The sequence below is a fragment of the Ekhidna sp. ABH4_415 genome (assembly GCF_056161305.1).
The window spans coordinates 115344-230686 of record NZ_JBSWYW010000005.1 but is presented as its reverse complement, the minus strand read 5'-3'; the positions used below and the strand labels follow the sequence as shown (position 1 = coordinate 230686).

The window sequence follows — 115343 nt, the reverse complement described above, 5'->3', positions numbered from 1 at the left end:
TATCAAAGCTTTCGTTTAATACATCGCGCAGTATAGAATTGGCGCGATTCATTTCACCTATTACCTTGTCTTTGGGCTTTGCCGTCCGGAGGGCTTTCATACCCTCATCCCATCGATCAACAAGGTTTCGAAGATCTGTGTCAAGCTCCTTCACATCCTTTCCCATTGCAACGGTACGAATGATCACACCAAATCCTTCTGGTTTGATGGAGCTAATCAGACGCTGCAAGCGCTTACGCTCGTTGGCATCTGTAATTTTTTTTGAAACATTTACCGTGTTTGAAAACGGCACCATTACCAGGTATCTACCTGCCAATGACAACTCGCATGAAAGTCGTGGGCCCTTCGTAGAAATAGGCTCCTTTACTACCTGCACTAAAATCTTCTGTCCCTTTGTAAGGACTTGGTTCATTTTCCCAAGCTTATTGATATCCGGCTCTCCTTTAAAACCTGCCAGCCTTGTGCTATTCAGTTTTTTTGCCAGTGTCAGCTTGGTGAACTTATTAAGTGATTGAACCTGTGGTCCCAGGTCCAGATAGTGTAAAAAGGCATCTTTTTCATATCCCAGATCAATGAAAGCAGCATTCAAACCCTGAACTACTTTCTTAACAGATCCAAGATAAATATCACCTACGTTGAAGGTTTGTCCTCCTCCGTCCTGATGAAATTCTACTAGCCTTTTATCCTTAAGTAAAGCAATACGACATCCCTCGCGAGTTGAGTTAATGACTAGTTCATTACTCATAGCGATTGATTATAGGTGCCGATTACTTTTTCTTATGTCTGTTTTTTCTAAGTCTCTTCTTTCTCTTGTGAGTAGAGATCTTATGTCTCTTTCTTTTTTTACCGCAAGGCATAGTTTCTAATTTTTAAAAGTTTTTAAAATGTTTTAAAGGCTATTCAGGTAATCATTCGCCATCATTTTGATGGCCGGAATGGAGTCCTGTGTCGCCATGATTTCCTCCAAAAGCAGGCGGGCCTGCAATTGTTGATTTATTTCCATCAATGAAACTGCGAGATAAAGCTTTGCTTCATGGTCTGCAGAATCCATCGATACAAGATTCTCAAAACGCTCCCTGGCTCGATCAAACTGACCACTTTGGATTGCAAGCAATCCCAGGTTCAAAATTGCTTGTCGGTTGGTCTCGTCTTCAACTAAAATTTCTCTTAGCATGTTTATCCCAGCCATGGGATTTTCAGAGACAACCAATGTCATGGCCAATCGGTTCTTCACTACCAGGTTCCCCGGATCTTTATCCATAAGGGCTTGTAAAATTTCTCTGGCTTTAAGTGCGTATTTCTTTGCTTGCTCTGGTCCAGCTGAACGTTCGTAAGCTGTGAAATAAATGTCTGCAACCTGTTCAGAAGGGCCTTCCGTCCACTCCTGAATCCTATCTGCATAACTCACCGCACTATCTACTACCCCGTAATCGAGATAGCGTCTCGCCAAAGAGTGCGCAAAGTTAGCTTTTTTATCAATATTATCTTCCTCCTCAACCAATCTTCTTAACTCATCGATCTGAGTTTCAACTTCTTGAGGCATTTCCATTGAGTGACTTTGCGAGTTTGTCACCTCCTGAAGCTGCTCATTTTCCACAACACTCCTTGGAAGTTGGAATAGAATAACCACCAAAGCGATGGCTCCAAGCACAAGAATTAACTGGGCTCTTGTCACTTGATTTTCGGGGAGTTTTTAATCTTCTCAACAAAAATTTTGGAAGGCTTGAATGACGGAATGTAGTGCTCGTCAATTACAATGGCGGTATTCTTGGAGATATTTCGTGCGATCTTCTTGGCTCGCTTCTTATTCACAAAGCTCCCGAATCCCCTCACGTAAACATTCTCTCCATTGGCCATGTTATTTTTTACAACTGTGAAGAACGCTTCTACTGAAGCCTGCACATCTGCTTTGTCAATTCCTGTCTTATCCGATATTTCGTTTATCACATCAGCTTTTGTCACAACTGTCTGGTTTATAGGTGGGTGTTAAAATTGGGAGGCCAAAATTAAATTTGCACCTTCACATAAAAAAAGGATTTCTAAATTATTAAGTCATCGAAGGGAAAACATTTGCCGAAAGGCTAATTAATTGGTATACAGAGAGAAAGCGAGATCTTCCCTGGCGAAATACAAAAGACCCGTACCCGGTCTGGTTGTCTGAAATCATCCTACAACAAACCCGGGTAGAGCAAGGAATGCCCTACTGGCAGAGATTTGTTGAAACCTACCCTTCCATTCAGGACCTGGCCGATGCTGCTGAAGAAAAAGTGTTGCGCCTCTGGCAGGGGCTAGGATACTATTCCAGAGCGAGAAATATGCATGCTACCGCCAAATATGTAGCCCATGAGCTTGGTGGAGAATTCCCTTCTACTTATTCAGAGATTTTAAAACTGAAAGGAATAGGGCCATATACTGCTGCTGCAATCTCTTCTATTTGTTTTGATGAACCACGACCGGTGGTGGATGGAAATGTGTTTCGTTTTGCTTCCAGGTATTTTGGGATCGAGGCAGATATTTCTAAAGCCTCAACCAGGAAAGTGTTTGAAAAAATCCTCTCCGAAGAAATTTCGAAAGGGCTCCCTGGAACATTCAACCAGGCAATGATGGAGTATGGAGCCACGGTCTGCGCCCCAAATCCTCGGTGCGAGGATTGTACTTTTCGATTAGACTGCTTTGCGTATCAGCATAAGAATCAAAAAGCTCTTCCTGTCAAAACAGGAAAAACCAAAGTCCGGGATCGTTACTTTCATTATGTCGTTTTTAAAAATCAGGACAGCTTTTTACTAAAAGAGCGGGTTGAGAAAGATGTGTGGGGCGGCTTATTTGATTTTTATCTGATTGAAGGGGCCACCAGTGAAGGTGAGGTGATGGAAGAAATTCAAAAAGCTTTCGGGATATCGAACCTGAATCTGGAAGAAATATCCGAACCATTTAAGCACATCCTCAGCCATCAAAAAATCCTCGCCACATTCTATACAGTTTCCATTTCTGAAGATGCTACAAAAACAGTCACCAAAAAGAGCTCACTCAAACAGTATTCCGCAGAGGAAGTGCTAAATTTGCCAAAACCCAAACTAATCGTAAATTACCTACAACGAATAGGTATCACTTAAATCATTAAGAATTATGTCCGGAGTAAATAAAGTAATCCTAGTTGGGCGTCTCGGTAAAGACCCTGAAGTTCGTCACCTTGAAAATGGAGCAACAGTAGCCAATTTTTCCATGGCAACTTCAGAATCATACAAAGACCGACAAACGGGTGAAAAAAGGGAACAAACCGAGTGGCATAACGTAGTGCTATGGAGAGGCCTGGCAGAGGTAGCAGAAAAATACGTGAAGAAGGGCGATATGATTTATGTGGAAGGAAAACTCCGTACCCGCTCCTGGGAAAAAGATGGTGTGACAAGATACACCACCGAAGTAGTGGGAGACAACATGACCATGCTTGGTGGTAGTGGCGGAGGTTCATCTCAGCAAGGAGGTGATTATCAGCAGAGCCAAAGCCAGCCGATGCAGGAGTCCGCACCATCGCAGGATATATCCAGTGATGCCACTGACGATCTGCCATTTTAAACAAACCTTATACTAGTTGGAACCATCTTTAGACGATCCATTCCCCTCGGTTTTATTGAGTATGATGGCAGACATGCCATTTTCATTCTACCTCATTAATGGGTTAGTGGTATTGGTGTTGCTTGGACTGTCCGGCCTGATCTCAGGTTCGGAGGTTGCATTCTTTTCTTTTACTCACAACCAGATCAAAGAGTTCAATGCATCTGTTGATGTAAGAGAGCAACGTATTAGTCAGTTGCTACACCATCCAAAAAGACTGTTGGCTACTATTCTGATCCTAAATAACCTGGTCAATATTTTCATTGTGACCATATCTACGTTTGCCACTTGGCAAATTGTAGGAGACGAAGGAAAGCAGGGACTTACCATTGTCATTCTTACTTCCTCAATCACTATCCTGATTATTTTCTTCGGAGAAATTATTCCTAAGGTCTATGCCAACCATAACGGGACCGCTTTTGCTAAGCTGACCTCAGGAATGCTCTTGCTTTCATACAAGATTTTCAAACCTATCTCATGGTTTCTGATGAGTATTACCGGATTAATAGAGCGACGGATGGAAAAGAAAGGGTACAACCTTTCAGTAGAAGAAATCAACCAAGCGCTAGAGATTTCGGTGGAAAAAGAAGAAGTGAGCGAAGAGGAGAAAGGGATCCTAAAGGGGATTGTAAATTTTGGTACGCTTTCAGTGAAACAGGTGATGAAAGCTCGGATGGATATCACAGCCATCGATATTGAAACGGACTTTCATGAACTCATGAACCAGATCAATAAGACCGGCTATTCCCGAATTCCGATCTTCACGGAAACGGTTGATAAAATTGAAGGCATTCTCTACATCAAAGACCTGCTTCCTCACATTGAACAAGAAGACGATTTCAAATGGCAGGAATTACTTCGCCCCGCATTCTTTGTTCCTGAGAGCAAAAAAATTGATGACCTCTTCAAAGACTTTCAGGAAAAGCAAGTGCATATCGCCGTGGTGATTGACGAGTATGGAGGAACTGCCGGACTCATCACCATGGAAGACGTGATTGAAGAAATTGTGGGGGAAATCAACGATGAGTTTGATGACGAAAGTGATGTGGCCTATAACAAGCTTGATAATCAAACATTCATTTTTGAAGGAAAGACCTCATTAAATGATTTTTGCAAGATTACCGATTCAGACATTGCCCTCTTTGATTCTGTTAAAGGAGAAAGCGAATCACTGGGTGGTTTAGTTTTAGAATTAAATACCAAGATGCCTAGTGCCGGAGAGAAAATTCGCTTTGGTCATTTTGTGTTTACTGTAGTGGCCGTAGACCAAAAAAGAATCAAACGTCTGCGTGTCTATATCAACTCTGATAAAAGTAACGTTGCAGGGTTTGAAGATTAGTCTCAGCTTTGCCGACATGAAATATCTCCTTCTTTTGTTTGCTTTTTTGTTTATCGCTTGCGGGAGCGACTACCTGCCTAAACCAAAAGGATACAACCGAATTGATCTGCCGGAAGCATCTTACCAACCTACTCCAGACACCTTACCCTACTTCTTCGAGTATTCAAAACATGCAAAGCTACTTCGCGACTCCAGTTGGATCACCGAGCGGTATTGGATCAATCTACTCTACCCGGAAATGGGAGCAGCGATTCAGATCACCTATAAGCCTGTTACCGATTCGATCATCCGTGAGTATCTGAGCGACTCATATAAGCTTACTTCTCAGCATAATGTTAAGGCTTATGCGATTGAGGAGAGCATCATTGAACTACCCAGTGGTCTTATTGCTTCCTTTACCGAGCTGGAAGGAGAGGTGCCCACCCAGGCTCAATTCCATATTACCGATAAGGACAGCACAGATCATTTTTTACGAGGCGCCTTGTATTTCAGAACAGCCACTAAAAATGACTCGCTTGCTCCCGTCATAGACTATTTGAAGCAAGATATGATCCATCTCCTGATGAGTTTAAAATGGCAGGGTAAGTAAAATTTAGTTGCGAAAAACGGAGGTATAAGCCAATGAAAATTTGGCACCATTAATTCTTTAGGATTATTTGTTTGGTTTGGCAGCTTAGTATATATTGCGACGTTGCGTAAAGTACCCTTTTACAAAAAATACTAATTATGAGGAGAATTAATAACATTTTATCGCTTGCCCTAATTGCAAGCATCACGCTATTTTCATGTTCTGATGAACAAGATCCTATCACCGAAGACTTAAGTGTTTCTGCTGAGGTAATTGCTCAAATTGCAGCACTAGGTTTCGATGTAGAAAACTTCGTTCCCACCAAATTTGAAAATGGTTATCTGGTAGAAAGAGATATTTATCTCACCGACCAAACCATTGCAGAAATGGGTAAAGGAACAGCCCTTCCAATCGCTGAGCAATACAGCACCAACGAGTTGGTATGTGCTGGCGGAGGGAGAGTAATTACAATGTACGCTGAAGAAGGTGGTAGAAAAGGATATAGCCCAGGGATGATTGCTGGACTTGATCTGGCTATCGCTCGATACAATGCAGAAAACCTTTTGATCTCTTTTCAGAGAACGTCTAACAAGAACCAAGCAGATATCGTAATGACTCGCCTTAGAAAAGGTGATGAGCGAAGAGGAGTTCTAGGGTCTGCAGGCTTCCCGTCTAACTGTGATCCATATGGAGAAATTAAAATGAGTGGCATACTTGAGTCTTCTTATGGGCTGAGTACTGAAGGTATTGCTACGATCATCGCTCATGAAATGGGGCACTGCATCGGATTCCGTCACACAGACTTCTTCGATAGAAGTATTTCTTGTGGAGGAAGCACTTCAAATGAGGGCACTGCTGGTGTTGGTGCAAACCATATCCCTGGTACTCCTACTGGAGCTACTCTTTCAGCAAAATCTTTCATGCTTGCTTGCACCGATGGTGGCGATCGTCCGTTCAACAACGATGACGTAACTGCACTAAACTATCTGTACTAAATAAAAAATAAGAGCTAGGGTATTACGCGGAAGGGAGCCATAATGGCTCCCTTTTTTTGTTCTTCCTATCAGTATTTTATACCACTTTTAATTAAAAACACAATCAATTGTATCCCTTTATTAATTTTTTTACATTACAAAATGATTAAAACACCCAATTAATCAAAACCCTAATATTATGAAGAGAATTAATAACATTTTAGCATTGGCATTGATTGTGTCGCTATTTTCCTGTTCTGAACAGGATCCTGTTGCCGAAGACTTTTCGGTTTCTGATGAAGTAATAGCACAAATCGCCGACCTTGGTTTCGATGTGCACAGTTTCGCGCCAACTCAGTTTGAAGACGGATATCTGGTAGAAGGAGATATCTATCTCACGGATTATGACCTGACCAATATGAGCCCTGCTAAATCGCTGGCTACTGTAGAACAGTACAGCACCAATGAGCTGGTATGCGCAGGTGGCGGTCGTGTGATCACCATCTATATGGACGAAGGATCCTCCGATGGTGGTGGTGGTGGAGGTGGCGGAGGTGGTCCGCCCCCGGGAAAAGGCCCAAACAAAACATCGTCATCAGCATCTTTCCCATCAACGTATGGAGCTGCTCTTGATGAAGCCATTTCCAGATACAACGCTGAAAATCTTTTATTGACTTTCCAAAGAACAAACACTTCTTCTGGTGCTGACATAGTTTTCTCAAGGTTAAGCAAAAGAGATGAAAGAAGGGGTGTGCTTGGGTCAGCCGGGTTCCCTAACAACTGTGACCCTTACGGTCAAATTAAAATGAGTGGCGTGCTTGAAAGCAACTACGGACTTTCTGTAAATGGCATTGCTACCATCATGGCTCATGAAATCGGTCACTGCATTGGTTTCCGTCACACAGACTATTTCGACAGAAGTATTTCGTGTGGCAGTGGTGGTGATGAAGGGGCTGGATCCATTGGAGCAAACCACATACCTGGCACTCCAACTGGAGCTTCCCTCGCCAAAAAATCATGGATGCTTGCTTGTACTGATGGGGGCAACCGCCCTTTCAACAGTGATGACAAGACTGCACTGGATTACTTATACTAAAATTATTACCTAAGGGTGTTGAAGAAGGGAGTCTACATCGGCTCCCTTTTTTTATTCTCGAAGTATATTAGCCTCATGCACCCATTCTTTGATCGATCCATCGAGTACCTGAAGGGGGTTGGTCCCCAGCGGGCCGAGACGCTCAACAAAGAATTACAAATATTCACCTTCGGAGATCTCCTTCAGCATTACCCTTTTCGTCACGAAGACCGAAGCAAATTCTACCAAATCAAAGAACTGCAACCAGACCTACCATATGTTCAGATCATTGGTGAGTTCAAGTCTTTCAAAACGATTGGTATGGGTCGGAAAGCACGCTTGGTTGGAACATTCGCTGACGAAACGGGCACCATCGAGATGGTTTGGTTCAAGGGCATCCAGTGGATTCAAAAAAGTCTGACCATCGGTGTGAAATATGTGGCTTTTGGAAAGGCTACAATCTTTAATGGTAAATTCAACATCGCCCACCCGGAAGTAGAAGTGCTGACAGAAAAGAATGCCACGGGCGGATATCTTATCCCCTTTTACCACACCACCGAAAAAATGAAAAAGAAGGGGCTGGATAGTAAGTTCCTGACCAAAGTGATGAAAGTGCTTTTGGTGGAGGCCGTGAACCACATTTCGGAAACCTTGCCGGACCACCTGCTAAGGCAGTTCAAATTGATGGACAAGAAAACGGCGGTAGTTGCCATGCATTTTCCCCGCAATGCGCAACAACTCTCCATCGCTCAAAATCGAATGAAATTCGAGGAGCTGTTTTTTGTGCAGCTTCGACTGATCAAACTGAAAATTGCCCGAACAGAAAAATACAAAGGAGTCATTCTCAATAAAAGCGACCTTCTCAATGAGTTTTATGAAAAGCATATGCCCTTCGAATTAACAGGTGCACAAAAGCGCGTGGTGAAAGAAATTTATGCGGACTTCCGTTCCGGTCAGCAAATGAACCGCCTGGTGCAAGGAGATGTGGGAAGTGGAAAGACCATGGTCGCTTTTCTGTCTATGCTCATTGCTATTGGTTCCGGTTTTCAATGCGCCTTCATGGCACCTACAGAAATACTGGCCGAACAACATTTTAAAGGATTGCAGGAATGGACCAAGCCGCTGGGCATTCATATGGCTCGGTTGACTGGCTCTACACCAAAGTCCGAACGCAAGCTTATTCATGAAGGACTTATGTCAGGCGTCATTACCGTTTTGGTAGGAACCCATGCACTTCTTGAAGACAAAGTAAAGTTTACAAATTTAGGACTTGCAGTCATTGATGAGCAGCATCGATTTGGAGTCGCTCAGCGAGCCAAACTTTGGACTAAAACAAAAGACACCTATCCTCATGTGCTTGTGATGACAGCAACACCCATTCCACGAACATTGGCGATGACACTCTACGGTGATCTGGATATTTCAGTCATAGACGAGCTGCCGGCAGGAAGGAAGCCCATCAAAACGATGCACTACCGAGACAATAAGCGACTCGAGATGTTTGGGTTTGTGGAAAAGGAAATTGAGAAGGGAAGGCAGGCCTATATTGTATTTCCGCTTATTGAGGAATCAGCTACCCTTGATTACAAGGATTTGATGGATGGATATGAAAGCGTGACACGCCGATTCCCAAATTATCAGATTTCCATCGTGCATGGACGCATGAAGGCGGAGGACAAAGAATGGGAAATGCAGCGCTTTGTGAAAGGAGAAACCAAAATCATGGTTGCAACTACTGTGATCGAAGTGGGCGTAAATGTTCCCAATGCCACCATCATGGTGATTGAAAATGCAGAGCGATTCGGACTGTCTCAACTGCATCAGCTTCGGGGACGGGTTGGTCGGGGTGGCGATCAAAGCTATTGCATCCTGATGACGGGATTGAAGCTGAGTACTGAAGGGCGCACCCGGCTGAAAACCATGGTTGACGCGACCGATGGATTCAAAATTGCAGAGGTAGATCTTGCACTGCGTGGACCCGGAGATTTGATGGGCACGCGTCAGAGTGGGGTTTTGGATTTATTAGTTTCTGACCTGGTGAAAGACGGAGAAATCCTGAAGGTGGCTCGAATAGCAGCACAGGATATGCTAAAGGCAGATCCAAACCTTCAAAAACCAGAGCATCGAATGATTAAATCGCACATTGACTCATTTAGTAAAAATGCCGTTAATTGGGGTAGAATTAGCTAGATATGAAAATTAAAATCAACTCAAATACTACCATTGGATTGCTTGCTACTTTGGTGAGCTTGGGAACTCTTTTTGTTCTGATTTACCAGTCAAAACTGATGCGAGAACACGAGGAAAGAAGTGCCGTACCCAAGCTTGAATTGTGGAATGACTTAAGTAATAATAATTATGCATTATCCATAATTAACAGAGGTCTTGGGCCAGCCATTATTGAAAAAGTTACGGTTCATCATCAAGATATTACGTACGATATGGACGCCATGCAATTTGTTTATCAATATACCGATTCACTTTCAACCAACCAATCCTCAGTTAGTGGCTCTAGTTTATATGAAGGAGTCATTGTTTCCGAAGGACAGAAAGTAGTTTTAATACGGTCAATGGACACATCAAGTGCAACGCTCCTGAAGAGACTTTTTTATGTTGGAGACACCAAAGAAGCCAAGTTGGTTGTTCACTATTCATCCATTTATGGAAAGGTTTGGGAGCTGAATGGTACCGGAGACTTGCCAAATGTGATTGAAGATTACGAGCCAAAGGTTTTTAATGAACTATTTAAAGACTGATTGTCGTAACTTGTGTATATCCTTCAAACAAGTGATAGCACATGAAATCCCAATACATCAAACTCCTCAAAAAGCAGATCAGCAAACTGGAAGAAGATACTTTTGATCTGGAAGCCTGGAAAACCAGTGCAATCACAGTCCTTGAACGTATTTTTGGAGAAGATGACCCGCGAGCGAAACAAATTGAGAACTTAAAAATTGACTACAGCAGTTGGGCCTTGCGTGACTCAAGTTCTAAGTATAAGCCTGTCGAAACCGCCAAACTCAAGGGTAAAGAAGTCCTAAATACAGCCATCGATGAAATCGAAATTTTTGGTGTTCCGGAGAATCATGCGGTAGAAGTTTTAGGAAGTGATTTTGTAAAAAAAATGCAAAATATGTCTGATTCAGAGCGAAAGAAATATTTTGGTGGAATGAAGAAAGAAGAATTGGTGGATTTACTTATGAAGTTGACTTCTTAGCCATTCCCTTTAAGGTTTGTCCCCTTGAGGGGACTACAGGGGTGTAACCCCCCTCACCCCCTTCAAAGGGGGAATTGCACTTTGACCAGATAGTGCTAGTGCTTAAAATGTCTTGTTCCCGTCATCACCATCGCTAAGCCATTCGCATCACAGTAGTCAATGGAGTCCTGGTCTTTGATTGAACCACCCGGCTGGATTACAGCAGTAATTCCTGCTTTGTGTGCTATCTCCACACAATCCGGGAATGGGAAAAATGCATCTGATGCCATCACTGCTCCGTTCAGGTCAAACCCAAACTTACCCGCCTTTTCTATTGCCTGATTTAATGCATCTACCCTTGATGTTTGTCCAACACCGCTGGCGAGCAGCTGCCCGTCTTTAGCCAATACGATTGTATTTGATTTTGATTGCTTACACACTTTCGATGCAAAGATCAAATCATCCACTTCATCAGCCGTTGGAGCCTTTTTGGTTTTTACTTCCAGATCATCCTTGGTTTCAGATTTCAGATCGTAATCCTGAACGATCGTGCCATTCAACAAGCTTTTGTATTGAACTTCCTGTCTCCACGGTTTTTTTTGGATCAACAGGATTCGGTTTTTCTTTTTCTCAAGGATCTCCAATGCATCCACTGCAAATGTAGGCGCAATCAGGATTTCAAAGAATAGACTACTCATCTCTTCGGCAGCCGCTTTGTCCACTTCCTTGTTGGTAATCAAAATGCCCCCAAAAGCCGACACAGTATCTGCAGCAAAGGCTCTTTGATACGCCTCCTTAACTGATTTTCCCGTTGCAATGCCGCAGGCGTTATTATGCTTCAAGATTCCAAATGCAATATCATCCGGAAACTCAGCCATCAACTGGACCGCAGCTTCAATATCCACCAGGTTGTTATATGAAATTTCTTTTCCGTGGATTTGCTCAAAGTATGCCTCAAAATCTCCGTAGAAATATCCTTTCTGATGCGGATTCTCTCCATATCGCAATGTTCTGCCCGGTGCAGAAGAAACCCTGAAAGCAGGCACTTGCTTTTCGGCATTCATCCAATTAAAAATTGCAGAATCATAATGGCTGGAGGTGGCGAATGCTTTAGCAGCAAATAGTTTACGCTCACCTTCTGTTGTTTCCCCATTTTGATTATCCAGAATATCCTGTAAATCTTGATAATACTCACGCGAGCTCACCATCACCACATCTTTATAGTTTTTGGCACCTGCACGGATCAGGGCAATTCCTCCGATATCAATTTTTTCGATGATGTCGTCTTCCCCTGCGCCACTTGCTACTGTTTCTTCGAATGGGTATAGGTCAACAATTACCAAATCAATCGGAGGTATTTCGAATTTTTTTGCTTCTGCAAGATCCGAACCATTGTCTCTTCGATGAAGTATTCCTCCAAATACCTTCGGGTGAAGGGTTTTTACCCGACCGCCAAAGATCGACGGATAGTCCGTTAAACTCTCAACAGGAATAACATCAATCCCCAGTTCTTTGATAAACTTCTCTGTACCTCCGGTGCTGTAAATTTTAACTCCTTGCTCGTCGAGCCTTCGAACAATTGGCTCCAGGCCGTCCTTATGAAATACAGAAATGAGAGCGGATTTAATCTTCTTCTTGGACATGAATGTGGTTGGTTTATTTCAAGGTGTGCAAAGGTACCATCGTAGATGGTTTTATTTGGAATGAGACATAATATACTCTTCAATCACCCGCGGAAAATGTTCGTACTCGAGCTTATGAATTTTTTCAGCTAAGGATTCAGGTGTTTCCTCTCTTACCACTTCACATTCCGTTTGATAAAGAATTTGACCTTTGTCATATTCTTCATTAACCAGATGGATTGTAATTCCGGACTTTTTCTCACCAGCTTCTAGCACTGCCTGGTGAACACGATCACCATACATGCCTTTCCCCCCAAACTTTGGAAGCAGTGCAGGATGTATGTTAATGATCTTATTAGGAAATGCTTTGATTAAAAACTTTGGAATCAACCATAAGAAGCCTGCCAGTATGATATAGTCAAAATCAGACAGCATCTTAATAAATGCAGGATTTTGGAATTGCTCCTTTGAAAACGTCCATGAGGGGATATCTAGATTATTCGCTCTTTGATGTACAAATGCGTCCTTTTTATTGGACAAGATCTCTTTGACATGAATATGCTCATGTGCCTCAAAGTACTTTCCAATATTTTCTGCATTAGTTCCACTACCGGTGGCGAAGATTGCCAGGTTGATTTGTCTACTCATTGGATGTAAAAATAATCAGAAGGCATCTTGAATCACTTCAATGTTGCCAACAGGATCGACACATGCGATATCAAACCGAATGTCCTTCTTCCAGTTGATTCCAAAAATATAGTCTTCAGCTGCTTCCTTAATTCGGTTTTGTTGCGCTTCTGATACAAAAGTCTCGGGCTCACCAAAATCCTTTCTGCTTCGATTTTTTACTTCAATGAAAATCAAAAGGCTTGCATTCTGTAAGACGATTAGGTCAATTTCGGATCGCTTGTAACGATAATTTGACTCTAAAATCTCGCATCCCTGTTTTTCATAATAGCTTTTTGCTATTGCTTCACCCTGAATACCTTTAGTTTTGCGATCCATGTGCGGAGGCCGCACGGCCAATTTTTTGATTCAATGTCACAATTATATCCATTAAAATTCAATCCCATCTTCAAAGAAAAGCTTTGGGGTGGGCAAAAAATTAAAACCATTCTTGGTAAGGACTTTGGGGACCTGGACAACTGTGGTGAAACCTGGGAGTTGTCAGGTGTTCCTGGAAATATTTCTGAAGTGGCTAATGGGGCCCTTAAAGGAAAGCGGTTAACAGACTTAATCGTAGAAAGCAAGGTCGAGTTGGTTGGTAGTTCTGTTTATCAGCATTTTGGAAGTGAGTTTCCGCTACTAATCAAATTTATCGATGCGGATCAGGATTTGTCTGTTCAGGTTCACCCTGATGATGAGTTGGCTCATAAAAGGCATAGCTGCCCGGGAAAAACGGAGATGTGGTACATTCTGCAGGCAGATGAAGGAGCAAGCTTAATCAATGGGTTTGTGAAGGACACCAATCGAGAGGAGTACCAGGAGTATTTCAACAACGGAAAAATCATGGAGCTCCTACACTCTCAAAAGGTAGAAACCGGGGAGGTGTATTATTTACCTGCAGGCAGAGTTCATACAATTGGCAAAGGGCTTATGATCGCCGAAATCCAACAGACCTCTGATATCACTTATCGGATTTATGATTTTGATCGGGTGGATAGGGATGGAAAGCAACGTGAGTTGCATGTGGAAGAAGCGCTTGACGCTATCGATTTCTCAAAGCCTGAACAATTGAAAAGTGAATATAAAACAGTTCCAAATCAAGCAAATACGATAGTTTCTTCTCCTTATTTCTCTACCAACAAGCTGATTATTAATAAGCCTAAAACCATGAATCGCTCTGAGCTGGACTGCTTTAAAATTTATATCGCTGTTGGTGGCTCTGGAAAAATCGAAGGGGAGCCCATTAAGTTTGGAGAGGTTGTGCTAGTCCCGGCTTGCATGAAAGAATATACCATTGAACCAGATGGTGAACTTGAATTGTTGGAAACCTACATAGAACTGTAGCTGGTGAATAAAAAAACACAATTCATTCATTTAGGCCTCAAAGACTACCAGGAAGCGTGGGACTACCAGGAAAAACTTTTCAAAGAAACGGTAGATCAAAAAATCGCGAACCGGAAGCTCCCTGAATCAGAGCATGTCGAAACCAAAAACTATTTGATTTTCTGCGAACATCCACACGTTTATACACTTGGTAAAAGTGGGGATGAAAACCACCTCCTCGCTAATGAGGCCTTTCTGAAAGAAAAGGAAGCGACTTTTTACAAAATCAACCGAGGCGGTGACATCACTTATCATGGTCCAGGGCAAATTGTCGGCTATCCAATCTTAGATCTGGATCATTTTTTTACAGATATCCACAAGTACCTGCGGTTTCTGGAAGAAGCTGTTATACTCACCTTAAGGGAATATGACATTGATTCAGGCAGAGTGGAAGGGCTTACCGGTGTTTGGCTGGATGGTGACGATGAAAAGAAAGCTCGCAAAATTTGTGCTCTTGGCGTTAAAAGCAGCCGATGGGTAACCATGCATGGTTTTGCTTTCAACGTGAATACCAGCCTCGAGTACTTCAATTACATTGTTCCGTGTGGTATTCAAGATAAGGCCGTAACTTCATTGCAAAAAGAACTAGGTCGAGAGGTTGACATTAAAGAAGTAGAAGAAAAGCTTAAAAATCACCTTGCTACTGTCTTTGAGATGGAGCTGATAGAATAACTACTTTTTTACAAACCAGCAAGAAATACCATAACCCAGAGTGGTTGCCATCAAATGCATCAGTGAAATATGAAGGTCTATTCCTAATAGTGATAGGTTGATCGCTTCAAAAATCACCGGGATGATCAACATAATCCATGGTTTTCGACTTTTTGTGGCCAGTGCTCCATACACCTGAAACATACCGATGGAGCCCCCCATCCAGTTTCGCTCGAATGCAAACTGCATAAACCGACTATCTGGAAACAGATCAAGCCCTACTGTATAGAAGATACCAAAAAAAGGAGCTACCGTAATATAAGCTGAAAGAAACAACAGCGCAGTAGTCTTAGAGTCAAAAGCTGCCTCATGTGACTGAACGATCAGTAATATTCCAAGGATGGAAACAAACAAGATATGATCAAACCCATTATGGAGAAAAAGCGTCGTGAATAGGTTTCGAATAAAAATGAGCGGATCCTCCCTCAGGTTTTTTACCCAAAATGCAAAATCACATTGAAGAGCAAGCTGCCAGGTATCTTCACAGTTTCTTGTGGAGGCAAAGCCCAGTAGTCCAATAATTGACCAAATAATAATCAGGTACGAAATTGAAAACCTCTTTTGTTTTACTAATTGACCGAAAGAAAGCGGTTGATTACTGGCACCCTTCCAGGGCCAGACAAAAGGGAACAGACGTTTATTTTTAGAAGTCAGATTCATTTCAAATAATTCGGCAAACTAAACCAACCAAAAAGAATAAGGAAAGTGGTTAGCACATTTTATGCCGAAATGATCCCAAATTTGCAACATGAGGAAAGACATCAATTTTTCTCCCGTCAAAGACGTACATGTAGTTGTTGCCAAGACCGATGATGGTTGGAAGGTTTTTTTGATTAACAGAAATGATCAAAAACTAGAGAATGTAATGGTCACATCCAGGGGCTATGGAGAAACAAAAACAGAAAAACAAAAAACTTCCATCCTTCGACACATGATCCCGTTCGTTGATTCGGGAGAGTATGCATTAATTGAACCAATAGATGAATCGGTGTTCCATCTAAACAATGAATACTGGGTCAGCTATTTCATAAACGGGCAGGTGTATGACAAAAAATTCATTTTTGTTCCCGACTCTATCGTAGAAGAAAACCTTATTTACATTGAAGAATTAGAAATGAAAGGTATCTTGCATGATTAATTGCTCAATTAACCTTGGATGAGGGGTTCAGTTCCTCAGTATAATCTAATTCGAGTCAATAATTAGTATACAAAAACAAACCGAAGTTTGAGTAACCACTTTCAAGACTTCCTAATCTTAGACATTGAAACGGTCTCTGGAAACGAGAACATAGAGCAGCTTTCACCAGCTTTAAAGAAACATTGGGAACGAAAAGCCGGATTTATTCGTAACCCTGATGATAAAACTCCTGAAGAACTCTATGAAGGTCGGGCTGCCATCTACGCTGAGTTTGGAAAAATCATCGTGATAGGGATGGGCTTCTATCACGAACATAAAGGAAAGGCTGCCTTGCGTGTGAAAACACTCGCATCAAATAATGAAAAAGAATTATTAACGGACTTTAAAAATTTTATAGAATCAAAGTTTGATCAGGACAACCTAAAGCTCTGCGCGCACAATGGAAAAGAATTTGACTTCCCTTACTTGTGCAGGCGCATGCTGATCAACGATATTAAAATCCCCTGGTCGTTAAATATGACCGGGAAAAAGCCCTGGGAGGTAAACCACATAGACACGATGGAGCTGTGGAAGTTTGGCGATTGGAAAAGCTTTACTTCACTGGATTTACTAACCAACATCTTTGGGATACCCTCCAGCAAAACAGAGCTGGACGGCTCAATGGTGACAAAAACATATTATGAAGAAAAAGATGGGTTAAAGAAAATTGAGGAATATTGCCAGAAAGATGTAATTGCTACGGCACAGCTCTACCTCCGCCTCAATAATTTACCTCTGATCGATCCAGATCAGATAAACATCGTAAAATGACCGCACGGTCGAAAAAACACATGAGTAGAAAGAAAAGAAAAAAGAAAATAGGATCACGATCCAAGCAACAACAACCCAACCACGTAAAAGAAATAAAGAGTAAGCTTCACGAGATTTTCTCACTAAACGATGGAAAGTCCTATGGCTATCGGGAACTCATCCGACAACTGAAACTACGAGACAAAAAATCAAAAGACTATCTGAAAAGCCAGCTTTTCAGTCTCGAGAGCAAGGAAAAAATCAGGCGCCTGAGTGATGGCCGCTTTGTCAGTAACGCTGAAAGTGAGTACATCCAGGGAACAGTCGATCATGTCAATCCAAATTTTGGATATGTGGTGACTCCTGAACCAGAAGAAGACATCTGGGTAAAAACCGATGACTTAAATTTTGCCATTCATGGTGATCTCGTAAGTGTTCTCGTGACCAAACCTTCCGGAAAAGGCTATCGGCCTGAGGGCAAGGTAGTCAACATCTTAAAGCGCAACCGTGAAGAGTTTGTGGGGCGAATTGAAGTCTCACAAAAATTCTCTTTTGTTGTTCCAGATAGCCGGAATATTCACTTTGACATCATGGTTTATCCTGAGAAAATCGGGAAGGCCAAGCCCAATGATAAGGTGATGGTGAAAATCGACAAGTGGCACGACAAGAAAAACAGAAGTCCGCTTGGGACTGTAACCGAAGTATTAGGTCAGGCCGGAGAGAATGAAGCCGAAATCCACTCGATAATGGCCGAGTTTGGCTTGCCTTTTCGATTTCCTAAGAAAATTGAAAAAGCCGCCGATGAAATTCCTGACCTGATTTCAGATGAGGAAATTAAAAAGCGTCGCGATTTTAGGGATACCACCACCTTCACCATTGATCCACATGACGCAAAAGACTTTGATGATGCACTATCCATCAAAGAGCTGGAAAAAGGGAAATATGAAATCGGCATTCACATTGCGGACGTTTCTCATTATGTGGATGAAGGAACCGAACTGGACAAAGAAGCCATCGATCGTGCCACTTCAGTATACCTTGTAGACCGCACCATCCCTATGCTTCCGGAGCGATTGTCAAATGGGCTTTGCTCGTTGAGACCCAATGAAGAAAAGCTGACCTTTTCGGCTGTTTTTGAAATGGACACCAAAGGTGCCATCACCAAAAAATGGTTTGGTCGTACGATTATAAAATCGGATCGCCGATTCACCTACGAAGAAGCCCAGGAACGCATCGAAGGTTTAGATAGTGATTTCACCAAAGAGATCGTCACGCTAAATATCATTGCGCATCAATTAAGAAAAAAGCGATTTCAGCATGGTGCCGTGAATTTCGAAACGGTAGAGGTTAAATTCCGTCTGGACGAAGACGGTAAGCCACTTGAGGTGATCCCAAAAGAGCGAAAAGATGCCCATAAAATGATCGAAGAATTTATGCTTCTCGCCAATAAAGAAGTTGCAACGCACATTTTCAAGTGGAAAGAGAAGGGCAAAGAAGAAGGCAGCAAAACCTTCGTTTATCGGGTACATGATGATCCGGATCCTGAAAAGCTAAGTACCTTTTCTTCTTTTGCGGCCAAGTTTGGTCACAAGATCGACTTGGGAAAAAACCTTTCTGGCGGATTAAATAAGCTCATGGACGACATTCAGGGCAAGCCTGAACAGAACGTATTAGAATCCCTTGCCATCCGATCTATGGCTAAGGCTAAATATACTACAGACCCAAGAGGACATTTTGGATTAGCTTTTGATCACTACACACACTTTACTTCCCCTATTAGGCGGTATCCCGATGTAATGGTACACCGTCTTTTGGAGCATTACTTGCAAGGAGGTAAAAATGTAGGTGATGAAGAATATGAGCCATTATGTATGCATTCATCCGAACGCGAGAAGCGAGCTGCCGATGCAGAGCGTGCTTCTATCAAATACAAGCAGGTGGAGTTTATGGAAACCATGCTTGGACAGGAGTTTGAAGGAATTGTTTCTGGCGTGACAGAGTGGGGAATATTTGTAGAAATTATACAAACAAAGTGTGAGGGAATGATCCGTATGAGCGACCTGGATGATGACTTCTATGAGTTTGATGAGAAGCAGATGCGAGTAATTGGAAGAAACAATAAACGCATCATTACTTTGGGTGATAAACTGAAAGTGATAGTTGCCAAAACAGACATTGATCGAAGAACCATTGATTTAGAATTGGTGAATGAGTAATTTAGTTAGCTTGACAGTTACTTATAATACACATGCTAAGCAACAAAGCAATTGACATGCTTGAGTACAACGGGTACTCATATAAATCAAAAGATGATCAGATACTTTTCAAAAAAGCCGGAACAGATCGGGTAGGGTTAATCATTGTTATGATCATAAGCGCAATCTTTATTGCCATATTTTTTGCTCTCCAGTGGTGGGCAGGGCTTGGTGCCTTCATTGTAGCATTTCTGATTTTTAGACCATTGGTAAGACGAATTCCCGGAAGCTTAAAACTGGCTATTGACCCGGAAAAACAAACACTTGAATTAGATGATCGAAGTAAGTCATTCTCCTTTGGACAAATCAAAGGAGTTTACATTCATTCAAAATTTGTGGATGAATACTCCAGTGCGTTTAAAAGCACTAGCGAAGAACATCAAGTAACCATCGGACTAGAAGATGAAAATGAAAATCAGATTCCATTGTTCAAACTGATTTCTGATCATGCCAAACCTTCGAAAGAAATGAATGAGGTTTATGATTACTTAAAATCCATCATTTCATCTGAAAAAGCATCCTCAGCAGCCTAATCAACCATCTGGTTGAAATTATTATTCATCGAATCACGAGGGATTCCTAATGTTTTTTTTATACCTTAATCTGATTAGGGCTATGCCTGACGTTTAGGCATTAACCATTAGATGTATGAAATCACCCAATCTCAGCCGAGGAGCTATTGATCTACTCGGGGAAAACGGCTATTCTTTCAAATCGAAAGATGGCAAAGTCACAATCAAGCGTCGCAATAGTTATATGGGCGCAATAGTGCTCCTTTTTGTCACACTGTTTTTATCCATCCCTGTTTTTTCAGCAGGAGCTATCTATGGGGTTATTCTCATTGGCGGTGTTGTTGGAGCAATTGTTATCCGCAAAATCTTTTTTTCGAAAAGATCCAGCCTGTCGATAGATCTGATAAACAACACATTCACCGCGATTGTGGGAACCTACTACCAGGAGGATCAGCCCTTGACAATGATTTCTGCGATTACCCTTCAATCTCAATTTATTGATGAATACACAACTGCTGCCAGGAATTCTGTGGAAGAGTATCTGGTGTCAATCCGAATCCAGCTTATCACAAAAGAGGAGGTAACACTGTTCCAGCTGAAGTCTGAGCAGTCAGAACCTACCGAAGAAGTAAATGAAGTTTATTCCATGTTGGAAAATGCCGTTAAAGGAGCCAAGGCTGCTTAGCGATAAAACTGTTTCCATAACATATTTATAGATGTCTTGATGAGGAAATTGAGTTTTTACAATTTTCTTTTCAAATTACTCCAGGGAAGCTGATAGGACTGTGAAATAAACTTTATGATTTTTCAATCCTCTAAGAAGCGCGTTTGATTCTTTGGCGGGTAAAAGGGACTAAATTTGTACATTCATTCAATGTGAGGTGAGGCGAACTATTTTATTTGTAGACGATGAACTGATCAACCTTTATGTGCTGGAAAAAAGGTTTGAAGGTGAATATAATGTCCTTACTGCAGAGTCTGCTGAAGATGCTATTTCCAAGATTGAAGCTAACAAAGACGTTCTTGATGCAATCATTAGCGATCTTAAAATGCCAGGCATGGATGGTCTTCAGCTTATAGACAAAGTGAAACCGTCGGTTTTAGATGTCCCGTGTTTTCTTTTAACGGGATATGACAATATTGAGAACAAAGAAAAAGTGGTGCAAAAAATTAACCACATGTTCAAAAAACCATTCGACTACAATGAAATCGACTCAAAGCTAAAGGAAGTCCTTTAATGATGTGTTGGCTTTAATAAATCAGTTACGGTTTTCACAGGGTTAAAAGTGATCAGTGGCACCTCCATAAAAATAGTATTCCAATTAGCCATTGCTCCGTTCCATAATCCGGGAAGCTCCATAGCCAGTAGTTTTTCTCCCTGATAAGATTTTTCTGAAATAAAACCTGCTTCTTCGTCTCTGTAGCTTCGCAGGCTGAACTTTTCTCCTTTATAATTCTTTACTCCGCAAACCAAGTCTACTGGGTTAAAGTGGGTTCCATTCTTAAAGGCCTTTCGCTGCTCAGGGTTGGATTTATCTATTTGAGCTGATTCTACGATTTGAAGCGATTCTGCTGCTGGCCCGTTTTTTACCCAAAAGGGCCCTCCTCCCGGCTCTCCTTCATTTTTGACCATTCCACACACGCGAATGGGCCGGTTCAGTAACGCTGGAATCTCCGAATCAGCGAAGGCCCGAACACCCATCTCTTCCAAGAGGTTTTTGCCTTCATTGAAAATGTTCTCCCCGGCATCATGTCTTTGCAGTAAATCGAACGTTTTTTTCTGATAGCTCAAAAGCACCCCAGCCAAGGCCTTTTTATATTTGATCGTTTCTGCTTTTATTCGATCCGGAACTACGTTATCAATGTTTTTTATAAAAATCAAATCTGCCGAAACTTCGTCCAGGTTTTCGAGCAAAGCCCCATGCCCGGCAGGCCTGAATAGCAACTTCCCCCCCTCCTCTCTAAAAGGCTCGAAAGATGGTGTAGCAGCTATGGTATCTGTTTCTGGCTTCTGTGTGCTGTATGAAACTAAAAATTTCAAATCAGAGTCCAGATTAGCAATTGCGCTTTGGATGTGGCTTTCAAAAGCAGTATGGTGTTCAGGAGATACGGTAAAATGAATTCGGACTTGATTCGACTTATTAGCGTAAGCCATACCTTCGAATAAATGCTCTTGCGCCGGAGTTCTGGTTTCGCTCTCGTATTTATGAAAGCTCAGCAGTCCCTTTGGCAGCTTTCCATAATTCATTCCTTCCTCCATGAGAAGTATACTCACAATATCGTCATGAGTATATGTCTTTTTCGCATCAGTGATCGATTTTCCTTTTTTGGCTTGCATCAACCGATCTAGCTCATCATAAAAAGCAAATTCATCTATGTGCTGAAAAAATTTGCCGACTTTCTTTTCCTCACGGGAGATTGATTCGAAAGAGCTCTCGGTACCATCAAATTCTTCAAGAAAAGCAAAAAGTGTTTTGAACATACGTGTCGCTGCGCCAGAGGCCGGAACGAATTTCAAAACGTCAACTTCTGTCTCTTCGTAGGTTTTTTGAAACTCCTTTATCTCTTCCTTAGACAATCTCAGAATTCCGTCACCAACAGTAGCCGCTTTTGAAATATTGGCTGGAGCGAATCCTTTTTTAAAACGATTTAGCTGAGATTCTACTTTTTCAATTCCTATCCCTATACCGTCTATTTGCTTCTTATCTTCCTCTGAGAACATCGGCATACAATTTCTCGGTTAAAACTAATTTCTGTTTACTAAGTTGTTCCTTTTCCAAGGAAAACAAATTAATTTGGTTTAATTAAAACTTAATCCCCTGATCAAATATGAGCACAGATATCTTCCAAATCTCCCCTACTTTTTACGGAATCACAATGGTACCGAAAGATTGCTGGCGGGAATATGGCTATGCCCTACTTACCATTGCCGGTTCTGATGGGGACGTTTCTGATCCGGAACTGGAGTGGCTCACCATCGAGTGTGCTCAGGCAGTTGGTGTCGATGAAGATATGATTGCAGATTGGGAGGAGTTTGATTTTGAAGAAGGAAATCTCGAAGAAATTTTCTATAACTTCAATTCATCTTCTTTCGCCAATTTCAACAAGCTGCTGATATACGATGCTATCCGAATGTCAAGCGCTGATGGAGACTATGCACAAGATGAAAGGGAGCAGGTACATCATGCCGCTCAAATATTGAAAGTGCCTATGGACTCTGTGATGGCCATTGAAGCGTTAGTCGATATAGAGCATGCCGCGAACAAACTCCGCATGACTATTTTTTAACCATAGATAGCGTTCAAAACATTGGCTAGTCGGATACCGGCCTGTAGCAACCGTTGGTTTAAAAGCTCACGATTTTCAAAATCATAGCGATAGCTCAGTTTTTTATTTTCAGGAATGGTCTCATAGCATTGATCTCTGTGGGTCATAGATTCATACGCCCAATCCAATACATCTAAAGAAGACCATTCCTCCAGTTGCTCATCAGTGGGATGATCAATCCACTCGGCGTATTCGGTATAGCTATATTTTAGACCATCAATCATGCCGCTATCCCAAACTCGGTGAAGGTTTGAGCTTTTCCAGAAATAATCAAGTTTTACATCATTGCCTCCTTTATCCTCACCATTTCCGACATGCAAAGGCTGGTGAATATCTCCAATCAAATGAACAAGACATTTTAACGCAAACGCTTCATCGTAATCCGTAAACTCTTTCGAGTTCAGCTCTCCCATTAGTCGCTGTATGGTCACAATCACGTCACCTTCTTCCGGAGTGCCTGCTTCATCGTATGTTTTACCATCAGGAATAGTGGCATAATGCCATGGTGACATGTGCCGATAGGTCGCATCAGACTTAATAAAATCCATGTAATTGCTGACTTCAGCTAAAGTCTCATAACCTAAAACTTTTTCTATGTTCTTTTTAGCTTTTTTCGTCAGGTGTCGCTCAGCGATCAGGCCTACTATGCGATGGCCGGTGGTTCCCCATCCAAAAGACTGGAAAACAAAAAGAACTCCGATAAATGGTAGCACAAATTTTTTCATACGATAAAGGTAGGGTGGAAAGAATTTCCGAACTACAGGTGAGGGTTAAGAATGTGCTAAAAAAGAGAAGGCGTGACCGGAATACGGTACACGCCTAATCACCAACCTAACCTAAAAGAAAGTTTTTAATAAACGTATGATGTTTATTTTATTATAAAATTCTTTGTCTTTAATACCCGAGAATCACTCGAAATGTTGCAATGTTATCTTGAAATAATTCATTTATTAGACCAACACCCGGTTAACGTCTATAAACACAGACACAGCACCAAACAATTGTGAAAACCATTTTACCCATCCTCGTGTAGTATAAAGGTTACTTTTGCCATCTAATTTTTCGGAGCAGGTTTGAACACAAAAGATTTATTACAGAAATATCAGGAGAGCACTAACGTCAAAGCGATAGTTGAGACCATTCAGAAAAAGAGGCAACTCAGACTGAAAGGAATCGCTGGCAGCTATGATGCGTTGTTAGTGGCCGCCACTTTTAAAGCTATTGGTGGTGTTCATTTAATCGTGCTCCACGATTTTGAAGAAGCATCTTATTTTGAAAACGATCTTTCAAACTTTCTATCCGATGAGCACATTCCGTTTCCTTCCTCATACAAAAAGCCGTATCAGTATGAAGAAATTGAAAACGCCAATATTCTGCAGCGAGCAGAGGTGCTCAATGATCTGAACGATCATGAAAACCTGATCATTATTACCTATCCGGAGGCGCTATCAGAAAAAGTAATCAATAAACGATCTCTGGTATCAAACACCTTTACTGCAAAGCCCGGGGAGCAACTCGATGTTGAATTCCTTACTGATCTGCTAGTTACATACGATTTCGAAAAGTCAGACTTTGTTTATGAGCCCGGTCAGTTTTCGGTTCGTGGTGGAATCATAGACATCTACTCATATGCCCACGATCAGCCCTATCGTCTGGAGTTGTTTGGTGATGAAATCGAAACTATTCGTGAGTTTGATCCCGAAAGTCAGCTTTCCACAAAAGACCTGGATCACATCTCGTTGATTCCAAATGTGCAAACCAAACTAGTCAGTGAAGAGCGCCAATCCTTCTTGGAGTATATTCCAGCAGAAACCACCATCTGGCTGAAAGACTATCAGCAATCACTCGATATCATTGATAAATCTTTCCACAAAGTAGAGGAGCAATTTCAAACCATTCGTGATATGAGTGGCGACTCAAAACTGATCACCTCTCCCGATCAATTATTTGAAACACAGGAGTCTTTTACTAAGTCACTTGAAAAGTTTCCTAAGGTTGAGTTTGGCAAACGCTTTTACTTACAACCAGACGAAGAGTTGACTTTAGCCGCACGGCCTCAGCCTTCCTTTCATAAAAACTTTTCGCTCCTTGCCGACAACCTGAGGGAACTTCAGCAAACCAGCTATCAAAAGTTTATTGCTGCTGAATCATTCAAACAGATTGAGCGGCTTGAGACCATTTTTGAGGAAATTGATCCTGAAATCAAGTTCGAAGGATTAACTGCTTCATTCAGAGAAGGATTTATTGATGATCATGAAGAGTTATGTATTTATACAGATCACCAAATCTTTGATCGGTTTCATCGGTATAAGGGCAAAGAAAAATTTACAAAAAACAAGGCGCTAACGCTCAAAGAGCTTAAGACACTACAACCTGGAGATTTTGTAACACACATCGATTATGGGGTTGGGCGGTTTGCCGGTTTGGACACTGTTGATGTAGGAAGCAATAAGCAGGAGGCAATCCGCCTGGTCTATCGTGATGATGATTTATTGTATGTCAGTTTACACTCGCTGCACAAAATTTCAAAATACTCCGGCAAAGAAGGTGAGCCTCCTTCAATCAACAAACTTGGATCCCCAGATTGGGAAAACAAGAAAAAGAAGATTAAGCGCAAGGTTAAGGATATAGCCAAAGACTTGATTGAATTGTATGCTAAACGGAAAGCCGCCAGAGGATTCTCATTTCCTCCAGATGACTATTTACAAGCAGAGTTGGAATCTTCCTTTATGTATCAGGATACACCGGACCAGTCGATGGCAACTGCTGACGTAAAAGCGGATATGGAGCAAGAGCATCCAATGGATCGTTTGGTGTGTGGTGATGTCGGATTTGGAAAAACAGAAATTGCAATACGTGCTGCCTTCAAAGCGGTTAATTCAGGAAAACAGGTGGCTGTACTCGTTCCTACCACCATTTTGGCAATGCAACATCACAGAACATTTTCCTCAAGATTAGAAAATATGCCGGTGACAATTGATTATATCAATCGGTTCAAGAGCAGCAAACAAATCACTGAAATCAAGAAAAAGGTCAAGGAAGGAAAAATTGATATTCTTATCGGAACACACCGCATTGTGAATAAAGACATTGAGTTCAAGGATCTTGGCTTGATGATCATCGATGAGGAACAAAAGTTTGGAGTGAAGGTGAAGGAAAGGTTGAAAGACATGCGAGTAAATGTAGATGCGTTGACACTTACTGCTACTCCCATTCCAAGAACCCTTCATTTTTCGCTTATGGGGGCTCGTGACCTTTCCATTATTTCAACACCTCCACCAAACCGAAGACCGGTAACTACAGAACTTCATGAATTCAATGAGGAAGTGATACGAGATGCTGTCAGCCATGAGCTTCGAAGAGGTGGACAGGTTTTCATGGTTCATAATCGGGTAAGTGACATTGAACAAGTAGGCAACCTAATTTTCAAGCTTGTTCCCGATTCACGAATCGGAATAGCGCACGGTCAGATGGAGGGGCCTCAGTTAGAAAAGGTCATGCTTAAATTCATTGAAGGAGAATACGATGTTCTTGTATCTACCAATATCATTGAAAGTGGATTAGACATTCCGAATGCAAATACTATTATCATCAATAATGCGCACATGTTCGGGCTATCAGATCTTCACCAAATGCGTGGACGTGTGGGTAGATCCAATACCAAAGCATATTGCTTCATGTTGACGCCTCCAGCTTCCGCTTTAACCAGCGATGCTCGGAAAAGGCTGAATACGTTAGAAGAATTTTCTGATTTGGGTGATGGGTTCAAAGTAGCCATGCGTGATTTGGATATAAGAGGGGCTGGGAATCTCCTGGGTGCTGAACAAAGTGGATTTATCAATGATATTGGATTTGATATGTATCATAAAATCCTTGACGAGGCTGTTCAGGAACTGAAAGAAGGAGAGTACAAACAGCTCTTTGAAAATGACATTCTTAAAAATAAAGAGGCGTTAGACAAAATGGTAGAGGACTGCAACATTGAAACGGATTTCGAATCGTTAATACCTGAAGAATACGTCAGCAATATTTCTGAAAGACTCAGCCTTTATACCAAACTTGACGATCTCAAATCTGAAGAAGAGCTTTCAGAGTTTATCACAATGATGAAAGACCGTTTTGGACCTATGCCAAATGGGGTGAAGAATTTAACAGAAACAGTACGGTTAAGATGGAAAGCGATTCAAATAGGATTTGAAAAGGTGACGATCAAGAACAACAAGATGCGGTGCTACGTTTCTGACAAAAAGCCTCAGGAATACTTTCAGTCATCACGTTTTGGAAATGTTCTTGCATTTATCAAGTCAAACCCTCATGACAGTAAAATGAAGGAGGTGAAAAACAAGCTGCTAATCAGTGTCGAGAATGTTGGGTCCATTGAGAATGCAAGAACAGTCATCGATCAGATGCATTCACCCATGACTCCAGCATGATATTTTCATTATATCATGCAATAAAAGAGGAAAGATTAGCATTAGATCAATAGGTTTAATCTAAAATCCATTGACTTACGATGGCTTTTTTGAAATATTTGTGTTTATTAGTACGTTGAAACGTTTCAAGACAAATTCAAACGGTGTTATGAAAAATTATGTGAGAGCAGTCAAAAGCACTGGTTACTTTGCTTTAGCTGTAGTTTTTTTAGGTGCCTGTAACTTCATAGGAGGTAACAGTGGTGCACCATCCGCAGAAAATCCAGGTTTTGCCAGCTCTGCCACTGGCCTGGAGTTTAATGAAGAAGGTGGCTTTCAAGTAAACGACTTTCAGGGACAACCAGACGGACCGAATCTTATCTTCATTGAAGGAGGTAGAACGGTGATGGGTTCTTTCGAGGAAGACGTAATGTACGCGTATGATAACCTGGAAAGGGCAGTGACTGTTGCTTCATTCTACATGGATGAGACAGAAGTTGCTAATATTCACTGGTTGGAATATGAGTTCTACATCAAACAAGACTCAGACGAATACTACTGGAGGAATAACCTTCCAGATACTACCGTTTGGGCAAAAGATCTTGCTTACAACGATCCCTATGTAAATAGCTACTACAGATACCCTGGATTCAGATACTTCCCTGTTGTAGGAGTAAACTGGAGGCAAGCTGTAAACTATTGCAAGTGGAGAACCACAGTAGTAAATCTTAAACTGGCAGAAGATGCCGGTTATCTCGATCCGATTGCGTCCGGTGAAGATGCTTTCGCTGGAGCTGAAGGTGGAGACCTTGCTTCTTCAGCCGGAAATGTTCCAGGGCTTAGCTCCGGAGTTGTACTTCCAGGCTACAGGCTTCCTACCGAAGCAGAGTGGGAATACGCTGCTCAGGCACTTATTGGAACACAATGGCTGGATGAAAACCAAACACACAAAAGACTTTATCCCTGGGATGGTCACGCACTAAGAAATCCTTATGGAAAGAGCATGGGTTATTTCCTTGCAAACTTCAAAAGAGGAAAAGGTGACTATGCCGGTATCGCTGGTAAACTCAACGATGGAGCAATGATCACCACTTATATTTATGATTATCCACCTAACGATTTCGGTCTTTATAATATGGCTGGAAATGTTAATGAGTGGGTGCAAGACGTTTACCGTCCGCTTTCATTCCAGGATATGGATGATCTGAACCCAGCAAGAAGAGATGCCATACTGGATTCTGAAGATGATTATGATGCGGATTATTCCTTCATTGGAAGAGAGTCTGATTATACAGAAGAAGAATGGGTTAAGACTTCCGGACTTCAAAAATCCTTTAACGCAGACAATCCTCCTAAAAAGAGACTTAGAGTATACAAAGGTGGTTCATGGGCAGATGTAGCATACTGGCTATCGCCCGGTACAAGAAGGTTCCTTTTCGAAGACTCAGCAACATCAACAATTGGATTCCGATGCGCGATGATTCGTGCAGGATCTAATTTCTAATAAAGATAATCTCACAGATTTTTCTGGGGCTGCTCAATTATGGGCAGCCTTTTTTATTTGCCTCGTGCTATACATGCGATGTGAATTTGTCCAACACCTGCTTCGACCAGACGCTGACACAGCATACCCGTTGTTGCTCCTGTTGTAATTACATCATCAATGACCAGAGCAGAAGTGTTAGAAATATCTTCTCTAATTTCAGAATATACATTTTCCATGTTTTCCCATCGCTCCACCTTTGATTTTCGAGTTTGTGTTTTAGTTGCAATGATTCGCTTGACTAGCTGGTGCTTGACTTCAACATTTAACTCTTCCGAAATTCCATTGGCTATTTGTTCACTCTGGTTAAAAGTCCTTTTTTTCAACTTTGAACGATGAAGCGGGACCGGAACAATAAAGTCTATTTCTAAACTTTTGAGCTGTGGCGCAAACCAACTTCCTAACACGACTCCAATTTCTTTCTTTCGATTATACTTTAATTGATGTAGGAGTTTTTGAGTAACACCCCGCTGATGAAAATAGAGAAATGCGTTGGCTGTTTTTACTTTTGATTCAAATGAGAATTTAGCAAGCAAATCGTTTGCTTCATTTTGATAATCATTGGTAAGCGGAAGATCTATCTTGCAGCCAGTGCACAAATATTTTTCCTCAGAGATGAGGGACTGCTGACAGTTTATGCAGTTTTGTGGAAAGATCAGTGAAATAAAATCTCTAACCATTCATGAAAATTATGATAAATAATGGTTTATAAAAAGGATTTGGATCTACAAAAAGAATGGGTACAGCTTCTTTACAAAATCAAGGAAGTAACCGGTAAGCGTCCAGCTGATCTAAATGCGGTACTTTTCCTCGTAGGTGTGCAGGAGTTGGGCAAAGGCGCCAAGTCATTTTCAAAAGAAGAAAAGCAAGACGTCATGCATATCGCAATTTGCAAAGTACTGTCTCTGGCTGGATATTATGAATTAGAAGGGCATGACGAAGATGGTTGGCCTCATTGGAAACTAGTAAAAAAGCTTCCCCGTTTTGATCTGCTAGAACAGGAAAAGCTGTTAAAAATTCAAATTTTAGAGTATTTCAAAAAAGAAATTGGTTGGTAAGGTGCACCTTTGATTTGAATTGTCCGTTTACAATCGAACAATGAGTGAGTTAAAACAAATAAAGAAAAAGCTCGAATCTTTCAAGAAAAGATACTACACCCGACAGTTAGTAGTAGGATTTCTTGGATTTTTAATAATTAACGGTTCTTTCTTTCTGGGAATTAGCAGCTTGGAACATCAGTTTTGGCTTGGGGTAACAGGCCGGGCTATTTTATTCTTTGGTTTAGTGATTTGTCTTGTTTCATCCTGTTATTATCTCGTCGTTCAGCCAATTTTGAACATTCTACATGTCAATAAAGGACTATCTGATGAGCAAGCAGCAAGTGAGATTCAAAAACACTTTCCTGAAATTGAAGACAAACTGATAAATACCCTTCAGCTAGGACATAATGCCCATAACGCGCTTGTAGCTGCCGCCATTGACAAAAAATCTGCTGATTTCAACAGACTTTCATTTATTCAGGCAGTTGACTTCTCGCCTGTTAAGAAATATGCCTTGATTCTTCTTTTGTTAGTAGCTGGAATCACCTTTATCTCTTTCATAAACCCGACAATTATTACGGATAGCCCAAAGCGGATTGTAAACTTTAAAAAAGAATTTCAACCTAATGCTCCATTTAGTTTTCTTCTGGAAGAAGAACATTTGCTAGCATTCAGAGGTGAAGATTTCACGTTTTCAGTAAAGATCGAAGGAGAGCAGTTTCCTGAATATGCCACCCTAATTATCGACAATAAACGTCAAAACCGTCAATTTAAGCTTTCAAACGATCAGTTTCAATATGATTTTCCTAAAATTCAATCCAACAAACAGATACAAGTAGAAGCAGCCGGCTTCAGGTCACAGGTATATACTATTGAAGTAAAAGACCGACCTGATCTTGTTTCAATGCTCATTCGAGTATTAGAGCCCGGATATACAGGTGGCAAAAGGAGAACCATCGAAAATACCGGGAATCTAACATTACTGGAAGGGTCGTCCGTGCTATGGGAAATAAAAACACTGGCAACAGATAGTGCGAGATTCACCTTTAATAAAGAAAAAGCACACGTAACACGCACTACCACTAACGATTTTTCAGTTGAAAAACGAATTCTTAAACCAGGTGGATATAGCATAGACCTTTTTAATGAATATGGCCAGAATATTTCAGAGATAGGTTATAGCATAGATGTAATCAAAGATGAATATCCTGAAATAGCTGCACAATTCTTCCCAGACTCTGTTATGTATCGCTCCATAACATTAGCTGGTTCCATATCTGATGACTATGGTTTTTCCGGATTGTACATAAATTACAAGAAAGGAGAATCTGATAAGAGACATCAGATACCTATTGAAATAAACAAGCAGACTGGAAGTCAAAGTTTTTTTGCCAACTGGAACCTGGATAGTCTAGGCCTTAAAGCCGGAGAATCACTGGAAGTTTACTTAAGTGTTTTTGATAATGATGGGGTACATGGACCAAAACAATCGAGATCCAGATCATTCATACTAAAAACACCTAGTGAAGATGAAATCAGTGCATTAATTGCTGAAAAACAGGATAATGTTGAGAATCAACTTGATTCAAGCGAAAAGAAAGCTGAGGAGATTGCAGAAAGATTAGAAGAGATTGAGGAAAGAATGAAGTCTGAGCAAAAATTTGACTGGCAAGAGAAAAAGCTCTTGGATGATGTCATTGAAGATAGAGAAAAGCTCACTGAGCAAATTGAAGAACTTAAGAAGCAGCACGAAGACCTTTTAAAATCCAATCAGAAGTTTCAAAAACAAAGCCCTCAGCTGCAGGAGAAAAACGAAAAGCTGCAGGAATTATTCAACCAATTGATGGATGAGGAGACTAGAGAACTCTACGAGAAGCTGAAAGAACTGATGAGAGAAAATGCTCAGTCCGATCAAATCACAGAACAAATAAATGAGCTCAAAAAAGGTGAGCAAAATTTAGAACGCGACCTGGAACGTGCATTAGAACTGTTCAAAAGATTAAAGATGGAAAGTGCTCTGGAACAAAACCTTCAAAAACTAGACACGCTCAGTCAGCAGCAAGAAAAAGCTGCAAACGATCCCACAGATACTGAAGCGCAAAAAGATATCAATGAGGAGTTTGATGAGTTCAGAAAAAAAATGGATGAAATCCAGGAAATGAACCAGGAGTTAAAACGACCCGAAGCGATGGAGGACTTTGAATTGGAAGAAAGACAAATTGCAAAGGAACTTCGTGAAATTGAAGAAGAGATGAACGAAGAATCGGAACAGTCAGTAAATCAAAGCAACGAAGGGGAAAAAGGAGAATCTTCTGAGCAAAGTGATGAACAGCAACCCAACAGCGGCGAACAACAGCAAAAGCAGAAATCTTCAAAGAACATTCAGCAAAAGCAGAAAAATGCAGCTCAGAAAATGAAAAACCTGAGCCAAAAACTATCCAACATGCAAGGTGGGATGCAAATGGAGATGATGCAGGCCAATCTGGATCAACTCCGTGACATCCTTGATAATCTGGTAAAGCTGTCATTCAACCAGGAAGAGATCATGACTGAAATGAGAGAGGTTAACCAATCAGATCCAAGGTTTCTAGAACTTTCGCAAAACCAACTTAAACTGAAGGATGACGCGAAAGTGATTCAGGATAGTCTATTAGCTCTGGCATCCAAAGTTGTTCAGATTTCTTCCTATGTCACCCGCGAAGTAGGCGCAATCAATGAAAATATTGATGAGGCAATTGATTACCTCAAAGACAGAAACCGAAATCGTGCCCTATCTAGTCAACAATTTGCCATGACATCAATCAACAACCTGGCATTGCTACTGGATGACACGATGCAACAGATGCAGATGGCCATGTCAGAAGCCATGGGCAATTCCAGCTCTGGTGATAAAAAGCAGCCACAAGGAATGCCTGATCTTCAGGAATTGCAAAACCAGCTAGGTGAAAAAATGAATGAACTCAAAGGCTCTGGCAAATCTGGTCGTGAATTATCAGAAGAGCTTGCACGACTTGCTGCAGAACAGGAAATGATCCGACGACAAATGGAGATGCTGAAAGAAGCACAAGATGGCAAGCCGGGTGGAGGAGCTGGGTCAGACGATCTTAAGAGAGCCATTGATATGATGGAACAAAATGAAGTCGATCTGGTTAATAAACGGTTGACACAGCAATTGATCAACCGACAGAAACAAATTATGACACGAATGCTTGAGGCCGAGAAAGCACAAAGAGACCAGGAAATGGATGAAGAAAGAGAAGCCCAACAGCCTTCGGTTATATCAAGAGAAATACCCCCGGGCTTTGAAAAATACCTGGAATTGAAAAAGAAAGAGATTGAATTATTGAAAACTATCCCGCTGGAGCTAAATCAATTTTATAAAAAAGAAGTAAACGACTATTTTAGACGCTTAAGTTCAGAAGAAGAGAATGATCGATAACATTCAAATACAAATACCCTCACTCCCTGAAAACATCAGGATCGTAGAAAGCTTTATTGACAATGCAAAAGATCAATATCAGCTTAACGATGACATTTATGGCAACATCATGATTGCCGTAACCGAGTCAGTAAATAACGCCATTATCCACGGTAATCAATCAGACAGCAAGAAAAACGTTCATCTTCAGTTGGCGCTTGAAGAATCCCAAATCAAATTTATTGTTGAGGATGAAGGCACAGGGTTTGACTATAACAATCTCCCGGATCCTACTTTGCCAGAAAACATTAGCAAACCAGGTGGCCGTGGCATTTTTCTTATGAAGAATCTTTGTGATGAAGTATCCTTTAAAAAGGATGGCAGAGTAGCAGAGCTAAGTTTCTACCTTTCATAAATGATCAATTTCTTTAGCGAGGATATTGACTTTTCTTTATCAAACCCTCACATTCAAACTCAATGGATTTCATCCATCATTTCCTCACATAAGTATTCTATAGAGGAAATTAATTACATATTCTGTTCAGACGAATACTTACTAAAAATCAACCGGGAACATCTGAATCATGATTATTATACCGACATAATCACATTTGATAATTCAGAAGATACGCATGTAATAGAATCCGATATCTTTATCAGCATAGACAGGGTGAAAGAAAATGCTGAAAATCAAAAGGCATCATTTGGTCACGAGCTGAACCGGGTGATGATTCACGGTGTTTTACACCTCTTGGGTTTTGGGGACAAAACAGAAGAAGAAAAAAAGGTGATGAGAGAAAAAGAAGACGCCTGTTTATCTTTGCTCAAAAATTAAAGTTCCACGTGAAACATTGACTGGTGGATCTTATTTAAGTTCCACGTGAAACATTAAAATTATGCTTCAAGAATACGATGTAATTGTAGTAGGTGCCGGCCATGCGGGTTGTGAAGCTGCAGCAGCCGCTGCTAATATGGGATCCAAAACACTCTTGGTAACCATGAACATGAATACCATTGCACACATGTCGTGTAATCCTGCTATGGGCGGGATAGCCAAGGGTCAGATCATTAGAGAGATAGATGCACTAGGAGGCTATTCGGGTATCATTACTGATAAGTCGATGATTCAGTTTAGAATGCTGAACCGATCTAAAGGACCAGCAATGTGGAGCCCAAGAGCGCAATCCGATCGAATGCGGTTTGCAGAGGAGTGGCGTCTCGCCTTGGAAAAAATAGAAAACCTGGACTTCTGGCAAGAAATGGTTAGTGGTATCATCCTGAAAGATGGTAAAGCAATTGGAGTAAAAACGGGAATGGGTCTTGAGATAAAGGCCAAATCAGTCATCCTTACAAACGGTACATTCCTGAATGGGCTTATTCATATAGGTAAAAAGAAATTTGGAGGGGGTAGATCTGGTGAGCGAGCAGCCACCGGTATTACAGAACAGCTTGAAGAACTAGGGTTTGAATCTGGTAGAATGAAAACAGGCACACCGCCCAGAGTCGATGGTAGATCATTGGATTACTCTAAAATGGAAGAGCAGGAGGGAGATGAAATGCCAGGCAAGTTTTCTTACCTGGAATCTTCAAGGCCTTTAAGTCAACAAAGAAGCTGTCATATTACCTACACAAACCCTGAAGTTCATGAAATTCTACAAACAGGTTTTGAACAATCTCCGATGTTTACTGGGAGAATTCAGGGACTTGGACCTAGGTACTGCCCATCAATTGAAGATAAAATTAATCGTTTTGCAGAGCGAGATAGACATCAAATATTTGTAGAACCCGAGGGTTGGAATACCATTGAAATCTATGTCAATGGTTTTTCTACCTCTTTACCAGAAGAGGTGCAATTAAAAGCCTTGCAAAAGGTACCAGGCTTTGAGAAGGTAAAAATGTTCAGGCCAGGTTATGCTATTGAGTATGATTTCTTCCCACCAACACAGCTCTCCAATACATTAGAAACCAAGCTCGTTGAGAATCTATATTTTGCAGGGCAGATCAATGGTACTACCGGATATGAAGAAGCAGGATGCCAGGGATTAATAGCAGGTATAAATGCACACCTTAAAGTTCAGGAGAAAGAACCATTTATTCTGAAAAGAAATGAGGCATACATCGGTGTGTTAATAGATGATCTCATAAACAAGGGTACTGAAGAACCGTACCGCATGTTTACCTCGAGAGCTGAGTTTCGATTACTGCTAAGACAGGATAACGCAGACATCCGGTTAACAGAAAAGAGCCATAAAATCGGACTAGCAGATGATCTCCGACTGGAGCAGGTCAATAGAAAAATTAAAGAGACAGAAGACTTGAAATCTTTTCTTGAAAACACCAAGTTCAAACCAAATGATGTTGAGGACAAGCTATCCTCATTATCTTCTGCTCCAATAAAGGATAAGTCATCATTAGCAACCATCCTAAAAAGACCGGAAATATCCATATATGACTTCAAGATATTCTCTAAGGAAGCTGAAGAAACATTGAACCAATACAACTCAGAGATTATTGAACAAGCAGAAATACAAATAAAATATCAAACCTATATTGAAAGAGAACAGGAGAATTCCCAGAAAATGAACAATCTTGAAAATCTTAGAATCAAGAAGTCGTTCGACTACAATAAACTAACATCTCTATCTGCAGAAGCTAAGGAAAAATTACTAAAGATAAAACCGGAGACATTGGGTCAGGCTTCAAGGATAAGCGGCGTATCTCCATCAGATGTTTCAGTATTAATGGTTTATTTAGGTAGATAATGTACGAGAAACTTGAAGAGTGCCCCGTATGTAAACACTCACAATTCACCAATTATCTAATTTGCGATGATCATTCTGTATCAGGAGAAAGTTTCGCGCTAGTAAAATGCGATAAGTGTTCTCTAGTCTTTACTAACCCCAGACCCGAGCAAAATTCCCTTTCCGATTTCTATCAAAGCGATCAATACATTTCGCATACCGATAAAGGAAATTCCCTTATCAACTTTATTTATAAGCTAGTACGTAAATACACCATTACGAGAAAGATCAAGCTCATTCATAAACTCAATGGTGGGCAAGGATCTCTACTAGACTATGGATGCGGAACCGGTGATTTTATAAAGGCAGCTAATAAAAACGCTTGGCATGCTTATGGCTATGAACCAGACAAAGATGCGAAGAACATTGCATCCGTTAAAAATCCAGATAAGATCCTAGACAAAATAGAAAACCATGATGGACCTTTTGATATCATTACCGCCTGGCATGTCATTGAGCATGTATCTCAACTAAACAAAACAATTAAGAATTTAAAGAAAATACTAGCTCCAGATGGCTACCTTATCATTGCTTTACCAAATCATAAATCTTATGATGCAGCATACTATAAAAAATTCTGGGCCGGATATGATGTGCCAAGACATCTATATCATTTTGATCAGGAATCTATAAAATCATTTGCTTCGAAATTCAAACTTAAATTAATTCACACCTTGCCCATGAAGTTTGACTCTTTTTATGTATCCATGCTAAGCGAAAAATACAAGGGCAATGCCAATATGCTTAAGGCTATCAAAATAGGTCTAAAATCAAATAACAAGGCAAGCAAAACAAATGATTACTCAAGCTTGATTTACATCTTCAAGAAATGAAATACTTTCTCCAGCTCATTATCATTACCCTTTTATCAGTTACCGCATTCCATAGATGCGCAAATCCCGGGAGACCTACAGGTGGACCAAAAGATACCATTCCACCTATTTTAATAAATGCTATTCCAGTTTCTGGTACGACTAATTTCAAGGATCAGGTGATTGAGCTAGAGTTCTCTGAATATATCAATGCTGATAAAATTCAACAAGAATTAATCATCACGCCTAAAACAGATATCAGATATAAATCACTGGTCAAAAAGAATAGGCTTATTTTGAAATTGGACAAGGAACTAGAAGATTCAACAACATACTATTTCAATTTTGCAAATGGAGTAACAGATATCACAGAAAAAAATCCAGTAATCAATTTAGCCCTAGCATTTAGTACAGGGCCTTTTATAGATAGTATGTCTATTCGGGGATCTGTTGAAGAATTACTAACCAAAGAACCAGGGGAACAATATGTAGTTTCTCTCTATCCACATTCTGATACATTAGACTACTTTTCTCATGATCCCATGTATTTTACAACGGCTAATGATTCAGGTAACTACAAATTAAACTATCTAAAAAAAGGAAAATATAAGATTATCTCATTTAATGATGACAACAACAACTACAGGTTAGATCCAGAGACAGAAGCTCATGGTTTTATAACTGACATCATTAATCTTGATTCAGCAATGACGCTTCCAGTAATGCGATCTGTTCTACAAAATGTTAAACCACTGACACTTATAAATGTCAGACCAACAGGGAGATATGTTGAAATTAAATTCAACAAGCAGGTAGACAATTATGATATAACTCCCGAATACTTACAACATAATATTATAGGAGAGAACAAAGATATCATTCGACTATACAAACCAGAACAGGTAAACTATAAGGATTCACTTACATCATACATTACTGCGAATGACAGTCTGGGAAATCAAATTTTAGATACACTCAAATATGTATTTCTTGAATCCAATAGAAAACCATCAGGATTTTCATACACCGTTCCTTCCAGAATAAAAATCGAAAACAACCCAATAATTCCTATCCAATTTAACAAGCCAATAAATTCAATAAATGCGGATAGTATAATTATTAAAGCGGATAGCATATTTACCTTCTACCCACCGGTAAAATTAGATTGGAACACCAATCGTACAGAATTGAATCTTGAATTACAACTAAACAAAGACTCAATACTCCAAGCACTTGAAACTTCCATCCCAAAAGACACAATACTCAGTGACTCAACACTACAAAATCAAACAAGAACAGAACAGAGAAACCTGGAAATTGTATTGAAAAAGAATACATTTCTATCCGTTGAAAATGATTCATCAACAACCAAGACTATTTCATTTCAAAAGCCTCAATCAAAACCAACAGGCACACTACAACTAGAAATTCAGACAGCAAAAAACTCATTTACGCTACAACTACTTAACAAATCAGGTAAGGTCAAGTATCAAAGTAAAAACGAAAAGAAACTAAACCTTACATCCATCAATCCTGACACCTATCAGATTAGAGTACTTATTGACAACAATGAAGACGGTAAATGGACTTATGGTAATCTCCTAGAAAACCAACAACCAGAAGATGTTTTTCTCTATTCTGAAGAAATATCCATTCGTGAAAACTGGGTGGTAGAGATGAGTATAACATTCTAAACCTGTTAATAACTCGATAGTATTTAGTGGATAAGTTTAACTGGACATTGCTTAGATACTAATCCATTCATTCAATGGCTAATAACATCTAACAACTTTTGGGTTATAGACAATTTCTCAAATCAAATTATCTAACATTCTATTCACATCATTTAATATTACTTATCTACAATAAATCATAAAATACTTTAATTCAAATACTTAGATGTTGATACCTTGTGAAGGCACAATATTTAAGATAGACCTTATAAACAATCTGATTTTCCAAAAATTATTTAACAATCTTATCCACGTATCCACAGCCCTAATAATAAGAATAGTATTTAATTAAACTTTATATATATAATATAGGTATGTATATATGTTGAATCATCTCGGTATGTTTAGACAATTTCTTATTCACTTATTTATTCCATTCAATTTGATAATAGCTCAGCAGCATGATCAAATTCAATTGGCCAATGAATACTATCAGCAAGGTGAATTAGAAAAGGCGCAAATCCTATATGAGGAGCTCACTGAAAATCCATACAATCTTCAGCTGATTGCTAACAATTACCTCACACTGCTTAAATCCACAGGAGCATTTGATGATGCAGAAAAATTTCTTCAGAAGGCGATTAAGACCTTTCCATCTAACTTGCAATTTCAAGCAAATCTTGCCGCTGTATACAGTGAATCAGGAGAAACGGATAAACTAGATAAATTCATTAAAGATCTTAGGAAGCAATCTCGTGCTAATCCATTTCAATTAGGATTATTAGCACAATACATGGCCAACGAGCAACTATACAATGAAGCAATTTTGTTTTTCAAGGATTCTCGGGAAATAAGAAACAATCCAACTGTTCATGCGCTGGAACTAGCTTCTATTTATCGCATGGTCAATGATAAGTCGGCAATGATTGAGGAGTATCTAAACTATGCATCGGATAGTCCAAACCGATTGAGTTACATTAAAAATCTGCTTCAAAGCTTTATCCAGGAGGAAGAAGAATTGGATGAACTCGAATCAACTCTTATACGGAAAATGCAGGAAAACCCGGATGACACCAAGTTTGCCGAACTTCTGATATGGGTTGAATTGCAACGAAAAAATTTCTACGGAGCTTTTATACAGGCACGCGCAATAGATAAACGAACCGAAAGGCCAGGAGATCGCACCATGAGTATTGGCCGAATTGCCCTGGAGAATCAGGCTTATGAAGATGCAGAAGAAATATTCAGATACGTAGCTGTTACTTATCCGAATTCCAGAAACTATCAATACGCGAGAAGATTTTGGATGGAAGCCAAGGAGGAGAAAATCAAAAATACGTATCCCATCAACCAGGAAGAGATTAGAGAGCTTACTAAAAAATATGAACAATTATATACCGAGCTCTATCCATCTCAAACAGCATTCGATGCACTTCGAAGCAAAGCATTACTTCATGCATTTTACCTGGATGAAATTGATTTAGCAGCAAGGCTTTTGAACCAACTGGTTGATAATCCCCGAGCTGGGATTCAGCTGATATCAAAAAGCAAATTGGATCTAGGAGATATTTACCTTTTAAAAGGTGAACCATGGGAAGCAACTTTGCTCTATTCCCAGGTTGAAAAAGCATATAAAAGTCACCAGCTAGGGTATGATGCGAAACTTAGAAATGCACGGCTCCACTATTTTACAGGAAATTTTGCGCTGGCGAAAGGCCATCTTGATATACTGAAGAAAAATACAACCAGAGAAATTTCGAATGATGCCATTGCGCTCGGTATGCTGATTACTGATAATACTGCACTTGATACTACTGATGCGGTAATGCAGGAATTTGCAAACATTGAACTGTTGATTTTTCAGAATAAAAAGGAGGAAGCCAATGATCGTCTAACCAAAATGCTTGATCAATACATGCATCATTCAATAACGGATGAGATTTATTGGTTGAAATCAAAATTGGAACTAGAGGCAGGAAATCATGATTCAGCTATTAATCATCTAGATCAAATCCTCACGGGATATTCGTATGATATTTTAGCCGATGATGCAGCATTCAAAAAGGCGGAAATTTTCGATTTTCACATCAAAGATGTTGAGCAGGCAAAATCATTGTACCAACAATTTTTAATTGATTATCCGGGTAGTATGTATGTGGCCGAAGCGCGAAAACGATTCAGAAGATTACGCGGAGACTTCATCAACTAGTGGCAACACTGCAGTTTGCTTAATCTTTTTCAAAACCATCATGCTTTGAACCAATCGAATGTTGTTTAACCTGGCCAATTTCCGATTGACGAATTCTGCATATTCATCCATATCACGGACCAGCACTTTCACTAAAAAATCAAATGTCCCTGCCAGGTGATAACACTCCATTACTTCGCTGAACTTTTCAATTTCTAATTCGAATTCACGCAGGTACTCCGACTTATGAGATTCAAGGGTAACGGATGAAAAAACTTCAAACCCAAAACCAGCCTTCTTTGGATTGACAGATGCATGATATCCTGTAATCACGCCATTACGCTCCAGTCTTCTCAGTCGTTCGTAAATAGGTGTGATGCTCAGCCCCAACTCAGCGCTTAATTCTTTCATGGTAAGCTTGCCGTTTTGCTGAAGCATCGAAACCAGCTTTTTATCTATTTCATCCATATCCTTTTCTACTGCTCTCCGTAATTTTTTGAAATTATAGAAATAATATCTATTAAATTAAGTAATTATAGATGAATATTCTTTTTGAATTTTAATTCATGGATAAATCACTCACCTTAGCTACAAAATGTGATTGCTATGAAAAAGATGAGTCCTGAAAGTTTGATGATGTCGTATGGTTTCAAGCCTGAATTATCAGAGGGAGCGATCAAACCACCGATTTTTCAAACATCCACTTTCGTATTTCAAAGTGCCGAGCATGGCAAAGCATTTTTTGAACAGGCCTACGGCCTTAGGGAAAAAGATGAGGGCGAAGAGCTGGGACTTATCTACAGTCGATTAAACAATCCGGACCTTGAAATTTTAGAAAATCGGTTAACCCTGTGGGATCAGTCCGAAGATGCTGCGGTTTTCGAAAGTGGGATGGGAGCAATCACCACCACTTTGCTTCGATTTTTGGAACCGGGCGATTTACTTGTTCATAGCAACCCAATTTATGGAGGCACAGATCATTTTGTAAAACACGTTCTTCCGAAATTTGGCATTCATATTCTGGGTTTCGATCCGATGGATAGTCAGCAGGAAATAGAAAAACTAATTAAGGATTCTGGCCATGCTGATAAATTGAAAATGGTCTACGTAGAAACTCCAGCAAACCCAACCAACCAATTGGTTGATCTGGAAATGTGCCGCAAGATTGCTGATAATTTTCAGAATGGAGAAGAACGACCGGTTGTGGCTGTAGACAACACGTATATGGGCCCACTGTGGCAGCATCCGTTAAAGCATGGTGCTGATCTGGTGCTTTATTCTGCAACTAAATACATTGGCGGGCATAGCGATGTGATAGCCGGAGCATGTCTTGGAAGTAAAGAACACATCGCCATGATCAAAGAGATGCGTACATTTTTGGGAAACATGGCAGGTCCATGGACGGGTTGGCTTTTGCTTAGAAGTCTAGAAACATTAAAAGTCCGCATGGAGCAACAAGCCAGAAATGCAGCATGTGTTTATGAAGGATTAAAAGATCACCCCAAGGTGAAAACCATCCATTATTTGGGTGCTTTAAAGCCAGGAACTCGTCAGCATGAAATTTTTGAAAAGCAATACACTTCCGCAGGGGCCATGCTTTCAATAATTCTTGAGGGTGGGGAAAAGGAATGCTTCAAATTTTTGAACAATCTGAAATTGATCAAATTAGCTGTAAGCCTGGGAAGTACCGAATCATTGGCACAGCACCCTGCCACGATGACTCATGCAGGAGTGGATCCGGAGGATAGAAAGAAATATGGCATTTCCGATAATTTAGTGCGACTGTCAGTTGGTGTAGAAAATGCTGATGATCTGATCTGGGATATCAAGCAAGCACTTGATGCTTGATTCCACCAATTGCCAAAAAAGTTTTGAAAGATAGCTGACAAAGCATTTTATTAGCGGTTGGATTATTTAAAACAAAAAATGCTTTTTCGTAAATTTAGTATTTATGAAAAAGTCTATTCTATACTTTCTCGCAATCTGGTGTATTTCCGCCTGCACCACATATGATTACGTTGTAGATTCAGACTACAATTACAACGGTAAGTTTCACAGATACAAGACCTTTGATTTTGCTACTAATCAAAGTTTCGCTGGTTTGGTAGAAGATAAAGAAATCGTTGAAAGCAGCCTGAAGGGGATTCTTCAGGCATGGGGGTATAGGCAGAGAGAACGAAGACCTGATTTGGTTGTCGTTTACTCCATTTACTTTGATGAGTTGAATTTCCGAGGCTACTCTCAGCCAGAGTTTCGTGCATGGCTAAGACATAACTTTTCAAAAGAAAAGCTTTCAATTAGTGATGATTCATTATCTACTACAAATGATGAAAGAGAGACATATGCCCCTCATTTGAAAGAGGACTATGATAAAATCAAATATAATTTAAGAGAAGGCACCATTCTAATTTCTTTTCTGGATAGAAAGAGAAACCAAACTGTCTGGCAGGGATATGCTTCAGGTGTTTTTGGTATGGATGCTCAAAGAAACGAACGTGTAATGAAATCTGCTGTTATTCAGATTCTTGACGAGTATAAAATTCTCGCTTTCAGGGGTAATAGCTAAAGCAAAATTACGCTCGGTGGAGTCGGTTCCATCAGTGAAGGATCAGGTGAGAAGTGTTTATTCATAAAGCCATTCATTTCATCGATTGTTTGGTTCGATAGAAGAGGAAGTAACTCCTCCATCACCTCACCCGAAATCATGTACGGTGGATTATCAAGGTTAAGTTTTTTTCCTTTACAGTGTGCATAAATCTGATATTCGCTACAGCTTTCAACAGCTGTTTTTTTAATCATGCAATTTCTAAGATTCTCCTCCGGATCTTTTTCCTGCATTTCCAGCCTCGATTGAATATCCATGTTATCCTGAAAGTACTTCATCATCATTTCCCAGGATTCTTTAGAGATCTCCTTTCTCATCTTTTCAGCACAATCCATGCATATGGCATAATCGAACACCACATCTTTTGCGGAATACCCCTCATAATTCTTAACTGCTTTCTCTATGATATACTCGGTATCATCATCCAGCAGATATTTTTCACAATCAATGCATCGTTCGAATGGAGCCTTTGTCTCAAACGAATAAAAGTCTATGGGAATTCTATTATCGCTCATATTTCAAATCTAAAAGTAAAAGCTTGAGCAACGAAAAATAGTATGCATGCATAACAAATTTTACTATATTTGAAATATATAGTGCGATTATGAAAAGAGAAGAAACGGTTGACTATAATATCAAAGGTCTCTGGCATAGTATTTCCAGAATGTATAATCAATTCGGATCTCAGTATGATATCACAGCTTCTACCGGATTTGTTCTTTTGAACATTGATGTTGAAAATGGAACTCCAGCAACTAAGATAGCTCCACTTCTTGGGATGGAATCAAGAAGCCTAACCCGAATGTTAAAAGCGATGGAAGAGAAAGGTTGGGTTTATCGGGAAAAAGACCCAACAGATGGAAGATCCGTTCGAATATTTTTATCAGATGTTGGAAAGGAGAAAAGAGAGTTATCCAGAAGAGCTGTCAGAGAATTTAATGCAAAGATCAGATCACTTATTGACAAAGATCGTTTAAATACATTCTTTGAGGTGGTCCAGGAGATAAGTGAAATTGTTGAGGATCCATCTTTGTTTAATAAGGTAGCAGAGCAAATTTCAACCGAATTTGCAAATGCAGGACTCGTACAAAATCATAAATAATAAATCGTCAATACATAAACCTAAATATGAAACGAACCATTAAGAAAGCAGCAGTCTTAGGATCCGGAATAATGGGATCAAGAATAGCCTGCCACTTTGCGAATATCGGAGTGGAGGTCGTTTTGCTTGATATCGTACCCAGAGATTTGGATGATAAAGACAAAGACAACCCGGCCGCCAGAAATAAACTGGTGAACGAGGCACTTCAAACAGCTATCAAATCAAATCCTTCACCACTCTACGATAAGGATAAGGCACGGTTGATAGAGACAGGAAACTTTGATGATGATCTATCCAAAATCAAAGAGGTGGATTGGATCATCGAAGTAGTCGTGGAAAATCTGGATATAAAAAAATCACTTTTTGAAAAAGTTGAGAAAGAAAGAAAACCAGGAACTCTTATTACTTCCAACACTTCAGGTATTCCAATCCATTTGATGTTGGAAGGAAGAAGCGAAGATTTTCAGAAACATTTCTGCGGAACTCACTTTTTCAATCCTCCAAGATATCTGAGATTGTTGGAAATTATCCCGACGGAAAAGACAGACCCTGAAATTGTAGACTTCTTCATGAGATATGGAGACCTCTATCTGGGAAAGGAAACAGTATTGTGTAAAGACACGCCGGCATTCATCGCGAACCGAATCGGTGTTTATTCAATGATGTCTGGTATGCATGCCATTTCGGATACGGACTTCTCAGTAGGAGAAATCGATAAACTAACAGGTCCGGTAATTGGAAGAGCAAAGTCGGCTACTTTCCGAACTTCGGATTTGGTTGGGTTGGACACCACAGTAAATGTGGCGAACAACCTACATGCCGCACTTGATAAAGATGAATCAAAAGATCGATTCAAGCTACCAAAAATTGTAAAGGAACTTCATGAAAGAAAGTGGCTTGGAGATAAAACCCAGCAAGGGTTTTACAAAAAAGTAAAAGAGAATGGCAAGAAAGAAATTCTAGAGCTTAACCTCAAAACTTTCGAGTACGAGCCTAAGAAAAAATCAAAACTTGATATTCTTGATAAGACAAAAAACATTGAGGATTTAAATAAGCGATTGCAAATTGCTATTTCCCTGAAAGGACCAGAAGGAGATTTTTATAGAAAAACCTTCTTTGATCTTTTCAAGTACTGCACGTATCGAATTCCTGAAATAGCGGACGAGCTATTCCGAATTGACCAGGCTGTGTCAGCTGGATTTGCATGGGAAATGGGCCCATTCGAAACCTGGGATGCTATGGGCTTGAAAGATATCCTTACTCAAATGAAACAGGCAGGCGAAGAGCCAGCCTCATGGGTACAGGAAATGGTAGATGCTGGATTCGAAAGCTTCTATACCTATGAGAAAGGAAAGAAAATGTTCTACGATATTCCTTCCAAGTCATACAAAGTAATACCCGGAACAGAAGGCTTGATCTTCCTGGATGCATTCAAGGAAAACAACATCGTTTGGGAGAAACCTGGCGCAACGATCTATGATATTGGAGATGGTGTGTTGAACCTGGAGTTCCACACAAAGATGAACTCGGTGGATGCAGATGTGATCGAAGGAATCAATACGGCCATTACCATGGCAGAAAAAGATTATCGTGGAGTAGTTATTGGTAATGAAGGGCAACAGTTTTCGGCAGGAGCGAACCTGGCTATGTTATTCATGTATGCGGTAGATCAGGAATTTGATGAGATCGACCTGATGGTGCGCACCTTCCAAAACACGATGACAAAAGCACGCTTCTCGAGTGTTCCTGTCGTTGCAGCAACCTCAGGCCTTGTCTTAGGAGGGGGTTGTGAGCTTTCACTTCATTGTGATGCCGTTCAGGGGCATGCTGAATCATATGTTGGTCTGGTAGAAGTGGGAGTAGGCCTGATCCCTGGAGGAGGAGGAACCAAGGAAATGACCCTTCGTGCAGCTGATGAATACACACCGGGCGACCCGGAACTGAATACGCTTCAGGAGTATTTCATGAATATTGCAACAGCGAAAGTTGCCACTTCTGCAGCTGAAGCTAAGACCATGAATATTTTCAGAGAAAGTGATGAAGTAACACTTAACAGAACCCGCCTTTTGACTGACGCAAAAGAAAAAGTACTGGCTTTGGCTGATGCAGGGTATACACAGCCGGTTCCTAGAAACAATGTAAAAGTTCAAGGCAAAGCAGCTTTGGCCATGTTTTACGCAGGAATCGAAGGAATGAAGTATGGATCCTACATTTCTGATCATGACAAAAAAATCGGTCAGAAACTGGCATGGATCATGGCGGGTGGAGATATTTCTGCACCGACAGAAGTTTCCGAACAATACTTGCTGGACCTGGAGCGCGAAGCTTTCTTGAGTCTTTGCGGTGAGCCAAAAACATTGGAGCGAATCCAGAGCATTTTATTCAAAGGCAAGCCTTTGAGGAACTAAGAATTGTTAAAAGATTAAAAGAAAATATTATGAACGCATATATAGTAGCAGGATATAGATCGGCGGTAGGGAGAGCCAAAAAAGGTGGCTTCCGATTTTATCGTCCGGATGATCTGGCCGCAGATGTGATCAAGCATCTGGTAGGTTCGGTCAAAGACTTTGATGCCACGCGAGTGGATGACCTGATTGTAGGAAATGCCATTCCGGAAGCTGAACAAGGATTGCAGATGGGGCGATATATCTCACTCCTTTCTTTGCCGATCTCAGTACCGGGAATGATTATCAATAGATATTGTGGATCCGGTTTAGAGGCTATTCATTTAGCATGTGCTCGAATTCACTCTGGCACGGCCGATTGCATCATTGCAGGAGGAACAGAGTCCATGTCTTTGGTTCCGATGATGGGATACAAAGCGGCACTTAACTGGAAGATTGCAGAGAAGAATCCGGAATATTATTTGAACATGGGTCTTACAGCTGAGGAGGTTGCTAAGGATTTCAACATTTCCGCAGAAGACTCCAACAAGTTTGCAATGGAATCACATCAAAAAGCAGCCAAGGCAATCAAAGACGGAAAGTTTAAAGATGAGATTGTTCCAGTAACTGTTGAAGAGACCTATGTTGGTGAAGACGGAAAACGACACAAAAGAGAATTTGTCGTGGATACTGATGAGTGTGTTAGAGAAAACACCACTATGGAAGGTTTGGAAAAACTTCGTCCGGCGTTCAAGCAAGGTGGACAGGTAACCGCAGGAAACTCTTCCCCTACTTCTGATGGAGCAGCCTTTGTGATGGTGATGAGTGAAAAGATGGTGAAGGAGCATAATCTGGAGCCAATTGCTCAAATGATCAGCTACACCGCTGCAGGTGTCGATCCGCGCATCATGGGAATTGGTCCGGTCGAAGCAGTGCCAAAAGCGTTGAAGCAGGCAGGCTTAAAACAAGATGACCTTGACCTGATCGAGTTGAATGAAGCATTCGCAGCACAATCATTGGGAGTAATAAGAGGATTGGATTTGGATACAAGCAAACTGAATGTTAATGGTGGAGCTATTGCTTTGGGTCATCCGCTTGGGTGCACAGGAGCGAAGCTTTCTATTTCATTGTTCAACGAGATGAGAAGAAGAAAAAGCAAATACGGAATGGTCACCGCTTGTGTAGGTGGCGGACAGGGAGTGGCAGGAATATATGAGCTGCTGAACTAAACTTAAGAGTTGGTTATAAATGAATGGGTCATTTGCCTTTTGGTGGATGGCCTTTTTTATTTAATGGATGAATTATCTTGTGCGAAATTTTTTAAAGGATATGAAAAAAATACTAGCCCTATTATTTATCGTTTGTTCGTTTTTCACATTTGCTCAATCCGATATGGAGCTCGCAAAGCAAACGGTTGATCAAAACCTTATCAAAAGTCACATTGGCTTTCTAGCATCTGATGAGCTGAAAGGAAGAGACACTCCTTCTGAAGGATTGAAGATTGCTGCTAAATACGTTGAAAGTCGGTTTGTAGAGTATGGAGTAAAGATTGCTCCTGGTATGGACAGCTACTTTCAGAGCGTGCCAATGAAAAAGGTTAGTCCTCCAACTTCGGGCACCCTTACCCTGGCAGAATCTAAATATAACCTTGCTGATGATTTTATCTTGATGGATGGAGACAACATTGAGCTTTCCGCGGAGTTTGTTTTTGCTAACTATGGCATGGATGAAGACTTGCAAGGTTTAGATATTGAAGGAAAAATTGTTGTAGCACTTTGTGGCGATGGCCAAAGCGATAGCCCTCAGCTTTGGTTTGGCCAGTCGTCTGCTAAGCGAAAAAAGATTTCTGAATTGGGCGGAGTAGCATTAGTGGAGCTCTATAATTCAACGCAAATACCATGGAACTTCCTCGTCAGGTATTTTTCAGGCGATCAAATTATTCTGGACGAAGGTAGTGATGATCAAAATACAATAACCCACTTATGGATGAATCGACCAGCTAACGAAATTTCGAAATCTGGAGATGCTTCGGTCACAGTTGCAGGAGCAAAGAATGAAAAATTCAATTCGCAAAATGTGGTCGGTTATATCGAGGGCACAGATAATAAATTAAATGATGAGTTTATCGTGTACTCGGCCCATTATGATCATGTGGGAGTAGGCAAGGCCAATGCGGAAGGAGATAGCATCTACAATGGTGCTCGTGACAATGCGGTAGGGACAGTTACTGTTTTGACAGCAGCACAAAACCTTGCTAAAAACCCAACGAAGCGGTCGGGTCTTTTTGTCTTGTTTACAGGGGAAGAAAAAGGTTTGCTTGGTAGCAAATGGTTTGTAGATAATTCACCGATTGCTCTGGAAAAAATGGTTTATTGTTTTAATTCTGACGGAGCAGGGTATAACGATACCTCAAAAGCAACGATCGTTGGGCTTGCAAGAACAACAGCAGAGGAAATGATTGTTGAAGCGTGTAAAGCGTTTGGTCTTGAAGCGATTGGTGATCCGGTCCCTGAGCAAGGACTATTTGATAGGTCTGATAATGTGCGATTTGCTTCAAAGGGGATTCCGGCTCCTACATTTAGTATGGGCCTTACTGCATTTGACGATGACATAAACAAATACTATCATCAGGCAGCTGACAACCCTAATACGCTTGATTATGCATATCTGGAAAAGTTCTTTCGAAGTTATGTTTATGCATGTCGCATGATAGGAAATGCTAAAAAAGCACCATTTTGGGTAAAAGGCGATAAATACTACGATGCAGGAAAAGCACTTTATAAATAGTTGCTCAAAAATTGATATAAAAAGACAAAAGGCCCTCGCAAGGGCCTTTTGTCTTTACAGGGATTAGTGGTGTATTTGGATTTTACTAAAACTCTTTAATTGAAAATACCAGGGAGTCCACTATGTGAGTGAGATAGTTGGCAAACCAAAGGATTAAGCGAAAACCTTGGACTCCCGGTATCTTCATAGATTAACCATCAACCTAAGAGCATATCATCTATTGTTTGTAATAAATGACAATATGAAATTAGTCATTCGATTTGTCTCAAAATATGGATAATGAGCCAGTAAAATACTAGTTGAAAGTTAAGTGATTGATATATAGTGCTTTATGAACACAAACCACTCGTAGGTTTACCCATTTCTAGGTAGTAGAATACCCAAAAGTGGGTATACCCTAAAATGAAGCAATTCCATTCTGAAATGCGAACTTCACCAGCCCGACGGCATTTTTAGCTTTTGTTTTCTTCATAAGGTTTTTGCGGTGAGTATGCACAGTCTGTTCACTTAAAAATAGCTTTTCGCTAATTTCTTTCATGGTAAGTTCCTGGCAGATTAGTTGTAAGATTTCGATTTCTCGAGGACTTATATCTGCTCGCCTGGCTACTCCTTTATTGAGTCCGTCTTTTTGCACTTTCTTATGTAGTGCCTTTGAAACAAGCTGATTGTAGTAAAAATCGTTATTTACTACGGAGATGATGGCCTTATGCACCTCGTCGGGTTCTGCATTTTTCAATAAGTAACTATGAACACCGATTTCAATCAAATCAGAGATGATTTGGAGTGAATCATGCATGGAGATCATGATAATTTTTACATCGGGGTGCTTTGCTGTGATCTTTTTAGAAGCCTCCCACCCATCCATCACAGGCATTTCCAGGTCTAGCAGCAATAGATCAAAGTTCTTGTCATTCAGTTTTTCCAAAGCCTCTTTGCCATTTTCAGCTTCCTCTACACTCCCTACTTCCTCAAAAGACTGTAAAAGCATCATGGTACCACGACGAAATAGCGTATGGTCATCGGTGACCAAAATGTTTAGCTTATCTGTTTGACTCATCTCACTCGGTTGAGTGATCAAATTAATCAATCGAAGCGTCTATTACCAAATCTACTTTAGCTCCGCCTTTCTCCTGGTTGTAAAAGGCTGGCTTGGCACCAATGGTTTGCGCCCGGTTTTTAACATTTAATAAGCCAATGCCATCACTATTTTGGAGGACATCCTCCGGAAACCCTTTACCGTTATCAACATATGAAATGATGGTTTTTGATTTTTCTTTTCTCACAGAAAGCTCGATAGCTGATGCTTCTGCATGTTTCAATGAATTATTTACCAACTCTTGAATAATTCGGTAAAACATCAGGGCTCGTGATTCGTCCAACGGTGGATCTTCCCATTCCGTGATCGATAAGCTTAACGAAGTATTGGCTGTCTTTTCAAACAGGTCTTCGATTGCTCGTTTAATCCCATATTTCTTTAAAATAACGGGCATCATCTGATGGGAGATATTTCTTACTTGTGTTATGGTTTCATCAAGGTAACCAAGTACTGGCTTCAGCTGACTCACATCATTGGTTTTGTTAGCCACTTGCAGATTCAGCTTGATAGACGAAAGCATAGCACCAACACCATCGTGAAGTTCAGTTCCTAATCGCTTTCTTTCTTCTTCCTGGGATTTAAGCGTAGCGGAAAGCATTTCTTCCTGGTGTTTGGTTTTAACGGACTGCATTTCCAGTTCGTTTTCAAGCACTTTGCGACGATAAAGCAAAACAAAGAATACTACTGAAAAAGCCATTAGCATAACACCAATGGTTCCAATGATTACAAGCAAGATGACCTTACCTTCCATTTAGCCGTCTGATTTTGGATTCAGAATTGGATCATAAACACCTTTCTCCAAAAGTACCAGAACATAGAATAAGGTGTAATTTTTACCTGTATTGGCAAAAAGATTTACCATGCTTATTGGAAAAAAGTCGCTTGCACTTATCTCTAGCTCAAAAACAAGATAATTTATAAATAGTCTTTTCAGAAAAGTAAGTGCGTAATAAATGAAAAAGGCTGCTAGTGCATAGAATATGGGCATTTTCAAGAGCTCTCCTTTTGGTCTTTTCAATAGATCTCTGAAGCCAAGAAATGAAAGGCAAAGAAAAGCAAGGGATGAGAAAGTATTAGTTACAGTGTTAGACTCGAAGAATGAATACGAGAATGTGAAGGAGATAAACGCACTTATTGTAAAAAATATGCAAAGAACAATTATGACCTTCTTCATGCGTGGCAATACCTTCATGAAGAACCACGACATTAGAAAATAATTTATGAGTATCCACCAATTACTTCCAAAATAACTATTTGGATAAAAGTGCTTGATATAGATATAAATCGAGAAGTCAAAAAAGAAACTAATAAATACGATATAGAAGATGATCGCAGCTGGCGTACTCCACCTTCTTATGAAGAACAGAAAGAACAAGATAGCTGGAACACCCGAGTATCGATTCAGGTCAGCAAAAATCCAGAAAACATCAGAAGAGGTCAAAGCTCTATTTTTTAGAAGCGTAAGCTTTGGAAAAAGCAACCAAAAACCAAACCACCCCTCCGAATATAAGGACAGTCCCATACACCACGATATTTACGATGATGTCAATCATGTGGCATTAGCTGGTTTTATGCTATCTGGGTAGCCTTTATCTATAAGGACAATCGCGTAGAAGAGAATGAAGTTTTTCGTAATGTTGGCAAGTAAGTTTATAATAGAAATAACCCGATAAGCAGACGCAGATATCTTCATATCAAAGATCAAATAGCTATCAAATACGCTCTGTAGGAGCACCAAGCTATTGTAAATAAAAAAGGATGTGGCTATCCAGAAAAGCGGAAGCCTGGAAAGCCGATTGCTCGGATTATGTAAAAGATCGAAATAGGTGAGTAAGGGGATTATTATCAATAAAATATTACTGGAAACGCTTGTAAAAGGGTTTGACTCTAACAGAGAATACGAACTGAACCCAATAATTGAGCAGAGCAAAAAAAAGATGACAAGATACCTAATCGTTTTCTCTCGCTCAGGAAGAGCATTAGCAAACAACCAAGTAATAACAAGGAAGTTTAGAACTATCCAAATGTTTCCCACGATGAAACTATTAGGATAAACTAAGTGAATAATAAAATAATTGGCATTGTCTGCCAGAAAAGAGATGAGCAGGACTAGAAAAATGGCCCAACTTACCTTCTTTTTGCCCTTAGAATTAAAAGAGAAATATAGGATTCCAGCAAATGCCGAAACCCTACTAAAGTTTATTAACCACTCTTTAAAAACTTCCATAAGTTTAAATTCCTTCAGGGCAATCAGGCGGACATTTGTCACTGAAATCAGCAGGGTCGTCCAAGCCTCCATTTTTAGCAGCAGCACCTAAAGACTTCATCTTTGAATCAAGAACATTTCCATCCGAATCTGCAGGAAACATCACTAGCCTTTCTTCACCTTCTTCGTTCAAACCTTTAAAGAACCAGATACCTTCGCAACCCCTATACTTTAAAAGTGTTTCTATGATATCATCACCAAAAAGCCAACCATAAGTCACATCGGGATACTCCTTTTGCGGATATTTCTTTTTGTAATTCTTTACCCATTTCTTGGCTTCAGACTTATCCATCTTCTTGCCAATCTTTCTTACGTTTTTTTTAGCCATTTTCTGTTAAGGTTTAGTTGGTTTGAAAACAATGGTAGCTTGATCTCCATTTTAATCAAAGAAGAGAATAAGAAAAGGAATGAAAAATACCCAAAAGTGGGTAGCGATAGGAGAGGAAAAAGCGAGAAATTAGATCAAAAATGAAGAAGCAACTATATTTGCTCTCCACATAAAAATTGATCAGAAAATGGCAATGCTAGGAATAATTATCGGACTGTTTGTATTGGCAATTCTTTGCCCGTTTATTTTACCAAACAAAGCAGTGAGCAAACACAAAGGAGATCACGTAGAATAGAAAAAGATTAATTCTTTTTCTGATTTTCTTTGCGTGCATTTACAAATGCCAGGGCGTGCACAAACGCCACTAAAAAGATTACAATATTTACAAAAATATTAACGCCTTCGGTTACTGCTGGATTCGTTAAGTTCATTTTCTATTCTGTTTTTATTGCTACTGCTTCTTAGGTAATGAAGCTTTACGATGCGAAGATAGGTTCTTTCATCGCTTTCAGCAATTTTCTGACATCCATTTCGTCGTTATAGATGTTTGGTGAAATCCGGATAGAGTCCCCCCGAACGCTTACACATACCCGATGTTTCTTAAACGACCGCTGAAACTTGACAAGATCCATGTTAGCAGGGAGTCGCACACCAAAAAGGTGACTGGATCGCCAGGCATCATCTTCGATCCGATAACCCATCTCTTTTATTTCTTTGATAGGTTTTTCCATCAGGTCGCTCGTGTATTGCTGGATGTTTTGAGGAGACCACTTTACTAACTGCTTTACTGCTTGATGCAGCATGGGTACCAAAATGAAATTGCTATGCTCACCAACCTCATACCTAAGTGCCTTCTCACGATATGCTTCCTGATAATTTATTAGGCTATCGAAATCATCACTACCCAATCTGTTTATCCAGCTCTCCTCAATTGGCGTGCCCCCGTCAAATGCTGACCCGTAATAAGCCAAGCCAATGGAATATGGACCCATCAACCATTTATATCCTGCGCAAACCAGCGCATCCGGACGGATCTCTTTAACACTAAAAGGCAAAGCCCCAACGGATTGAGTCCCGTCAATGACAAGCAACCCCCCAACCTTATCCAGCTTCTCCCGAATACTTTTTAGTTGAAAAAGCGTTCCGTCAGACCAATGGATGTGTCCGATAGCAACTAACCGCGTTTTAGGATTAATCGCTTCCAATATTTTTTCATTCCAGCTTTCTCCACGACTCTTACTTTCTGGTGGAGAAACAATTTGCAACTCAAACCCCTTTTCTTTTAGTCGCATCCACGGATATACATTGCTTGGAAACTGCTCTGCTGCCAAAAGAATCTCTCCATCTTTAAAGGGAATGTTATGAGCAACATTTGCTAAACCATAGGATACAGAAGGAATTATTACTACCCTGTTTGAATCATCATTTTCAATCAGCCTGGAATAAGTACTTCTTAACTGGTCACTCTCATGAAAAAAATCATCTACTGAAACCTTGACAGGATTTCTCTTCATTTTCAATCCTTTGATGCCAGCTTTTTCCACCTGTTTCATCGTTGGAGCCATGTAAGCACAATTGAAATATGCATTTTTTCGCTGAAGGAAAAATTTTTGACGCTGGCATTTCATAACTATAATTACTGTATGACTTTCAAGATATTGGATTCTAAGCAAAAAGCAGAAGCCTTTTTTGAAGATGGAGCTCCGAAATTAATCAGAGCGGCTGAGAAAGAGATATGTCTCGTCCGAAAGGGGAATGAATACTTCGCTTTTGATAATGCGTGCCCGCACATGGGAGCCAAACTGCATCAAGGGAACACAAACCATTTGAATGAAATAGTATGCCCCTTGCACACCTATCGTTTTAATATGAATACAGGAGAGGAGGCAAACAGAAGATGCAAATCAATGAAAAGATATTATGTCCACCTGAATGAGGAGGGTCTTTTTATCGATTGCTAAGATTAACCGATTCGGAAAAATTTAACTACCCCAACTAACCAGTCGGCAATGCTTTGTGCAATTTCATTTCCAGATCCTCTACCTACTATATACAAAACAAATAGAACGTATATACTTAATAGCAGATAAGACTTTCGCTTGCCGAAATACGAGCCACTAGTGAAGATGATAACGGCTAATACGGTTAATAACCAAAGCAAAAACCGAAGCTCACTACTTAAGTCCACCAACTCTGGCGGCATATGAATAGGCCCATTGAGAATGGTAAAAATGAAAAGTGGGAATCCAAGAGCAAAACAGATGTCGAAAATATTACTTCCAAGGGCATTGGAAATGGCATCATCGTACTGACCTCTTTTCGCGTCTTTGATGGATATGATTGTGTCAGGAAAACTGGAAGCAGCTGATGCTAAGATCAAAGCAACAAACATGACCGGTATATTCAGGCCATCAAATTCACCAAGTCCAGCCACCTGATAAGTTTCTGAACCAACCCACTCACAAGCCAATACAAGGAAATAACAAACAAGAGCGATGGCAACAGTTGAGAAGACCAACAAGGACCATGCTCGAATATTACTTATTGCATTGTTGCCAATAAAAACACGCTCCAGATCGAAAGTGATGAGCCCTTTAAGGAATGGACCTTGTGGCTCTTCGGGACTTTCAAAAACTTCATCGTTTAACTGTCCACCTTCCAGCATCTCTTCCTTTTCGGATTTTTTCATCGTGCCAAACATGTATACTATATACACTACGTAAACGAGCATTAGTAGCATGCCATGGTACCAGTGTAATGTAGATCCGCTTATTAAAATAAGGAAGATCAGCTCAGCAATGATCAGGGCAATGCCATCTCTTAACAGCACTTTTCTTGATACCTCTACTCTTTTGGTCATCTTCATGCCAATCACAGCAAGCACAGCTACGGCTGGAATGACCATTCCATTGAAAATAGCACTACCTGCGGTGGTTCCAATACCTCCAGAGAATCCTTCAGCATCTGAGAGCACAAAGAGAAAGAAAAGAGAAGTGAACACCTCCGGCATAGAGCTGGCAATCGCGTTGATTGTGGCCCCACGGACGCCTTCAGAGAGGTTTCTACCAATATATTCGGATGCAGTCATGAAGCCATCTCCGGCTCTCCAGATTATTATGCAACAAAACGTGATTAGTAGTAAAGGGATGATTATGCCCATGTATATTTTATTCGTTCAATGTTGTTAATGCGGTGACTCAATTAGCTGGAGATGGCCTAAATTAACAAAGAATTCTTTCAGGCAAACATGATACTTGATCTTTTATCAACAGATAAGTCAACTTCAAACTGGTTTTGTCTAATTTTTCGGCTCAAACGGCGATTATATGTATATAAATCTATCGGGCTTAAACATCCTTGTAACAGGGGCCAGCAGGGGAATTGGGAAGGCTCTGGCAACAAAGCTTGCAGAAGCGGGAGCCACTATAGCAGTTCACTATAACAAGAATGTACGCGAAGCGGAAAACCTGGCTCATATTCTTGGAAATGAATCAAAAGCATTTCAGGCGGATTTTTCTAAACCAGATGAAGCAGCCAAATTATTTGAACGTGTGAGTTTAGAAATGGGGAGTGTTGAGATAGTGATCAACAATGCTGGGCTGGCTAAGCAATCCTCTATAGACTCCAAAGACGATGAATGGATGAAAGCGTGGAATGAGACCATGATGGTAAACCTGAGTTCAGCGGCGATCATTTGCAAGAAAGCAGTTCAACATTTTATTAGCCGAAAGGCAGCCGGAAGAATCATCAACATTGCGTCCCGAGCGGCATTTAGGGGGGAAGAAGCAGAATACTTTGCATATGCGGCATCAAAGGCCGGACTGGTGTCACTGACAAGATCCATTGCAAGATCCTATGGAAAAGAAGGGGTGAAAGCGTTTGTGATTGCGCCGGGTTTTGTACGAACAGATATGTCTCAGGAGTTTATGCAACAATATGGGGAAGATCATGCGAAAGGAGATTTGGCCCTTGAGCGCTTAACTGAACCAAAAGATATTGCACCGCTTGTGACCTTTATTGCGAGTGGAATGGCAGACCATGCAACAGGAGCAACCTTCGACATTAACGCTGGAAGCTATTTACACTAATGAGGTTTCATTTTAGGGATTAATTCCTAAATTAGAAGAACGAAACACAACTACAGCGATAATGGAAGATAATATTAAAAATCACCTGAGAGCCTTAATCCAACTTTCTATTATAGACAGAGACTTTGGTGAACCCGAGAAAACATATGTTTATACAATCGGCAAAGCCAACAGAGTGCCTGAAACTGAAATTGATCAGCTTGTAGAAGAGGTATTAAACTCAAAAGAAAACAGTGAGGTGAACTTTCAGGGGTTGCTTTCAGAAGAAAGATTCGATTATCTGTATGATGTAATTCAGCTAATGAAAATTGATGGAGAGGTTTTTCTAACGGAAATCAGATACTGTGAAGAAGTAGCAGAGAAGCTGGGCTATGATAAAAAAGTTGTTAAGAAAATGTCTTCCAGGATCTATGGAGATCCTTCAATCACCGGAAACAGAGAGGCTTTAATGAAGGAGGCCAACAAATATTTGAAATAGTAATTAGAGAGAAATTATGAGCATTAAGGCGAAACTAAGTGTGCTGGTTCAGTTAGCAAATATCGATGGCGAATTTGCTGGTGAAGAAAAAGACCTGATTTATATGATTGGCAAGGCCAATGGAATCAGCGAGGATGAAATAAATGATATGGTGGAAAACCCAGAGCCTCTGCCTCCACTCAGTACAATGTCAGAGGATGACAAGTTTGAGTATCTATTTCATTTGGTACAGCTGATGAAAATTGATAGTCAGGTATACCTGTCAGAAATAAAGTTCTGTGAAGAGCTAGCTGAAAAGCTTGGCTTTAAGCGAAATGTGATTTCTGAGCTTTCGGCAAGAATTTATAGTGATCCTGCCATAGCTTCAGATATCTCTTCATTGAAGAGGGAAGTCAGAAAGCACAGAAACTAATGCAAAATCCCGATGATTCATCGGGATTTTTTTATGTCTCTTTCGGGATAAGCTGCTTGAAACTAATTCCGAAGTGATGCTCCAGCTTTGACAAAAATTCATCCTCATGCAAAATGTCTGACTCAGAATGTTCGCCAAGCTCAACAATCTTTAGCTTCCGCTCGGTCAATGTTACCCTGCCATTGGGCAATAGCCGTGTGATTAGTTTTTTCTGAGTAAAGGGCGATCCCACAGCAGTTTGATGATATTCACACATTTCAATAAACTGGATAAGTTGTTTTTCCCCTGTTGTAAACCGCAACATTGACTCATACTGACTCGTGTCCCTTGAACCCTTCAGAATAAGGTTTTCGTCTGGGTCTTCTTCTATCTTCCAGTATTTGGTGTAGTCCATCTGCACTTCTCCCACCTTTATTCTCAGTGGGTTAATGATCCCATCACCAAATCCTACATCTGCCAGCCAAAGATCATCATCAATGAAAACTAATATGGCCATGTGGTCAAAAGGACGACCGAACTCACCAGTTTCTTTATTTTTCACTTCCGCAGAAATCACATAACAATCAAAGCCAATATTGCTGAGCAAATGGTAGAACAGCCCATTCAGCTCATAGCAAAAGCCTCCGCGTTTTCTATGGATCACTTTCTCAAAAATCTTACGATAGTCCAGGATGATCTTGCTTCCATAATGAATGTCCAGATTTTCAAAAGGAATATGGATGAGATGTGATTTTTGCAGGTCCTTTAAATACTTAAGAGAAGGGGCTTCTATTTTTTGGTCAATGCGTTTCAGATAAGCATCAACATTTATTTTGGGTGCCTTAGGACTGTTTTGGAAAAAGTTTAGCTTCTTCAATTTTTTACATTCAACTCCTGAGCCAAATTTCCGATCATGTTGTTTAGTGCTTCCTGCCAGGTCACATCAGCATCCCACTCACCCACATGCACGTTTTTGGAAATGTTTTGTCTCACGTAAAACTTGGAAACGATCGCATCTCTTGGTATCGTTTTTACCCTGGTTTGATCAGGCATGATCGGTATGATTGAAACAAATCCCGTTTCGCTGGGCAGCACCTCATAGTCCAGCATTTGTTTGACGATACTGGCAGAGGCACGCACAGAACGTAATAAAAACTGGTATCGGTTTCTTTTCAAATCCTCGTCAGACATATGATCTATGAGTTCATAATCATATGGATATGACTTCATTATTTCCTCGAGCTCCCTATTTTTAGTCACAACCTCACGGTTGTATTTCTTCACATTTGCTAATGCTTCCACCTCTGAAATGTTCGTAGAGTCAAGTAAGCTAAATCGCTCAACAGCTAATTTGCTTCTTCTTAAAATGCCTGGATAGTTTTTTAAAAGCGTATTCTCAACGATGGAAAGCCCGCTAAGAACATTCGGCTTTTCGGGGATCAAGAAGTTGTTTTTTTCCTGATCAGCTCTTCGCACTTCCTTCCCAACACCCAGAAGTAGACCGTAGAGGTCGTTGGCTGTTAGAAAAAATGCCTCGCTTCCATCTTTGATGAGTCTACTATCTCCACTGAAGGGCGCCATTAGAAACTCGTAACCTGAATCTGATTCTGTTATGAAGATGATGTTTTTCACCCTTCGTTGATTAAAAAGCTCAATGTACGCTTGCTTTGCACTGTTACTCGCCGTATAGTTGATGTCATGGAGGTAAAAAACAGCATCTATCCCCATCGTGATAAATGCTTTATGGACTTGATTTAAAAGCTTTTCGTGCTTACCAACCTTTACAAAATCCTCTCTTATTTCAGGAACAGAAAAAATAAGAGCGGAACGTTCACTACTTAGTTGCTCGGGAACATTCAAGGTCTTTTTGAACGATACGTAATTGTAAATTGGAGTTTGACTGTGAAGCCATAAACCAATCATGCAAAGCAGTACGGTGATATATCCCCTCATATTGAAATACTAAAGTGCTAATTTTATAAAAACTCAACTCTTAATTGTCTCAATTTAGTATAAGAATGAAAACACGATGTGCATGGTGCGTCAACTCTTTTGATGAATATGTACGATACCATGATGAAGAATGGGGTGTGCCGGTCCACGAAGATCAAAAACACTTTGAGTTTCTTGTTTTGGAAAGCGCTCAGGCCGGGTTGAGTTGGGCAACAATTTTAAAAAAACGGGAAGGCTACCGAAAGGCATTTGCCAAATTTGACCCAAAGATAGTTTCAGAATATGGGCCTGGGATTGTTGAGGACCTGTTACAAGACGCATCGATCATTAGAAACCGGGCAAAAATTGAGGCTACAATAAACAATGCCAATCGGTTTCTGGAGGTACAAGAAGAATTTGGATCCTTCGATAACTATATCTGGCAGTTTGTAGGAGGAAATCCTATTGTTAATAATTGGAAATCAATGAAAGAAGTGCCGGTCACTACCAAAGAGTCAGACGAATTATCCAAAGACCTGAAGAAAAGAGGGTTCAAGTTTGTAGGCTCTACCACGATATACGCACACATGCAAGCCATCGGACTTGTAAATGATCATACCACCGATTGTTTTAGGTATGAGGAAGTGAAAAACCATTAACTTTAATAATCTAAATATGCTCCTACCAGATGAAAAAACCCACCTTTTTTTTAGCTGTCCTTATTATTTCAATGATATGGTTAATACCATCCTCACAAAAAAATGAGGTTGTTAACCTCTATCAGAAAAACATAAAAAAAATACAGATAAGCAAACTTGATGGTCCTGAAAAATCGGCTTTCAGAGACGCATTGATGACAATGAATCCGATCACAGGAGATATACCAACAAAAAATCTTCTCGAAGCAATAAAAGACAAGAGCGCAAGAAAGTCACAAGATTCAAGGGATTTCAATTGGAACCAGGTAGATACAGAAATAGCTGGTAGAGCGCGAGCAATTATGATTGACCCCAATATTTCTAGTAAACTATGGTTAGGTGCCGTTACCGGTGGATTGTGGTATAATTCAGATTTTAGAAATAATGATAACTGGGTACCAGTATCGGATGATTGGGAGAGTTTATCCATCAGTTGCATCACTTACGACCCAAATAATCCAGATGTTTTTTATGTTGGTACCGGGGAGTCTTTTACTTCAGTAAACATCTACAGAGAATCTACATCGAAAGGTGTGGGAATCTATAAAACCATTGACGGAGGGGTCTCCTGGACACTTCTATCATCTACTTCTGGGTTTAATTATATAAATGATATTGTTGTCAGAGATGAAGCTGGGTCTAGTGTTATTTACACTGGAGTGGCATCAGGGCAATATCAGGGAAGTGTATTTGGTTCATCACCATCTGATGGGCTTTACAGATCAACAGATGGTGGTGCCAGCTGGACCCAGGTACTACCAAACATTGAAAGCTCATCCGTTCCGTATACAGTCAGTGACATTGAAATAGCACCAAATGGTGATTTGTACGTTGGGACAATGAGAAATTTGGCAATACAAGGAGGTGGATATATTCTCCATTCCCCAAATGGTATCGATTGGTTGGTAGAAGATAGATATGTAACACAAATCACAACTGAATTTGGTGAGGATATCAAACCTGGCAGAGTGATGCTAGCTTCTGGAGGAGATATGGTTTATGCGGTTGCTACTGCAGGCTATGTAAATAACTTCAATCAAATTAGGGATTTTGGCTTTCCAACACGGATTATGTACAAAGATGCGGAATCCGATTGGCAAGATTTAGATGGGCCAGCTAACCCCTATTGGGCGAGTATACCTTGGCACGCATTAGCTATTGAAGTTGATCCGAGTGATGACAACCATTTGATTGCTGGAGGATTGGATGTTCACGCACTTTCTAACGCAAGAGGGGCTGGGGCCTTAAGTTGGGCACATTTAAGTGATTGGGCATCCATGTATTATTTTTCAGACTACTTGATTCCGTATTATGGGCTTCTAGATGATAATATCGACAGTATTCGAAATCATTTTGTGCATGCGGATGTTCACTCTTTTGTTTTTACAGATAACCCGAATGAATTAGTTGTTGCTACGGATGGTGGAGTTATGTACACAAATAGTTTACAAAAAGGTTTTGGTTCACTAGCAGCAGAAAGACTGATGGAGTACCCTTCTTTTGGTCCTATTAATAACTCCTTGGCGACAACCCAATATTACACAATAGCTCTGCACCCCGAAGAAGGCAACATGGAGGTGTTGGCGGGTACCCAGGATAATAGCACGCATACCACAGAGAACGGGAGCATTACATACGAAAGTATGATTGGAGGAGGAGATGGAGCATATTGTTTCTTCGACTCAGATGATCCATCAGTCAGGATCACCTCTTCCCAATCCAACGCATATAATATTTGGCTTAATAACGATGGATATTATTATGGTCTTAGCTCAGGCACATTTATTAACCCTGCCGCATACGATGATCGATCTAACTTGTTATATGTGAATATGGCAGTGGATGGGGGTTTTGAAGCACTGAATACCTATCTCGAAGGCAGGTTTCTGGATACGCTTGGGATCATAAATGTGAATGAACCATTAGGAAAAGACATGCTGGGAATCCAGGGAAGAGATACAATTTGGCTTGGGACCAATAGCACGGTGGCATTCTCAGCTTTAAAGATTTCACCACATGATTCGGAGCTTAATGCCACCATGGTATTGGGAAATCAACTAGGGGATGTGTATCAGGTGGAAGGTCTTCCCTATTCTCCAAGCGCGACAAAAATCGATAACGACCAGCTTCCTGTAGGATATATTTCTGCCATTGACATTGGCGAATCAAATCATGAGATTTTGGTCAGTTTTTCTAACTATGGAATTACGTCGGTCTGGTATACAAATGATGCGGGATTGAACTGGCAAGACATTGAACGAGATCTACCTGATATCCCAGTCAGAGACGCGAAGTTTAACCCTTTGGATCACGATAAAGTGATGATAGCCACAGAGCTGGGTGTTTGGGGCCTTGAAAGCATCTCAGATGAAACTCAAGGGTGGCAGTCGTATAATGATGGACTCCCAAATGTTAGGGTGGATATGTTTCAGCTCAGAGCATCAGATAAAACGATTGCTCTTGCCACTCACGGGCGAGGTATTTACCTGGGCACTTTTGATCAAGGAGAACCAGCACCTTTGGAGCTTCAGGAGGAAGTTGTTAATGATGTTCAGGTATATCCAAATCCTACTTACAAAGAAATAAGCTTTACCTTTCCCGTAGAGAAAGTTTCCATTTATACAGTTGGTGGGAAGTTGATAAGCGTGAATTCATCAGTAAACCAAAAGATGGATATTTCTGATTTAAATCGAGGCATGTATTTTTTGAAAACAATATCACCATCTGGAGCTACTCAATCATTTAAAATCATCAAAAAATAGTATTCAACTAAATTCAGTATTCCCGGTAACTTTACATTCAATTAATCAGAAAGAGGATGATTGAGAAACTGGAGGAAATCAAGCACCGATTTGAGGAGGTGGGTCAGCTGATCGTGCAGCCGGACATTGTTACGGATATGGAGAAGTATGGGAAGCTGAACAAAGAATATAAGGACCTTGAAAAAATTGTAGTCAAATACAAAGAATACACAGAAGCTAAAAGCAATCTCGAGAATGCCAAGGAGGTGTTAAGCACCGAAAAAGACCCTGAATTTCGTGAGATGGCGAAAGCTGAAATTGATGAGCTGGAGCCACAAATTGAGAAGCTGGAGGAGGAACTCAAATTCATGCTCATACCGAAAGACCCTAATGATAGCAAGAATGTGATTCTTGAGATTCGTGCCGGAACAGGAGGGGATGAAGCATCCATTTTTGCTGGTGACCTTTTTCGCATGTACAAATCCTATGCTGAGGATCAGAACTGGACTTTTTCCGTACTAAACTTTAGTGAAGGAAGTGCTGGTGGATACAAAGAGATTGTTGCCTCAGTGGAGGGTGAAGATGTGTATGCGAAACTAAAGTTCGAATCAGGGGTGCACAGAGTACAACGTGTGCCGGCAACTGAGTCTCAAGGAAGGGTGCATACATCGGCAGCTACAGTAGCGGTTTTGCCGGAGGCAGAAGAGGTCGATGTAGAGTTGAACATGGGGGATATCCGAAAGGATACTTTTCGTGCATCGGGAGCCGGGGGTCAGCATATCAATAAGACAGAGTCTGCTGTACGTTTGACGCATGCACCTTCCGGGCTTGTGGTAGAGTGTCAGGATGGTCGTTCCCAGCACGCCAACTATGACAAAGCATTGAAGGTCCTTCGGTCGCGCCTGTACGAAATTGAGCTTCAAAAACATAATGCTGAAATCAGTAGCCAGAGAAAGAGCATGGTGGGATCAGGAGATAGGTCAGATAAAATCAGAACGTATAACTATCCACAAGGAAGGGTAACGGATCACCGGATCAACCTCTCTGTTTATAACCTTCCGAATGTTATGAATGGCGATATCGAAGAATTCATAGAGCAGTTACGTATTGCAGAAAATGCTGAGATCATGAAAGAAGAAACGGAATAATCCGTTTTCAATACAGAATGAGAAACCTCCTCCTATTCTTTTGCATAGTTATCATTTGGTCTGCATGCGAGCCCACTGAAGAGTCCATATCCTTCGATCCGTCACTATCCCTGGTTTTCAGCAAAGACACGGTTGCTTTTGATACCCTACTATCGGAGCGAAGAAGCAGCACACGAAGACTGACTGTTTACAATCCAAATGAGGAAGCGATCCAGTTTTCAGAAATTGCTTTGGGCAAAAGTGAAAACTCGGATTACAGTGTCATTATCAATGGGAAGCAAGAGCATTCGGTTAGAAATGAACGATTGCTAGGAGGCGATAGCCTCATGGTATTGATTGAAGTAAACGTTCAAGCCAGAAACGAGAATCTTCCTTACATTGTGAAGGACTCGGTTATTTTCAGATGGAATACCAATGAAGAGCATGTTAAGCTGGTTTCCTATGGACAGGATGTCACAGAGGTTGCCAACCAAACGATTTGCAATGAAACATGGACAAGTAGCAGGCCCTATATCATTTCCGATACTGTTCTGGTGGGAAGCAATTGCAGATTGAATATTGAGAAAGGAACAACCATTTATTTCGAGAATGATGCAGCTCTATTTATCCAGGGAACACTAGCTGCAATCGGAGATTCTGCGAATCACATCACTTTTCGAAATGCAAGATTTGACGGTATATATGATCAGGTACCGGGCCAATGGAATGGCATTTATTTCCTTGAAGGAAGTACTGACAATGAAATCACGTTTACAAAAATCTTCAATGGTCAGGTTGGATTAAGGTTGGGCAGCCCGGACGATGATAACATTCCCGATGTTCGCGTTTCTAATACAGAGATTTTCAATATGAGTACTGCTGGAATTCTTGCATTTACATCAGACTTATCTGCCACAAACACGCTCATCTATAATTGCGGAAGTTATTTGGTAGGGGGGTTCGCTGGCGGCAACTATTCATTTATACATTGCACCTTTTCTAATGAGCCAGCCCTTTTTGTACAAGACGAGCCCACCGTTCAATTTTCTGATAATATAGTGATTGGTGAAGACCAATTACTAACGGCTGACCTTTCGCTTGAAATGACGAATTGTATTGTATGGGGGTCTGGCGAAGAGGAACTTTTAATTAACAATGGAGGAGGGGCCAACATACTACTGTCACTAAACAATAACATCATAAAAAGTAGTGAAGAAATAGGGGGCAATTTCACCTCACAGGAAAATAATTTTCCTGGCTTTACGAAAGCCTTTACCAATGATTACACGTTGGATACGCTGGCTTTTGCTAAAGATAAAGGGGTCGACGTGGGTATTAAGAACGATTTACGAGGAATTCTAAGAGACAATCAACCAGACATAGGTGCGCTTGAGCGAGTTGAAAATGAGTGATCAGCAAATCTAAACTGAAGATTTCTTGTTATATTTTAAGACTATCTTCTAAAGAGTGAGGCGAACCAGGTACACAATTATCTTTTTATTGTTTTCCATTCTGTCATATGCACAGGTGGATAGCTTATTGCATTATTCAAAACACGCCGAAGGCAAAGAGAAGATTGCTGCACTTCATCAAGTTATTTTGGAGCTATGGCTTAACTATCCGGACAGAGCCATGGGTTATGGAGAACAGGCCTTAGAGTTGTCTAAACAAGAAGGGGACTCCATGTTGATCTCTAAATCCCTACGGTTAATCGCAGGTGTCTACTATTATAGAGGAGACTTTAACCTTTCTCTTCAATACAATCAAAAAGCACTGGCTATTGCTTTACAATTAAAAGACTCCTCTCTAATAAATAATGGCTACAATAATATTGGACTGCTCAATTATAATCTTGGCAGCTATCAAACGGCTCTTGAATACTTATTGAGATCGAAAGAGATCAAAGGAAAAATTGGAGAAATATACGGTTTGTCCACAACCCTTAACAATATCGGCTTGGTTTTCGAGCGGATAGGAGACTATGAAACGGCCAGAGAATATTTTAAGGAGGCATATGATGTTGCAATCGAAGGGCAAAGTGATGATGACGAACTATACGCTACAAATAACATTGGAATTACGTATCTCAGAGAAGGGAACTTAGAGGAGGCTCTTAAATACTTTAGACGAGGGCATGTTCTTGGTAAAGCAATAGAGAATATAAACTGGGGAGCGGTTTCTGCACGGGGAATTGCAGAAGTACTTATGCAAACCGGAGGTGTAGATTCTGCAATCTATTATTTGAATAACTCATTAGAAGCAAGTAAGTCGATTGATGATAAGAAGGGTCTGGCTGAGGCATATTTCCTGCTTGCAAAAATTGCTCAGACCAAAGGAGACAATCAGGGAGCGCTCGTGAACTTACGAATGTGTGAAGATTGGGCTAACAAAATTCAACTTTGGCAACAACAGCTAGAGGTTTTAAAACTTTATGCCGCAGTTTATGATGGCTTGAACATGGAAGAGCGGGAAAGTGAGTATCTCAGAAAATACATAACCTTACGTGATTCTATCTTTCATGATGTTGTTTCCAGAAACCTCAGTTTGATTCCCCTCAAGATCAAAGAGGAGGAGGATCGAATCCGGCTGACACAGCAACAGTCGCTCATCCGGAACCAGATAATCACCAACCAGCTTTACACATTTATCATCATCATTACTGTGCCACTTCTGATTATTATGGTGATTCTATTTAGAAAGAATAACAAAAAGAACAAGGAGCTTCAGCGTAACAATGTGGAACTAAAGAAGACACAAAAGCTCCTTATTACTTCAGAAAAAATGGCTTCTCTGGGAGTATTAGCTGCAGGGGTTGGTCATGAAATAAATAACCCCTTGAATTTTATTAAAAATGGGATAGGAGCACTTTCGAAGAAATTGAAAGGAACCGAGGATGATGAAGTGAAGACCTATTTTAGAATTATAAATGAAGGTGTTGACAGAGCAACAGAGATTGTAAAAAGTTTAAGCCATTTTAGCCGCAAAGGGCCCAGCAGAGATGAAAAATGTGATGTACATGAAATTATTGAAAACTGTCTCCTTATCCTGCATAATAAAATTAGAAACAGGATTAAAGTGGTGACAAACTTCACAGAGGATAGTGCTGAACTGAAAGGAAATGAAGGAAGGCTGCATCAGGCAATAATGAACATCATTGCTAATGCCGAACAAGCCATTAAAGAGGAGGGAACAATTGAAATAACGACGCAGAGAAAAAAGGATTATATGGAAATCTGGGTAGAGGACGATGGAGAAGGGATACCAGAAGAAAACCTTTTGAAAATCAGTGATCCTTTCTTTACTACGAAAGCGCCGGGAGAAGGAACCGGATTGGGATTATTCATCACATTTTCAATTATAGAGGAGCATGAGGGAGAGATAGAGGTTACCTCTAGTATGGCAGAAGGTACTAAATTTATAATTAAGTTACCTTTATATGATGAGTGAGAAACCGGCAATATTATACATTGACGATGAGGAGACAAATCTGCTTTTATTTAGGGTTTCTTTTGAGGGTGAAAGAGACGTTCTTGTAGCCAACTCCCCAGAAGAAGGCCTCAAAAAACTTGAAGAAAACAAGCATCGAATCCGTGCTGTGATCAGTGATATGCATATGCCAAGAATGAACGGAGTGGAGTTTATTGAAAAGGCTAAAAAAATGCATAGCGATATCCCCTATTTCATTTTGAGTGGGTATGCATTCAATGAGGAGATTGATCAGGCTTTGCAGCAGAAAACAATTCAGAAGTTTTTCACAAAGCCATTCGATCGAGAAGAAATTGAGAGGCACTTAAACGGCGCGGCTTAACTGTCTTTCTTTCAGCAGCTTTTTCAATATTGAGTCCCTCTTTGAGCCTGTTAATAACCCCACCCAGATAGAGTGCACTGGCTCTGATCTTTTATTTATAACTTAAGTGGATGTCTACCAAGGCACAACACAGTTACCCACTCAATTGCCCTACCGGAAATTGGACGATGTTGTCTACCATTCTGGCTTCAAGTATGGCATTTATTGATAGCACAGCTTTGAACGTGATTCTTCCGTCACTGCAGAAAGACCTGGAAGCAACAGGCTCAGATCTCTTCTGGGTACTCAATAGTTACCTGCTCATGTTAGCATCTCTAATTATCGTTGGGGGGAGTCTTGGTGATAAAAGAGGACGTGTGAAAGTTTTTAAGTTTGGAATCCTAATCTTCACTTTAGGGTCAGCTGCTTGCGGTTTTTCTCAGGACATTACACAACTTATTTTTTTCAGATCTATTCAGGGAGTAGGTGGTGCATTGATGATACCGGGCAGCTTAGCCATTATTTCCGCAGTTTTCAGTAAAGAAGAAAAAGGAAAGGCGATTGGGACCTGGTCAGCAGCAACCACGATCGTTACAGTTTGTGGTCCTGTCCTTGGTGGTGCCTTGGCTGACATTGGGCTGTGGCGTTTAATCTTCTTTATAAATGTACCTCTGGGGGTGCTTTCCATTTTTGCACTTCATTACAAAGTACCAGAAAGTAAAGAGCCAGGAGCTGCAAAAGTGGATTGGTGGGGTGCGGTTCTGCTTACCTTTAGCTTGGCGTCATTGACATTTGGATTTCTTGAAATGCCAGAAATGGGATACAAGCATCCAGTCGTACTTATGAGTTTGGCTTTAGGTTTAATTCTGTTGTTGGTTTTTCTAATTCAGGAGAAGCGTGTGTCAGACCCCATGGTGCCGCTTATTCTTTTCAAAAACAAAACTTTTTCCGGGGTAAACCTTCTGAGCTTTTTTCTATATGCGGCGCTCGGGGCAATTATGCTTTTCCTTTCGCTCAACATCATACAGGTGCAAGGATATTCACAATTTCAGGCGGGACTTACTTTTCTACCATTTTCAGCGATGATGATTTTGGTGGCAAGAAGGATGGGTGTTCTTTCTGATAAGTATGGGCCAAGAAGGTTTCTTATAATTGGACCAGCTATTACAGGTGCGGGAATGTTCTGGTTATCATCCATAGGGATGACCGAAGGTCCTTCTGAATACTGGAGTACTTTTTTTCCAGCCTTTTTAACATTCGCACTCGGGATGTCAATCACTGTTGTCCCGTTGACCACAGCAGTCATGGCATGTGTAGATGAAAGTAAGTCCGGAATTGCCTCTGGAATAAACAACAGTGTAACCCGTATTTCCGGAACATTCATCAATGCTATTTTGGGTGCATTTGCAATTTTCCTTTTTGCTAAATATGTGGGAGTTGACCTGGCTCAGCTATCCATTTCTCCTGATGATAAAGAGGTGATTATGAACGAAACCTCGCAATTGGGAGAGGCGATAGCGCCACAATCTCTTGAAAGCTCACTGAATGAAAAAGTCAATAAGATTTATGATTTGAGTTTTATTCAAACATATCAATGGGTGGGTCGACTTAGCGCTGGTCTTGCCTGGCTTTCTGCATTAATAGCAGTTTTCATGGTTGAAGGAAAAAAAGTTCAAACAACATAGAAGCAAATCGAATTCCTTTTCAGCCGGATGTTTATCTTTCTGAATATGTTCACCACCGTGTCACGATTTTTGCTTTTATTGGTTTGCTACTCCTCTTTTGGGCAGATTGAGACCCTACACAATTCTTCGCAACATTACACCACGGAAAGCGGCCTGCCTCAGAGCTATGTATCTAAAATCATCCAGGATGAACAAGGCTTTATTTGGGTGGCCACATTAGATGGACTGGCAAGATTTGATGGGCATAGGTTTCTCAAATTCAACATTGATGAAGAGGATAGAAAGCTTTCAACCTCTCTGATTTATGACATCTACCTGGATGATGAGAATCAGCTTTGGGTTTTTCATCGCAACCATGTTGTCGATGTGATTGATCCGCAATCCCTGGAAGTAAAAAGGAAGATTTCCCCGGTCAAAACCATTCTTCACGATCAATTTGATCTTGGAACTGACTGGATGAACGTTCGCTCATTTGTTAATGATCATAGGGGAAATTGGTTTGCTGGTGATACGGTTTCTTATCATCTATATGATGGAAAAAACCCAAAGCTTAGTAAACTATTTAGCAGCGAAAGAGCCCGAAAGACACCAACAGCCTATGGTTTCATGGAAGACATGCATGGCAGCATGTGGATCTTGACAGAAGACGGACTGTCAACGAGTGATACCAGTTGGGCCAATTATCAGCTTGTTCATTTTCCGGAGGATTTAAAGATACCTTTTAAAAGGATGAACTACAGGCCAATGATGGAGTTGAGCAAAAGCCGAATTCTATTTGCCGTAGAAAACCGGTTGTTTGTTTTCGATAAGCTCAACGCAGAGTATAGAGAGATACAGCTTCCTTCTTTGTCGGTCCTTACATATAATTCCATTTTAGTAATGACCAAAGACAATGCAGGCCGGGCAATCATCCAATACCTTGGCTATGTACTTCGTCTGGAAGAAGATGAGACCGTTACCTATTTATGGGAGAACCCACTTAGGGAGAAACTCAACATGACCTCCATTTTGATTGATCGATCGAATACTATGTGGGTGGGTGTAAATACAGGAGGGATGTTTCGGGTTGACTTGAACACACCAAAATTCCATTCATTTGAATACGAGAAGAACTTCTTAGTTGATATTCTCACGAAGCAGCTTGGAATAGATAAAGACGATATACCAGATAACTGGCGAAAGCAAGGCTGGTCGTATGGCCTGAGGTATTGCTATTCCAACTACGGACTATTAATAACCCATGAGTCCTATGGTTATGGTGATGGAAGGCGTATTTATAAACTAGAGAATAACCAACTAAATCCTATTCAACTAGAGGACAAATATTTCCACTATGTGATTGGAATGGGTGAGGTTGACTCCACTCTATGGGCGGCAGATATAGGGGGAAAAGCTTTTAAGTGGAAAGACTTGGATGAAAATCCCGAAGAAAGAGAAGTCAAGAAGATCCCCGACACTGGGACAGAGCGTATCTCAGACTTGACTGTGGACAAAGAACGTCAATGGCTGATCGTGACCAGAAACATACTTTATGAATTAGATGACGGAAAAATCATAAAGGAACATAAGGTTGGGAAAGAGGGCTCTTCTCTCATTGATATCAGCCAGGATCTTTATGATGAGGACGTTCTCTGGATCGGTACACTGGGAGGAGGATTGGTCAAGTGGGATAAGTTGGAAAGAGAAACAAAAAGAATATATACAACAGAAGATGGCTTACCCAGTAACAGCATTGGAAGCATTGTTCCTGACTCGCTAGGGAATCTATGGCTTGGGACGTTTAATGGAATAAGTCAATTTTCCATAGAGAAAGAATTGTTCACCAACTTTACCATGAAGGATGGATTGGTAGAAAGCGAGTTTAATCGTCATCACGGGCTAATGTTACCTGATGGAAGAGTTGCCCTTGGTGGCACAGTTGGTTATTCTGTGATTGAACCTGAAATGTTTGAGTCAGACACACATAATCCAATAACTAATATTTCAGATTTTACAGTCAATGGTGAGCCATTCGAATATCACCAAAAGAAAACATTTGTTCTCCCATATGATCAAAATGAGTTAAGGCTGGAGTTGGCTGCTACCCAATACAATGCCCCTGAGGCGATCAACTATCGCTACAAGCTTGATAATTTTAATTCCGACTGGGTGAATAATGGGAACCAGACAATCCTACGGTTTGACAAATTGCCTCCGGGAAGATACCGACTGCTCTTAAACGCATCTAACACAAACGGAATCTGGAGTGAGCATATAAACACCATAAACATTACGGTTAAGCCACCCCCTTGGCTATCCTGGTGGGCATTTACATTATATACAACATTTGGACTAATGACTCTGGCGCTGTATTGGCGGATATATAAAAGGAGAATTCTTAGGAAACAGGAACAGGAGTTTAATCTGAGGGAAGCCAAACGGCTAAAAGAAATAGATGCGATCAAAACACGCTTCTTCTCAAACATTACACATGAATTTCGAACACCTTTGACTTTGATTCTTTCACCTCTGGAACGAGAGCTGAGGGAGAAGAGCCATTCAAAAAAAGTAATTCGTATTTTGGAAAACAACTATCGTCAAGGTAATCATTTACTTAAATTGGTTAATCAGCTCCTTGATATATCGAAGTTGGAATCCGGTAGTATGATGATGCATAAGTCAGCAGGTGATTTGAACGGGTTTGTAAAAGCACTGGTAGATCAGTTTCAAGGGCTGGCAGAAGAGAAGGGCATACACATAAGTTTTTCTGTAGAGGGAGTTGAAGGCAACTACCTGTTCGATAAATCACACCTGGAAAAAATCATTATGAACCTGATGGGAAATGCCATAAAATTCACCCCGGAAGGCGGTCGGGTAAAAGTAGTGTTGACCGCATCACAAGTAAATAGCCAACCTGCGATTTCCATAAAAGTAGTGGATACAGGAATTGGTATTCCGAAAGAAAAAATACCAATATTATTTGATCGCTTTTATCAGGTGGATGACTCCAGCACTCGTCAACAGGAAGGTACAGGTATTGGATTGTCCCTTGTAAAAGAGTTGGCTGATTTGATGGGAGCAACGATACGTGTGGAAAGCAAAGAAAGAGAAGGATCGACATTCGAATTGATACTTCCTGTAGAAAAGCTGAGCATGAAAAATAGTACGCCTCGCTCACAATCAGATGCTCTGCTGGCGGATAAAGAGCCACTTATTTTGGTAGTGGAGGACAATGATGAGCTTAGGGACTTTATAGTGGACAGCCTATCATCAGATCTGAAAGTGATCGTGGCGGAAAATGGAATGACCGGGTGGAGGCTGACAGAAAAACATCTGCCGGACATCATTATTTCCGATATAATGATGCCTGAAATGGACGGTTATGAGCTTTGTAAAAAAGTTAAAGATGATCCTCGAACCAATCATATTGGTGTCATTCTTCTAACAGCCAAAATGGCACAATCTTCTAAGGAAGCCGGGCTGGCGTGTGGAGCCGACGATTATATGACCAAACCCTTCCACTCACATGAACTTGAACTTAGAGTAAAAAATGCTTTGGCACAGCAGGAGAGGTTGAAAGAAAAACTAAGAAAGCAGCTTTTACCAGGTTCACCATCAGTGAAAATTGAATCACCTAATGATATTTTCCTTTCCAGACTGTACCAGTTTTTGGAAGAACACCATACCAATTCCAAACTCGAGGTTTCTGAGGTGGCAGAGGCAATGGGTATGAGCAAGAGCACCTTAAATAGGAAGCTAAGAACACTTTTGAATGTTTCTGCACTTAATCTGATTAAACAATATCGATTGCAAAGGGCAGTCTGTTTGTTGGAATCTGGTGAATCAATTTCTGCTGCCGCATACTCCTCCGGATTTGAAAGCCCATCCTATTTCACGCAGGTGTTCAAAGAGTCTTTTGGGACTACACCTTCCGATTTTAAGAGAGCATCATGATTCAAATATGATATTCTTTGATTCATTTCCGATACTCAAAAGAAGCCTCAGCTAGTTGTTTTGAATGATTGAATCTAAAAGTTATTATGAAAAACAACTTATCTATTTTCCTACTCCTACTAGGAGTTTTATGCTTCACTAGCTGTGAAGAAGATGAAGAACCACAATCTGTTGGAGATGTTCCAACGGTATCACAGCTAACAATCACAAGTGCTTGGACAAACCAAAATTCCGGCCAAGTGGAGGTTGCTTCCAGCGTTATGGACGATGGCGGCTTATCCATCATAGAAAGAGGCTTTGTTTATTCTACATCTTCAAACCCTGAGTGGGGGAAGTCCGGCGTTCAGACAACAGGCGTTGGTTCATCCTTTGAAGGAAGAGTAATTGGGCTATATGAAGGGAATATCTGGTACATGAGAGCGTACGCTAAAAATGAGGCAGGCTATGGTTACAGTAGTCAGATCACGATTGATACGAATTAGTAAAATCCCAATAATACACTATCAGCCTAATAGATCCCTGTCGGTAACGCCAGGGATTTTTTTATTTTCTGGCTGTAACCTTCCTTCTCTTTTGCTGTAACTTATATGCATTTACCAGCGGTGCTGGTTTAAATCAACTTAAAAGACGAACCTAAATCGATTTGGAAGTAAGTGACGAACAGTTGATGTCGCTGGTAAAGGCCGGACAGTTGGACTACCTGAATGAGTTGTTTCAACGCTACAGCAAGCGGATATATAACTATTTCTTGAAGTCTACGCTGGAGCGGGCGGACAGTGATGACCTTACACAGGAGCTTTTTGTACGGGTAATGCGATATAGAAACTCTTACAAAGAGGGGCGTTCGGTACAGTTCTGGGTTTTCCAGATTGCTCGCAACATGGTAAAGGATCACTCCAGAAAAATGAAAGTTCACAAGGATCAATTCAATCCGGTGGAGGTCATCCCTGAAGTGAAAGAGGAAGTGGATGAGACAGCCATAGAGAATGAGAAAAAATTGCATCTGGCATTGAAGCGACTGCCGGATGAAAAACGCGAGCTTTTGGTGCTAAGCAAGTTTCAGGGAATGAAATATGAACAAATAGCTAAACTTAGAAACACCACAGTGAGCAACATAAAAGTACAGGTGCATCGCACCATTAAAGAATTGAAAGAGGTCTATTTCGAATTGTCGGAAGACTAACCGGCCTGGCCGGAGCAAAATTGTAAGAGCATGAAAATTACAGATGAACAGATGATCGCTTTGCTCGAGGGAGAACAAAATGAGGAGTTAAGAAAACAAATACACTCAGATGCTGAGCTGAAAAAACGCTTCGCTGAGCTTGAAGAAGTTTATGAGGCGATGGAGACGACCCGAGAAGTTGAGGTTCCACCTCATATTGAGTCAAACTTCAGAGAAGCATTGATCAATGAGAAGCTAAGGAGCGCCAAATCGTCTACGCCGTGGATGCAGATTGCTGCGGCAGTGGTATTGCTGATCGTTGGTTTTGGAGCAGGAAAATTTTCTACCTCCGGCTCCTCTGATGAGCTGATGGCCTTGAAAAATGAGGTACAATCACTCAGAGAAGTCACGCTCAGGAGCACTTTGCAGAAACATTCAGCTAGTGAGCGAATCATGGCAGTGAACAGGATTGAGGAGAGCCCTGAGGTAAATAAAGAGTTGATCACAACACTAATCACAACGCTCAATTCAGATGAAAGCCCGAATGTGAGGTATGCCGCTATGCAGGCTTTGGCAAAATTTATTGACAATGCGGACGTAAGAGCCGAGTTGGTCAAGTCACTGGAGGCCCAGTCTGACCCACTGATTCAAATCACCTTGATCACCATTTTGGTGGAAGCAGAAGAGCGCAGTGCAATCGCTCCTTTGAGAGACATCATTGAAAAAGAAGAAACATCACCTGAGGTGAAGCAGCAGGCAGAGGTTGCCCTCCAGGTTTTGACATAAAAATACCGGTACTATTTAATTATTAATCAAATATCAAAAACAACATAAAATGAAAACGATAATAGCAGGACTATTACTATTCGCGGCTACCAGCGTGGTGGCTCAGAATAAAACAAACTACAGTTATCCTATAAAGGGTAACGCCGCTGAAACATGGCTGGTCATAGAAAACCTTTCCTCTGATTTACAGATAGAGGGAACAAATGGATCAGAAATCAGAATTGAAAGTAAGAACTACAAAGGGCTTCCAGAGAAAGCCAAGGGCTTGAAGCCGCTTTCAGCCACTGGCCCTGAGAACACAGGAATAGGTTTGAACATCAACCAGGAAGGAAATACGATTTCTCTCTCAGGAGCTCACAGTGAAGCAGACAATGCAGAGTATATCATGTATCTCCCAAAAAACCTGAAAATGAAGCTAGACTACAACAGCTGGCAGGCAGGAGATGTGGTGATCAAAGGAATGGCTGGTGAAGTAGAGGCGAAGAGCCAGGTAGGAGATCTGGAGTTTATCGATGTGACCGGACCAATCGTGGCACATACGCTAAGTTCTGATCTTGAGGTTTCATTCTCTTCACTTTCGAGTGCGTCTCCTACTTCTTTGAGTTCAACAAGTGGAGATATTGATGTCACACTTCCGGCCTCAGTTAAAGGGACTTTCAAGATGTCCACTATTTCCGGAGGCGTGTATACAGGCTTTGATTTCGATTTTGGTGAAGATGCAAAAATCCGCCGTGTAGGAGGCCAAAATGCAACAGGTAAACTCAACGGTGGAGGAGTAGAAGTGTCACTGAAAACGGTTAGCGGTGATATTTACATCAGAAAAGCTGAATAACCATGAGACTATTAGCAATGATGCTGTGCCTCACAACATTTGGGTTGTGGGCACAGCCAAAAAAAATAACAGAATCAGTGGCTATCACAGGACAGGAGCAACTGGATCTGGAGTTTGATTTCGCTGACGACATTGTTTTTGAGACATGGGACAAGAATGAAGTTTTGGTGGAGGTGATGGTGGAAATCAACAATGGTGAAGACAATGATATTTTCACCTTGTCATCGGAAAAAATCAGTTCCACCATTTATATCGAAATGGACGAGGACATGTGGAAGAAGATCAGCAAAGAAAAAAATGGCAAGTGGGATAACTGTAGTTACTCTTCTACCATAAACTATACTGTTTATCTTCCAAAAAATTTAGATGTGCGTGCAGAGACTATTTCAGGGGATTTTGCTTTTGAATATTTCGGATCAGAAATGAATCTTAAGACGATCTCTGGAGATATAGATGCCACGATTCCGGAAAGTGAAGGGATGGACTTTAAAGCAAAGACAATCTCCGGAGAGATCTATTCAGACATAAAGATTGAGTATCCCTACGGAAAAGAAGGACTTAGACAGATTGTAGGTCAGGATGTACGAGGTAGAGTAAGTGATGGAGGGGTAGAGTCTTCATTTGAGACCATCAGTGGCAACATTTATTTGAGAAAAGGCTAAATCCCCTCCTTGGAGGGGTAGGGGTGGGTTTTACTCACCCTCACTTTTTTCTCAACACTACCAACCGATCATCCATTACTGTACCTATGAACAATAAGTCTTTGTATGGAGCAGCCACACTACTTGCAGCGACCAGTGATCCATCATTTTCAAATAAGCTTTCTACTTCTGTTCCATTGCGAATCTTGATGACCTCCGATGGAGCCATCTCATTTTTGCCACTGGCATAGGCTGTAAAAGCCATGAGATTAGGGTGTGAACCTATCCATAAGTCACCATTTTCATCCAACTCAATATTGTCAATACCAGTTCCTACATACAGGTCGGTATCATGGGTTAATGCACCAATTTCTTCAATATTGTAATATTTGAGCGTAAAGCTCCTTGGAGACGCCACTAATAATTGAGATCGATCCTTTGAGATATTGATACCATTTGCATATTTAATCCCACTGGCAACCTCACGATAGTTTCCATCATAAAACACCACATTGGAAACTCCTAGCCCTAAATAGTTCTCAGCCAGTTTTCCCCAATAACTGGTATATCCATGATCATTGGTGAAATAGAAAGAATCCTTATTTAATGCCACCACATCATTCGGGCTGATCATGCTATCGTCTCGATAGGTTGCCATATAGACCAGGCTGTCATTACCAAAAAGCTCAAACTTTTCGACTGTATGCCCTCTAGCATGGTTTACAACCAAAATTTGATAATGGCCTGAATCCAGCTTTAGCAAACTGATCCCGTGTGGGTAAAATGGGAGCTTGTAATTTCCGGTTAGTTTTTGGGGTTGAAAATTACCGGAATCCAGATCGAGATAATACAAATGTCCTTGCGAAGGACTACCATCTCTCCTGCCGGCACGGTCGTCCTGAGAAATAATCATGAACCCATCTTCATAATTGATCGTGAAATCTTCAGCTCCTTTCATCGGGATCTCTGCAATAACCTCATAGGAATCAGTGTTATTAACTTCGCGGAAGTATCCCGTAGAACTAAATGTGTATAAGACAAATACTGAAACCAGCAGAACAATAATTAATAGGGTGAGTAAAAACTTTTTCATAGCGATCAAAGGTGTAATGCATAAAAGTAGGGAATCTTTCTTTTTGCTTGTACTAAGTAGTATTTTTCTATTGTCTGCATGTGGTAAAGATGAGGTGGAGTTGCCCGATGAAGTATTGCAGGGAAAGATCAATGGAGAGCAATGGACGTACAAGTCTGCCAATGCTTACCTGGAGTCTGCTGACTTTCGATATAAAGTCACATTTTTATCTTCGGAAGAAACAATATCTGATCCTTGCGCTTTGAGGAGTACCGCAAAAAGACACATCACGGCCTTTTTGCGATTTCCGGAATATGAGGGGAATTACACAGTTTCCCCCCAGCTAGTTAATGATAATGAAGTTGTCGTGACTTTTAACGCGGACATTTCAGGCTCACTCGTTGCATCGAGCGGGTTCATGTCCATCTTCGCTATTGAAAACAGGGTGGTATTTGGCTATCTTCAGGCAGTGCTCGATGACGACAATACGGTAGAAGGATCTTTTCAGATAAGACTTTGTAATTAAGCCTCTACCACTTCTTCCTTATCTTCATAAACATCAATCGGCAGACAGCTGCATACTAAATTCCTATCTCCATAAGCACTATCTACTCGGCTTACCGCAGGCCAGAATTTATTTTCCTTCACATACGGAGCAGGGAAGGCTGCCTTTTCTCTCGAGTATGGATACTTCCATTCATCCGCCACAAGCACTTTATAAGAGTGAGGGGCATTTTTCAAGACATTGTCTTTGGCATCAGCAACACCATCAATCACCTCTTGAACTTCAGCGCGAATGGCAATCATAGCATCACAGAAACGATCCAGCTCATCCTGAACCTCGCTTTCGGTTGGCTCAATCATCATGGTGCCAGGTACTGGGAATGAGACTGTAGGTGCATGGAAACCATAATCAATTAGTCGCTTCGCAATGTCTTCTACTTCAACTCCTGACTTTTTGAACTGACGACAATCGATGATCAGTTCATGTGCGTTTCTGCCTTTATCATTGGTATAAAGTACCGGGTAATGATCCCTAAGTCGCGCCGCAATGTAGTTGGCATTCAAGATGGCCATCTTTGTGGCGTTGGTTAAGCCGGAAGCCCCCATCATTGCGATGTACGCATGAGAAATAGGAAGAATGCTTGCACTGCCATAGGCCGCTGCAGATACAGCAGGATTGCTGTTATGCTCGGTAGTGTGTCCGGGTAAATAAGGAGTAAGGTGCTCGGCCACACCGATTGGACCCATACCTGGTCCACCTCCTCCGTGTGGGATGCAGAATGTCTTGTGAAGGTTTAGGTGGCAAACATCAGCACCAATAATTCCTGGGGAGGTCAAACCAACCTGAGCGTTCATATTGGCCCCATCCATGTATACCTGACCACCGTTTTCGTGAATGATCTCACAGATCTCAATGATCGCTTCCTCGAAAACCCCATGTGTGGAAGGGTAGGTCACCATTAAGGCTGCCAGCTCATCTTTGTGAGCTTCTGCCTTTTCTCTCAGGTCCTCCACGTCGATGTTGCCATTGTCGTCACACTTTACGATTACTACTCGCATGCCTGCCATCACCGCACTTGCAGGGTTAGTTCCATGTGCCGATGATGGGATTAGCGCCACGTTTCTGTTCGGCTGCCCGGTTCCTTCTAGATATGACTTGATCACCATCAACCCTGCGTATTCACCTTGTGCTCCAGAGTTGGGTTGGAAAGAAACCGAGTGGAAGCCAGTGATTTCTACCAGCCAGTCATGCAGTTCATTAATTAAAATACCATATCCCTCTGCCTGCTCTTTCGGTGCAAAAGGATGAATGTTAGCAAACTCAGGCCATGTCACAGGGATCATTTCGGTTGTTGCATTCAGCTTCATGGTGCATGAACCCAGAGAGATCATGGAGTGTACCAAAGAAAGATCTTTGTTTTCAAGCTGCTTCATGTATCGAAGCAGCTCATGTTCGGAATGGTATCGGTTGAAGATGGGATGCTCCAAAAATGGAGTTGTTCGCTTTAAGGAAGAAGGGTATTCAACCTCAAAGTCTTCCACGATTGGTGCCTCGAAGGCATTGCCAAGTCGAGCAAATAATTTCACCACTTCATTAGCATCTGCGACAGTATGGGACTCGTCGAATGACACACCAACACCATCCTCGAAGAAGCGGAAGTTCATCTCGTGCTCTTCTGCCAGTTGCTTAATGTGCAGTAATTGCTCAGGGGTGAGCTGAATTCTGATGGTATCAAAGAAGTACGTATTTTGGTTTTCAAACCCGTACTGAGCGATCGTATTAGCTGTTTCTTTCGCCAACCCATGTGTTCGGGCCCCTATTTGTCTGAGCCCTTTCGCACCATGATATACAGCATACATTCCAGCCATGACAGCCAGCAATACCTGTGCAGTACAAATATTAGAGGTTGCCCTTTCTCTTTTGATGTGCTGCTCCCTTGTTTGAAGAGCCATTCTATAAGCATCATCTCCATGAGCATCTTTTGAGGCCCCAATGATTCTTCCGGGAATGGATCGTTTGTATGCTTCTCGCGTAGCGAAGAATGCGGCGTGAGGACCCCCATAACCCATCGGAACACCGAATCGCTGGCTGGTGCCAACCACGACATCTGTTCCCCACTCACCGGGAGCAGTTAGAAGGGTGAGAGCTAATAGATCCGTGGCGCAAGAAGTAAACACTCCGTTTTCTCTGGCCTCTGAAACCACACTGGACCAATCCCTCACCGATCCTGAGTTATTTGGATACTGGAAGAAGACCCCAAAAATTTCTGGAGAACTTAAGTCTGCGTTAGCTAAATCAACAACCTCCAGCTCTATTCCAAATGGAAGTGCCCTTGTTTTTAGTACGTCTAATGTTTGTGGAAAGACCTCTTCATCAACTAAAAACTTATTGGAAGATTTCTTATCTCCTTTTCTAAGACCATACAGCATACTCATGGCCTCTGCTGCGGCAGTAGCTTCGTCCAACAGGGAAGCATTTGCTATTTCCATTCCTGTTAGATCAATGACCATGGTTTGGAAGTTGATCAAGGCTTCCAGGCGACCCTGCGCAATTTCGGCCTGGTAGGGGGTGTATGCAGTATACCAACCTGGATTTTCCATAATATTTCGCTGGATGACGGTCGGCACTACGCAGTTATAATACCCCTGCCCGATGAACGATTTAAAAACCTTGTTTTTATCAGCCACCTTTTGCATGCGATTAAGATATTCGAACTCGTTTAATGCAGGGGGCAGATCCAGAGGGTTGCTCTTTAAAATTGGAGCTGGGATTGCTTCGCTGATAAGCTCATCCACTGAGCTCAAACCAATAGTTTGTAGCATATGAGACACCTCATCTCCAGAGGGGCCATTGTGTCTTCTTTCAAACTCTACTCGATCGTTCAGATTTAATTTCATCGGGGCTGTTTATTTAGAGGCCGCAAATTTACGTCAGTGTTGGCAAGACAAAAAGTGTTTTATCCCCTAACCACTAGTGTAATTAATTGGTTTGCCCGGAATAAAATTTCTTAGTTTTAAGCTCTGATTTTTAACGCGTTATATCACAATGAGAAAAATAACATTTGTATTGGGCCTGATTGTGGCCTTTGGACTGCTGGCACAGGATAAAACAGCCATGAAATTTGCCAAGACGATAACTGCAGACGACCTTAAAGAGCATCTTTCTGTTCTTGCTTCTGATGAGTATGAAGGGAGAGAAACAGGAAAGAAGGGACAAAAAATGGCAGCCGAATACATTGCCAACTACTTCAAGTCATTAGGACTTGAGGCACCTGTTGATGGGTCTTACTTTCAAATGTTTAATTTAACCGAATCTTCCATAGGGTCGGTTTACTTCCGAAAAGGTGAGGAAAAGAAGGTTGGCTTTGAGGAGTTTGTTTACTACTCGAAAGCCGAGACCATGGGGGAAGAGTACATCAGTATTGTGATGGCAGAGGAAGAAGGAGATATGAGCAGCTATGAAGGTTCGTATGTGGCTTATGTAACCGATCAGCTGGGTGGTCTACAGGAAAAAATAGATCAGGCAAAGGAAGCAGGAGCTGTTGGATTTGTTGTAGTTCTTAAAAACGATGATGAATTCAGTTCAGTGCTTACTCGTTTTGGACCCTACCTGCAGCGTCCGAGTCTTGGTTTGGATCAAAGAGACAATGAGTCCGACAAAATGATCATCGCAGATAAATCCCTTGCTGCATGGATGTTCGATAAGGAGTTTGAAGAGATTGAGCCAGGAGATAAAGCCGAAATGGTTTTTAATGCAGATTATCTGGATAAACCCATTGGAACGGAAAATGTACTTGGGTTTTTAAAAGGAACGGAAAAACCTGACGAGGTTATTGTCATTACTTCTCACTACGATCACGTAGGAATCATTGGTGGTGAAATCCACAATGGCGCTGACGATGATGGATCAGGAACAGTGACAGTGCTTGAGCTTGCAGAAGCTTTTGCAACGGCAGCTAAAAAGAAGAAAGGTCCGAAGAGAAGTGTGCTTTTCATGACTGTTACAGGAGAAGAAAAAGGCCTACTTGGCTCCAGGTATTACACAGATACAGATCCGGTATTTCCTTTAGAAAATACCGTAGTTAACCTTAACATTGATATGGTCGGGCGAATTGACGATGCACACGCAGATAATAGTGACTACATCTACGTGATTGGCTCGGATAAACTTTCACAGGAGCTTCATGAGCTTTCAGAAAAAGTGAACACGACCTATACAGGATTAAATCTGGATTATACATACAATGATGAGAATGATCCTAACCGATTCTATTATCGTTCAGACCACTACAACTTCGCTAAGAACAACATCCCTATTATTTTCTACTTTAACGGGACTCACCCAGACTATCATAAGCCGACAGATACGATAGAAAAAATCGCTTTTGATACGATGGAAAAAAGAGCAAGACTCGTATTTCACACAGGATGGGAAATAGCAAATAGGGAAGAAAGAATCGAGGCTGACAAAGAAAAGCTGGAGAAAGAAGCTGGTGAGTAATTGAGAAGAAAATTGATCATTGTGGGGCATTCGCCCCACAAGATCTTTTCAACCAGCTATGGAAAGAAAGACTAAAAAATCCATCTTTCTAATACAAGTATAAATATTTAATGCGGTTTCCAAGAAAGTTTTGCTTCAAAAAAATTGCTAAAACTGTTTTTGGAACTTATAAAGTTATCGAAAAAGATTGAAAATGAGCATTTTAGATGCTCATTTTTTATTTAGAGTTATCTTTGAACAGGTAGTCTTGTTCTTATATGTTCGGGCCAATTTTTCACAAAAATCTCACATGAGTTTCCATAAAAATCACATTTTAACTCAAAATAATTATAAATGTTTCTAATAAAAGAGGTAAGAATTGTCAATGAAGGAGAAGTTAAAGTTGCTGACTTACTTATTAAAGATGACCGAATTGAAAAACTTGGAGCGAGTTTATCGGTTGATGCCAAAGTCAAAGAAATAGATGGAAGCAACTTGCACCTTTTTCCTGGAGTGATAGATGATCAGGTGCACTTTCGTGAGCCAGGCCTCACCCATAAGGGAAATATTTTCACGGAATCACGAGCAGCAGTTGCGGGAGGAGTCACCTCCTTTATGGAAATGCCAAACGTAAACCCTCAAACTATTACTCAGGAATTACTTGAAGCAAAATATCAGATTGGAGCAAAGAATGCTTTGGCGAATTACTCTTTCTATATGGGGTGCACCAACAAAAACCTGGATGAAGTATTAAAAACAGACCCTTCGTCTGTGTGCGGAATTAAAATTTTCATGGGGTCGTCAACGGGAAACATGCTCGTAGATGATCCGGAGACATTGGAAAAAATCTTTTGCAATGCGCCCATCCTGATAGCTACTCACTGTGAGGATGAAGCTACCATACGTGCAAATACAGAAAAGTACGTGGCGCAGTATGGTGATGATATTCCATTTAAGTATCACCCAATTATTCGTAGTGAGGAGGCATGTTATCTGTCCTCATCTAAAGCCATCGAGCTAGCCAAAAAGTGCAATACGCGGTTACACATTCTTCATATTTCCACAGGTAGGGAGACGAATCTTTTCACCAATGAAATTCCCCTGAAGGAAAAAAGGATTACCTCTGAAGCATGCATCCATCACCTTTGGTTTACGGATCAGGACTATGATGAAAAAGGCGCCTTTATCAAATGGAATCCAGCGGTAAAAACAGCAGAAGATCGTGATCAAATATGGAAGGCTTTACTCGATGATCGCATAGATGTTATTGCCACTGACCATGCTCCTCATACTCTCGAAGAAAAGCAGAATCCTTATATGAAAGCCCCTTCAGGAGGTCCACTTATTCAGCATACGCTTAATGCAATGATCGACTTTTACCATGAGGGAAAAATTTCGCTGGAGCGAATAGCGGATAAAATGAGCCACGCAGTAGCAGAGTGTTTTGAAGTTGCAGAGAGAGGATACATCAGGGAAGGCTACAAAGCTGATTTGGTTCTTGTGGATTTAAACAAACCCTGGACTGTGAGTAGAGACAACATACGAGCCAAATGTGGTTGGTCTCCCTTTGAAAGCCACACGTTTAGGTCTACTATAGAGAAGACATTTGTTTCTGGTCATTTGGCGTATTCAAATGGAGAGCTGGACGAAAGCCAGATGGGCCAAAGACTTTCATTTGACAGAAAATAATCGTTTGTAGATTTCAAAAGGGGTATTACCTTTGCACTCCTTTTGTAAGCAAGAGTTTTTAACGACGGCTTACTTTTCAGGAACACCTGAAAAATTTATGGTGGTTGTAGTTCAGTTGGTTAGAACGCCTGATTGTGGTTCAGGAGGTCGCCGGTTCGAGTCCGGTCTTCCACCCAAACATTTGGAACAAATTTTGCCCTGACAAGCTAGCTTCGTCAGGGCTTTTTATTTTTAACGGAGTGTTTTACCTACATATATTTCGTTTTTTCTTACACCTCAATCTCTCCTTTCATATACGTCACCGCATTTCCTGCGATTAGCACCCGATCTCCTAAGTCTGTGCAATTGAGGTAACCTTTCCGCTCGGAGAGTTGGTAAGCGATCATTTCTTTCTTCCCCAGCTTTTCAGACCAGTATGGGATTAATGAACAATGTGAAGAGCCGGTCACCGGATCTTCAAAAACGGATGCTCCGGGAAGAAAAAACCGGGAAACAAAATCCACCCCGTCTCCGGGAGCCGTGCAAATGATTCCTCCTCTATCAAAGTGTTCGGGACTTAGCAGGCTTGCATTTACTTTCAGCGAGCGAACGTCTGCTTCACTCTCATAAACCATCACATAGTCCCTGGACTTCAGTATTTCTTTTGGTGCATGATTAAAGGCCTGAAGCAAGCCTTCCTTCATTTCGGCGGGATCTGGCTTTCTGGAAGGGAAATCCAGTTGCAACAAATGATCTTTTCGTTTAACCACCAACGGACCGCTCATGGTCTCAAAGTCAATTTGATCTTTTTTATATCCCAGATGATTGTAAATCACATGTGCAGAAGCCAATGTCGCATGGCCACACAGGTCGATCTCAAACTCGGGTGTAAACCAACGAAGGTCAAAGAAATCACCGCGATCCTGGAAAAAGGCTGTTTCGGCAAGATTATTCTCAATGGCAATTTTTTGCAGCACATCATCCATGGGCCATTCATCACCGATAGGGACGACAGCCGCCGGATTGCCGGCAAATAAATGATCAGTAAATGCGTCGACTTGGTAGATAGGTAGCTTCATGTTGTTAAAGATAAAAATCACAGGTCAGGAATAAGATAGATGCTGAAATAAATTCAGCATGACACACTCTCTACAAACAGGACACCCTAAGGCTAGGAGCCGGCACTATTTCAAGGTCATCGTCCAAAAAAGGACGGTTTTACTTTAACCTGTCCGCTTATGATACAGGTAACTCAACCGTTTCTCTAATCGTAAAATCATTTATGAAAATTCTACTCTGGTTCATCCTCCTCGTTATCTGCTGGCCGCTTGCACTTGCCCTTTTATTCTTTTATCCGATCATTTGGCTGCTTTTGCTTCCATTTAGAATCCTTGGATTTGCTGTAGAAGGGGTCTTTGCATTTATCCGGGCGCTGTTTATGCTGCCGGCGAGGGTTTTGGGGAGATAACTAAGCATATTTTTCTAAAAGAATATTTGCAAAGTCATTTCCCATTGGAGATAGGTAAATCGTTGTAAAATTCTCAGTGCTATTCTTTTTCAATTAAGCCAGCTTTATCAAGAACTCTCAACGAACCGGTTTTAATTTGTTTTGAATCTGTTTCTCCATTTTTCTTTAAGAAGACAAGAGCTTCCTTAGCATCATTAGAATTCAAAAATGATTGAATTGCATTAAGTTTTGATGATTGTAATTTATGCTTATTATCAATATCAGCAAGTGAGTTATTGAAGTCGAATAATTGATTTATTCGCATTCTCAAGATCATTCTGCAGATCAACATATTTGGTATTAGAACTCATTAGTTCATCCATTAAATCATTTACTTTCTTTTTAGAATATGGTTTTACTTTCCTAATCTTCAAACGCAAAGCAGCTCTTTGGCTTAAGTAACCCTCATAAACAGGGATTATAGTTTTGTTTAATATCCGGGGCGTTCCCATTGTAAGGAAGATGGCTCCTAAAAATGGCCAAAATGCATTATCATACCAATTAATGTATTCTCTTTCAATGAATTGAATTTTGGTAAGCGGTTCAAATTCATACGTATCTACAAAAAGTGTTATGTAAATGATTTTCCAATTCGCTACCGACCAAGCAAACAAGAAGTTCGCAAAAAAAGGTAAGATTACCTGTCGTAGAGAAAGGCTTTAAGGGAGTTGGTAATACTTTACATATTCTAAATATACCAACCTATACCGTTTTTTGGAATAGATCCTTCACTGCGTTCAGGATGACACTTCGATCTTTATTCGGAGATATACGATCATTTAGCGCTTTGCAATTCTTTTCTGAGCTGTCATGCTGAGGAACGAAGCATCTCTAGATTCTTACTGTGTTCAGAATGAACTATGATTCTCAGGGAGATGCAATTCAATCAACCTCATCATTCAGGAACCTCCATTCAGGATTTATGGAGTTGATCAAGTTTTCCTTTTTGAATCGTTTCCATCCTTTGATTTCTTTCTCTCTTTCAATTGCATGATCTACATATTGATGTCTCTCCCAATAGATTAAAAAGTAGCAATTGTATTTACCAGCAAAAGTCCTCTTTTCACCAAGTGCACCTTGTTCATGCTGAAGAAGGCGAGTCCTTAAATCATTGGTCATCCCAGTGTAAAGGACTTTCTTTGATTTATTCGTGGTGATATAAATGAAGTAATTGTGATTTTTCAATTTCTAAATATAATGAGATCCTTCGCTGCACTTAGGATGACACTTCGAACTTTATTCTGTGAGATTAGAAAGCTAGGGCTTTGTTTTTATTTCCGTGCTGTCATGCAGACAAAAGGAAGCATCTCTAGACGCATTGCTATTCTTAATCGTATATGTATGAATAAGGCCTTATCTCAATTTAAATTGGATTTCAATTAACTTTAATACATGACGCAGAATCAAAAACTCCATGCGATCCTGAGACATCTGGATTATATATCTAATCACAGAAGCAAAAGCAACCTGACCGCTTCTGATGTTTCAAGGTACTTTTTTAAAGAATTTGAAGTGGAGATTCCCATTGGTGAAGCCAGACGTTTGTGTCAGCTGTTGATCGATAATAACGTAGTATCAGACGTGGATTCATCTGATGAGGTATGTATCGGCTATAGTAATATGACCTCCAAAGCATTGCAAAATGCAACGTTTATGGATTAAGAAAGTCATGTAGAAACATCCTTGCTGTTATCCTCCCCCTAACCGCGAAACGTCGGACTGCCCACAAAGGAGCAATAGTCTTAAGATAACTACCGCTTCTTCGCAAAGGAGGTCACTATCCCGAATTTGATGCCGGTAACATTCGTGTTGTTGACGCGATAGAATGGGATGGATACCGCGGTGAGTATTCTCAAGTTTACTGTGGAGTTCCTATTGATCAAAAACCCCCCACCCAGATAGGCACCAATCCCGGACTTTGACTCTCTGTTACCCCATTCAGCATCTTCTTGCTTTATAGTGGTATATCCATATTCCATTCCACCATTCACAAAGAAAGTTGAGCGTTTGCGCGTGAGTGGATAGGTCACCCCTAGTGAAACTCCTCCGCTTTGCATTTTCTGACCCGGGTTGCTGTGATTAAAGGAAATCGTTGAAGAAGGAAACAATTCAAAATCAAAGTTGAATAGCACTGTAGTAGCATCGTAAGTGTAGGCTAATCCAAAACCGGATAGCGTACTCTCATTGGGAATTGCTTTTCCTCCGAGCATGACTCCCACAAAGTGGTTGACCCTGATCTGCGCCAGTTCAATTCCTTTCTGATCATAGGTCGTCACCTCATCGATTTCAATGTCCGTTTTTGCGGTCCGGCTGGTAAAAAAAGACCTGCCTAAGCGGGACAGCAATGGATCAAGGTCTTGTTCGGCTGCCCCTTTTGCCATGTCATGCCAAACCTGTTCCATGCTGGCAGTTTCATACACGCCTAAAGAAATAATGTACACCCCCTGCAGAAAGTGAATCTCACCACGCATAAAAAAGCGCGCATTTTGCTCTGTTGCATTTGCAACAGATTGTTGTAAAGATTCCCTACCCAGGTATCCTTCTCCACCAATTCGCTCATCTAGCAAGATGGTATAGCGGTGGTTATCTTCAATATAAGATTTCATCAACTTGGAGGTGGAGTACTGCAAGCCTGCGGTTTGCTCATCTACATTGATGAGTTCAAAGCCGGGAAAGTAAACGACGTTTTGGGATGTGGCTAATTGAAAACAAAGTGAACAGAGCAGAAATAAATAGGCTTTCATGTTGGTCATTGTTTTTGGTTGGAGCTAAGGCTGAATCCATCCAGAACGCCCCTAATGACTTCATGAAAAAGTGAAAATAAAGTCGAAAGCCTTAGGGGGTACGTTTCGGTATACTGACTAACGCGCTTTTTTCGAAAGGCGAGAAGAAATCAGTATCCGAGAGACTCATTCTATTTGTTCTTAAGAGGAGAACAGTCAGAACCAATCCTGCTACTGTTATTGAGAGAAGAGTGATTAGATCGGTGGCAATTCCGGGTATGGAACGATTGACTCAATTAGAAGTATTACTCCACTCTTTGTTAGAAGTGTGAGCGTGATGAGTATGCTGCTGATAATAAGAGAAACGCCAACATTGTTGTTTCTGATTTCTTCAAACTCACTGATGGGAGTCAACTTGCTATAAAGAAAGGTGCTTATCAGTCCAATTAGAATGGTGGCCGTGTAAGCAATCGCAATGTAAACGGCCCCAATTGTGATGTACTCGAATGCCAGCATGAAGCTGTTTGAGCTTTGATTCAGTAGCCTGAAAGATGAAATCAACGGCTGAACGATCCCACTAATCATAATCCCAACAGAAATAATGATGGCTGATACGAATATGCTGTACGATAAATTGTAGTCCTTGATCCCATAATATTTGCGACCTACCCATTGAACTATTTTATAGGTGAGGGCTAAAATGAAGATGCCAATCGTAATGGCTGAAATGATCTCAATGAGTGCTAATATGGCCAGGTTAGGATTCATGATTTCTAAAGTTACTCAATTCAAATAGTTGGTTGCTCATCATTGACCAACGCTATTTTCCAATAGTTGATATTGTTGGAATTTGGAGGCAACATGCCCAGCGGCCACCCTTTGCCGGTCGTTTCCCAGAAATAGTAATTTTTACCATTGTGCAGTATATAGTCACCAGATGCGGGAAGGTTGAGTGCCAGCATGGCATGCGCATATTCATTGCTCACTACGATCATGAGGTCAAAACCCATTTCATCCAGCATTGCAAAAATCAGCACTGCACGAGTATCACAATCACCATAAAGTGAATGAATAAATTCATAAGGAGAAAGAATACCTAAAGCTATGTTTCCAATGCAGGGTTTCCCTTTATTGTTTTCTTCAGAGCAAGCTTCCGCTCGCACGTAGCTATATGGGATATCCTGAACAAACGTGACAACAAGCTCTGCCAGCTCCCGTCGATTGAGCGACTCCTTTATAGAAATTTCCTTTAGTGAATCCACTAAAAATTCAACATTGCTGTCTCTAACGAGCTGGTCGTATACCGAACCCCAGAAATTCTCATAAGAATAATCAATGTCATAGACGATTTCATTTCTGGCCTTGCCTGTTGCCAGGCTAACGGACTCCACCGACATGTAATTGGCACAGAAAGATTTTGAATAGTCCGCAAAATCCCAACTCCTTTCATGCAAACGGTCCTCTCCAGAATTGATGACTCGAAAGGAATCCTGACAAAATGCAGGGGACTCTGTCTGTTCATTGATGAGAGAAATAACACCCGTGATGATTAAATAAACAAAGGCCATGAATGTTAGGAATCTTATCAACCCTTTCATAGCCATAAATATCTAAAAAGCTGACAAACTATTCGGCATTTTCATCTAGTGGTTAGAAATAAGCTTTGCTTTATTAATTCTGAGGATTGATTTTCTTAACTTGGATCAAAGACATCTGCCTTATGATCTTCTATCTCATTTATACGAGCAAACCCAGAGTTCCAATGACCATGGAAATTGTGGATGAGATCACTGAAGCATCCATTCGGAATAACAAAGAGTTTAACATCACAGGGATGCTTCTGGGCATTGAAGGGCACTACCTACAATACCTTGAGGGTGGAGAAGAGGATGTGTTAAATCTTTTAGAGATTATAAATCAAGATGTCCGTCATAAGGAGCTTGTGGTTTGGATTCAGGGTTTTTATGATAAACGGGTTTTTTCAGAATGGTCAATGGGATCCTGGATGTTGACCAATGAAAAATTGGAGAAACTTACCGCACTAACTGACATCAAAAATTTCTTAGAAAACCAGGAGAAAACGGAACTACAAACCACCAAGTTTATACACATGATGCATGGCCTGTTAAATACGTGGATTGCTCATGAGCCTGAGCGAGTAAAAAAATTAAAGAATTAGTGTCCATATTACCCTGGTTGTTTCGTCAACATACAAAAAATAAAACATGAAAAAGTCATTACTTCTATTGTTCTTATTCGGCTATTTGGTTACCCATGCCCAGGAAGGAAATCTCCCATATGCGTGGCTAGCGGGTAACTGGACTGGAGATGGATTTGGAGGCACCTCAGAAGAGCTCTGGTCACAACCAGACGCAGACGGAACTATGATGTGTGCTTACCGGCATCACAACGGTGATGGCAGTATTAACTTCTACGAATTCATGCTATTAGATTCAACAGGCCTTCGTTTAAAGCATTTCAATCCGGATATGACCGGCTGGGAAACGAAGGAAGATTTTGTTCATTTCAAGGCAATTGCGTTTACAGAGGATAAAATTTTACTAAAGGGATTAAGTTTTGAAAGAAAGTCCGATATAGAGATGGAAATCAGGCTGGATCTGAAAATGAAGGATGGCAGTAGAAGGACAGAAGTGTTTAAGATGAAGCGGAAATAAAAAAGCCCGCATTTGCGGGCTTTAGGTTATCTGTTTTCTTTCGATGGGGAAGGAGGCATTCCCTGGTAGTTCTTCAATGCTTCATTAATCCACTCGATGGCTCGCTGCAGTTGAGCGTCAATTCCCTGCGCAAGCTCACCCGGATTTTCCTTCACCTCAATATCCGGCTCTACTCCATGTCCTTCTTTGAACCATTCCCCGTTAGGATCATACATTCTAAAAGTAGGTACAGTAACACCTCCACCGTCGATAAGTGATGGAGCACCGGATATCCCGATTAAGCCTCCCCAGGTACGAGTGCCAATCAGTGGCCCTACTTCTGACTTTCTGAAATAATCAGGAAACGCATCTCCTCCAGAGCCGCTCCATCCATTGATCAACATCGCTTTGGGGCCAAAGTTGGCAACCGGAGGCCATTGCCAGGTTTTACCATCCCGCACATCCCAATAGGCCAAAGGCTTACGATTGAGCACTTCAATGAACCGATCCGGGATTTGACCCCCACTGTTAAATCGCTCATCGATGATGAGTCCATCTTTATGATACTGTGCGGCGAATTGTCTCAATAGCTCATTCTGACCATCAATTCCGGTACTTCGTACATAGATGTAGCCCACCCTTCCGTTGGTACCTTCATCCACTATCTTCCTGTTGTTTTCGATCCATTCCAAGTGGCGTAAACGAGACTCGCTATTTAGTGTCTTTACCAGCACTTTTCTAGCTCCGGCCATTGATGGGCTGCTGTTAACTTTAAGCTCAACCGTTTGACCTCCAAGTCCCTGGAAAGCAGCATGTGGCTCTTTGGATGTATCCAACGGAACACCATTCACGGCTAGTACGTAATCACCCACTCCAGCGTTCACACCTGGTGCATCCAATGGGGATTCTGTTTCTGCATCCCATGAAGCTCCTCGTACAATTCTTGCAATCCGGTAAGCTCCATTTGATTTCTCCCAATCCACACCTAAGTATCCTACGTTGATATTGGAGGCACTTTCCAGATCACCACCTCTTCTGTAGGTGTGCGAGGCATTGAGTTCACCAATCATTTCTCCAAGCACAAAATTTACATCCCAACGTGTGACGCATTGATCAATGAGTTTTCCGTATTGGGTTCGGATCGCATTCCAATCCACCCCATGCATATTTTCGTCATAGAAATAGTCCCTTTGCAGTCGCCAGGCATCAGCAAAAATTTGTTTCCACTCCTGCATTGGATTGACTGTCATTTTCATGTTTGACCGATTAATTGATTTATCCAGTTTTTGATTTTCAGCTATGTCGACCACAGCAATGCTGCCTCTTTTAGAGATGGCTGCTTTTTTTCCACCAGCAGATATTTCAAAACCATTCATGTCATCGACAATGGTTTTTACTTCCCGGTCTTCTATGTCATAATATTTCAAGGCAGAGTTTCTTTCCCCTGAACCTGAGTTAGGAAATTGGGCAAAAACCACTTTGCCGGAAACAGCCTCAAGGGCACCATAATTTCCTGCCTCAACCGGTAAAAGCACCATACGATCTTCAAATCCTGCTAGATCAATTGCTACTGCTTCATTTTTGGGTTTTTCTTCATCGTCCTTTTTCTTTCCATTTTTCTTTCCATCGTCTTCTGACTCCTCTTTCTTAACCTCAACCTCATCATTTTTCGGTTTAAGTGGGCTATCAATTGATGCAGTGAGCGGCACAGCGGCCAGCATGGTACTGTTGGGATAGATAAACGTGTTATCTAAATCTGAATAGACGGGACTAATGTTGCGATTGGTAAGAAAAAACAAGTACTTGTTGTCCGGATCAAATGTGGGTGAAAAATCATTGTAATACTCGCTTGTCAACTGATGACTGGTCTTAGCGCGGGTGTTGAACACATGAATGGAATTGTTACGATTGCCATTCTCTTTGGTATAGGCAATCCATTTACTATCAGAAGACCATGAAAAAGCATAATTGGATAGTCCACCATGAAACAGGTATAGTCCCTGATCTATATTGACTGTTTGTCTGCTGGTTAGATCAAAATATTTGAAATCCATCGCCTGATTGACAAAGGCAACCTTTTTGCTGTCCGGAGACCAAAAGAGTGCATATCGGAAACCGGATGTGTAGTTGGTTACAGTTTCGGCTTTATCTGTTTCAGTGTCATAGATTTTCAATTGATACTCTCCACTTTCATCAGACCAATAGGCGATCTTCTTACCGTCGGGTGACCATGATGGCGTCCGCTCAAAAAATCCGCTTGTACGGGTAAGGTTTCTTGTGACCCCTTCTTCTGCAGGTACGGTAAACACATCTCCTCGGGCAGACATAATTACTCGCTTGCCATCAGGGGAAATATCAAACCAGCTTAAATTCTCGTTCGCATCAACCACTTTGTCAGCAAGTGACAGCTGATCAGTAATGACATTGACAACCACTTCATTGGATTGCTGATTGCCAAGGTTTAGCAAGTAAAGTTTTCCCTCATTTTCGTAGACAATTTCACTTGGTCCTAGGGATGGAAAGTGAATGTCATACTCTGAATAATTGGTGATTTGAGTGTTGGTTCCAGACGCCAAGTCATATGACCAAATATTGTATCGTGCGTTGGGGCCATTATCTGACAGGTAATACACCTTCTCACCGGCCCACATAGGGAATTCATCGCTGGATGCATTATTGGTAATGTTGGTAGATGTATTTGTAAATAAATCGTATGTCCAGACATCTGGAGCCCAGCCTCCTTTGTATCGCTTCCAGGTACGGTTAATCCTGGATTTGAAATTGAAGGCAAGTTTTGATCCGTCAGGTGAATAAGATGCAAGCGACCCGTATGGCGGAGCTAATTTTGTTGGCAGTCCTCCGTCAATAGAAACCTCATAAAGCTGAGAAAATCTTTGACGTCCGCTTTCTCGAGAAGACGCGAAAAGGACCTTGTTTCCGTCCGGATGCCAATCCAACACCATGTCACCACTTCCGTGTGATGTTAATCGTTTCGGCACCCCTCCTGTAGAGGGAATAACATACACATCCCAATTGCCATCATAATTGGCTGTAAATGCGATCATGGTTCCGTCTGGAGAAAATTTTGGAAACTTTTCTTCGCCCGACGGGGAGCTTAGCTTATTGGAAGTACCTCCCTCTTTTGAGACCACCCAAATATCTCCCGCATAGACAAAAGCGATTTGAGTTTGTGATACATCCGGCTCGCGGAGCATCCGGGCATTGATTTGAGCTGTAAGCTCATATGCAAACAAGCTCAGAAAGAGTGTGATGATTGTGATTTTTTTCATGATAGTAGGGTTGGTGTATCACCAAGTTACGAATAAGTACAACGTAAATGAAAATTCAACTAGTTGCTCATTGTTCTAAACAAGGCTAAAACGCCAAGTACGGGACCAAAGGCCAAGATCATGTAGACAAACTCAGAGGAGGCCATTTCAATAAGAAAACTTAACAACTGAATACTGACAATCGTAATCGCAAATCCAATGCATGTGACCATTGTCAATGCTGTTCCCTTAAGCTCCGGCATGGCGTTTTGTGCTACCAGTGAAGAAAAAAGAGGAGAATCAGCAATTACGGCAAGACCCCATATGAGAAGAAAAGCTAAGAAAAGCGGTTGATTTAGGTGAAAAATCATTGGTGAAAGCAGGCAACAAATACCGGAGATAATCAAGGAAATAGCAGCAACTTTTCTTTCTCCATATCGCTGGGATAAATACCCTCCGGCAACACATGATAAGGACCCAAGTCCAATAATCAGAAATGATATGACTGAAATATCTACATCTGATTGATGTAATCTATTGTAAGTCATAAGCATCACAGGTGCGAATGCCCAGAATGCATATAATTCCCACATGTGCCCGAAGTAGCCAAATGCAGCAGCGTTAAAATTTCGGTTCTGGAAGACCTTCAGGGAGTCACCAAAACTCAATTTGGACCCCTTCTTTCTGAACGGCCCTGACGGTACTAAAACCCAGATAAGTAGGCCTCCCATGAAGGCTAGAAACGAGGTGAAATACATCACAATCCTCCAGTCATACGATAGGTCCATACCTGCAATTAGGTGTGGCAATGCTGTGCCGACCACCAGAGCACCAACCAAAAATCCCAATGCTTTTCCTAATCCCTTCTCAAAATAATCTGAAGCTATTTTCATACCTACAGGATAAATTCCTGCTAGGAAAAATCCTGTCAGAAAACGAAAAACAAGTATTTGTAAAAAGGAAATGTCAAGCACAATCAAGGAATTGGCGAAGGCCCCCAAAATTGCACTTGCAAAAAATACTTTAGATGGATGAAATCGATCTGCAATGGTCAACGCTGCATATACCAGCGTGCCAACAATAAATCCTAGTTGTACAGAGCTGGTCATGTACCCTAGGTCAGCATTTTTTAGGTTCAATTTGACGGCCAGATTGGGCATCACTGCATTACCCGCAAACCAAAGCGAGGTGCAAAAGAATTGAGCGAGTACAATGATGGGCAGGATATGAGACCTTTGCTTCATCAGGCAAAAAACCAAAAATCTTTCACTGGCTTTTTATCCCATGCTTCAAGCTTATCTCTTATCTCTTTTTTCTCATCTGGTGAGGTCACAACGATTAGAATTTGAGGGTTTTTAATATCGGGAATGCTGTCCTGATGCTGGATGGTAATTCCATAAACATCCTTCCCAACTTTTCTCTTGTTATCACACACCCAATGAAAGGTGTCTTCCTCTTCAAATAGGAGTTTGGCCAGGTCTTTTCCATTTCGCCCGGCACCCCACAGCAATAAAGGCCGGGTCCGATCACGGTCAATTTGATAGAAGTATCTAAGCTTCATTTCAAAATAGCGGTTGTCTTTATATTCTTCCCACGTTCGTGAAATACGGTCCGATCGGTCACGCCAATAATGTAGCACCTTATCTATACCATGAACTTTTAATCCTGCCCTGTAAAAGCGAAAGCACAAATCATAATCTTCTGGATAGATCTCAGGATTGAATGCGTTCACTGCATCAAAGTCTTCTTTATGAATAATCCAGCAATGAGAGGGGATGACACATTCCTGATAAATCTCCTGATAATGCTTTTCTTCTTTTGCTACCTTATTGAGCCACTGCTCATACCTTCGAAAGCCGTCACCCACCTCTCCTTTTTCAACAAAGTGCTCCGTTCCTCCAGCAACGATGTGCCCTTTCCCATGCTTCAGCCATTCGGTAACAAGCACTTCCAGCTTATCATCCGGCATGTAATCATCTGAGTCCATGCGGTTAATCAACTCTCCTTTTGCCTGCGCATAACCCTCTTTTAAAGCAGGAATTAATTTCTCGCGCCGACTATGTACGATTTTAATGCGGTCGTCTTTTTCAGCGTACCATTTCAAAACTTCTGGCGTTCTGTCTTTGCTGTGATCATTGATGGCGATGAGCTCCCATTTTTTATAGGTCTGTCGAATAATGGAATCCAAACACTTGGGAAGATATGCTGCGGTATCTCTTGCCGCCATGATTATAGAAACTAAAGGCTGACTCATTTACTCACTCTAAGGTTTTTGCCCCAATATGCCGCTGCATAATTGGAAACGGGAAGGCCTAAATTAAAACGAATGAACATATTGAGGTCAAACCAGAGCACCTTAAAAAATCCGTGCTCCTGAAATCTCCGTGGAGAAGTGCGAATTCCTGGACGAAGCAGAGCCAGCTTTCCATCTTTACTGAGCCGTCGGCATAAGAATGCAGTTTCCATCAAAGGCTCATTAGGAACACCGCCAATATCATTCAAAGTTTTTTTCTTCAAGAATACCGCCTGGTCACCATAAAAAACCCTTCCAAACCGATACCGAATCCGATTGCCGATAGACAGTATCCACAATTTCCAGTCTGGACACTCAAAAGCAAACTCAAATGCTCCGCCTAACGTTTTAGAACTCTTAAAAGCTGATATGATCATTGCGTCAAAATCTTCGGGTAACAAGGTGTCGGCATCTAGAAACAATATTATTTCACCTTTGGCCTTTTCCGCACCATAATTCAGGCTGGCATATTTTTTTAGGACAAAATCGGGTCTTTCAAAACGCAGCACAGCTAAATCTTCTATAGAGGGAAGCGTATCGTCTGTACTACCTGCATCAACAACTATGATCTCGAGATTCGATACATCAGATGCTATCCTCTGTGTATGCACAATAGTCCTTCTCAGGAATTGCGTTTCATTGAGGGTAGGTATAATGATCGAGATCACGCCTGGCTGATCTCAAAAAAATGACCATCCGGATCTTTGAAAAAGGCGCGAATCTCCTGACCCCAATTCACCGGAGGAGTTAGGAAGTTTGCTCCTCTTTCTTTTAGTGTTTCGTAGCACCCCATGCAGTCTTTGACCCTGATAGTAAATGAATGACTTACCAGGTTTGAGTTTTTAGGTGGGACAAATTGCGTGTTGGGTTTATCTATGGTTTCTCCTCCTGAGGTTACAAGCAAGATCCAATTGTCCAAAAACTTTAATACACATGAATCTCCGCCGTATTCACGAAATATTTCAGCGCCTAATACTTTTTGGTAGAATTTTTTTGACCTGGTCATATTCGAAACCACAAGAATTGTGGTCAATGCCATGTCATCAGATGGGAAAGGTGCTTTTGCCATAATTATAAGTTTCCAAGGTGCGTATGTTTAAAGTTATCACTAAACTTTAACCCATATCCGAAGATACGATCTAAGCTGGAATGACCGAAGAGCATGATACCTGCCAATTGCAGCTCAGGGATAGACCACCAAAAGCCTGCAAACCCAATAATAATTGCAATGCCTTTATGATGGAAAAGATTGTAGGTGGTTGCTCCAATGCTGGTATTGATCAGGTATCCCAGCATCCCAATATCCGGAGCAAGTATTAGTGCCAGATATACCCACCAGGCGTAATCCAATAAATTGAACAGGTAAATAGAAAGGAGGAACATCACTAGTTCCTCCAGTTTGATGAGGTTTTTCATTGCAGAAAGTTAATCTATCAGAAAGTTAACCTTTACCAAATATCTCATCCAATACCTTCACTCTGTATTCGAAAATTCCTTTCAATTGTCTCTTAACAAACAGGTGCTGAGCAATGGATCCTAAGAAACCAAAGGGAATTTTATAAGTGACCTTATCGGTCATGAGCACACCATTTTTATTCTCTGCAAAATGATGTTCATGATGCCACATGCTATAAGGCCCAAATCGCTGTTCATCTACAAAAAATTTCCCCTCATCCACATGGGTTATCTCTGTGACCCAGTTGGTCTTAATCCCAGGAACAGGAGCCACTCTATAGCTGATGATCTGTCCTGCATACATACGTCCGGACTCTCCGGAGGTAATCTCAAATCCCATATGATCAGGGGTGATCTTTTCAAGGTTTTCCGGAGAAGAAAAAAACCCCCATGCCTCAGACAACTTTATCGGCAACTGCTGCATTATTGTTAATGTATAGATACCGGAATGCTTTTTGATCTCGACCATGATCTTTTAACCTGCTTTTACACAAAATGTTAAATAATCCTAAATCAAAAATTTGCGTGTAATAAAAGAGGATATTTGACTAATGAAAACGATCCTGACCATATCGTTTCTTTTTATGCTGGGGGCTGTAAATGCTCAGCGAGATTATGTCTATGGTGTCGTTCGTGACAGCATGAGTGGAGATGAAATGATTGGCGTGCATGTGCGGAATATAGATGCTGGCCAGCTGACCTCCACCAATGAGGAAGGTAAATTCAAAATGCCGACTCAGATAGGAGACACACTGGTATTCTCAAGTGTCGGTCATAAAACGCTTGCATGGATTGCAGACTCTACCTGGTTCAATGGAGAAGAAATCGAATTCTTTCTTCCCGTGAATACTATTTACCTGGATGAAGTGGTAGTTGGAGAATTCCCTGAATATGAACGCTTCAAAGAAATGATCATTCAGGAGCAACCAAAGGATACCACCTTCAAAATATTTGGTGTGCCTGAAGTGGTAATGGATCCTTATCCTCAGCTTGAAAAAAATGAATATTTAAATCCGGTATTTGTCTTTTTCCATCCTGTTTCCGCTCTCCATCATTCCTTTAGCAAAAAGGAAAAAGAAAAACGAAAGATGCAGCAAATCAGGAAGCGTCAACATATTACGTCCAAAGCCTATCAGAAATTTACACGTGAGTGGGTTGCTGAGAACACCAAATTGGAAGGAGATAAACTCACTAGCTTCATGGATTACTGCGACTTCTCTGTTGATTACCTCGCAAGCGCTACTTTGTTCGACATACACCAAAGAATGATGGCATTGCTTCCAGATTTTTTGGAGGAGTATGAGGAGGAAGAAAAATTTAAAGAAGGCTAGTCTGGTTTGTTTTCTTCCAGATAAGCCTCCACACGCTCGGCTACATTCTCTCTTATATTCATATAGAATAGATTGTAATCGACAATGTGATATCGTTTCCAATTAATAAGGAAGTTGCCAAAGAATTTAGGCTTATTAATCCATAGCATTCCATCCTTATTCTGCGCATCAGAAAGGCCCTGTCGGATTTTCTTAAAGTTTTTCAACACTCCACCCCGATTAGCTCCCCATGAAACGTACGTAGTATCAGTGGTCCAGCTTAATGGATTTACATTCAGCGCATCTCCATACCAAAAATCATGTTGAGGAGGATAATAGTCTCTTAGGTAGGTATTCCATGTAAGCCAGCATCCTGTTTTCGTTGGTTCATCACATGGAGGGATGTAAGAGAAGGTGCCTTTATCCAATGGCATCCCTACAATATATGCCGCAACAAGCTTGTTCATCAAAGGCCGCCTCTCAAAAAAGTCCCGAAGGAGTTTTACCGCATGATTGGTTCCCTGGCTATGAGAGGCGATAATGATCGGCCGGTCATTATTCCAGTTTTTCAGGTAATATTCGAATGCTCGTTTTATGTCCGTATAAGCAAACTCCAGTGCTTCCACCTTTAGTGGCAAATTGTCAATCCGATACACACCGATGTGAGCTTGCCGGTACAATGGGGCATAAACCTTAGCGGAGGCGTTAAAAACACTGGCCTGATTCTTTATAGTAGATTTCACAATTTCTTTATTGAGTTTTTCGTCATTCACGTCAGCAAACCATGGATGATCTTTCTCCTGCTTTTCAGCATAAATAGTGGGGTAGATGAAAAAGACATCCACTTCAGCATTGTCCTGATATTCTTTAAGCTCGCCTTTTCCCGGCACCTCATCTGCCATATCCTGAACATCCGGATGAGCTATCCAATATTTCATCTGACTATAATCGGGAGCAGATGGCACCAGCTCTAAATCATCCCGGTCATACTTGGTTTTAAATTTCTTCTTCGACTGAGAAAACGCATTGAGTGAAAGTGAAATAATCAGCAATCCTCCCAATGTTTTGGTATAGGTTGTGCTTATGGACATATAAGAATTATAAATAATCTAAATAATAGATTTACAATAGTTAATGTATTAAAACCTTTTCTAAAATGAATATGAACGCATCATCAAATGGAGCAAGTAAGTGTCCTTTCCATGGAGGCAATACTTCAACCGGCACCACCGACAAACACTGGTGGCCAAACTCACTTAACCTGGATATCCTGAGTCAACACGATTCTAAAACGAATCCATACGATGAAGATTTTAATTACAGAGAAGCTGTCAAAGAATTAGACTATGATGCAATCAAAGCAGATATGCATGCGCTGATGACAGACAGTCAGGATTGGTGGCCAGCAGACTGGGGTCACTATGGAGGATTCATGATCCGAATGGCCTGGCACGCAGCAGGAACTTACCGTATCTCAGACGGTAGGGGAGGAGCCGGAACAGGCAACCAGCGCTTTTCGCCTTTGAACTCATGGCCGGATAATGCCAGCCTGGATAAAGCCCGACGATTGCTATGGCCGATCAAAAAGAAATATGGTAATAAAATAAGCTGGGCTGATCTTTTCATTCTGGCTGGAAATGCAGCGTATGAAACGATGGGTTTGGAAATGTATGGGTTCTCTTTCGGTAGACCCGACGTTTGGCATCCGGAAAAAGATGTTTATTGGGGAGCTGAAAAAGAATTCCTTGCACCAAGTGAGGAGCGTTATGAAAACCTGGATGATCCATCAACGCTGGAAAATCCTTTGGCAGCCGTTCACATGGGTCTTATTTATGTAAACCCGGAAGGAGTAAACGGAAAGCCCGACCCACTTAAAACTGCCGCTCAGGTGAGGGAGACTTTCAAGCGAATGGCTATGAATGATGAAGAAACCGTGGCACTTACTGCAGGAGGACATACCGTAGGCAAGGCTCACGGGAATGGCGATGCAGGCAAGCTTGGTCCTGAACCGGAAGGAGCACCTTTGGAAGAACAAGGGTTTGGCTGGGCCAACAATCAAAATGGAGGAGTTGGTAGACACTCCGTGACCAGTGGGCTGGAAGGTGCGTGGACATCAGAACCTACTAAGTGGGACAATGGATACTTCAAGATGCTATTTGAGCATGAGTGGGAACTAAAGAAAAGTCCGGCAGGTGCCAACCAATGGATGCCTAAGGACATCAAGGAAGAAGACATGCCGGTAGATGTAGAAGATCCGTCAGTTAAAACTATGCCCATGATGACAGATGCAGATATGGCAATGCGTGAGGATCCAATTTATCGTGATATCTCTCTGAAGTTCAAAGAGGACCAGGAATACTTCTCGAAAACATTCGCCAAGGCCTGGTTTAAGCTTACGCACAGAGATATGGGTCCTAAGACCCGATACATTGGTCCGGAAGTACCTAAAGAAGATTTGATCTGGCAGGATCCTATCGAACCAGGAAATGCCTCCTATGATGTAGATGGCCTGAAAGCCAAAATTGCGGATTCCGGAATTTCCATTGCTGATATGGTAGCAACTGCATGGGACAGTGCGAGAACCTTTAGGGGCTCAGACATGAGAGGAGGCGCCAATGGAGCCAGAATCAGACTAGCGCCACAAAAAGACTGGGAAGGAAATGAACCAGGCAGACTTTCAAGTGTCCTTTCTAAATTGGAACCTTTGGCAGAAGAATTTAATGCCAGCATTGCTGATACCATCATATTGGCAGGATGTGTAGGGGTAGAACAGGCAGCAAAGGCGGCCGGGCACAACGTATCCGTACCATTTGCTCCGGGAAGAGGTGATGCCACGCAAGAGATGACAGACATTGAGGCATTTGAACCGCTGGAGCGTGTAGCTGATGGTTTTAGAAATTATCAAAAGAAAGCTTACGCATCTACAGCTGAAGAAATGATGTTGGATCATGCACAATTGCTTGGACTGACTGCTCCGGAAATGACTGTTTTGGTTGGAGGCATGCGTGTAATGGGTGCTAACTATGGAGGATCAAAACATGGTGTGTTCACTGACAATGTTGGTGCATTAACCAACGATTTCTTTGTAAACCTGACAGATATGGCCTTCAAATGGGAGCCAAAAGGAGACAATCTTTACGAGGGGAAAAGCAGAAAAACGGGAGAGGCTGTTTATACGGCAACACGAGCAGACCTGGTTTTTGGATCTAACTCCATCCTGAGAGGATATGCCGAGCTGTATGCGCAAGACGATAATAAAGAAAAATTTGTCAATGATTTCATAGCTGCCTGGACGAAAGTAATGAACGCAGATCGATTCGATTTGGAATGAGAATCAGCTAGGGGGTCCGATTGAATCGGGCCCCTTTTTGGTTAAAGTCATTTGAAATTGGATACCACCTGCGATTGAAATAATCAGTATATTGAAGGAGGTACCATTCATCTGTGCAATGAATCATGCTTCGCTACATTCACATACAAGGAAAAGAAGCCCCGTCTTTCTACTTCAGAGATAAAACGGCACAGCACTTTAAATCATTGATCCAAAGCCTGGGTGATGGCTCTTCATTGGTTATTTCTTCCATGTATCGCACGGACGTACTGTACACCTCTGACAAAGATCTGTCCAGTGACATTTTCAAATTGTGGGCCCTGCAGGAGGAGACCTTTGAAGACTCCCGATTGAAGCTCAGAGAAGGAAGGGGAGAGGTACTAGATCTTTTCTTTACTTCGTTGGTATCGTTTAGCAGTGTTTACAAATGGTATGATATTTACCTGAGCGAATTCAGGCACGCTTGCTCCATGGATCAAAACAACCCCATCTTGAAAGACCTGAAGCTATGTGAGCAATATCTTCAGGAATCTCATCAGACAGTGGCCAGACCTATCGCAGGGGCTAACAGTGATGACCTTCTTCCCAGAAAAGAAGTCTTTGAGGATCTGGTCAGACATATCAATGATTTTTTGAATTGATTATTCAGGCATGATTCATGCTTTTATTTCAATTAAATAATTGAAAACCTAATAAACGTTTGAATTATGGAACTGAAGAAAAACAAAAAGTATGACCTTGAATCTAAGCGACCACTATTCTTTGGAATAGGAATGATTATTTCCTTGTCACTCACACTGGTAGCTTTTGAATGGAAGTCACCCATTGATCCCCTTGTCGAATTTGATGAAGCATTTGAAGAATATGATGACATTTTGATTCCACCTACAATTCACAAAACCCCACCTCCGCCTCCTCCAAAAGAACCCATAATTAAAGAAACGAAAGAAGAGACAGTAGAGGAACCTGAGGTTATAATTGATAGAGATATCTTGGAAGAGGATATGATTGAATTCATCCCTCCTCCGGAAATGCCAGATGAAGCTGTAGAAGAGCCGTTACGTTCGTATGCAGAGGTTATGCCATCCTTTGAAGGAGGTATGCAGAACTTTTACAAGTTCATGAGTAAAAACATTCGCTACCCTAGACAAGCCCAGCGAATGGGAATAGAGGGAAAGGTTTTTGTACAGTTTGTTGTTGAAAAAGATGGATCGCTAACTGACATTCAAGTAGTTAAAGGTATTGGTGCAGGATGCGATGAAGAAGCGCTAAGAGTAATGAAGCTAGTCCCAGACTTCCTTCCTGGAAAGCAAGGTGATGTAAGAGTAAGGGTTCAAATGATTATCCCTATCAGCTTCACACTTCAGTGAGTAAAAGCAAATAAATCATCCTACCACTCAAAGTGGTGGGACGATTTATCTTATTTATTATTAAAACTGCACATTAGGGGCGTTTTCAGCTCCTTCTGCTGCTTCATAGAGAGGTTTCCTTTCAAATCCGAACATACCCGCAAGCATTGTGTTCGGGAATTTTCGGATATAAGTATTGTACGCTTTTGTCTTCTCGTTATAGCGAGTACGTGCCACCGAAATTCGATTTTCCGTACCTTCCAGTTGTGCCTGTAACTCCAAAAAGTTTTGATTGGATTTTAAGTCAGGGTAGCGCTCTACGGTAACTAAGAGTCTTGAAAGGGCCGAGTTTAATTGTCCCTGTGCATTAGCAAAGTTTTGTAGTGCTTCTTCATTTAGGTTGGAAGGATCTATTTGAATACTGGATGCTTTTGCCCTTGCCTCGGTTACCTGAGTTAATACTTCCCGCTCTTGCTCTGCAAAGCCTTTCACTGTATTCACAAGGTTTGGAATAAGGTCATACCTACGCTGATACTGCGTCTCTACATTCGCCCACTCCGTATTCACTTCTTCGTCCATAGTCACCATGCTGTTATACTTCCCTGCAAAGAAGTTGTAACCAAGAAAAACAACAACGACAATGATCAGTATGGTAATTACGCGCTTATTCATGTGATTTAATCTTTATTTCTTATTTTCATCGAAGATATGAAATCATACCTAAAATCAATAGCAATTCTGATTCTGACAACAGCGGTATTTAGCGCTCTTGGGCAAGATATTCCCGAAGTACCTGAGCTAAAAACTCGTGTCACAGACCTGGCCAATATTCTATCAGAATCAGAGGAATCATTCCTTACTAACCAACTAGAAGCTTTAGAAGCCAGAAAAGGGAGCCAGCTTGCTATTTTCACAATCAATAGCACCAAGCCGGAAACCATTGAACAGTACTCCATTCGAGTCGTGGATCAATGGAAAATAGGACGGGAAGATGTAGATGATGGTGTGCTGCTGATCATTGCAAAAAATGACCGCAAACTGAGAATAGAGGTTGGGTATGGGCTTGAGGGGGCAATTCCGGATGCGTATGCAAAGCGCATCATCAACAACATCATCGTTCCTCATTTTCGGGATGGCGACTATTACCTGGGTATTGAAGAAGGAGTTGAAGCTATCATTGGCTTGATCAATGGAGAAGAGTTGCCTGAGGTTACTTCGACGACCACCAGCTCAAAGGGTAATAAAACCATAGGACTGTTTTACTTCATAGGAATCGTTGTTTTAATATTTATTGTGATACTTACCAAAGTAGCCCTTGCTAACAAGCTAGGAAACTTCAAAAGCAATCTGATTATAATCTCCCTCGTGTTCATTGTTGTTTGGCTAATTGTCAATTTCGTTTCTGCCGTTTTCGCTTCCTTTTTTGCACTCGTTTTCCTTAACGGCAAAGGATCAGGAGGAGGCAGACGAGGCGGGGGTTATTATGGCGGTTATGCAGGTGGTTCTTCCGGCTGGGGCGGTGGTGGGGGCTTTAGTGGTGGAGGTTTCTCAGGAGGTGGCGGAGGATTTGGTGGCGGAGGTGCATCAGGAGGCTGGTAAAAGTTTAGACAAATGAAAAAATACATATTTACAGAAGAAGAAAAGCACCGGGTCAAAGAAGCAGTTGAGGCTCTCGAGAAAGAATCGTGTGGTGAAATTGTACCATTCTTTACCAGAAAAAGTGACGATTACGCTGAAGTTTCGTGGCATCTATCTGCCATTTTAGGAATCGGGGGGTTGGCTATTATTGCGATGCTATCGTATACATGGATGCTTCCAGCGATTTCATTCTTAGAGGCGTTTATTGTAATTCTCTCTTTGATGATCCTGGGCTACTTTTTTCCAATTATTTTCCCCATTCTGAAGCGGATTTTTGTCTCCGATGATCGTGCCATGGAAATGATCTCTCTTCGGGCAAAAGAGGCCTTTCTCAACGAGAAAGTTTATGATACCAAAGAAAGAGTAGGCATACTTATTTACATCAGCCGACTTGAGCATGTGGTTCTTGTGCTTGGTGACGAGGGAATCAATGTCAAGGTGAAAAAAGAGGACTGGGAAAAGGTGGTATCGCTCATAACAGATGGACTGAAACGAAAACAAATAGGGGATGGCCTGGTGAATGGGATTAACCATTGCAAGGAGTTGCTCCTCGCCCATGGGTTTGTTCGAAAAGACACTGACACTAATGAGCTTTCAGACGAGCTCAGGATTAAAGAATAACGTAGTAAGTCCGAATCTATCGGAACAGGGCATAGCGGTTTCCTGTTTACCTTTATACTAAACTTAAAAACCTAATAAGATGAAATTCAAACTGCTTTATGGATTAATGCTGGGTGCATTCATGTTTGCATGTACCAGCACAGAAAAAGAGTCTGACAGTGATGCTCCTGAAGAAGTACCGGTTAAGGTGATCGGGAAAGTCACATCCTATGCCACAGACTCTACTGAAATGATTGGCTATCTAGCCATGGACGTAAACGACTCATCCAAGCGTCCCGGAGTTTTGGTGGTACATGAATGGTGGGGGCACAATGAGTACTCCAGACAGAGGGCGGATATGCTTGCAGATCTTGGATATGTTGCTCTTGCTGTAGATATGTACGGAGATGGTAAACAAGCTGCACATCCGGATGAAGCCGGTGAGTTTGCTGGAATGGTGATGGGCAATTTTGACGAGGCAAAAGCACGCTTTGATGCCGCACTGGAAACATTGAAAAATCACCCGAACGTAGATAATGAGAAAATCGGAGCAATTGGCTACTGCTTTGGGGGATCAGTCGTGCTCAGTATGGCCAATGCAGGCTATGATCTGGATGCAGTTGCTTCTTTCCATGGAGGATTAGGCTTACCAGTAATGCCCGACTCTGGGGCTGTCAAGGCTAAGGTGCTTGTTGCCAATGGAGCAGACGACCAGTTTGTGTCAGAACAACAAATCGAGGATTTCAAAGCAGCGATGGATGCAGCTGGTGCGGAATACAAATTCATCAATTATGAAGGAGCAGTACATAGCTTTACCAGCAAAGCAGCGGATTCAATTGCCGCGAAATTTGAAATGCCGTTAGCATATAATGCGGAGGCAGACAGTGCCAGTTGGGAGGAGATGAAAGCACTTTTTGCTGAAGCTTTTAAATAAGTGCTGGATTCATGAAATTGTTAAGGCGCCACAGGCGCCTTTTTTTATTTCCATACATGGATATTTCCTGCCTCATCTACCATGATTTTCTGATACTCAACAGGAACAACGATGTTAAAATCCTTGTCAACCACTCCTAACTTCCAGGTCTTCTTACTTTTAATGAGTGCGTATTTTCCAACAAATTCGCTGACCCAGTATTTCTTAACTGCACCTATATTTCCAATATGCGTACCCCGGGAACTAAAATGATCACTCAATTCATGAAAGCTGCCGCTTAGGTCTGCCATGGCTACTGGCACCACTACTTTCCCTGTTTTATCTATAAACCCAAACTTCCCGTCTTTTTCAACAAGGGCCCAGTTGGAATTTTCCCGATCAAAATAGCTGATGCGATCGTAGACAGGCGGAACGACCTCTCTGCCGGTTTTATCAATGAAGCCATACAGGCCATTCTTTCTGACCATGGCCAGGTGTGATGCGCCCTTACTCCCAAAATTGTAGATCCGCTCATACGTTGGTGCAATCACCTCTTTGCCGGATCGATCAATTAAACCGTACAAGCCATTTCTTTCCACCCGTGCCCAGTGGCTGGCAATTGTTCCAAACGAGGAAACTGATGTATACTTTGGAGCAATAATCTCTTTTCCACTTCTATCGATAAATCCTTCTAAACCATTTTTTTCAACTTTAGCCCAATCCGCTCCAATGGATCCAAAACTCCCAATTCGGGTGTAGGCAGTCGGAACAATTTCTTTCCCGGATCTATCAAGGAATCCGTATAATCCATCTTTTTGTACTCTCGCCCAGGATATTCCATAAGACCCAAAGGAGTTGATGTCGCTGTAAATACACGGAACGATCTCCGCACCTGATCTATCAATGAATCCATACAACCCATTTTGAAGGACCAATGCCCAGTTTACGTTTTTGTCACCAAAGGAGTATACACGGTCATATATTGGTTTTACTACGATTGTCCCACTGCGATCTATATAGCCATATCGGCCATTTTTCTGGATCTTGGCCCAGTTCAGTCCCGATTGACCAAAGGAATAAATTTTTTCGTATTCGACAGGAAGCACCTCTTTGCCCTGGCGGTCAATCAGCCCATACCGATTTTCCTTGCGCACCAACGCAAAACTGCTGTGTCCATGATCTCCATAACTGGCAATGTAATCGTAAGAGGGCTCATCCTGAGCTAATAAAGAAATTGGGATACCAATGAGGCATAGAATTAACGCCTGAACAATTTTAGAAATCATAGTGGAGATCTTTACACTGTAAAGACAGGCTAGAATCTAAATGGCTTCCGCACATCAAAACAAATCAAGCACAAGTGCTTATGAATAGTGCTATTGAAAGAAATGCAACGGTAGCGCGAAATATGTAATAGTACTTGCGCATATAGTTAAGATTTACTTGATAATCCTAACTATATATACGAGCTGACAGGTGGTCGGGAAAATATATTCGATCAACTACCGCACCCAACGCACTCAATCTCGGAGTTCATGGGACGAGTGCCGTTTAGCTTCATCTTCAAATTGTGAATTTTGTCTTTGATCTCCATGTCGTTAAACATGTCTCCGGTTAGTTTTGATTCCAGGTCTTTGATTTCGGATTGGATTGTTTCAGCAGTCATGACGTATTTGTTACGGGTAATTGGTTATTAAATTTAAATCTAATCAATCAAAAAATTATGTATTTCGGTTCATTTTATCTTGAACCACTCATGTAAAGGTTGGGTATGGTTTACTATTTTATCGTTGTTAATAGAATAAACCCTACAATTATGAAAAAATCGATATCCATCTTACTCTCCGTTTGCTTACTCTCCACAGTTTATGCGCAAACAACAATTGAATCTCTTGTCGCAGATTTTGAGCGGGCCAAAGCTATGTCGTTAGAGTATGTTGAAGCCATGCCAGAAGACAAATTTGATTATCAGCCGACCGAAGAAGTAAGAAGTTATGCCCAGCAGTTTTTACATGCTTCCCAGGGAACCATTGGCCTGGTTAGCAATGGAACAGGGGCCGAGCGAATTTATGCAGATACAAACCTGGAGAAGGATGAGTCTTTGCAATCCAAGGAAGAGGTAAAACGCATGGTAACTGAAAGCTTTGATTTTGCTATCAATTCAATTAAAAATATGGATCCTGACTCGTTCGGTGAGATAGTGGAAAGAGGCCCTTTCAAGATCACCAAACTCGCCTGGATACAAAAGGCTCATGAACATGTCTCACACCACAGAGGTCAAGCAGCTGTCTACCTGCGAATGAGTGGGATTGTACCACCACAGTATAAATTGTTTTAAAAGAGAAAGACCGGTGAAACCCGGTCTTTATTCTTCTTCATCTTCTTCTACAACCACCTGTCTTACATCATCCAAAGACTTGAATTCTTGATTGTAAGTGTTGTGAAAAGCGATCATTGTTCCGATGACCGCCACCCATAAAACTCGTTTTAAAAACTTCCAAATGGTTTTCACATCAAAATATTTTCAAAATCCTCTCCCTACCCTCGAAATGTCGAACCGCTCCAAAGAGGGAGATAATTGGTATTGATGAGCAATCCATTACTCAATAGCCACTTTATCGAGGTTCAAAAACTCTACAGCTCCCAGATCGGATAAGGTTACTCCAATTACAGAATCTTTCGCAATGTTGCCTGCCAAAATTTCCTTGGACAGTTCATTCAAAATTTCACGCTGCAGCACCCGCTTCAACGGACGTGCTCCAAACTGAGGATCAAATCCAATCTTACCAAGATGCGCAAGTACTTTTTCGTCAGCTTCAATCTTGATACCGTTCTCCTCGAGACGTTTTTGGATCAGCCTGAACTGAATACTTACAATTTTCTGCAGATCATCCTTGCTCAACGGTCGGAACATGATCGTTTCATCTACCCGGTTCAAAAACTCCGGCCGAACAGATTTCTTCAGAAGTTCGAACACCTGATTCTTGGTCTCTTCAATCACTGGTTCAGGGTTTTTCTCATCCATCTTTTCAAAGCTATCCTGGATAAGCCCAGAACCAATGTTAGTGGTCATGATGATGATCGTGTTTTTAAAATTCGCCACACGGCCTTTATTGTCTGTCAATCGTCCATCATCCAATACCTGGAGGAGGATATTGAAGACGTCAGGGTGTGCCTTCTCAATCTCATCCAGCAAGATCACACTGTAGGGCTTTCTTCTTACCGCCTCAGTTAACTGACCACCTTCATCATAGCCCACATATCCCGGAGGCGCTCCAATCAAGCGGCTTACCGCATGGCGCTCCTGGTACTCTGACATATCTATGCGAACCATGGAGTTCTCATCATTAAAGAGGTATTCTGCAAGTGCTTTAGCAAGTTCGGTTTTACCAACCCCTGTGGTTCCAAGAAATATAAATGAACCAATTGGTCGCTTCGGATCATGCAATCCGGCACGACTTCTTCTCACAGCATCGGAAACAGCCTGAATCGCTTCGGACTGACCTGCTATTCTCTTGCCAAGTTCGTCTTCCAGATGGATCAGCTTCTCTCGATCACTTTGAAGCATTTTGGAAACGGGAATGCCGGTCCACTTTGCTACTACTTCCGCGATATCTTCAGCATCTACTTCCTCTTTCAGTAGCGACTTTTCACCTTGCATTTCATGAAGCTGTTGCTGATAATCAGACAGCTTTTTCTCTGCCTCGACGATTTTTCCGTAGCGAATTTCTGCTACTTTTTCATATTCTCCGACACGTTCAGCACGCTCAGCTTCCAGCTTATAGTTCTCGATGTTTTCCTTTGCCTCACGTAATCCCTGGATTACCGATTTTTCATTGTCCCATTTGGCTTTCAGCTCTTTTCTTTCAGATTCCAAGTCTGCAATCTCTTTGTTGAGTTGCTTTTCTTTCTCTTTATTCTTTTCCCTTCGGATTGCTTCACGCTCGATCTCCAGCTGCATGATCCGTCGGTTCAGCTCATCAAGTTCTTCCGGTAACGAATCAATTTCGATACGAAGTTTAGAAGCAGCCTCGTCCATCAGGTCAATGGCCTTATCTGGTAAAAAACGATCAGAAATATACCGGTTAGAAAGCTCTACTGCAGCAATTACCGCATCGTCTTTCACCCGAACGCCATGATGTACTTCATATTTATCTTTGATCCCTCTAAGAATGGAAATAGCATCCGCCACCCCTGGCTCATCCACGGTGATAGCCTGGAATCTTCGCTCCAACGCTTTATCTTTTTCAATGTATTTCTGGTATTCCTGCAGTGTAGTAGCACCAATTGCATGTAATTCACCCCTGGCTAATGCAGGCTTCAATAGGTTGGCAGCATCCATGGCTCCCTCGCCACCACCTCCGGCACCAATCAAGGTGTGGATCTCATCAATGAACAAAATGATTTCTCCGTCACTATCTGTCACTTCTTTGATGACTGCCTTCAGTCGCTCCTCAAACTCTCCTTTATATTTCGCACCAGCAACCAACAGTCCCATATCTAGTGAAATAATCGTTTTTGACTTTAGGTTCTCTGGCACATCACCATCCACGATTCGTTGAGCCATGCCTTCGACAATAGCTGTTTTACCCACGCCAGGCTCACCAAGTAAGATTGGGTTGTTCTTCGTTCTTCGTGCCAAAATCTGAAGCACCCTTCTGATTTCCTCGTCTCGTCCGATTACCGGATCTATCTTGCCCTTCTTCGCCAGCTCATTGAGATTTTTGGAATAGCGCTCCAATGACCGGTACTTCGATTCTGCATTTTGATCGGTCACTTTCTCGCCTCCACGAAGCTCTTTGATTGCTGCGATCAATTGTTTTTCTTGAAAGCCGGCATCCTTTAAAATTTGTGCCGGTTTATCTGATCCAGCTAATATCCCAAGAATGACATGCTCAACAGCTACATACTCATCACCAAAATCTTTTAGATACTTCTCTGCTTTTTGAAGTGCTTTTGCTGCATCATTGGAAAGGTATGGTTGTCCCCCTGAAACCTGCGGATATCCATTGACCACCACATCCAATGGTGTCTGGATCATCTGCTTAGTGGCACCCAGCTTCTTCAATAAAAACGAGATGAGGTTTTCATCTGATAATAATATCGCCTTTAAAAGGTGACCGGTCTCAATTACCTGCTGACCGCCACCAGAAGCAATTTCTGTAGCTTTCTGTAGGGACTCCTGCGCTTTGATGGTATAATTATTAAAATTCATTAGTCACATTTTTATTGTACAATCGGAAGATGTCAAATGTTATTCCAAAGGATTTTTTGGACTATTTAAAGACATCTTGTCAGGAATTTAATATCCTAATGACAAAAAAGAGACAATTTGACAGTCGAAAAACTTGAAGTGTACTTTTAAAAAGCGAGGATTTTATTTTGGTTTTTTTTTAGAAAAGGGATTTATCGTTTGTTTATGAGCATTATCCTTATAATTTTATGGGAAATTAAAACCTGACCAAAAATGAAAAAAGTACTTTTACTATTAGCTATGGTTGCATTCCTAGGAGCTTGCACATCATCATCTTCATCATCAGACTCAGAAGCAGAGGACGCAGTAGAGGAAGCAGGCGAGGCTGCTGAGGAAGCAATGGATGAAATGGAGGAAGCTGCTGACGAAGCAATGGACTCAGTAGACGTTGCTGTAGATTCACTTGCTGCAGAAGTAGAGGAGGCTACAGAAGGAGATCAGGAATAAATACATGTCTCTTTAGAAAATTGAAGGGAGCAAGTCGCTCCCTTTTTTTGTGTTTAGATAAAATCAGACATTTTTCGTTCTCCGGTGAAAATCCAAATCATCAGAACAATACCTGCTATGGTCAATGGGATACTTAATATCTGCCCCATGTTCAAGGTCATGTTTTCCTCAAAAGCCTCCTGATTCATCTTGAAAAACTCGTCGACAAAACGTAGCGACCAAAGCACGATCATAAATAGTGCAAAATTGAAGCCTTGTGGCAGGCTGTCTTTTCTTTTGCTCCAAAGCCAGTAAAGCACGATCATCAGAATGACACAATAAATAGCCTCGTATAATTGAGCTGCATGTCTCACCTTACCTAAGGCAGCAATTTCAACAACCTCTTTACCATCTTTTTGATAGTTTTTGTATGCCAGTGGACCGTCTCCAAAATCAACATGCTCCGTTACTTCTCCATATCTGCTTAAGGTGCTTTTCAGCTGATTTTCAACAAACATTTTGTCCTTCAATTCGAATTGATATCCTCTGCGGTATACGATGAATGCGGTGATGGGCACAAAACCTGCCTGATCACTTTGCATCTCCCCGCCTTTCTCAAACCACACATCATCTACATCCTCAGAATAATTGAGTATATCATAGGTGGCCCTTGCATAAACGATCCCAGTGTTTGAGCTAGTCAGGGTTCCTTCCATTTCCGAGTTGAAGAGGTTTCCTGTTCTGATCATTGCACCAGTTAGTGCTACCACAATAACTAACCGATCTAAAATCCATAGGTAGCGATAATTATATTTTTTGCAGAATAAATAAATAGCTACCAAAATACCCAGTGCTCCACCATGACTGGCAAGACCCCCTTCCCAGATCATCAGGATTTTGATCGGGTTAGATAAATAATACTCAGGATTGTAAAACAAGCAATGACCCAACCTGGCTCCAATGATGGTCGCGATAACCATGTATCCGGTTATTC

General features: G+C 41.2%; 111 protein-coding genes and 1 tRNA gene (2 of these 112 cut by a window edge). 68 read left to right on the top strand and 44 right to left on the bottom strand.

The annotated features are described in order from the left end of the window. From ACXAH9_RS10310 to ACXAH9_RS10300, 3 genes are all read right to left on the bottom strand, one after another. Positions 1 to 745, bottom strand: partial view of an Rne/Rng family ribonuclease gene (locus tag ACXAH9_RS10310; protein WP_349566125.1) — the start only. It extends 806 nt beyond the left edge of the window; 745 of the gene's 1551 nt are visible here — the first part of the coding sequence; its start codon is at positions 743 to 745; the stop codon falls past the left edge of the window. A 144-nt stretch (positions 746 to 889) separates the two neighbouring features. Further along, the gene (locus ACXAH9_RS10305) at positions 890 to 1675 is read right to left on the bottom strand and encodes a tetratricopeptide repeat protein (protein ID WP_474894777.1); all 786 of its coding nucleotides are present in this window, start codon (positions 1673 to 1675) and stop codon (positions 890 to 892) included. Beyond that, a complete protein-coding gene (locus ACXAH9_RS10300; protein WP_089355061.1) occupies positions 1672 to 1962 on the bottom strand; it encodes an HU family DNA-binding protein in 291 nt (96 codons plus the stop codon). Before ACXAH9_RS10300 ends, ACXAH9_RS10305 begins: the two co-directional genes overlap by 4 nt. A 92-nt stretch (positions 1963 to 2054) precedes the next feature. On the opposite strand from ACXAH9_RS10300, the gene mutY reads away from it, so the two are divergent. The 9 genes from mutY to ACXAH9_RS10255 all read left to right on the top strand — a co-directional run bounded on the left by mutY (position 2055) and on the right by ACXAH9_RS10255 (position 10785). Next, positions 2055 to 3113, top strand: coding sequence for an A/G-specific adenine glycosylase (gene mutY / locus ACXAH9_RS10295; RefSeq protein ID WP_474894949.1), 1059 nt, complete (start codon positions 2055 to 2057; stop codon positions 3111 to 3113). A gap of 13 nt (positions 3114 to 3126) precedes the next feature. Continuing rightward, positions 3127 to 3573, top strand: a complete 447-nt coding sequence (locus ACXAH9_RS10290) for a single-stranded DNA-binding protein (protein ID WP_474894776.1) — start codon at positions 3127 to 3129, stop codon at positions 3571 to 3573. Positions 3574 to 3634: 61 nt separating this feature from the next. Further along, positions 3635 to 4951: a gliding motility-associated protein GldE gene (gene gldE / locus ACXAH9_RS10285; RefSeq protein WP_474894948.1), complete on the top strand. Its 1317-nt coding sequence runs from the start codon at positions 3635 to 3637 to the stop codon at positions 4949 to 4951. Positions 4952 to 4967: 16 nt separating this feature from the next. Next, positions 4968 to 5540 (top strand): gliding motility lipoprotein GldD, encoded by a 573-nt coding sequence (gldD, locus tag ACXAH9_RS10280; RefSeq protein ID WP_474894775.1) that lies wholly within the window; start codon positions 4968 to 4970, stop codon positions 5538 to 5540. 137 nt (positions 5541 to 5677) lie between these two features. After that, a complete protein-coding gene (locus ACXAH9_RS10275; protein ID WP_474894774.1) occupies positions 5678 to 6514 on the top strand; it encodes a M57 family metalloprotease in 837 nt (278 codons plus the stop codon). 178 nt (positions 6515 to 6692) lie between these two features. Next, a complete protein-coding gene (locus tag ACXAH9_RS10270; protein ID WP_474894773.1) occupies positions 6693 to 7589 on the top strand; it encodes a M57 family metalloprotease in 897 nt (298 codons plus the stop codon). Between the two features lie 75 nt (positions 7590 to 7664). Further along, positions 7665 to 9758 (top strand): ATP-dependent DNA helicase RecG, encoded by a 2094-nt coding sequence (recG, locus tag ACXAH9_RS10265; protein ID WP_474894772.1) that lies wholly within the window; start codon positions 7665 to 7667, stop codon positions 9756 to 9758. A gap of 2 nt (positions 9759 to 9760) precedes the next feature. After that, positions 9761 to 10324: a hypothetical protein gene (locus ACXAH9_RS10260; protein ID WP_474894771.1), complete on the top strand. Its 564-nt coding sequence runs from the start codon at positions 9761 to 9763 to the stop codon at positions 10322 to 10324. A 41-nt stretch (positions 10325 to 10365) separates the two neighbouring features. Next, positions 10366 to 10785, top strand: coding sequence for a hypothetical protein (locus ACXAH9_RS10255; RefSeq protein WP_474894770.1), 420 nt, complete (start codon positions 10366 to 10368; stop codon positions 10783 to 10785). Between the two features lie 95 nt (positions 10786 to 10880). Here the strand turns inward: ACXAH9_RS10255 and purH are convergent, their stop codons facing one another. Genes purH through ACXAH9_RS10240 form a run of 3 tightly spaced genes read right to left on the bottom strand, consistent with a single transcriptional unit; the run spans position 10881 to position 13391 of the window. After that, positions 10881 to 12407: a bifunctional phosphoribosylaminoimidazolecarboxamide formyltransferase/IMP cyclohydrolase gene (gene purH, locus ACXAH9_RS10250; protein WP_474894769.1), complete on the bottom strand. Its 1527-nt coding sequence runs from the start codon at positions 12405 to 12407 to the stop codon at positions 10881 to 10883. Positions 12408 to 12458: 51 nt separating this feature from the next. Next, complete coding sequence (purN, locus tag ACXAH9_RS10245; protein WP_474894768.1) at positions 12459 to 13034, bottom strand: phosphoribosylglycinamide formyltransferase; 576 nt, start codon at positions 13032 to 13034, stop codon at positions 12459 to 12461. 15 nt (positions 13035 to 13049) lie between these two features. Further along, positions 13050 to 13391 (bottom strand): YraN family protein, encoded by a 342-nt coding sequence (locus ACXAH9_RS10240; protein WP_474894767.1) that lies wholly within the window; start codon positions 13389 to 13391, stop codon positions 13050 to 13052. A 33-nt stretch (positions 13392 to 13424) separates the two neighbouring features. On the opposite strand from ACXAH9_RS10240, the gene ACXAH9_RS10235 reads away from it, so the two are divergent. After that, positions 13425 to 14396 (top strand): type I phosphomannose isomerase catalytic subunit, encoded by a 972-nt coding sequence (locus ACXAH9_RS10235; RefSeq protein ID WP_474894766.1) that lies wholly within the window; start codon positions 13425 to 13427, stop codon positions 14394 to 14396. Further along, on the top strand, positions 14397 to 15107 hold the full coding sequence (gene lipB / locus ACXAH9_RS10230) for a lipoyl(octanoyl) transferase LipB (RefSeq protein ID WP_474894947.1): 711 nt from the start codon (positions 14397 to 14399) through the stop codon (positions 15105 to 15107). Here lipB and ACXAH9_RS10225 read toward each other — a convergent pair whose 3' ends face one another. After that, complete coding sequence (locus ACXAH9_RS10225) at positions 15108 to 15806, bottom strand: hypothetical protein (protein WP_474894765.1); 699 nt, start codon at positions 15804 to 15806, stop codon at positions 15108 to 15110. An 88-nt stretch (positions 15807 to 15894) separates the two neighbouring features. Between ACXAH9_RS10225 and ACXAH9_RS10220 the strand changes: the two genes are divergently transcribed. From ACXAH9_RS10220 to ACXAH9_RS10195, 6 genes are all read left to right on the top strand, one after another. Continuing rightward, complete coding sequence (locus tag ACXAH9_RS10220) at positions 15895 to 16284, top strand: hypothetical protein (RefSeq protein WP_474894764.1); 390 nt, start codon at positions 15895 to 15897, stop codon at positions 16282 to 16284. Positions 16285 to 16371: 87 nt separating this feature from the next. Beyond that, on the top strand, positions 16372 to 17094 hold the full coding sequence (locus ACXAH9_RS10215; RefSeq protein ID WP_474894763.1) for a 3'-5' exonuclease: 723 nt from the start codon (positions 16372 to 16374) through the stop codon (positions 17092 to 17094). 20 nt (positions 17095 to 17114) lie between these two features. Further along, positions 17115 to 19289, top strand: coding sequence for a ribonuclease R (gene rnr / locus ACXAH9_RS10210; protein ID WP_474894762.1), 2175 nt, complete (start codon positions 17115 to 17117; stop codon positions 19287 to 19289). A 32-nt stretch (positions 19290 to 19321) separates the two neighbouring features. Further along, positions 19322 to 19861, top strand: coding sequence for a hypothetical protein (locus tag ACXAH9_RS10205; protein ID WP_474894761.1), 540 nt, complete (start codon positions 19322 to 19324; stop codon positions 19859 to 19861). A 115-nt stretch (positions 19862 to 19976) separates the two neighbouring features. After that, complete coding sequence (locus ACXAH9_RS10200; RefSeq protein ID WP_474894760.1) at positions 19977 to 20525, top strand: hypothetical protein; 549 nt, start codon at positions 19977 to 19979, stop codon at positions 20523 to 20525. A gap of 196 nt (positions 20526 to 20721) precedes the next feature. After that, positions 20722 to 21078 carry a response regulator gene (locus tag ACXAH9_RS10195; RefSeq protein WP_474894759.1) on the top strand — a complete coding sequence of 119 codons (357 nt, stop codon included), beginning with the start codon at positions 20722 to 20724 and terminating at the stop codon, positions 21076 to 21078. Here ACXAH9_RS10195 and ACXAH9_RS10190 read toward each other — a convergent pair. Beyond that, entirely contained in the window at positions 21075 to 22568 is a 1494-nt protein-coding gene (locus ACXAH9_RS10190) for a DUF4301 family protein (protein ID WP_474894758.1), read from the bottom strand. The genes ACXAH9_RS10195 and ACXAH9_RS10190 overlap by 4 nt on opposite strands. A gap of 101 nt (positions 22569 to 22669) precedes the next feature. Between ACXAH9_RS10190 and ACXAH9_RS10185 the strand changes: the two genes are divergently transcribed. After that, complete coding sequence (locus ACXAH9_RS10185; protein ID WP_474894757.1) at positions 22670 to 23128, top strand: tellurite resistance TerB family protein; 459 nt, start codon at positions 22670 to 22672, stop codon at positions 23126 to 23128. Here ACXAH9_RS10185 and ACXAH9_RS10180 read toward each other — a convergent pair. Continuing rightward, complete coding sequence (locus ACXAH9_RS10180; protein ID WP_474894756.1) at positions 23125 to 23892, bottom strand: S1/P1 nuclease; 768 nt, start codon at positions 23890 to 23892, stop codon at positions 23125 to 23127. The two genes, ACXAH9_RS10185 and ACXAH9_RS10180, sit on opposite strands and share 4 nt — an antisense overlap. A 348-nt stretch (positions 23893 to 24240) precedes the next feature. Between ACXAH9_RS10180 and mfd the strand changes: the two genes are divergently transcribed. Together mfd and gldJ are read left to right on the top strand one after the other, a co-directional pair. After that, on the top strand, positions 24241 to 27600 hold the full coding sequence (gene mfd / locus ACXAH9_RS10175) for a transcription-repair coupling factor (protein WP_474894755.1): 3360 nt from the start codon (positions 24241 to 24243) through the stop codon (positions 27598 to 27600). Positions 27601 to 27748: 148 nt separating this feature from the next. Continuing rightward, the gene (gene gldJ, locus ACXAH9_RS10170; RefSeq protein WP_474894754.1) at positions 27749 to 29083 is read left to right on the top strand and encodes a gliding motility lipoprotein GldJ; all 1335 of its coding nucleotides are present in this window, start codon (positions 27749 to 27751) and stop codon (positions 29081 to 29083) included. 53 nt (positions 29084 to 29136) lie between these two features. Here the strand turns inward: gldJ and ACXAH9_RS10165 are convergent, their stop codons facing one another. Beyond that, complete coding sequence (locus ACXAH9_RS10165; protein ID WP_474894753.1) at positions 29137 to 29802, bottom strand: ComF family protein; 666 nt, start codon at positions 29800 to 29802, stop codon at positions 29137 to 29139. Between the two features lie 21 nt (positions 29803 to 29823). Between ACXAH9_RS10165 and ACXAH9_RS10160 the strand changes: the two genes are divergently transcribed. The 8 genes from ACXAH9_RS10160 (at position 29824) to ACXAH9_RS10125 (ending at position 41075) form a co-directional block, all read left to right on the top strand. Further along, positions 29824 to 30180: a hypothetical protein gene (locus tag ACXAH9_RS10160; protein WP_474894752.1), complete on the top strand. Its 357-nt coding sequence runs from the start codon at positions 29824 to 29826 to the stop codon at positions 30178 to 30180. Between the two features lie 40 nt (positions 30181 to 30220). After that, complete coding sequence (locus ACXAH9_RS10155) at positions 30221 to 33601, top strand: coiled-coil domain-containing protein (RefSeq protein WP_474894751.1); 3381 nt, start codon at positions 30221 to 30223, stop codon at positions 33599 to 33601. Next, positions 33594 to 33995, top strand: a complete 402-nt coding sequence (locus ACXAH9_RS10150; protein ID WP_474894946.1) for an ATP-binding protein — start codon at positions 33594 to 33596, stop codon at positions 33993 to 33995. The genes ACXAH9_RS10155 and ACXAH9_RS10150 overlap by 8 nt, the downstream gene beginning before the upstream one ends. Then, complete coding sequence (ybeY, locus tag ACXAH9_RS10145) at positions 33996 to 34415, top strand: rRNA maturation RNase YbeY (protein WP_474894750.1); 420 nt, start codon at positions 33996 to 33998, stop codon at positions 34413 to 34415. It begins immediately after the preceding gene. 61 nt (positions 34416 to 34476) lie between these two features. Further along, complete coding sequence (gene mnmG / locus ACXAH9_RS10140) at positions 34477 to 36342, top strand: tRNA uridine-5-carboxymethylaminomethyl(34) synthesis enzyme MnmG (protein WP_474894749.1); 1866 nt, start codon at positions 34477 to 34479, stop codon at positions 36340 to 36342. After that, complete coding sequence (locus ACXAH9_RS10135) at positions 36342 to 37214, top strand: class I SAM-dependent methyltransferase (protein ID WP_474894748.1); 873 nt, start codon at positions 36342 to 36344, stop codon at positions 37212 to 37214. The genes mnmG and ACXAH9_RS10135 overlap by 1 nt, the downstream gene beginning before the upstream one ends. Further along, positions 37211 to 38887 carry an Ig-like domain-containing domain gene (locus ACXAH9_RS10130; protein ID WP_474894747.1) on the top strand — a complete coding sequence of 559 codons (1677 nt, stop codon included), beginning with the start codon at positions 37211 to 37213 and terminating at the stop codon, positions 38885 to 38887. The genes ACXAH9_RS10135 and ACXAH9_RS10130 overlap by 4 nt, the downstream gene beginning before the upstream one ends. Positions 38888 to 39266: 379 nt before the next feature. Continuing rightward, positions 39267 to 41075, top strand: coding sequence for a tetratricopeptide repeat protein (locus ACXAH9_RS10125; RefSeq protein WP_474894746.1), 1809 nt, complete (start codon positions 39267 to 39269; stop codon positions 41073 to 41075). On the opposite strand, the gene ACXAH9_RS10120 is transcribed toward ACXAH9_RS10125, so the two are convergent. After that, positions 41052 to 41522, bottom strand: a complete 471-nt coding sequence (locus ACXAH9_RS10120) for an Lrp/AsnC family transcriptional regulator (protein ID WP_474894745.1) — start codon at positions 41520 to 41522, stop codon at positions 41052 to 41054. The two genes, ACXAH9_RS10125 and ACXAH9_RS10120, sit on opposite strands and share 24 nt — an antisense overlap. A 132-nt stretch (positions 41523 to 41654) precedes the next feature. Between ACXAH9_RS10120 and ACXAH9_RS10115 the strand changes: the two genes are divergently transcribed. Both ACXAH9_RS10115 and ACXAH9_RS10110 read left to right on the top strand, forming a co-directional pair. Next, positions 41655 to 42902, top strand: a complete 1248-nt coding sequence (locus tag ACXAH9_RS10115; protein ID WP_474894945.1) for a cystathionine gamma-synthase family protein — start codon at positions 41655 to 41657, stop codon at positions 42900 to 42902. A 103-nt stretch (positions 42903 to 43005) separates the two neighbouring features. Further along, on the top strand, positions 43006 to 43620 hold the full coding sequence (locus ACXAH9_RS10110) for a DUF4136 domain-containing protein (RefSeq protein ID WP_474894744.1): 615 nt from the start codon (positions 43006 to 43008) through the stop codon (positions 43618 to 43620). Here the strand turns inward: ACXAH9_RS10110 and ACXAH9_RS10105 are convergent. After that, complete coding sequence (locus ACXAH9_RS10105; protein WP_474894743.1) at positions 43617 to 44174, bottom strand: hypothetical protein; 558 nt, start codon at positions 44172 to 44174, stop codon at positions 43617 to 43619. The two genes, ACXAH9_RS10110 and ACXAH9_RS10105, sit on opposite strands and share 4 nt — an antisense overlap. Before the next feature lie 89 nt (positions 44175 to 44263). On the opposite strand from ACXAH9_RS10105, the gene ACXAH9_RS10100 reads away from it, so the two are divergent. From ACXAH9_RS10100 to ACXAH9_RS10085, 4 genes are all read left to right on the top strand, one after another. After that, positions 44264 to 44761, top strand: coding sequence for a MarR family winged helix-turn-helix transcriptional regulator (locus ACXAH9_RS10100; protein ID WP_474894742.1), 498 nt, complete (start codon positions 44264 to 44266; stop codon positions 44759 to 44761). 26 nt (positions 44762 to 44787) lie between these two features. Next, positions 44788 to 47169 (top strand): 3-hydroxyacyl-CoA dehydrogenase/enoyl-CoA hydratase family protein, encoded by a 2382-nt coding sequence (locus ACXAH9_RS10095; RefSeq protein ID WP_474894741.1) that lies wholly within the window; start codon positions 44788 to 44790, stop codon positions 47167 to 47169. 29 nt (positions 47170 to 47198) lie between these two features. Beyond that, the gene (locus ACXAH9_RS10090) at positions 47199 to 48374 is read left to right on the top strand and encodes a thiolase family protein (RefSeq protein WP_474894740.1); all 1176 of its coding nucleotides are present in this window, start codon (positions 47199 to 47201) and stop codon (positions 48372 to 48374) included. Positions 48375 to 48474: 100 nt separating this feature from the next. Next, on the top strand, positions 48475 to 49932 hold the full coding sequence (locus ACXAH9_RS10085; protein WP_474894739.1) for a M28 family peptidase: 1458 nt from the start codon (positions 48475 to 48477) through the stop codon (positions 49930 to 49932). Between the two features lie 397 nt (positions 49933 to 50329). Here the strand turns inward: ACXAH9_RS10085 and ACXAH9_RS10080 are convergent, their stop codons facing one another. The 7 genes from ACXAH9_RS10080 to ACXAH9_RS10050 form a co-directional block, all read right to left on the bottom strand. Continuing rightward, the gene (locus ACXAH9_RS10080) at positions 50330 to 50989 is read right to left on the bottom strand and encodes a response regulator (protein WP_474894738.1); all 660 of its coding nucleotides are present in this window, start codon (positions 50987 to 50989) and stop codon (positions 50330 to 50332) included. 22 nt (positions 50990 to 51011) lie between these two features. Continuing rightward, positions 51012 to 51779, bottom strand: coding sequence for a sensor histidine kinase (locus ACXAH9_RS10075; protein WP_474894737.1), 768 nt, complete (start codon positions 51777 to 51779; stop codon positions 51012 to 51014). Next, positions 51780 to 52550: a hypothetical protein gene (locus tag ACXAH9_RS10070; RefSeq protein ID WP_474894736.1), complete on the bottom strand. Its 771-nt coding sequence runs from the start codon at positions 52548 to 52550 to the stop codon at positions 51780 to 51782. A 27-nt stretch (positions 52551 to 52577) separates the two neighbouring features. Next, entirely contained in the window at positions 52578 to 53255 is a 678-nt protein-coding gene (locus ACXAH9_RS10065; RefSeq protein ID WP_474894735.1) for a hypothetical protein, read from the bottom strand. A 4-nt stretch (positions 53256 to 53259) separates the two neighbouring features. Beyond that, complete coding sequence (locus ACXAH9_RS10060; RefSeq protein WP_474894734.1) at positions 53260 to 53622, bottom strand: hypothetical protein; 363 nt, start codon at positions 53620 to 53622, stop codon at positions 53260 to 53262. Positions 53623 to 53924: 302 nt separating this feature from the next. Next, complete coding sequence (locus ACXAH9_RS10055; RefSeq protein WP_420576596.1) at positions 53925 to 54053, bottom strand: hypothetical protein; 129 nt, start codon at positions 54051 to 54053, stop codon at positions 53925 to 53927. Positions 54054 to 54098: 45 nt separating this feature from the next. Further along, positions 54099 to 55187 carry an aminotransferase class V-fold PLP-dependent enzyme gene (locus ACXAH9_RS10050; protein WP_474894733.1) on the bottom strand — a complete coding sequence of 363 codons (1089 nt, stop codon included), beginning with the start codon at positions 55185 to 55187 and terminating at the stop codon, positions 54099 to 54101. A gap of 78 nt (positions 55188 to 55265) precedes the next feature. Here ACXAH9_RS10050 and ACXAH9_RS10045 point away from each other — a divergent pair, with 78 nt between their 5' ends. After that, positions 55266 to 55583 (top strand): Rieske (2Fe-2S) protein, encoded by a 318-nt coding sequence (locus ACXAH9_RS10045; protein ID WP_474894732.1) that lies wholly within the window; start codon positions 55266 to 55268, stop codon positions 55581 to 55583. Positions 55584 to 55585: 2 nt separating this feature from the next. On the opposite strand, the gene ACXAH9_RS10040 is transcribed toward ACXAH9_RS10045, so the two are convergent. After that, on the bottom strand, positions 55586 to 56782 hold the full coding sequence (locus tag ACXAH9_RS10040; protein ID WP_474894731.1) for a sodium:calcium antiporter: 1197 nt from the start codon (positions 56780 to 56782) through the stop codon (positions 55586 to 55588). A 166-nt stretch (positions 56783 to 56948) separates the two neighbouring features. On the opposite strand from ACXAH9_RS10040, the gene ACXAH9_RS10035 reads away from it, so the two are divergent. The 3 genes from ACXAH9_RS10035 (at position 56949) to ACXAH9_RS10025 (ending at position 58600) form a co-directional block, all read left to right on the top strand. Beyond that, positions 56949 to 57710: an SDR family NAD(P)-dependent oxidoreductase gene (locus tag ACXAH9_RS10035; RefSeq protein ID WP_474894730.1), complete on the top strand. Its 762-nt coding sequence runs from the start codon at positions 56949 to 56951 to the stop codon at positions 57708 to 57710. Positions 57711 to 57771: 61 nt separating this feature from the next. Then, positions 57772 to 58188 carry a TerB family tellurite resistance protein gene (locus tag ACXAH9_RS10030; protein ID WP_474894729.1) on the top strand — a complete coding sequence of 139 codons (417 nt, stop codon included), beginning with the start codon at positions 57772 to 57774 and terminating at the stop codon, positions 58186 to 58188. Between the two features lie 16 nt (positions 58189 to 58204). Beyond that, on the top strand, positions 58205 to 58600 hold the full coding sequence (locus ACXAH9_RS10025) for a TerB family tellurite resistance protein (RefSeq protein ID WP_349566230.1): 396 nt from the start codon (positions 58205 to 58207) through the stop codon (positions 58598 to 58600). A 31-nt stretch (positions 58601 to 58631) separates the two neighbouring features. On the opposite strand, the gene ACXAH9_RS10020 is transcribed toward ACXAH9_RS10025, so the two are convergent. Further along, positions 58632 to 59456, bottom strand: a complete 825-nt coding sequence (locus ACXAH9_RS10020; protein WP_474894728.1) for an arylamine N-acetyltransferase family protein — start codon at positions 59454 to 59456, stop codon at positions 58632 to 58634. Beyond that, positions 59453 to 60532 (bottom strand): hypothetical protein, encoded by a 1080-nt coding sequence (locus tag ACXAH9_RS10015; protein WP_474894727.1) that lies wholly within the window; start codon positions 60530 to 60532, stop codon positions 59453 to 59455. Before ACXAH9_RS10015 ends, ACXAH9_RS10020 begins: the two co-directional genes overlap by 4 nt. Positions 60533 to 60597: 65 nt before the next feature. Between ACXAH9_RS10015 and ACXAH9_RS10010 the strand changes: the two genes are divergently transcribed. The 13 genes from ACXAH9_RS10010 to ACXAH9_RS09950 all read left to right on the top strand — a co-directional run bounded on the left by ACXAH9_RS10010 (position 60598) and on the right by ACXAH9_RS09950 (position 77924). Beyond that, the gene (locus tag ACXAH9_RS10010; RefSeq protein ID WP_474894726.1) at positions 60598 to 61170 is read left to right on the top strand and encodes a DNA-3-methyladenine glycosylase I; all 573 of its coding nucleotides are present in this window, start codon (positions 60598 to 60600) and stop codon (positions 61168 to 61170) included. A gap of 71 nt (positions 61171 to 61241) precedes the next feature. Next, on the top strand, positions 61242 to 63971 hold the full coding sequence (locus ACXAH9_RS10005) for a T9SS type A sorting domain-containing protein (protein WP_474894725.1): 2730 nt from the start codon (positions 61242 to 61244) through the stop codon (positions 63969 to 63971). 56 nt (positions 63972 to 64027) lie between these two features. Then, positions 64028 to 65098, top strand: a complete 1071-nt coding sequence (gene prfA, locus ACXAH9_RS10000) for a peptide chain release factor 1 (RefSeq protein WP_474894724.1) — start codon at positions 64028 to 64030, stop codon at positions 65096 to 65098. Positions 65099 to 65115: 17 nt separating this feature from the next. Next, entirely contained in the window at positions 65116 to 66489 is a 1374-nt protein-coding gene (locus ACXAH9_RS09995) for a right-handed parallel beta-helix repeat-containing protein (RefSeq protein WP_474894723.1), read from the top strand. A 55-nt stretch (positions 66490 to 66544) separates the two neighbouring features. Continuing rightward, positions 66545 to 68524, top strand: a complete 1980-nt coding sequence (locus ACXAH9_RS09990) for a tetratricopeptide repeat-containing sensor histidine kinase (RefSeq protein ID WP_474894722.1) — start codon at positions 66545 to 66547, stop codon at positions 68522 to 68524. Continuing rightward, complete coding sequence (locus ACXAH9_RS09985) at positions 68517 to 68885, top strand: response regulator (RefSeq protein ID WP_474894721.1); 369 nt, start codon at positions 68517 to 68519, stop codon at positions 68883 to 68885. Before ACXAH9_RS09990 ends, ACXAH9_RS09985 begins: the two co-directional genes overlap by 8 nt. Positions 68886 to 68995: 110 nt before the next feature. Continuing rightward, on the top strand, positions 68996 to 70549 hold the full coding sequence (locus tag ACXAH9_RS09980; RefSeq protein WP_474894720.1) for an MFS transporter: 1554 nt from the start codon (positions 68996 to 68998) through the stop codon (positions 70547 to 70549). A gap of 45 nt (positions 70550 to 70594) precedes the next feature. Further along, positions 70595 to 74482 (top strand): hybrid sensor histidine kinase/response regulator transcription factor, encoded by a 3888-nt coding sequence (locus ACXAH9_RS09975; protein ID WP_474894719.1) that lies wholly within the window; start codon positions 70595 to 70597, stop codon positions 74480 to 74482. A gap of 86 nt (positions 74483 to 74568) precedes the next feature. Further along, on the top strand, positions 74569 to 74964 hold the full coding sequence (locus ACXAH9_RS09970; RefSeq protein WP_474894718.1) for a hypothetical protein: 396 nt from the start codon (positions 74569 to 74571) through the stop codon (positions 74962 to 74964). Positions 74965 to 75125: 161 nt separating this feature from the next. After that, entirely contained in the window at positions 75126 to 75665 is a 540-nt protein-coding gene (locus tag ACXAH9_RS09965) for an RNA polymerase sigma factor (RefSeq protein ID WP_474894717.1), read from the top strand. Between the two features lie 30 nt (positions 75666 to 75695). Beyond that, complete coding sequence (locus ACXAH9_RS09960) at positions 75696 to 76430, top strand: HEAT repeat domain-containing protein (protein ID WP_474894716.1); 735 nt, start codon at positions 75696 to 75698, stop codon at positions 76428 to 76430. A gap of 49 nt (positions 76431 to 76479) precedes the next feature. Next, complete coding sequence (locus tag ACXAH9_RS09955; RefSeq protein WP_474894715.1) at positions 76480 to 77262, top strand: DUF4097 family beta strand repeat-containing protein; 783 nt, start codon at positions 76480 to 76482, stop codon at positions 77260 to 77262. A gap of 2 nt (positions 77263 to 77264) precedes the next feature. Beyond that, positions 77265 to 77924 (top strand): DUF4097 family beta strand repeat-containing protein, encoded by a 660-nt coding sequence (locus tag ACXAH9_RS09950; RefSeq protein ID WP_474894714.1) that lies wholly within the window; start codon positions 77265 to 77267, stop codon positions 77922 to 77924. A gap of 40 nt (positions 77925 to 77964) precedes the next feature. On the opposite strand, the gene ACXAH9_RS09945 is transcribed toward ACXAH9_RS09950, so the two are convergent. Continuing rightward, a complete protein-coding gene (locus ACXAH9_RS09945) occupies positions 77965 to 78996 on the bottom strand; it encodes a strictosidine synthase family protein (protein WP_474894713.1) in 1032 nt (343 codons plus the stop codon). On the opposite strand from ACXAH9_RS09945, the gene ACXAH9_RS09940 reads away from it, so the two are divergent. Then, positions 78977 to 79501, top strand: a complete 525-nt coding sequence (locus ACXAH9_RS09940; protein WP_474894712.1) for a hypothetical protein — start codon at positions 78977 to 78979, stop codon at positions 79499 to 79501. The genes ACXAH9_RS09945 and ACXAH9_RS09940 overlap by 20 nt on opposite strands. On the opposite strand, the gene gcvP is transcribed toward ACXAH9_RS09940, so the two are convergent. Next, positions 79498 to 82377 carry an aminomethyl-transferring glycine dehydrogenase gene (gene gcvP, locus ACXAH9_RS09935; protein WP_474894711.1) on the bottom strand — a complete coding sequence of 960 codons (2880 nt, stop codon included), beginning with the start codon at positions 82375 to 82377 and terminating at the stop codon, positions 79498 to 79500. The genes ACXAH9_RS09940 and gcvP overlap by 4 nt on opposite strands. A 148-nt stretch (positions 82378 to 82525) precedes the next feature. Here gcvP and ACXAH9_RS09930 point away from each other — a divergent pair, with 148 nt between their 5' ends. The 3 genes from ACXAH9_RS09930 to ACXAH9_RS09920 all read left to right on the top strand — a co-directional run bounded on the left by ACXAH9_RS09930 (position 82526) and on the right by ACXAH9_RS09920 (position 85823). Continuing rightward, positions 82526 to 83980: a M28 family peptidase gene (locus ACXAH9_RS09930; protein WP_474894710.1), complete on the top strand. Its 1455-nt coding sequence runs from the start codon at positions 82526 to 82528 to the stop codon at positions 83978 to 83980. Positions 83981 to 84313: 333 nt separating this feature from the next. Further along, entirely contained in the window at positions 84314 to 85648 is a 1335-nt protein-coding gene (locus tag ACXAH9_RS09925; RefSeq protein ID WP_474894709.1) for a dihydroorotase, read from the top strand. A gap of 99 nt (positions 85649 to 85747) precedes the next feature. Next, positions 85748 to 85823: transfer RNA gene (locus ACXAH9_RS09920), tRNA-His, on the top strand. A gap of 94 nt (positions 85824 to 85917) precedes the next feature. Here the strand turns inward: ACXAH9_RS09920 and ACXAH9_RS09915 are convergent. After that, positions 85918 to 86706, bottom strand: coding sequence for a PhzF family phenazine biosynthesis protein (locus tag ACXAH9_RS09915; protein WP_474894708.1), 789 nt, complete (start codon positions 86704 to 86706; stop codon positions 85918 to 85920). Between the two features lie 203 nt (positions 86707 to 86909). Between ACXAH9_RS09915 and ACXAH9_RS09910 the strand changes: the two genes are divergently transcribed. Then, positions 86910 to 87095 carry a hypothetical protein gene (locus ACXAH9_RS09910; RefSeq protein ID WP_474894707.1) on the top strand — a complete coding sequence of 62 codons (186 nt, stop codon included), beginning with the start codon at positions 86910 to 86912 and terminating at the stop codon, positions 87093 to 87095. A gap of 79 nt (positions 87096 to 87174) precedes the next feature. Here ACXAH9_RS09910 and ACXAH9_RS09905 read toward each other — a convergent pair whose 3' ends face one another. Then, a complete protein-coding gene (locus ACXAH9_RS09905; RefSeq protein ID WP_474894706.1) occupies positions 87175 to 87399 on the bottom strand; it encodes a hypothetical protein in 225 nt (74 codons plus the stop codon). Between the two features lie 617 nt (positions 87400 to 88016). Beyond that, positions 88017 to 88319: a GIY-YIG nuclease family protein gene (locus tag ACXAH9_RS09900; RefSeq protein ID WP_474894705.1), complete on the bottom strand. Its 303-nt coding sequence runs from the start codon at positions 88317 to 88319 to the stop codon at positions 88017 to 88019. A gap of 207 nt (positions 88320 to 88526) precedes the next feature. Between ACXAH9_RS09900 and ACXAH9_RS09895 the strand changes: the two genes are divergently transcribed. After that, positions 88527 to 88796: a hypothetical protein gene (locus ACXAH9_RS09895; RefSeq protein ID WP_474894704.1), complete on the top strand. Its 270-nt coding sequence runs from the start codon at positions 88527 to 88529 to the stop codon at positions 88794 to 88796. 89 nt (positions 88797 to 88885) lie between these two features. On the opposite strand, the gene ACXAH9_RS09890 is transcribed toward ACXAH9_RS09895, so the two are convergent. From ACXAH9_RS09890 to ACXAH9_RS09880, 3 genes are all read right to left on the bottom strand, one after another. Then, complete coding sequence (locus ACXAH9_RS09890) at positions 88886 to 89878, bottom strand: hypothetical protein (protein WP_474894703.1); 993 nt, start codon at positions 89876 to 89878, stop codon at positions 88886 to 88888. Between the two features lie 234 nt (positions 89879 to 90112). Then, complete coding sequence (locus tag ACXAH9_RS09885; RefSeq protein WP_474894702.1) at positions 90113 to 90625, bottom strand: DUF350 domain-containing protein; 513 nt, start codon at positions 90623 to 90625, stop codon at positions 90113 to 90115. A gap of 20 nt (positions 90626 to 90645) precedes the next feature. Then, on the bottom strand, positions 90646 to 91455 hold the full coding sequence (locus tag ACXAH9_RS09880; protein ID WP_474894701.1) for a hypothetical protein: 810 nt from the start codon (positions 91453 to 91455) through the stop codon (positions 90646 to 90648). Between the two features lie 122 nt (positions 91456 to 91577). Here ACXAH9_RS09880 and ACXAH9_RS09875 point away from each other — a divergent pair, with 122 nt between their 5' ends. Beyond that, entirely contained in the window at positions 91578 to 92036 is a 459-nt protein-coding gene (locus ACXAH9_RS09875) for a BLUF domain-containing protein (protein WP_474894700.1), read from the top strand. 46 nt (positions 92037 to 92082) lie between these two features. Then, positions 92083 to 92532, top strand: coding sequence for a DUF6265 family protein (locus ACXAH9_RS09870; RefSeq protein ID WP_474894699.1), 450 nt, complete (start codon positions 92083 to 92085; stop codon positions 92530 to 92532). A 26-nt stretch (positions 92533 to 92558) separates the two neighbouring features. Here ACXAH9_RS09870 and ACXAH9_RS09865 read toward each other — a convergent pair whose 3' ends face one another. Genes ACXAH9_RS09865 through ACXAH9_RS09835 form a run of 7 tightly spaced genes read right to left on the bottom strand, consistent with a single transcriptional unit; the run spans position 92559 to position 99997 of the window. Then, positions 92559 to 95801, bottom strand: a complete 3243-nt coding sequence (locus ACXAH9_RS09865; RefSeq protein WP_474894698.1) for a S41 family peptidase — start codon at positions 95799 to 95801, stop codon at positions 92559 to 92561. A 59-nt stretch (positions 95802 to 95860) separates the two neighbouring features. Further along, positions 95861 to 97024 carry an MFS transporter gene (locus ACXAH9_RS09860; protein WP_474894697.1) on the bottom strand — a complete coding sequence of 388 codons (1164 nt, stop codon included), beginning with the start codon at positions 97022 to 97024 and terminating at the stop codon, positions 95861 to 95863. Then, entirely contained in the window at positions 97024 to 98034 is a 1011-nt protein-coding gene (locus ACXAH9_RS09855; protein ID WP_474894696.1) for a glycosyltransferase, read from the bottom strand. Before ACXAH9_RS09855 ends, ACXAH9_RS09860 begins: the two co-directional genes overlap by 1 nt. Beyond that, positions 98031 to 98741, bottom strand: a complete 711-nt coding sequence (locus ACXAH9_RS09850; protein WP_474894695.1) for a TIGR04283 family arsenosugar biosynthesis glycosyltransferase — start codon at positions 98739 to 98741, stop codon at positions 98031 to 98033. Before ACXAH9_RS09850 ends, ACXAH9_RS09855 begins: the two co-directional genes overlap by 4 nt. Then, complete coding sequence (locus ACXAH9_RS09845; protein ID WP_474894694.1) at positions 98738 to 99142, bottom strand: VOC family protein; 405 nt, start codon at positions 99140 to 99142, stop codon at positions 98738 to 98740. The genes ACXAH9_RS09850 and ACXAH9_RS09845 overlap by 4 nt, the downstream gene beginning before the upstream one ends. Positions 99143 to 99144: 2 nt before the next feature. Further along, entirely contained in the window at positions 99145 to 99489 is a 345-nt protein-coding gene (locus ACXAH9_RS09840) for a DUF4260 domain-containing protein (RefSeq protein WP_474894693.1), read from the bottom strand. A gap of 25 nt (positions 99490 to 99514) precedes the next feature. Beyond that, positions 99515 to 99997 carry an SRPBCC family protein gene (locus ACXAH9_RS09835; RefSeq protein WP_474894692.1) on the bottom strand — a complete coding sequence of 161 codons (483 nt, stop codon included), beginning with the start codon at positions 99995 to 99997 and terminating at the stop codon, positions 99515 to 99517. Positions 99998 to 100079: 82 nt separating this feature from the next. On the opposite strand from ACXAH9_RS09835, the gene ACXAH9_RS09830 reads away from it, so the two are divergent. Further along, entirely contained in the window at positions 100080 to 100859 is a 780-nt protein-coding gene (locus ACXAH9_RS09830; protein WP_474894691.1) for a carboxypeptidase-like regulatory domain-containing protein, read from the top strand. On the opposite strand, the gene ACXAH9_RS09825 is transcribed toward ACXAH9_RS09830, so the two are convergent. Further along, positions 100856 to 101929, bottom strand: coding sequence for a DUF3089 domain-containing protein (locus ACXAH9_RS09825; RefSeq protein WP_474894690.1), 1074 nt, complete (start codon positions 101927 to 101929; stop codon positions 100856 to 100858). The two genes, ACXAH9_RS09830 and ACXAH9_RS09825, sit on opposite strands and share 4 nt — an antisense overlap. A 71-nt stretch (positions 101930 to 102000) precedes the next feature. Between ACXAH9_RS09825 and katG the strand changes: the two genes are divergently transcribed. The 3 genes from katG (at position 102001) to ACXAH9_RS09810 (ending at position 105539) form a co-directional block, all read left to right on the top strand. Further along, positions 102001 to 104169, top strand: a complete 2169-nt coding sequence (gene katG, locus ACXAH9_RS09820; RefSeq protein ID WP_474894689.1) for a catalase/peroxidase HPI — start codon at positions 102001 to 102003, stop codon at positions 104167 to 104169. Positions 104170 to 104294: 125 nt separating this feature from the next. Further along, on the top strand, positions 104295 to 104810 hold the full coding sequence (locus tag ACXAH9_RS09815) for a hypothetical protein (protein WP_474894688.1): 516 nt from the start codon (positions 104295 to 104297) through the stop codon (positions 104808 to 104810). A 66-nt stretch (positions 104811 to 104876) separates the two neighbouring features. Continuing rightward, positions 104877 to 105539 carry an energy transducer TonB gene (locus tag ACXAH9_RS09810; protein ID WP_474894687.1) on the top strand — a complete coding sequence of 221 codons (663 nt, stop codon included), beginning with the start codon at positions 104877 to 104879 and terminating at the stop codon, positions 105537 to 105539. A gap of 60 nt (positions 105540 to 105599) precedes the next feature. Here the strand turns inward: ACXAH9_RS09810 and ACXAH9_RS09805 are convergent, their stop codons facing one another. Next, positions 105600 to 106190 (bottom strand): LemA family protein, encoded by a 591-nt coding sequence (locus ACXAH9_RS09805; RefSeq protein WP_474894686.1) that lies wholly within the window; start codon positions 106188 to 106190, stop codon positions 105600 to 105602. A gap of 36 nt (positions 106191 to 106226) precedes the next feature. Between ACXAH9_RS09805 and ACXAH9_RS09800 the strand changes: the two genes are divergently transcribed. From ACXAH9_RS09800 to ACXAH9_RS09790, 3 genes are all read left to right on the top strand, one after another. Further along, the gene (locus tag ACXAH9_RS09800) at positions 106227 to 107117 is read left to right on the top strand and encodes a TPM domain-containing protein (RefSeq protein ID WP_474894685.1); all 891 of its coding nucleotides are present in this window, start codon (positions 106227 to 106229) and stop codon (positions 107115 to 107117) included. 12 nt (positions 107118 to 107129) lie between these two features. Further along, on the top strand, positions 107130 to 107777 hold the full coding sequence (locus ACXAH9_RS09795; RefSeq protein WP_474894684.1) for a TPM domain-containing protein: 648 nt from the start codon (positions 107130 to 107132) through the stop codon (positions 107775 to 107777). Positions 107778 to 107856: 79 nt separating this feature from the next. After that, positions 107857 to 108690: a dienelactone hydrolase family protein gene (locus tag ACXAH9_RS09790; protein WP_474894683.1), complete on the top strand. Its 834-nt coding sequence runs from the start codon at positions 107857 to 107859 to the stop codon at positions 108688 to 108690. 44 nt (positions 108691 to 108734) lie between these two features. On the opposite strand, the gene ACXAH9_RS09785 is transcribed toward ACXAH9_RS09790, so the two are convergent. Both ACXAH9_RS09785 and ACXAH9_RS09780 read right to left on the bottom strand, forming a co-directional pair. After that, positions 108735 to 109955 (bottom strand): WG repeat-containing protein, encoded by a 1221-nt coding sequence (locus tag ACXAH9_RS09785; RefSeq protein ID WP_474894682.1) that lies wholly within the window; start codon positions 109953 to 109955, stop codon positions 108735 to 108737. Between the two features lie 212 nt (positions 109956 to 110167). Next, positions 110168 to 110335, bottom strand: a complete 168-nt coding sequence (locus ACXAH9_RS09780) for a hypothetical protein (protein ID WP_474894681.1) — start codon at positions 110333 to 110335, stop codon at positions 110168 to 110170. A 150-nt stretch (positions 110336 to 110485) separates the two neighbouring features. On the opposite strand from ACXAH9_RS09780, the gene ACXAH9_RS09775 reads away from it, so the two are divergent. Then, a complete protein-coding gene (locus ACXAH9_RS09775) occupies positions 110486 to 111007 on the top strand; it encodes a DinB family protein (protein WP_474894680.1) in 522 nt (173 codons plus the stop codon). Positions 111008 to 111034: 27 nt separating this feature from the next. Here ACXAH9_RS09775 and ACXAH9_RS09770 read toward each other — a convergent pair whose 3' ends face one another. Together ACXAH9_RS09770 and clpB are read right to left on the bottom strand one after the other, a co-directional pair. After that, positions 111035 to 111181 (bottom strand): hypothetical protein, encoded by a 147-nt coding sequence (locus ACXAH9_RS09770; RefSeq protein ID WP_474894679.1) that lies wholly within the window; start codon positions 111179 to 111181, stop codon positions 111035 to 111037. A gap of 87 nt (positions 111182 to 111268) precedes the next feature. Then, positions 111269 to 113884, bottom strand: coding sequence for an ATP-dependent chaperone ClpB (gene clpB / locus ACXAH9_RS09765; RefSeq protein ID WP_474894678.1), 2616 nt, complete (start codon positions 113882 to 113884; stop codon positions 111269 to 111271). A 252-nt stretch (positions 113885 to 114136) separates the two neighbouring features. Between clpB and ACXAH9_RS09760 the strand changes: the two genes are divergently transcribed. Beyond that, positions 114137 to 114370 (top strand): hypothetical protein, encoded by a 234-nt coding sequence (locus ACXAH9_RS09760; protein WP_474894677.1) that lies wholly within the window; start codon positions 114137 to 114139, stop codon positions 114368 to 114370. A gap of 53 nt (positions 114371 to 114423) precedes the next feature. Here the strand turns inward: ACXAH9_RS09760 and ACXAH9_RS09755 are convergent, their stop codons facing one another. Continuing rightward, positions 114424 to 115343 carry the 3' portion of a prolipoprotein diacylglyceryl transferase gene (locus ACXAH9_RS09755; protein WP_474894676.1) on the bottom strand. Its footprint extends 175 nt past the window's final position, so the window shows 920 of its 1095 coding nt (coding positions 176–1095); its start codon lies off the right edge, out of view; it ends in the stop codon at positions 114424 to 114426.

Coding starts and splice junctions, on each gene's coding strand:
- ACXAH9_RS10290 (WP_474894776.1), top strand. CDS start 3,127: ATGTCCGGAGTAAATAAAGTAATCCTAGTTGGGCGTCTCGGTAAAGAC.
- gldE (WP_474894948.1), top strand. CDS start 3,635: ATGATGGCAGACATGCCATTTTCATTCTACCTCATTAATGGGTTAGTG.
- gldD (WP_474894775.1), top strand. CDS start 4,968: ATGAAATATCTCCTTCTTTTGTTTGCTTTTTTGTTTATCGCTTGCGGG.
- ACXAH9_RS10275 (WP_474894774.1), top strand. CDS start 5,678: ATGAGGAGAATTAATAACATTTTATCGCTTGCCCTAATTGCAAGCATC.
- ACXAH9_RS10270 (WP_474894773.1), top strand. CDS start 6,693: ATGAAGAGAATTAATAACATTTTAGCATTGGCATTGATTGTGTCGCTA.
- recG (WP_474894772.1), top strand. CDS start 7,665: ATGCACCCATTCTTTGATCGATCCATCGAGTACCTGAAGGGGGTTGGT.
- ACXAH9_RS10260 (WP_474894771.1), top strand. CDS start 9,761: ATGAAAATTAAAATCAACTCAAATACTACCATTGGATTGCTTGCTACT.
- ACXAH9_RS10255 (WP_474894770.1), top strand. CDS start 10,366: ATGAAATCCCAATACATCAAACTCCTCAAAAAGCAGATCAGCAAACTG.
- purH (WP_474894769.1), bottom strand. CDS start 12,407: ATGTCCAAGAAGAAGATTAAATCCGCTCTCATTTCTGTATTTCATAAG.
- purN (WP_474894768.1), bottom strand. CDS start 13,034: ATGAGTAGACAAATCAACCTGGCAATCTTCGCCACCGGTAGTGGAACT.
- ACXAH9_RS10240 (WP_474894767.1), bottom strand. CDS start 13,391: ATGGATCGCAAAACTAAAGGTATTCAGGGTGAAGCAATAGCAAAAAGC.
- ACXAH9_RS10235 (WP_474894766.1), top strand. CDS start 13,425: ATGTCACAATTATATCCATTAAAATTCAATCCCATCTTCAAAGAAAAG.
- ACXAH9_RS10225 (WP_474894765.1), bottom strand. CDS start 15,806: ATGAATCTGACTTCTAAAAATAAACGTCTGTTCCCTTTTGTCTGGCCC.
- ACXAH9_RS10220 (WP_474894764.1), top strand. CDS start 15,895: ATGAGGAAAGACATCAATTTTTCTCCCGTCAAAGACGTACATGTAGTT.
- rnr (WP_474894762.1), top strand. CDS start 17,115: ATGAGTAGAAAGAAAAGAAAAAAGAAAATAGGATCACGATCCAAGCAA.
- ACXAH9_RS10205 (WP_474894761.1), top strand. CDS start 19,322: ATGCTAAGCAACAAAGCAATTGACATGCTTGAGTACAACGGGTACTCA.
- ACXAH9_RS10200 (WP_474894760.1), top strand. CDS start 19,977: ATGAAATCACCCAATCTCAGCCGAGGAGCTATTGATCTACTCGGGGAA.
- ACXAH9_RS10190 (WP_474894758.1), bottom strand. CDS start 22,568: ATGCCGATGTTCTCAGAGGAAGATAAGAAGCAAATAGACGGTATAGGG.
- ACXAH9_RS10185 (WP_474894757.1), top strand. CDS start 22,670: ATGAGCACAGATATCTTCCAAATCTCCCCTACTTTTTACGGAATCACA.
- ACXAH9_RS10180 (WP_474894756.1), bottom strand. CDS start 23,892: ATGAAAAAATTTGTGCTACCATTTATCGGAGTTCTTTTTGTTTTCCAG.
- gldJ (WP_474894754.1), top strand. CDS start 27,749: ATGAAAAATTATGTGAGAGCAGTCAAAAGCACTGGTTACTTTGCTTTA.
- ACXAH9_RS10165 (WP_474894753.1), bottom strand. CDS start 29,802: ATGGTTAGAGATTTTATTTCACTGATCTTTCCACAAAACTGCATAAAC.
- ACXAH9_RS10160 (WP_474894752.1), top strand. CDS start 29,824: ATGGTTTATAAAAAGGATTTGGATCTACAAAAAGAATGGGTACAGCTT.
- ACXAH9_RS10155 (WP_474894751.1), top strand. CDS start 30,221: ATGAGTGAGTTAAAACAAATAAAGAAAAAGCTCGAATCTTTCAAGAAA.
- ybeY (WP_474894750.1), top strand. CDS start 33,996: ATGATCAATTTCTTTAGCGAGGATATTGACTTTTCTTTATCAAACCCT.
- mnmG (WP_474894749.1), top strand. CDS start 34,477: ATGCTTCAAGAATACGATGTAATTGTAGTAGGTGCCGGCCATGCGGGT.
- ACXAH9_RS10135 (WP_474894748.1), top strand. CDS start 36,342: ATGTACGAGAAACTTGAAGAGTGCCCCGTATGTAAACACTCACAATTC.
- ACXAH9_RS10130 (WP_474894747.1), top strand. CDS start 37,211: ATGAAATACTTTCTCCAGCTCATTATCATTACCCTTTTATCAGTTACC.
- ACXAH9_RS10125 (WP_474894746.1), top strand. CDS start 39,267: ATGTTTAGACAATTTCTTATTCACTTATTTATTCCATTCAATTTGATA.
- ACXAH9_RS10120 (WP_474894745.1), bottom strand. CDS start 41,522: ATGGATGAAATAGATAAAAAGCTGGTTTCGATGCTTCAGCAAAACGGC.
- ACXAH9_RS10110 (WP_474894744.1), top strand. CDS start 43,006: ATGAAAAAGTCTATTCTATACTTTCTCGCAATCTGGTGTATTTCCGCC.
- ACXAH9_RS10105 (WP_474894743.1), bottom strand. CDS start 44,174: ATGAGCGATAATAGAATTCCCATAGACTTTTATTCGTTTGAGACAAAG.
- ACXAH9_RS10100 (WP_474894742.1), top strand. CDS start 44,264: ATGAAAAGAGAAGAAACGGTTGACTATAATATCAAAGGTCTCTGGCAT.
- ACXAH9_RS10095 (WP_474894741.1), top strand. CDS start 44,788: ATGAAACGAACCATTAAGAAAGCAGCAGTCTTAGGATCCGGAATAATG.
- ACXAH9_RS10090 (WP_474894740.1), top strand. CDS start 47,199: ATGAACGCATATATAGTAGCAGGATATAGATCGGCGGTAGGGAGAGCC.
- ACXAH9_RS10085 (WP_474894739.1), top strand. CDS start 48,475: ATGAAAAAAATACTAGCCCTATTATTTATCGTTTGTTCGTTTTTCACA.
- ACXAH9_RS10080 (WP_474894738.1), bottom strand. CDS start 50,989: ATGAGTCAAACAGATAAGCTAAACATTTTGGTCACCGATGACCATACG.
- ACXAH9_RS10075 (WP_474894737.1), bottom strand. CDS start 51,779: ATGGAAGGTAAGGTCATCTTGCTTGTAATCATTGGAACCATTGGTGTT.
- ACXAH9_RS10070 (WP_474894736.1), bottom strand. CDS start 52,550: ATGGGACTGTCCTTATATTCGGAGGGGTGGTTTGGTTTTTGGTTGCTT.
- ACXAH9_RS10065 (WP_474894735.1), bottom strand. CDS start 53,255: ATGGAAGTTTTTAAAGAGTGGTTAATAAACTTTAGTAGGGTTTCGGCA.
- ACXAH9_RS10060 (WP_474894734.1), bottom strand. CDS start 53,622: ATGGCTAAAAAAAACGTAAGAAAGATTGGCAAGAAGATGGATAAGTCT.
- ACXAH9_RS10055 (WP_420576596.1), bottom strand. CDS start 54,053: ATGAACTTAACGAATCCAGCAGTAACCGAAGGCGTTAATATTTTTGTA.
- ACXAH9_RS10050 (WP_474894733.1), bottom strand. CDS start 55,187: ATGGCTCCAACGATGAAACAGGTGGAAAAAGCTGGCATCAAAGGATTG.
- ACXAH9_RS10045 (WP_474894732.1), top strand. CDS start 55,266: ATGACTTTCAAGATATTGGATTCTAAGCAAAAAGCAGAAGCCTTTTTT.
- ACXAH9_RS10040 (WP_474894731.1), bottom strand. CDS start 56,782: ATGGGCATAATCATCCCTTTACTACTAATCACGTTTTGTTGCATAATA.
- ACXAH9_RS10035 (WP_474894730.1), top strand. CDS start 56,949: ATGTATATAAATCTATCGGGCTTAAACATCCTTGTAACAGGGGCCAGC.
- ACXAH9_RS10030 (WP_474894729.1), top strand. CDS start 57,772: ATGGAAGATAATATTAAAAATCACCTGAGAGCCTTAATCCAACTTTCT.
- ACXAH9_RS10025 (WP_349566230.1), top strand. CDS start 58,205: ATGAGCATTAAGGCGAAACTAAGTGTGCTGGTTCAGTTAGCAAATATC.
- ACXAH9_RS10015 (WP_474894727.1), bottom strand. CDS start 60,532: ATGAGGGGATATATCACCGTACTGCTTTGCATGATTGGTTTATGGCTT.
- ACXAH9_RS10010 (WP_474894726.1), top strand. CDS start 60,598: ATGAAAACACGATGTGCATGGTGCGTCAACTCTTTTGATGAATATGTA.
- ACXAH9_RS10005 (WP_474894725.1), top strand. CDS start 61,242: ATGATATGGTTAATACCATCCTCACAAAAAAATGAGGTTGTTAACCTC.
- prfA (WP_474894724.1), top strand. CDS start 64,028: ATGATTGAGAAACTGGAGGAAATCAAGCACCGATTTGAGGAGGTGGGT.
- ACXAH9_RS09995 (WP_474894723.1), top strand. CDS start 65,116: ATGAGAAACCTCCTCCTATTCTTTTGCATAGTTATCATTTGGTCTGCA.
- ACXAH9_RS09985 (WP_474894721.1), top strand. CDS start 68,517: ATGAGTGAGAAACCGGCAATATTATACATTGACGATGAGGAGACAAAT.
- ACXAH9_RS09980 (WP_474894720.1), top strand. CDS start 68,996: ATGTCTACCAAGGCACAACACAGTTACCCACTCAATTGCCCTACCGGA.
- ACXAH9_RS09975 (WP_474894719.1), top strand. CDS start 70,595: ATGTTCACCACCGTGTCACGATTTTTGCTTTTATTGGTTTGCTACTCC.
- ACXAH9_RS09970 (WP_474894718.1), top strand. CDS start 74,569: ATGAAAAACAACTTATCTATTTTCCTACTCCTACTAGGAGTTTTATGC.
- ACXAH9_RS09960 (WP_474894716.1), top strand. CDS start 75,696: ATGAAAATTACAGATGAACAGATGATCGCTTTGCTCGAGGGAGAACAA.
- ACXAH9_RS09955 (WP_474894715.1), top strand. CDS start 76,480: ATGAAAACGATAATAGCAGGACTATTACTATTCGCGGCTACCAGCGTG.
- ACXAH9_RS09950 (WP_474894714.1), top strand. CDS start 77,265: ATGAGACTATTAGCAATGATGCTGTGCCTCACAACATTTGGGTTGTGG.
- ACXAH9_RS09945 (WP_474894713.1), bottom strand. CDS start 78,996: ATGAAAAAGTTTTTACTCACCCTATTAATTATTGTTCTGCTGGTTTCA.
- gcvP (WP_474894711.1), bottom strand. CDS start 82,377: ATGAAATTAAATCTGAACGATCGAGTAGAGTTTGAAAGAAGACACAAT.
- ACXAH9_RS09930 (WP_474894710.1), top strand. CDS start 82,526: ATGAGAAAAATAACATTTGTATTGGGCCTGATTGTGGCCTTTGGACTG.
- ACXAH9_RS09925 (WP_474894709.1), top strand. CDS start 84,314: ATGTTTCTAATAAAAGAGGTAAGAATTGTCAATGAAGGAGAAGTTAAA.
- ACXAH9_RS09915 (WP_474894708.1), bottom strand. CDS start 86,706: ATGAAGCTACCTATCTACCAAGTCGACGCATTTACTGATCATTTATTT.
- ACXAH9_RS09910 (WP_474894707.1), top strand. CDS start 86,910: ATGAAAATTCTACTCTGGTTCATCCTCCTCGTTATCTGCTGGCCGCTT.
- ACXAH9_RS09905 (WP_474894706.1), bottom strand. CDS start 87,399: ATGCGAATAAATCAATTATTCGACTTCAATAACTCACTTGCTGATATT.
- ACXAH9_RS09895 (WP_474894704.1), top strand. CDS start 88,527: ATGACGCAGAATCAAAAACTCCATGCGATCCTGAGACATCTGGATTAT.
- ACXAH9_RS09890 (WP_474894703.1), bottom strand. CDS start 89,878: ATGAAAGCCTATTTATTTCTGCTCTGTTCACTTTGTTTTCAATTAGCC.
- ACXAH9_RS09885 (WP_474894702.1), bottom strand. CDS start 90,625: ATGAATCCTAACCTGGCCATATTAGCACTCATTGAGATCATTTCAGCC.
- ACXAH9_RS09880 (WP_474894701.1), bottom strand. CDS start 91,455: ATGAAAGGGTTGATAAGATTCCTAACATTCATGGCCTTTGTTTATTTA.
- ACXAH9_RS09875 (WP_474894700.1), top strand. CDS start 91,578: ATGATCTTCTATCTCATTTATACGAGCAAACCCAGAGTTCCAATGACC.
- ACXAH9_RS09870 (WP_474894699.1), top strand. CDS start 92,083: ATGAAAAAGTCATTACTTCTATTGTTCTTATTCGGCTATTTGGTTACC.
- ACXAH9_RS09865 (WP_474894698.1), bottom strand. CDS start 95,801: ATGAAAAAAATCACAATCATCACACTCTTTCTGAGCTTGTTTGCATAT.
- ACXAH9_RS09860 (WP_474894697.1), bottom strand. CDS start 97,024: ATGAAGCAAAGGTCTCATATCCTGCCCATCATTGTACTCGCTCAATTC.
- ACXAH9_RS09855 (WP_474894696.1), bottom strand. CDS start 98,034: ATGAGTCAGCCTTTAGTTTCTATAATCATGGCGGCAAGAGATACCGCA.
- ACXAH9_RS09845 (WP_474894694.1), bottom strand. CDS start 99,142: ATGGCAAAAGCACCTTTCCCATCTGATGACATGGCATTGACCACAATT.
- ACXAH9_RS09840 (WP_474894693.1), bottom strand. CDS start 99,489: ATGAAAAACCTCATCAAACTGGAGGAACTAGTGATGTTCCTCCTTTCT.
- ACXAH9_RS09835 (WP_474894692.1), bottom strand. CDS start 99,997: ATGGTCGAGATCAAAAAGCATTCCGGTATCTATACATTAACAATAATG.
- ACXAH9_RS09830 (WP_474894691.1), top strand. CDS start 100,080: ATGAAAACGATCCTGACCATATCGTTTCTTTTTATGCTGGGGGCTGTA.
- ACXAH9_RS09825 (WP_474894690.1), bottom strand. CDS start 101,929: ATGTCCATAAGCACAACCTATACCAAAACATTGGGAGGATTGCTGATT.
- katG (WP_474894689.1), top strand. CDS start 102,001: ATGAACGCATCATCAAATGGAGCAAGTAAGTGTCCTTTCCATGGAGGC.
- ACXAH9_RS09815 (WP_474894688.1), top strand. CDS start 104,295: ATGCTTCGCTACATTCACATACAAGGAAAAGAAGCCCCGTCTTTCTAC.
- ACXAH9_RS09810 (WP_474894687.1), top strand. CDS start 104,877: ATGGAACTGAAGAAAAACAAAAAGTATGACCTTGAATCTAAGCGACCA.
- ACXAH9_RS09805 (WP_474894686.1), bottom strand. CDS start 106,190: ATGAATAAGCGCGTAATTACCATACTGATCATTGTCGTTGTTGTTTTT.
- ACXAH9_RS09800 (WP_474894685.1), top strand. CDS start 106,227: ATGAAATCATACCTAAAATCAATAGCAATTCTGATTCTGACAACAGCG.
- ACXAH9_RS09795 (WP_474894684.1), top strand. CDS start 107,130: ATGAAAAAATACATATTTACAGAAGAAGAAAAGCACCGGGTCAAAGAA.
- ACXAH9_RS09790 (WP_474894683.1), top strand. CDS start 107,857: ATGAAATTCAAACTGCTTTATGGATTAATGCTGGGTGCATTCATGTTT.
- ACXAH9_RS09785 (WP_474894682.1), bottom strand. CDS start 109,955: ATGATTTCTAAAATTGTTCAGGCGTTAATTCTATGCCTCATTGGTATC.
- ACXAH9_RS09780 (WP_474894681.1), bottom strand. CDS start 110,335: ATGACTGCTGAAACAATCCAATCCGAAATCAAAGACCTGGAATCAAAA.
- ACXAH9_RS09775 (WP_474894680.1), top strand. CDS start 110,486: ATGAAAAAATCGATATCCATCTTACTCTCCGTTTGCTTACTCTCCACA.
- clpB (WP_474894678.1), bottom strand. CDS start 113,884: ATGAATTTTAATAATTATACCATCAAAGCGCAGGAGTCCCTACAGAAA.
- ACXAH9_RS09760 (WP_474894677.1), top strand. CDS start 114,137: ATGAAAAAAGTACTTTTACTATTAGCTATGGTTGCATTCCTAGGAGCT.